The sequence below is a fragment of the Duganella sp. Dugasp78 genome (assembly GCF_059491455.1).
The window spans coordinates 6,935,591-7,016,682 of the sequence record NZ_CP168506.1 but is presented as its reverse complement, the minus strand read 5'-3'; the positions used below and the strand labels follow the sequence as shown (position 1 = coordinate 7,016,682).

The following is an 81,092-nucleotide window of genomic DNA, read 5'->3' as shown; positions in this document are numbered from 1 at the left end:
ACCAAGTGATCTTGGTGGGCTTTTTTGCGTCTGGAGTGCGGGAAATTAACTGCGACGGCGGCGTGCCGCAACGCCGGCTATCAGCAAGCCAGCCATTAACATGGCGTAAGTGGTGGGTTCAGGTACTGCACTGACATGGACACTGGCACCTAAATTAATGCTGAGATTGCCTTTAAACTCTGCCGTGCTGGAGTTGCTGTACTCCATCTCGAAATACTCTGAATACGGCTTAATGTCCGACGATGCATCGCCGTAGAAAGATCTATCGTACGACGCGACTTCCACCGATCCCGGGCCAGAGATGCCCGCTGACGATCTAGCCCCCAGCGTGCCAGTTTCTCCCTGGTAATCGGTCTTGCTGCCAGTGGCGGTACCGTAGAACACCAGTTTCGTATTGGCGGACAGAGTGAAGTCTGTAGTCGTCGTGGTGGTTGCACTACCCTGAGCTTTAGCTTGGCTTGATCCGGCATCTGCCAGGTAGGATGTTGGAGAAATGCTGGAATGGGCTTGGGAGCCATATTCGTCGCTCTTGCCTCCTATGCTGATGTCTGACGGGAAGGTGAAAGCGAAATAAACGCCTTCACCTTCACCACCACCGCAACCACAAAGATCGACATAGGTTTCCGAGAACGCCGAGGTGAAGGTGATTGTTGGAGTGACGCCATCGTTTGCATCCAGATCTACCAACCGGTACCCGAAGTTGTTGAAGGCGACACTCGCGCTAACAGCGTAAGCGCCTGGCGTGATAGTCAATGCGCTGGCGCCGATTGCCAACGCGGAGAGTAATTTAGACAATTTCATAACACACCCAAAATGATTGCTGAGTATGTAACTTATCATTAATTAAAAAAGCATGCTAGATTTTTAAACATTTTTTTTTGACAAGTAGTAGCAAATATCGCATGGCGGGTCTCGGAACCGATAGCAGGCGCCAAATGGACGTAACGATACTACGCTTTTGGTCAAGTAACTGCCTTCGAAGGTTCCGCGACCAGTTACGGTTGAAGGCGTAGCGTACGCCGAGGTATACGCTGCCGGACTATGTGTCTGCGCTCAGATCCTTATGTAGTCGATAACGACCTGTTTGCCCTGCTAGGTCAACAGTACGTCATAAGGGGAGAGGGGCGGATCGTGAATACGGTAAAGCTGGGCGTCGAGTGCCTAGTACTGCACGTATAGGCATACTGGCAGCACCTTTGAGATCTCCATTTTTTTTGCTATATCATTTTCTACATTGCATATTTAATAGTTGCTGAAAATTAAATTTACTGGGTGTAATAATTAAATCGACTGAGAACTTCCTTGCCAGCGGCCGATACCTTTGCTATAGTTCGCCTCCCCGCAAAACGGTGCATGCAAATGCAGTGTTAAGTGGGGAGAAAAAAGTAGGGGTTGACGAAACGGTCTAAACGCTTCATACTCTTTCTTCTTCGCTGACGGACACAACGCTCCGCAGCAAACGCAGTACCGAATTGAAGTTCTTTAAAAATTAACAGTCGATAAGTGTGGACGTTTGATGAAAGTGCACACGCTGCTTCGGTAGCGTGAAACTTAAAATATCAAATGTTCACAAGAAGTAATGAAATAGGCGCTATGAAAATAGTGGCCTGTCAGTATTTTGAGTGAGCGACCCGTCAGCAATGACGGTGACACGCAAGTGTCAAATAAACAGAGATTAAACTGAAGAGTTTGATCCTGGCTCAGATTGAACGCTGGCGGCATGCCTTACACATGCAAGTCGAACGGCAGCGCGGGGCAACCTGGCGGCGAGTGGCGAACGGGTGAGTAATATATCGGAACGTACCCTGGAGTGGGGGATAACGTAGCGAAAGTTACGCTAATACCGCATACGATCTAAGGATGAAAGCAGGGGACCGCAAGGCCTTGTGCTCCTGGAGCGGCCGATATCTGATTAGCTAGTTGGTAGGGTAAAAGCCTACCAAGGCATCGATCAGTAGCTGGTCTGAGAGGACGACCAGCCACACTGGAACTGAGACACGGTCCAGACTCCTACGGGAGGCAGCAGTGGGGAATTTTGGACAATGGGCGCAAGCCTGATCCAGCAATGCCGCGTGAGTGAAGAAGGCCTTCGGGTTGTAAAGCTCTTTTGTCAGGGAAGAAACGGTGGGGGCTAATATCCCCTGCTAATGACGGTACCTGAAGAATAAGCACCGGCTAACTACGTGCCAGCAGCCGCGGTAATACGTAGGGTGCAAGCGTTAATCGGAATTACTGGGCGTAAAGCGTGCGCAGGCGGTTTTGTAAGTCTGTCGTGAAATCCCCGGGCTCAACCTGGGAATGGCGATGGAGACTGCAAGGCTAGAGTTTGGCAGAGGGGGGTAGAATTCCACGTGTAGCAGTGAAATGCGTAGATATGTGGAGGAACACCGATGGCGAAGGCAGCCCCCTGGGTCAAAACTGACGCTCATGCACGAAAGCGTGGGGAGCAAACAGGATTAGATACCCTGGTAGTCCACGCCCTAAACGATGTCTACTAGTTGTCGGGTCTTAATTGACTTGGTAACGCAGCTAACGCGTGAAGTAGACCGCCTGGGGAGTACGGTCGCAAGATTAAAACTCAAAGGAATTGACGGGGACCCGCACAAGCGGTGGATGATGTGGATTAATTCGATGCAACGCGAAAAACCTTACCTACCCTTGACATGGCTGGAATCCCTGAGAGATTGGGGAGTGCTCGAAAGAGAACCAGTACACAGGTGCTGCATGGCTGTCGTCAGCTCGTGTCGTGAGATGTTGGGTTAAGTCCCGCAACGAGCGCAACCCTTGTCATTAGTTGCTACGAAAGGGCACTCTAATGAGACTGCCGGTGACAAACCGGAGGAAGGTGGGGATGACGTCAAGTCCTCATGGCCCTTATGGGTAGGGCTTCACACGTCATACAATGGTACATACAGAGGGCCGCCAACCCGCGAGGGGGAGCTAATCCCAGAAAGTGTATCGTAGTCCGGATTGTAGTCTGCAACTCGACTGCATGAAGTTGGAATCGCTAGTAATCGCGGATCAGCATGTCGCGGTGAATACGTTCCCGGGTCTTGTACACACCGCCCGTCACACCATGGGAGCGGGTTTTACCAGAAGTAGGTAGCTTAACCGCAAGGAGGGCGCTTACCACGGTAGGATTCGTGACTGGGGTGAAGTCGTAACAAGGTAGCCGTATCGGAAGGTGCGGCTGGATCACCTCCTTTCTAGAGTAGCACTGGTCTTCGGACTACTCATCAAGCGTTCACACTTATCGACTGTCAAATTAAAGAACAGCATTTGGGGCTGTAGCTCAGCTGGTTAGAGCACCGTGTTGATAACGCGGGGGTCGTTGGTTCGAGTCCAACCAGCCCTACCAGTTTCTGCCTGTAGTAAATCTCAGGGGGATTAGCTCAGCTGGGAGAGCACCTGCTTTGCAAGCAGGGGGTCGTCGGTTCGATCCCGTCATCCTCCACCAAAAGTTCAAACGTAAGTCAGCCAAATAAACGGTTGCGATTTAGGTTTGATCTTTTAGAGATCAAGTGCTGTACGTTCTTTAACAATCTGGAAGAAGTAAGTAAATTTTTATGTACCCATGCGGGGAACCGCGTGGGTGGGTAATGATTGTATGTATCAACAAACGCAACAACGTAGTACTTCTTATTTCTATAACCGCTCCTTTGTTTAGTCGCAAGGGGCTAACGTTATAGGGACAAGTGAATAAGTGCACATGGTGGATGCCTTGGCGATTACAGGCGATGAAGGACGTAGTAGCTTGCGATAAGCTGCGGGGAGCTAGCAAACAAGCTTTGATCCGCAGATTTCCGAATGGGGAAACCCGGCCTTTTAGGTCATTGCATACTGAATACATAGGTATGCAAAGCGAACGCGGCGAACTGAAACATCTAAGTAGCTGCAGGAAAAGAAATCAACCGAGATTCCCAAAGTAGTGGCGAGCGAAATGGGATGAGCCTGCACGTTTTAGCATGACGCATAACAGAATCCACTGGAAATTGGAGCCATAGCGGGTGATAGCCCCGTATGTGAAATGCGATGTGTGGAACTAAGCGTGCGACAAGTAGGGCGGGACACGAGAAATCCTGTCTGAATATGGGGGGACCATCCTCCAAGGCTAAATACTCGTAATCGACCGATAGTGAACCAGTACCGTGAGGGAAAGGCGAAAAGAACCCCGGGAGGGGAGTGAAATAGATCCTGAAACCGTGTGCATACAAACAGTAGGAGCGGACTTGTTCCGTGACTGCGTACCTTTTGTATAATGGGTCAGCGACTTACATTCAGTGGCAAGGTTAACCAGATCGGGAAGCCGTAGAGAAATCGAGTCCGAACAGGGCGATAGTCGCTGGGTGTAGACCCGAAACCAAGTGATCTACTCATGGCCAGGATGAAGGTGCGGTAACACGCACTGGAGGTCCGAACCCACTAATGTTGAAAAATTAGGGGATGAGCTGTGGGTAGGGGTGAAAGGCTAAACAAACTTGGAAATAGCTGGTTCTCTCCGAAAACTATTTAGGTAGTGCCTCAAGTATCACCATCGGGGGTAGAGCACTGTTATGGCTAGGGGGTCATCGCGACTTACCAAACCATTGCAAACTCCGAATACCGATGAGTGCGAGCTTGGGAGACAGACGTCGGGTGCTAACGTCCGGCGTCAAGAGGGAAACAACCCAGACCGCCAGCTAAGGTCCCAAAGATTGGCTAAGTGGAAAACGAAGTGGGAAGGCTAAAACAGTCAGGATGTTGGCTTAGAAGCAGCCATCATTTAAAGAAAGCGTAATAGCTCACTGATCGAGTCGTCCTGCGCGGAAGATGTAACGGGGCTAAGCCAGTCACCGAAGCTGCGGATATGCGTAAGCATATGGTAGGAGAGCGTTCTGTAAGCCTGCGAAGGTGTCTTGTAAAGGATGCTGGAGGTATCAGAAGTGCGAATGCTGACATGAGTAGCGATAATGGGGGTGAAAAGCCCCCACGCCGTAAGCCCAAGGTTTCCTGTTCAACGTTCATCGGAGCAGGGTGAGTCGGCCCCTAAGGCGAGGCAGAGATGCGTAGCTGATGGGAAGCAGGTTAATATTCCTGCACCGTCGTATGATGCGATGGGGGGACGGATCGCGGAAGGTTGTCTGACTGTTGGAATAGTCAGTTTCTGGTTCATAGAAGGCGCTTAGGCAAATCCGGGCGCGTAATTCAAGGGACTGGGACGAGGCATTTAGGTGCTGAAGCAATCGGAAGTGGTTCCAAGAAAAGCCTCTAAGCTTCAGTCATACGAGACCGTACCGCAAACCGACACAGGTGGGCGAGATGAGTATTCTAAGGCGCTTGAGAGAACTCGGGAGAAGGAACTCGGCAAATTGGTACCGTAACTTCGGGAAAAGGTACGCCCTTGTAGCTTGGCTGATTTACTTCAGTAGGGTGAACGGGTTGCAATAAACTGGTGGCTGCGACTGTTTAATAAAAACACAGCACTCTGCAAACACGAAAGTGGACGTATAGGGTGTGACGCCTGCCCGGTGCTGGAAGATTAAATGATGGGGTGCAAGCTCTTGATTGAAGTCCCAGTAAACGGCGGCCGTAACTATAACGGTCCTAAGGTAGCGAAATTCCTTGTCGGGTAAGTTCCGACCTGCACGAATGGCGTAACGATGGCCACACTGTCTCCTCCCGAGACTCAGCGAAGTTGAAGTGTTTGTGATGATGCAATCTACCCGCGGCTAGACGGAAAGACCCCATGAACCTTTACTGTAGCTTTGCATTGGACTTTGAATCAATCTGTGTAGGATAGGTGGGAGGCTTTGAAGCGGGGACGCCAGTTCTCGTGGAGCCATCCTTGAAATACCACCCTGGTTCATTTGAGGTTCTAACCTTGGCCCGTTATCCGGGTCGGGGACAGTGCATGGTAGGCAGTTTGACTGGGGCGGTCTCCTCCTAAAGTGTAACGGAGGAGTTCGAAGGTACGCTAGTTACGGTCGGACATCGTGACGATAGTGCAATGGCATAAGCGTGCTTAACTGCGAGACTGACAAGTCGAGCAGGTACGAAAGTAGGACATAGTGATCCGGTGGTTCTGTATGGAAGGGCCATCGCTCAACGGATAAAAGGTACTCTGGGGATAACAGGCTGATTCCTCCCAAGAGTTCATATCGACGGGGGAGTTTGGCACCTCGATGTCGGCTCATCACATCCTGGGGCTGTAGCCGGTCCCAAGGGTATGGCTGTTCGCCATTTAAAGTGGTACGTGAGCTGGGTTTAAAACGTCGTGAGACAGTTTGGTCCCTATCTGCCGTGGGCGTTGGAAATTTGAAGGGGGCTGCTCCTAGTACGAGAGGACCGGAGTGGACAGACCTCTGGTGTACCGGTTGTCACGCCAGTGGCATTGCCGGGTAGCTAAGTCTGGAAGAGATAACCGCTGAAAGCATCTAAGCGGGAAACTTGCCTTAAGATGAGATTTCCCAGAGCCTTGAGCTCTTTGAAGGGTCGTTCGAGACCAGGACGTTGATAGGTCAGGTGTGGAAGTGCAGTAATGCATTAAGCTAACTGATACTAATTGCCCGTACGGCTTGTCCCTATAACCTTAGCAGGTTATGATGAATAAGAAGTACGTTGGAACGTTCGTTGATACACAACTTCATTACCCCATTACTTACTTCTCCAGATTCGGAGCGTCGCTGAAAACGTCGCTCGTACAAGTCAATGCCTGATGACCATAGCAAGTTGGTCCCACCCCTTCCCATCCCGAACAGGACCGTGAAACAACTCTGCGCCGATGATAGTGCTGCAACCAGTGTGAAAGTAGGTTATCGTCAGGCTAGTTATATGAAAAAACCCCCACCAGCCAGAACGCGCTCAAGATCGCGCTCTGTGCAGGTGGGGGATTTTTTTTTGTCCAGAGTGCCGGGAATTGGTTGGACCAATCAAGCCGCCTCTATCCTGCTGACCACGTAATCGATGTGCGCCTGCATGGCGGTGCGTGCCGCTTCTGGCCGGCGTCCGCAAATCGCCAGGCAGATGGCGCGGTGCTGCTGCAGCAGCTGGCCTGAAACTTCGGCGTCGAGCGCCCGCAGGCTGGAGCCGTTCAAGGTGATATGCTCGCGCAGGATGCCGAGCACGCTGGCGTGCAGATGCAAAAACATGCTGTTGTGCGAAGCCAGCGCAATTGCTTCGTGCAGGCGAGCGTCGATCGACGCTTCGGCAGCCTGGTTGTCATCGACGCGGGCCTGTTCCAGGCTATTCAATAAATTGCGGATCTGCCCGTGTTCCTCATCGTTGCCGCGCAGCGCCGCATAATAGGCCGTTGCGCCTTCCAATACCCGTCGGAATTCCAGTACATCACCCAGCACAGCCGGATGGTCTGTCACCAGCTGCCCCCAGGGCGACGCCGTGCTGGTGCGCAGCTGGTCGCTGACGAATACGCCGGCCCCGCGCCGGCTGCGTAACAGCCCCCGCGCCACCAGCCGCTGCAGCGCTTCGCGTATGGTGTTGCGCGACACCTCATATTGTTCCGCCAGTGCACGCTCGGAAGGCAGGCGCGCGTTGGCCGGATAGGTGCCGTCCAGCAGCGCCGTCTCCAGCTTGCGCAGCACTCCCTCGACCAATCCGCTTGTTCTCATTACGACGTTCTCCTGTTGTAGCCGCTGGTCCAACCAATTTGCGAGGGCTTCGATGCACGGGAATTATGGAGCCTGTCCGACGAATAAGCAAAACAGAGGAGACTTCATGCAAGCGCGACACTATCCGCCCGGCCCGGACAAGGCCAACCCACACGTCTACCTGTTCGGCACCTGCGTGATCGATTTATTCATGCCGGAAGCCGGGCTCGATGCCGTGCGCCTGCTGGAACGCCAAGGTCTGACGGTGCACTTCCCGCGCGGCCAGAGCTGCTGCGGCCAGCCCGCTTACAGCAGCGGCAATCCCGAACAGGCGCGCGCTGTGGCGCGCGCACAACTTGATCTGTTCACCCAACCCTGGCCGGTCATCGTGCCGTCCGGCTCCTGCGCCGGCATGATGCGCCATCACTGGCCGACGCTATTCGACGACGATCCGCAGGCCGCCGCACAGGCGCGCGAATTATCGGAGCGCATCTACGAACTGAGTGAATTCCTGCTGCATGTCCTGCACGTGAATTTCGCCGAGACGTCACCGCTGCCGGACGAACAGGTGGTGCTGCACACTTCCTGCGGCGCGCGGCGCGAGATGGGCACGCGCGCCCACGGCGTCGCCTTGCTCGACGCGCTGCCCGGCGTAACGCGCGTAGAACATGCCCACGAATCGGAGTGCTGCGGATTCGGCGGCACCTTCTCGCTCAAGCATGACGACATTTCCGGCGCCATGGTCAGCGACAAAATCGCCTCCGCCTGCGCCACGGGTTGCGAGCGCCTGGTCTCCGCCGATTGCGGCTGCCTGCTCAACATCGGCCACGCCGCCAAGCGGCAAGGCGCACCGCTGCAGGTGGAGCACCTGGCCAGCTTCCTGTGGCGCCGCGTGGGAGCTGCGGCATGAACGCGCGCGAACTCATACTGGGCAAGCTGCGCGCAGCGGCGCCCGCTCCACGCATGCCCATCCGCGAACTGGAAGACCGCATCAACGCCCACCACGCGCGCGGCCCTTTGCGCGAGGCTTCAAGCACGGAACTGGCCGACACCTTGGAGCGGGTGATGACGTCGGTGCGCACCGACGTATGGCGCGTCGATGCTCACAGTTGGCCCGCGCTGCTGGCGCAAAAGCTCAAGGCCGCCGGTGTAGGCAGCCTGCTGCTCGACACCGCCCGTGCCGAAGGCGCGGCGCTGGCCGCGGCCTTGCCGGCCGAAGTGCGCACTGTATCTTTCGACCGGCCGCTGGAAGAGTGGAAGAACCAGCTGTTTGCCGACGTGGACGCCGGCTTTACCGTGGCCCGCTCCGGCATCGCCGCCACCGGCACGCTGGTGCTGGCGCCCGATGCAGGATCGCCGCGCACGGTATCGCTTGTGCCGCCGCTGCATGTGGCGCTGGTCTATGCGAGCACGCTGCATGCGGATCTGCATGCGGCGATGCGCGCCGAAGCCTGGAGCGCCACCATGCCGACCAACCTGGTGCTGGTGTCCGGCCCGTCGAAGACTTCGGACATCCAGCAAACGCTGGCCTACGGCGCGCACGGTCCGCGCGCGCTGTGGGTGTTCATCATCGACGACGACACCGCAGGAGCCACAGTATGAACGCCCCCTTGCACTTCATGCCGCCGGCCGATTTCCGCGCCCGCGTCAGCGACGCGCTGCTAGACACCAAACTGCGCAGCAGCATGCGCGGCGCGATGGACTTCCTGCAGGATAAGCGCCGCGCGCAATTCCCCGACGGCGACGAACTGGAACAGCTGCGCGATCTGGGCGAAGCGGTGCGCCAGCACGCGCTGGCCCATCTGCCGGAACTGCTGGTGCAGTTCGAAGCGAACCTGCAGGCGGCCGGCGCACAGGTGCACTGGGCCGCGACCGCCAAAGAAGCCAACGCCATCATCCTTGAAATCGCCCAGCGGCGCGGCGCGCGTAGCGTCATCAAAGGCAAGTCGATGGCCAGCGAAGAGGTGGAGCTGAACCACCACATGGCGCAGCATGGCATCGACTGCATCGAATCCGACATGGGCGAATACATCGTGCAGCTGGCGGGCGAGAAGCCGTCGCACATCGTCATGCCGGCGGTACACAAGACGCGCGCCGACATCGGCGCGCTGTTCGAGCGCCACATCCCCGGCACGCCCTACAGCGAAGACGTCGACACGCTGATCCAGGCCGGCCGGCGCGCGCTGCGCCAGGCGTTTGCCGACGCCGACATCGGCTTGTCCGGTGTGAACTTCGCGGCGGCCGATACCGGCACCCTGTGGCTGGTCGAAAACGAAGGCAATGGCCGCCTGTCGACCAGCGTACCCGATGTGCATATCGCCCTGATGGGCATGGAAAAAGTCGTGGCAAAGCTGGAGCACATCGTGCCGCTGGCCAGCCTGCTGACACGCTCGGCGACAGGGCAGGCCATCACCACCTACTTCAACCTGATCACCGGACCGCGCCGCGCGGGCGAAATGGATGGACCGCGCGAACTGCACGTGGTGCTGCTCGATAACGGCCGCACGCAAGCCTACGCCGACGAGCAGCTGCGCGCCACGCTGCAGTGCATACGCTGCGGCGCCTGCATCAACCACTGCCCGGTGTACGCGCGGGTGGGCGGCCACGCATACGGCACCACCTATCCCGGCCCGATCGGCAAGATCATTTCGCCGCATCTGTTGGGGCTCGAAGCGACCGCCGATCTGGCGACCGCCTCCAGCCTGTGCGGCGCGTGCGGTGAAGTGTGCCCGGTGCGCATACCGATACCGGCCCTGCTGGTGCGCCTGCGGACCGAAGCCAATCGCGATCCGGCGCAGAAAGTCGAGAACGCGCTGCGCGGGCAGGGCGCCAGCTTCAGTCGTAGCGAGCGGCTGGTGTGGCGGTTCTGGAGCGGCGCGTTCGCGCGGCCAAGCGTGTATCGCTGGTTCCGCTGGGCCGCCACGCGGCTGCGCGCCTTCACGCCGCGCAGCCAGTTGGGATGGACCCGTCACCGCGAACCGCTCAAGCCGGCCGCGCGCAGCCTGGCCGACCTGCTGCGGGAAAGGGGACAGGCCGAATAGGGTGAATAATTTTCACGGCTGCGGCCAATTCATTTCATCTTTTCGTACCACCGAAAGCCGGCGCCACGCCTATACACTCGTCGCATCTTTTAGCTCTGCAAAAAAATACTTGTACTCTTGGAGGAGACCACTATGCAAACCTGGAATCAGATATACGCACCGCTAGGCAGCTTGGGGCTGTCGGCCCTGGTTGCCGCCGTGCCGATCATTTTCTTCTTTCTCGCGCTGGCTGTGCTGCGCATCAAAGGCCACGTCGCCGCGGCCGTGACGCTGGCGCTCGCGCTGGCAGTCGCCATCTTCGCCTACGGCATGCCGGTGCCGCAGGCGCTGGCCGCTGCGGGCTACGGCTTCGCCTACGGACTGTGGCCGATCGCCTGGATCATCGTTACCGCGGTGTTCCTGTACAAAGTGGTCGACCGTACCGGCCAGCTCGATATCATCCGTGCCTCGGTGCTGTCGATTACCGATGACCAGCGTCTTCAGATGCTGTTGATCGGCTTCTCGTTCGGCGCCTTCCTCGAAGGCGCGGCGGGCTTCGGCGCGCCGGTGGCGATTACGTCGGCGCTGCTGGTCGGCCTGGGTTTCAATCCCTTGTACGCAGCGGGCCTGTGTTTGATCGCGAACACGGCGCCGGTGGCTTTCGGCGCGATGGGCATTCCCATCATCGTCGCAGGGCAGGTCACCGGCATCGACGCCATGCACATCGGCGCGATGGCTGGCCGTCAGCTGCCGCTGCTGTCGCTGGCGGTGCCATTCTGGCTGGTGTTCATGATGGACGGCACGCGCGGCATCAAGGAAACCTGGCCTGCGGCGCTGGTGGCCGGCGGCAGCTTCGCCGTGACGCAGTACATCACCTCCAACTTCATCGGCCCTGAGCTGCCGGACATTACCTCCGCCCTGGTCAGCCTCGGTTCGCTGACGGCACTGCTGAAAGTATGGGAACCTGCCAGCGCCAAAGTCGGCGCCCGCAGCACCATCTCGATGGGCGGCGGCACGGCGGCGATGGCCACCTTCGGCGGCGGCTCGGCCACCGGTTCCGCACCACGTATCCGCAAGCAGTCGCCATACAGCACAGCCCAGACGGTACGTGCATGGGCGCCGTTCGGCATCTTGACCGCCATCGTCACCGTATGGAGCCTGCCGCAGTTCAAGGCGATGTTCGCCGGCAGCGGCGCGCTGGCCGGCACCGTGATGAAGTTCCATGTGCCGTACCTGGACCAGATGGTGATCAAGATGACGCCTATCGTCGCCGCGCCCAAGGCTTATGAGGCGGTCTTCAAGCTGGACCTGCTGTCGGCCGTCGGCACCGCCATCCTGTTGTCCGCGCTGGTCTCGATGGCGCTGCTGCGCTTCAAGCCTATGGCTGGCCTGCGCGCCCTGGGCGACACGGTGGTTGAGCTGCGCCGTCCCATCCTGTCCATCGGCCTGGTGCTGGCGTTTGCTTTCGTCGCCAACTACTCCGGCATGTCGTCGACCCTGGCGCTGGTACTGGCCGGTACCGGCGCGGCTTTCCCGTTCTTCTCGCCGTTCCTCGGCTGGCTGGGCGTGTTCCTGACCGGCTCGGACACCTCGTCGAACGCCTTGTTCTGCTCCCTGCAAAACACCACGGCGCACCAGATCAATGTATCCGATACCTTGCTGGTTGCGGCCAACACCACTGGCGGCGTGACTGGCAAGATGATTTCGCCGCAGTCGATCGCCGTCGCCTGCGCCGCGACCGGATTGGTGGGGCGCGAATCCGAGTTGTTCCGCTTCACCCTCAAACATAGCCTGCTGTTCGCCACCATCGTTGGTATCATGACGGTATTGCAGGCGTATGTATTTACGGGGATGGTGCCGCATTGATGCCTTCTCCCAGCCCTGCCCAGGGTTTGTGAAAGGCGCATAACCATGCCCAGACGTTTTCCTCCGGTGCACGCGCTGTCCGCCTTCGAGGCGGCGGCGCGTGCCGGTTCATTTGCGGTCGCCGCGCAGCAGCTGTGCATTACGCCGTCGGCGTTGTCGCACCGTATCCGCCTGCTGGAGGAGTTTGTCGGCGACCGATTGTTCGTCCGCGACGGCCGTTCGCTGACACTATCGCCGTTCGGCCGCAGCTACCTGGACGTGGTATGCCAGGCGCTGCGCACGCTGACCGATTTCCCTCTTCCTCATCGCAGCGCGCCGGTTCAGCCGCGCGTCAAGATCACGGTGCCGCCAACGTTTGCGCGCTACCTGCTGATGCCGCGCCTGGCCGAGTTCACCGAAGCCCATCCCGAGATCGTGGTTGAAGTGTTCCTGTCGGTGCCCCTGTATGACCTGTGCGTGAACGAGACGGATCTTGAGGTCCGCTTCGGCGCCGGCAAATATCCCGACATGGTGACCACGCGGCTGTTCGGGGAGCCGGCGTTTGCCGTCGCCAGCCCGGCCTACCTGGAGCGGATCGGCGGCATCGCCACGCCGGCCGATCTGAAGAAGGCCACCTTGCTGCGCTCCGCGCTGGAGCAGTGGAAGCCTTGGTTCGAGCAGGCCGGCCTGGATTGGCCGGAGCCTGCCGACGCGCTGCGTGTCGATGACCTTGGCCTGCTGCTGGAGGCGGTGCGCCATGGCCACGGTGTTGGATTGACGCGACAGCACTTCGCACAGGACATGATCGCCAGCGGCGAAGTGGTGCAGCTGTTCGACGTGCGCCTGGCGTCGCCGCCGCATGCCTACTACGTGGTGTACGAGCAGAGCGCCCATATCCGTCCGGAAGTGAGCTTGTTCATCGACTGGATGATGGCGGCGTATCCCGACCACGATCGCGACGCATGAAAAATCTGCGCTTCAGCGGTTAATTCTTTTCACCGCTGGAGCGCGCGGCAGGCCGCTACACTGGACGCCATCTTCATCGCATCCAAGGCCACTCATGAACGCGCCGCTAGCCCCGCCGCCACTGCTGCTGCAGGAACGCAAACAGGCCATACTGGCCGCGCTGCGTGGCCTGCTTCCACCGCATTGCCTGCTGTCCGAGCAGGAGGACACCCGACCCTACGAATGCGATGGCCTGACCGCCTACCGGCAATTGCCGCTGGCCGTGGCGCTGCCCGAAACGGAGACGCAACTGATTGCGCTGCTGAAGGCGTGCAGCGCGCTGCAGGTGCCCATTGTGCCGCGCGGCGCCGGCACGGGCCTGTCCGGCGGTGCCATGCCGATCGCCGATGGCATCGTCATCTCGACCGCCAAGATGAGCCGCATCCTGGCGCTCGATCCGCTGGCGCGCACGGCGCGCGTGCAGCCCGGCGTGCGCAACCTGGCCATCTCCGAGGCCGCCGCCACGCACGCACTGTACTACGCGCCGGATCCGTCGTCGCAGATCGCCTGCACCATCGCCGGCAACGTGGCCGAGAACTCGGGCGGCGTCCATTGCCTCAAGTACGGCCTGACCCTGCACAACGTGATGAGGGTGCGGATGGTGTCGATGGACGGCGAGATCATCGAACTCGGTGGTGCCGCGCTGGACGCGCCGGGCCTGGACCTGCTGGCCGTGTTCATCGGCTCCGAAGGCATGCTGGGCGTGGTCACCGAAGTGACGGTGCGCCTGATTCCGAAGCCGCCGCTCGCCCGCGTCATCATGGCTTCCTTCGGCGACGTCGTCACCGGCGGCGACGCGGTGGCGGAGGTGATCGCCGCCGGCATCATCCCGGCCGGCCTGGAGATGATGGACCGCACCAGCGCGCGCATGGTCGAACCCTTCGTCAAGGCCGGCTACGACACCGACGCCGCCGCCATCCTGTTGTGCGAATCCGACGGCATGCCGGAAGAGGTGGAGGAAGAAATCGAACGCATGAGCGAAGTGCTGCGGCGCGCCGGCGCCAGCGCCATCGCGGTGTCGGGTAGCGAGGCGGAGCGCATGCGCTTCTGGTCCGGCCGCAAGAACGCTTTTCCGGCAGCGGGGCGCATCTCGCCCGACTACTACTGCATGGACGGCACCATCCCGCGCAAGCGCCTGGCCGAAGTCCTGCAAGGCATCGCCGCCATGGAGCAGACCTACGGCCTGCGTTGCGCCAACGTGTTCCACGCGGGTGACGGCAACCTGCATCCGCTGATCATGTTCGATGCCAACCAACCCGGCGAATTCGATCGTGCCGAACGCTTCGGCGAGGCGATCCTGGCGCTGTGCGTGGAGGTGGGCGGCACGATCACCGGCGAACATGGTGTCGGTATCGAGAAGATCGACGCCATGTGCGGGCAGTTCACGGTGAACGAGGTGGCCGCCTTCATCGGCGTGAAGCGCGCCTTCGACGGCGCCTTCCTGCTCAATCCAAACAAAGCCATACCCACGCTGGACCGCTGCGCCGCGTATGGCAAGCGGCAGGCACGGGGCGGTGTGTTCAAGTTTGTCAAACAGGTGGGAGCATGACGATGGAATCGATAGTGAACCAGTTCCGCGACCGCATCGTGGCGGCCGGCGAGGCACGCACGCCGTTGCGCCTGCGCGGAGGCGGCAGCAAGAACTGGTATGGACAAACCCCGGAAGGCGATGTGCTGGAGACCTCCGCCTACCATGGCATCGTCGCCTATGAGCCGACCGAGCTGGTGGTGACGGCGCGCTGCGGCACGCCGCTGCGGGAGCTGGAACGGGAGCTGGCGCTGCAGGGGCAGATGCTGGCGTTCGAACCGCCGCATTTCGGCGCCGGCGCCACCGTGGGCGGCATGGTGGCCGCCGGGCTTTCCGGCCCGCGCCGACAGAGCGTGGGCGCGGTGCGCGATTTCGTGCTCGGCGCGGTGCTGATGGATGGTCGCGGCGAGATGCTGCGTTTCGGCGGACAGGTGATGAAGAACGTGGCAGGCTACGATGTCTCGCGCCTGCTGGCCGGATCGCTGGGCGTGCTGGGGCTGATGCTGGAAGTATCGCTGAAAGTGCTGCCACGGCCGACGGCGGAAGCCACGCTGCGGCTGGAGTTGGAACAGGAGGACGCCTTGCTGCGCCTGAATCGCTGGGCGGGGCAGCCGTTGCCGTTGTCGGCGTCCGCCTGGCACGACGGCGCGCTGACGCTGCGGCTGTCCGGCGCGCAGGCAGCAGTGGCCGCGGCCGCGCAGCATATTGGCGGCGAGACGCTGGAGCCGGAAGCAGCGGCGCTTTGGTGGAGCGATTTGCGCGAGCACCGGCATGCTTGGCTCGGGCAAGCGGAGCCGCTGTGGCGCCTGTCGCTGCCGTCCGCCACGCCGGCGAAGTCGCTGTCCGTCTTGGACGACGGCGCGCAACTGATTGAGTGGGGCGGCTCACAACGCTGGCTGCGCAGCGCGGCGGATCCCATCGCGCTGCGCGCGCGGGTGGCGGAGCTGGGCGGCCACGCCACCCTGTTCCGCGGCGGCGACAAGCGGCATGGCGTGTTCCAGCCGCTGGCGCCGGCCGTGCACACGATCCACCGCAACCTCAAACAGCACTTCGACCCGGCCGGCATCTTCAACCCCGGCCGCATGTACCGGGACCTGTAATCATGCAAACCAATCTGGCAGAACAATTCAAGAACACCGCCGACGGCGACGAGGCCGAAGCCATCCTGCGCGCCTGCGTGCATTGCGGTTTCTGTACCGCGACTTGTCCCACCTACCAGCTGCTGGGCGACGAGCTGGATGGACCGCGCGGCCGCATCTACCTGATCAAGCAGGTGCTGGAAGGGCAGGCGGCCACGGAGCGCACGCAGCTGCACCTGGACCGCTGCCTGAGCTGCCGTAACTGCGAGAGCACCTGTCCGTCCGGCGTGCAGTACGGGCGCCTGCTCGACATCGGCCGCAAAGTGGTGGAGCAGCAGGTGGGCCGGCCGGCGCGTCAGCGTTATCAGCGCCTGCTGTTGAAGGAGACGTTACCGCGCGCGTGGCTGTTCCGGCCCGCGATGAAGATGGGGCGCATGGTGCGTCCGCTACTGCCGGCGGCGCTGCAGGAAAAGGTGCAGCCCGCGCCGGCTCCCGGCGCCTGGCCGCGTGGTGGACAGGCGCGCAAGATGCTGTTGTTGGACGGTTGCGTGCAGCCGGAGATGGCGCCGAATATCAACAGCTCGGCAGCGCGCATCCTGGCGGCGCTGGATGTGGAACTGGTGGTGGCGCCGCGCGCCGGCTGCTGCGGCGCGATCCGCTACCACCTGGCCGACCACGATGGCGGGCTCGCTGACATGCGGCGCAATATCGATGCGTGGTGGCCGCTGCTGGAAGCCGGCGCGGAAGCCATCGTGATGACCGCTTCCGGTTGCGGCGCCACCGTCAAGGAATACGGCCATCTGCTGCGCGACGATCCGGCCTATGCGGCCAAGGCGCGGCGGGTGTCCGAACTGACGCGCGACATCAGCGAGATCCTGTGCGACGAGCAGGAGGGGCTGCAGGCGTTGCTGAAGCAGCGGCCACCGGCCGAGCCGGTGGCTTTTCATCCGCCGTGCACGCTGCAGCATGCGCAGCGCATACGCGGCAAGGTCGAGGAGCTGCTGCGCGGCCTGGGCGTCGACGTGCGGCTGTGCGCCGACAGCCATCTGTGCTGCGGCTCGGCCGGCACCTATTCGCTGCTGCAGCCTGAGTTGTCGCACCAGCTGCGCGACCGCAAGCTGGCCAATTTGCAGGCCACAGGCGCGGCCCGCATCGTGTCCGCGAATATCGGCTGTCAAAGCCATCTGCAATCGGGGACGCCGATGCCGGTCGGGCACTGGATCGAATTGATCGACCAAATGCTGGAGCGTTGAGCGGGCCCCCGTGGTTGCGCTCAGTTCATGCGCTGGGTATGCGTCCACTGGTGGTCGGACGCATACACCGCCGAGCTGTAGGTGCTGTAGGTCTGGCCTTCGCCCGGCCACGGGTTCATGATGTATATGTAGTTGACCCCGTTGTAGGTTTCATAGCCGCGTCCAACCATGATGTGGCCGCCACCGCCGGTCCAGCCGTAGCGCATCACGAATGGCCGGTTGGCGTTGATGTCGGCCACCACGCTGCTCCATGACGAGGCGTAGTTGTAGGCCGTGTTGGCGACGCCCCAGGCGCGCAGGATGTTCTGCACGCTGCCATTGCTGCCGTACATATTGTTGGGTTGGTTGGCGTAGCTGTTCCAGTCGAAGGTCGCGTTGCCGCAGGCGTAGTTCAGACCGAAGGCCCAGTTGACGATCTGGCACTGGCTGGGCGTTTGTCCATAGTAGTTCAGCACGGCCTTGCTGGAGCCGGCCCAGCACCACTGGCTATGCTCCTGCGTGACCAGCGGCACGTTCAGGGTTCTCCACTGCGCGAAGGCGGATGGCAACATCGCCAGCAGGCCGGCGCTCAATATCAGGCTGTTCAATTTTTTCATACGAGTCTCCTTGTCTCGCGCGGCTTAGCGCGCACTGTCCAGATTTTTTTTGACCGCCACGCGCAGCGGCTCCAGCAGCTCGCTCGCATCGAGCAAGCCGTCGCCGGCGCCTCTGCGCTGCAGCAGCAGCGATTGGCGCGCCGAATGCAGCGGCGCGAAGCGCACCGCGCCGTTCTGGGCGCTGCTCACTTCCAGGAAGTCGGACTGGGCCTGGAAGATGCGCAGCACGCGCACGTTCGAGCGTTCCGCGTTGGCGTAGGCGCCCATCGCCGCGTCGAGGTCCTTGGCCATCACGGACGCGCCATAGGCCACCGTCTCCCATTTGCCGTTGACTTGCTCGACAGTGGACAGGCCGATTGGCTGGTCGTGGAGGGTGATGACAAAGCGCCAGGTGCCGGTCGGCCTAGTCATCGCCTTCATCTCGCGGCGCCCGGCCAGCAGGTCGGACGGATCGATGGTGTAGACCGGGAAGCCGTAGGCGACGCGGGCGTCCTTGAGGTCCTGGACGTCGGCTACCTCCAGCGGGAAGCCCTGCGGCGCGCTGCCGGCATGGTTCTGCACCTGGTATTGAGCGAACTGGGCGAAGTCGCGCCGGGCGGCGCTGGCGGCGCCTTCGAGCTGCGATTGCGGCGATGCGCTCGTCTGCGCGGTTTGCGCATACGGCGCGGGGCTGGACAGGCTCAGGCAGCCTGCGGCGGCCAGTCCAAGTAAGGTTGAAATACGCGGCATGGTATCGGTCTCCTCTTGCGGTGGAATAGGGCTTTGAAGCTGCCGGCGGGGCGGACAGCGCAGCGATTCTAGCTAATCCAAAATGCAAGTTTGTCGTATATATAAAATTGAGACGGATGCTCTGCGGGTTTTCAGTTTCTTAACAATCGAAAGCTGTGTCGGGCCGGTGTGACGTATTGCAACGTGTTATCACAATTGCTGTCCACGTGCAGATTTGGGTTGTATTATTAAGTCCATCGTCATGTTCAATCCACAGAGGTGTATTCATGTCAGAATCAAAAAAATATCGTCTGGTCACGCGCAGCGATTTCGACGGCTTGGTCTGCGCAGTCCTGTTAAAACACCTGGACATGATCGATGAGATCCTGTTTGTGCACCCGAAGGATATGCAGGACGGTAAGATCGCCATCAGCGATAACGACATCACCACCAATCTGCCGTTCGTGCCTGGCGTGCATCTCGCCTTCGACCACCATTTGTCGGAAACCATCCGCAACACGGGCGAGCGCCAGAACCATGTGATCCATCCGGAAGCGCCGTCGGCAGCGCGCGTGGTGTACGACTACTACGGCGCCGGGAAGGCTTTCCCCGCATCGTGGCACGACATGATGGTGGCGGTGGACAAGGGCGACGCCGCCCGCTTCAACGAGCAGGAAGTGCTCAATCCCGAGGGCTGGGACCTGCTGAACTTCCTGATGGACGCGCGCACGGGCCTGGGCCGCTTCCGCGAGTTCCGTATTTCGAATTACAACCTGATGATGGACTTGATCGACTATTGCAAGAACCATACGATAGACGAGATCATGGCCTTGCCGGACGTGAAGGAGCGCAAGGAGCTGTACTTCGAGCATGCCGAGAAGTGCAAGGAGCAGATCCGCCGCTGCGCCACCGTGCACAAGAATCTGGTGGTGCTGGATTTGCGCGACGAGGAGATCATCTACGCCGGCAACCGTTTCATCATCTACGCGATGTATCCGCAAACGAATATCTCGATCCACGTGCTGTGGGGCTTGAAGAACCAGAACACGGTATTCGCCACCGGCAAATCGATCCTTAACCGTACCTCCAAGACCAATATCGGCGCGCTGATGCTGGAGTACGGCGGCGGCGGGCACGAGAATGCCGGCACCTGCCAGGTCGATAATGAGCGGGCCGAAGAGGTGCTCGAGGCCTTGATTGCCCGAATAAATTCCGAAGGTTAAAGAAAAAGGCGCTCCGAGGAGCGCCTTGTTTTATTCGGCTTCTTTTTCAGGAAGCGCGATCTGGTTGTCCGTGCTGAACTGGTAATCCTTGAACACGTGCTCGGCGGTGAGCAGCTGGTACTCGCCGCTGGCCTTCTTGTGCGTGGTGTCCTTCAGGCGGTAGGTGTAGTGCCCGCAGGTCCAGCAGTTGAAGTTGCGCATGTGGGTGCACAGGCAGGTCTTGTCCATCACCACGATGTTCTTTTCGTCCGGATGCGCCGCCACTTCGCGGTTGTAGGAATTGATGTAGGCGCAGTTGCCGGTCGCGTCCAGCAGGTAGCCGTACGACTCGCAGCCCGGACGGATGCCGGCGCCGATGGCCGGCGTGCTCTTGAGCATGCGCATCGGATAGCCGGTCGGCGAGATGCCGTTGACGATGATGTCCTCTTCCGACGCCTTGAAGTATTCCTGCTTGACCTTGGCCGGCAGGCCGCACTCATTGGTGACGGTGAAGCGGGTCGCCACCTGCACGCCCGCCGCGCCCGCTTCCAGGAAGCGCACCGCGTCGCTGCCAGTGAAGATGCCGCCGGCCGCGATCAGCGGAATGTCCAGCTGCTCCGCCTTCAGATAGTCCAGCAGCTCCTGGGTGATGGTCATCAGGTCGTATTCGGCCCAGTCCATGCCGAATCCCAGGTGGCCGCCGGCCAGCGGGCCTTCGACGATGATGTAGTCCGGCAAACGGTTCAGCTTGGCGTTCTTGCGCAGGAAGATCTGCAAGGCGCGCACCGACGACACGATGATGCCCAGCTTGGCTTCGCGGAAGCGCGGGTGGTCGGCCATCAAGGCGAACGAGCCGAAGTGCAGGCCGGCCGACAGCGTGATGCCGTCGATGCCGGCGTCCAGCGCAGCGTTCAGGCGGGTGCGCAGGGTTTCACGCGGGCCGTTCATGGTCAGCTTTTCCATGCAGTTGACGAAGATCAGGCCGGGGCCCTGCTTCGCCGCCATGGTGGCGCCGATGTGGCGGCGCTGCGCGTCGGCCAGGCGTTCCAGGTCGAACTGCACCACGGACTTGTCCATGTTGTTGATATTGAACTTGTAGAGCTTGGTCTTATCCTTGACGAAGCTGGTGTCGAACTTGCGGTCCGACACATCTTCCACCATCGCATCCGAGATATGGCCGATACCGCCCAGGCGGGCCGCTTCCAGCGCCAGCTCGGACGTCGAAATATCCACGCCCATGCCGCCGACCATGATGGGCACGTACTCGTTTTTGCCAAAGCGCAGGCGGAAATCATCAACACGTTTCATTGCTATCCTTAGACTACCGTAGTGGTTGCCGGGAACAAAGCCCGGCGCTATGCGTAAATGCGGTCGCGCGGCAGTACACCTTGCATGGAGCCCGGTTCGATTCTACTCCATGTGTACTACAGCATTGTGACGCCGCGGCGGGCGTCGCGCGAGGGGATCAGTCGCGGAAGTTGTTGAATTCCAGCGGCATCTCCGGCACGTCCTTGCGCAGCATGGCCATGGCCGCCTGCAGGTCGTCGCGCTTGGCGCCGGTGACGCGCACGGCGTCGCCCTGGATGCTCGCTTGAACTTTCATCTTGCTATCCTTGATGACGCGCACGATCTTCTTGGCGTCGTCGGATTCGATGCCGTTTTTGATCTTGATCACTTGCTTGACCTTGTCGCCGCCCACCTTCTTGATGTCGCCGTCTTCCAGGAAGCGCACGTCCACCTTGCGCTTGGACAGCTTGTTGGTCAGCACATCGCGCACCTGCTGCAACTGGAATTCGGAGTCGGCGACGACGGTCAGTTCGTTTTCCTTGTGCTCGACGGAGGCGCCGGTACCCTTGAAGTCAAAACGGGTGGCGATTTCTTTTTGAGATTGCTCGACAGCATTCTTCACTTCGATCATATCGGCTTCGGAGACTACATCAAACGACGGCATAACTATTTCCTTTTCGTGTGGCATGCAGCATGAATCAAACCCGCTGCATCAAAGACTGACATTTTAACGGACAACCGGCCCGCCGCCGCCATATCGGCGGTGGTTTTTTACTTGTTTCGCTCTATAATCGATGAAATTTCCCAGGTTTTTCCTCCATGCATCCACAGTCAGCCATTCAATACCAGTTCCCACTCCAGTCTCTTAATACATTCGGCATTGCGGCGACGGCGCACGCGTATTTGCGCGTGAGTAAAACAGAGCAACTGCTCGGCGTTTTTGCCGATGCCGCCTGGGTTTCTTTGCCGAAGCTGGTGCTGGGCGGCGGCAGCAATTTGCTGCTGACCGGGGACTTTCCGGGACTGGTTTTGCACATCGCGCTGCAGGGCCGCGAGGTGCTGGCCGGCGACGAACACCACCACCACGTGCGCGCGGCGGCCGGCGAGAACTGGCACGAGTTCGTGCAGTGGACGCTGGCGCAGGGCGTGGGCGGACTGGAAAACCTGTCGCTGATACCGGGCACGGTGGGCGCGGCGCCGATCCAGAACATCGGCGCCTACGGCCTCGAAACGAAGGACGTGTTCCACAGCGTGACGGTGTTCGATCCGTCCGACGGCAGCACGCGCACGATGGATGCCGCCGCCTGCCGTTTCGGCTACCGCGACAGCATCTTCAAGCAGGAGGGGGGGCGCCACCTGATCATCCTCGACGTCCGCTTCGCGCTGCCGAAGCAGTGGCAACCCAATCTGCGCTACGCCGAGCTGGCGCAGGCGGTGGCCGAGCAGGGCCTGGCCGCGCCGAGCGCGCAGCAGGTCGCCGACACGGTGATTGCGATCCGCCGCCGCAAGCTGCCCGATCCCGCGGTGATCGGCAACGCCGGCAGCTTCTTCAAGAATCCGGTGGTGACGGGCGCGCAATGCGCGGCGCTGCTGGAGCGCTTTCCCGCGCTGGTGCATCACGCGCAGCCGGATGGCAGCGAGAAGCTGGCGGCCGGTTGGCTGATCGATCAATGCGGATGGAAGGGGCGCAACCTGGGCGCGGCGGGCGTGTACCCGAAACAGGCGCTGGTGCTGGTCAATAACGGCGGCGCGCAAGGCGCCGACGTGGTGGCACTGGCGCGCGCGATCCAGGCGGACGTGCAGGCGCGCTATGGCGTGCTGCTGGAGCCGGAGCCGGTGTTCATTTAATGGAGGCCCCACCGCAAGTCGTTCCCGCGTAAGCGGGAACCCATGCCGAGCCGGTATCGGACGCGGCGTATGGATTCCCGCGTGCGCGGGAACGACTTGTTAGCCGAAGTGGCAGACGTAATCGACCGTCTCAACGGTCTCGATATCAAAGCTCGAATTGCCGCCCACTTTGAATTCCTGGCCTGCCGCGTAGGTCTGCCATTCGCTGGCGCCGGCCAGGCGCACCTTGCATACGCCGCCGATGATCTCCATCGTTTCCGGCGCGCCGGTGTTGAAGGTCAGGCTGGAAGGGAAGATCACGCCGACACTTTTCTTGCTGCCGTCGGCGAAGATCACATTGTGCGAAACGCATTTGCCGTCGAAGTAGATATTCGATTTCTTGACGACGCTGACTTGATCAAATTGTGCACTCATACTGCTGTTTTTCCTTGGTTTGATGCGGAGGGGAGACCAGGCAGGTCGTGCGCGTTCACCACGCGGTTGCGGCCGGCGTGCTTGGCGGCATACAGGGCCTGGTCGGCTTGCTGGATCAGTTGCTCGACGCTGGAGGCGGGCGACGGCACCACGCTGGCCACGCCTATCGACATGGTCAAGGTGGCCAGGCCGCTGTCCGCCCGCGGATTGGCGAGGGCTAGCTGCTCCAGATGGCGGCGGCACGACTCGGCCACGATCAGTGCCCCAGTCAGTGGTGTATTCGGCAGGATAATGGCAAATTCCTCGCCGCCGTAGCGCGCGGCCAGGTCGGCCGGTCGCTTGAGATGTTCGGTCAACACCGCGGCCACTTTTTTCAGGCATAAATCGCCTGCCTGGTGGCCGAAGCTGTCGTTATATAGCTTGAATAGATCGACGTCGCACAGCAGCAGCGTCAAAGGCTGCTTTTCGCGCCGGCCGCGCTGCCATTCGTGCTCCATGGTTTCGTCGAAGTGACGGCGGTTGGCGATGCCGGTCAGGCCATCGAGCGCCGCCAGCTTGCGTAGTTCGATGTTGGCATCAGCCAGCTGTTTCTGGCTCTCGCGCAGGAAGCGGAAGGCCTGGTCGCGTTGCAGCCGGCTGATATGGGCGCCCGAGTGATAGCGCACGCGTGCCAGCAGCTCCAGCTTGTCGGGCAGCTTGACCATGTAGTCGTTGGCGCCCATGGCAAAGCTGTGCGCCTTGAGCTTGGGGTCTTCCTTGGCCGAGAGTACGATCACCGGCACGTGGCGCAGCTCCTCGCATCCCCGATAGCGCTGGATGATGCTGAAACCGTCGATGGACGGCATCACCAGGTCCTGCAGGATCACGGTCGGCTGCAATTGCTGCGCACTCTCCAGGGCCTGGTTGGCGTCGGTCACGTAGTGGAATTCGATATCGGCCTGGTCGCTCAGCATGCGGCGCACCGCCTCGACGATGATCAGCTGATCGTCGACCAGCAGCACCCGGACCTTGAAGACGGTCAGCGTCTGTTCTGGATCTGCTGCGGTTGCGGGTACGTCGGACATCGTCGTTCTCTTTAAGGGTAAATCAGCCGTGGCCGCCCAGGGTGCTGCGCAAGACCGGGCCGATCTTCGCCAGCGGTAAAATCATCTGCGCCGCCTCGAGCTCGGCGGCGGCGCGCGGCATGCCGTAGACGGCGCTGCTGGCCTGGTCCTGGGCGATGGTCGTGTGGCCGGCGCGGCGCATGGCCAGCAGACCCTCGGCGCCGTCACGGCCCATGCCGGTCAATAGCACGCCGACCGCTTCGCCCTTCCAATGCTGGGCCACGCAGTGGAAAAACACGTCGACCGACGGACGGTAGGCGTAGTCCTTCGGGTTTGCATCGTAACGCAAGCGATGGTTTTGATCCAGCGTTAAGTGGTCGTTGCTCTTGGCGATAAGGACCATGCCCGCCACCAGTTCGTCGCCTTCCTCGATGGCGCGCACCGGCATCTCCAGCTGTTCGCCCAGCCAGCGGGCGAAATTGTCGGCGAAGTGCTGGTCGATGTGCTGCACCACCACCACGGCGCAGCCGCGCGGCGGCTTCCATCCCGCCAGCATCTTCGATACCGCCATCGGCCCGCCGGTGGAGGCGCCTATCGCCAGCAGCGAGGTGACCCGCACCGGCGCCTCCTGCGCCTCGGCGCCATTGCCATTGCCGTTGGCGGCGCTCCTGGGCATCATCGCCTGGCTGCCGCCGCTGTGGCGTATCAGCTTGTCCATGGTGCGGATCTTGGCCAGCAGTTCGGCATCGCCGCCCGGTTTTCCCTGCAACACAGGCGTCGCCGTCACATCCAGCGCCCCGGCGCCCAGCGCGCGGAACACCTGGTTGACATTGTCCTGCGGCCGCCCGGTCACCACCAGGATGGCGCACGGGCTGTGCTCCATGATCTGCCGGGTCGCCTCGACGCCGTCCAGCTCAGGCATGTTCAGGTCCATCAGGATCAGGTCCGGCAGGTTGTCGGCACACATGCGCACCGCCTCGACGCCGGTGCGGGCGATCCACAGCACCTGGTGCTCCGCCGTGCTGGCGACCACCCGCCGCAGCGCTTCGGCTGCCATGGCGACATCGTTGGCGATGGCGATCTTCATCTGCGGGCATCTCCTATCAGGTCGTTGACGGCATCGAGCAGCGTCTCGTCGTGGAAGCTGCCCTTGGTCAGGTAATAGTCGGCGCCGGCCGAGAGCCCGCGCGCGCGGTCTTCCGGACGATCCTTGTAGGAGACTATCATGACTGGCAGTTGATGCAGGTGGATGTCCTTTTTGATCAGCGTGACCAGTTCGATGCCGTCCATGCGCGGCATGTCGACGTCGGTGATCACCAGGTCGTAGTCGCCGCTGCGCACCACGTTCCAGCCGTCGATGCCGTCGATGGCGATATCGACCAGGAAGCCCCGGCCCAGCAGCAGCTTGCGCTCCATTTCGCGCACCGTGAGCGAATCGTCGACCACCAGGATGCGCTTGGCCTTGCGGCGCTCGGCCTGGTCGGACTTGGCCAGTTGATGCAGGCCGCCTTCGTGCAGCAGCTTGTCGATGGAGAGCAGCAGGTCGGGCACGTCGAGGATCAGCACCGGCTCGCCGTCGTCGAGCAGGGCGGCGGCGGAGATGTCGCGCATCTTGCCGAAGATCGGATCGAGCGCCTGCACCGCCAGGCTTTGTTCGCCGCGTATCGCTTCCACCACCAGGGCGTAGCGGCGGGCGCCGCTGCCGATGACGACCACCGCCAGCTCGTCGCTGCTGGCGTCGGTGTCGCCCAGTTCCAGCACCTGCGCGGCCGAGACCAGGCCCAGATGTTCGCCACCGAGATCGAAGAACTGCTTGCTCTCCAGCGTGTGGATGGCCGACTGCGCCACCTTGACCACGCGCTCCACCTGCACGATGGGTACGGCGTAGGCCTCGCCCTTGATGTCCACCACCAGCGCGCGCACGATCGACTGCGTCAACGGCAGCGTGATGCAGGTGCGGAATCCGGCGCCCAGTTCCGATTCGATGCGCACGGTGCCGTTTTGCGAACGTATGGTTTCGTGCACGATGTCCAGGCCGACGCCGCGCCCGGAAATCTCGGTGGTGTTCTCTTTCAGGCTGAAGGCGGGCAGGAACAGGAACTCCAGCAGCTCGGCCGGCGACAGCGAGGCCGCCATCTGCGGGCTGGCCATCTTGCGCTCCACGACGAGGGCACGGATTTTTTCCAGGTCGACGCCCCGGCCGTCGTCGTTGATCTCGATACTGAGCATGCCGGCGCGGTGCTTCGCTTCCAGCACGATGGTGCCGACGGCGGGCTTGCCGGCGGCGGCGCGCACCTCCGGCACGTCCATGCCGTGGTCGACGGCGTTGCGCAGCATGTGGTTGAGCGGGCTTTCGATTTTGGCCAGGATGTCGCGGTCGACCAGCGTGTCCTCGCCGATGATCTGCAGTTGCACCTCCTTGCCCAGGTTGCGGGCCAGGTCGCGCACCATGCGCGGGAAGGCCTGCACGCCGTCGCGGAAGGGGCGCATGCGCAGCGTCAGTACTTCGTCCACCATGCCTTGCGATACGGCCAGCAGGCGGCGTTCGTAGGCTTCGATGTCGGCGATGTGCTCCAGCACGAACTGCTTGAGCGGGTGGGTCTTTTGCAGTGCCAGCAGCGATTTTTCCTTCAGGCCGGCGTCGCAGCTGTTGGCGATCGCCTCGTGCAGCTGCTCGACCAGCGCGAACAGGCTGCTCTGGTTGCGTTTGAAGCGTTGCATGTCCTGGATGAAGGGATGCATCTGGTGCGCGTTGATGCGCGATTCGCTGGCCAGCGACAGCAGCCGGTCGAAGTTCTGCGCGGCCTTCAGCGCCGCCGGCGCGCGCGGCGCGGCCGCCGCTGCTTCCTCGGCGACAGCGGCTGGCGCGGCGGGCGCACTCGGTGCGCCAGGCGGCGGCAGGCCGGCTTGCGCCCGCAGGTTCACCGGCTCGGGCAGGAAGGCGATGGTGGCGATGGCGTCCAGCGTCTGCTTGATCAGCGCGGCGTTGGCGGCCAGCCAGGCGTCGACGCCGCTGTCCTGCAAGCGCGAAAGCTGGAGGATCAGGTCGACGCCTGCCAGCAGCACATCGACGCGGTTGGGCGAGAGCGCCAGCTTGCCGCGCTGGGCGGCGATGAAGGCGTCCTCCATGCCATGCGCCAGCTGCACCACCACCTCCAGGCCGACGATAGCGGCCGCGCCCTTGATCGAGTGCGCCGCCCGCATCATCGACTCGATGGCGCCGGCGTCGTCCTTCAGACGCTCCATGGCCAGCAGGCCGTCGGTGAGAATCTGGGTCTGGCTCTCGGCCTCCATGCGGAACAGGTCCAGCATGGAAAACTGGCTCAGGTCACCGTTGCCGGTGTTGTCGCCGCTCTGGCTCATCGCAGTAACCTCGCAAGTTGGTAGCCGATCAGCGCCGCATCGAGCACGCCGATATGCATGTCGTCATGCGCTATCACGCCCGACAGGAAGCGCGACAGGCCCTTGTTGATGGTGGCGGCAGGCGCCTGCACCGAGGCGCTGGCGTAGCGCAGGATGCCGTGCAGGTCGGCCACCGGCAGCGCGTAGGCCTGGTCCTCCCATTGCGTCAGCAGCAGGCGCGCGAAGGTATGGCGGTTGGTGGCGGCTACGCCCTCGCTTTCGTCGATGCCCAGCAGCGCCGCCAGCGACATGCATGGATACAGCGTGCCGCCGACGTTGACGATTCCGCTCAAGCCCAGTTCCGCGCGGTGCGGCAGGCGGTGCGGCCTGGCCTGCTGTGCCACCGAGACGAACATCCTGGTCGGCAGCGACAGCCATTCGCGGCCGATGCGGAACACCAGGCAGGAAGCGTCCAGCTGCTGCGCGCCGGCGGCGGCCTGACGAAAGTGGGCGGCCCAATCCTTTTTGTAGTCGTCGCCGACGACGCGTTGCAGGTTGCGCTGGGCGGCTGCCGCGTACACTTCGCAGTTGCGGCAATGGACCGCCTGTTCCAGTTTCTCGCAGCTTTGGTCGCCGACGACGCCGATACGGTTCCAGCAGTCGTCGATGCTGGCGATGGCGATGGGGGAGGGGGAGGTGGTGTTCATGGTCGGTCGCCCTTATGATTCTTGCTGGCGCTTGTAGACGCGTGCGGCGCGGGCCTTCAACGCGGTGGCGGCTCCGGGGTCGTTGTTGGTCTCGGCCAGCAAGGCCAGATGGCACAGTGCTTCGTAATGGTCGGGTTGCAGGTAGACGCAGCGCTTCCAGTAGTCTTCCGCAAGTTTGTGCTGGTTCGTCAGTTCGTTGACCAGGCCGAGGATGAAATAGGCTTCCGCCGAATCGGGCGCTTGCGCCAGGTGGGCGCGGCTGCTGTTTTCGGCTTCCTTCAACAGTCCCAGGTCGGCCAGCCGGTGTGCTTCGGCCAACAGGTCGATGGCGGCCGGCGTGGCCGGCTCCGGCACGTGCGCGGACACACGCCGCGACACCGGTTGCGCAAGCGGCGCCGGCGCCAGGGCGGATGCGGCCGGCGGCGCGGCACGGCGCGCGGCGCGCGGTGCAGGCCTGGCTGCCGGCTTGACGGCAGGCGCCGGCCGCGGGTCTTCCTTCCTCAGGCCGAAAGCCTGCGGATACTGGAGTGGCGTAAAACCGTGCTGGCAAAACGAGGGCACCTCGGCATAGCCGGCGAACAGCAGCCCGCCTTCGCCCAGCAAGGCCTCCAGCTTGGCGATGGCCGCCCTGGTGGTGGGCTTGTCGAAGTAGATCAGCAGGTTGCGGCAAAAGATCACGTCGTAGTGGCCCGTGCGCGTGTTCAGGTCGAACTCCAGCAGGTTGCCCTGTTTGAAGCGCACCTGCTGGCGCAAGGCTTCGTTGATGCGGTAGTCCTCGCCGACGGCGCTGAAGTGGCGCTCGCGGAAGGCCAGGTCCTGGCTGCGGAAGGCGTTGCGGCTGTATATGCCGCTCCTGGCGCGCTCCACGCAGCCGGGGCTGATGTCGACGGCATCGATGATGTAGCCGTCGCGGCGCACGCCGGCATCGGCCAGCACCATCGCCATGGTGTAGGGTTCCTCGCCGCCGGCGCAGGGGATGGACAGGATGCGCACCAGATGGTTGGCGTTGGCGGCCAGGCGCGCGCGGACAAAATCAAGGGCCGCCTGGAAGGCTTGCGGATCGCGGTAGAACCACGACTCCGGCACCACCACCAGCTCCACCAGCGCTGTCAGTTCGGCCGGCGTCATGCGGTCCAGGTAGATGTCCTGGTTGGCGGCGGCGGTGCGCTCCATGCGGCGCCTGATCGCGCGTTCGACCGTGGACCTGGACAGCGTCAAGCCGGTGGCCTCGTGCAGCATGGATTGTGCGGGCGTCATGGCTGGAACAGCATCGCGCGCAGCGACGCCGGCAGCAGGTGTTCAAGCTCCACCAGTTGCAGCATGCCGCCCGGATCGCTGGCGACCTGGCCGAGGAAGGGCGCGGCCTGCACGCCGCTGGCGCCCAGCTGCGACTCGGTGACTTCCTGCACGCCCAGTACGCGCTCCGCGCGCAGGCCAAGCAGGTGGTCCGTGCCTTCCGGCGCGTGGTAGTTCACCACGATGATGCGGGTGTCGAAATGATCGGCGCCGCTCGGCAGCCCGCTGGCGCGGCACAAATCGATCACCGGCACCGACCGGCCGTGGAAGTCCATCAGGCCGGCGACGGCGTCCGGCGCCAGTGGCAGATGCTTCAGTTCCAGCAGCGGCAGCACCCGCACCACGTCGCGCAGGCGCAGGCCGTAGCGGTCGGCTCCAATGTGGAAGATCAGCAGTTTCATCGCCCGCTCCGGTCAGGCCGCGACGGCAAAGTTGGCGACGCTGGTCTGCAGGTCGCCCGCCGCGTACTGCAGCTGGTGTACCGCCTCGCTGGTGGCCTTGAGCGATTCCACCGTCTGCTGGGTGGCGTCGTTCAGCTGCGTCATGGTTTCGGAAATCTGCTGCGCGCCGACCGCCTGCGACTGCATCCCCTGCAGCACCGCGTCGAACTGCGGCGCCAGCTTCTGCACCTGGTCCATCACGCCCGACAGCTGGTCCGTCACCTGGCGCACCTCGCCCACGCTGCGGCGTATCTCTTCGGAGAATTTGTCCATGCCCATCACGCTGGCCGACACCGCCGACTGCATCTCCTTGAGCATCTGCTCGATGTCCCAGGTGGAGACCGAGGTCTGGTCGGCCAGGCGGCGGATCTCGGTGGCCACCACCGAGAAGCCGCGGCCCGCCTCGCCGGCCTTCTCGGCCTCGATGGCGGCGTTGAGCGAGAGGATGTTGGTCTGGTCGGCCACCTTGGTGATGGTGATCAAAACGCTGTTGATGTTGGAGGCCTTCTCCGACAAGGCGGCCAGCTTGGCGTTGATCGAATCGGTGGCCGAGACCATGTGCTGCATGGTGCTGTCCATGCGGCGCAGGTTGGTCTGGGCGTCGGCGGTGGCGCTGGTGGTGTAGTCGGCCACCGCGGTGGCGTCCTCCATGGTTTTCAACAGCTGCGAGGTGTTGGCGGAGATTTCCTTGGTGGTGCTGAGGATCTCGACGCTGGTCTGGGCCTGTTCGATGCCGGTCGCTTCCTGCTGCCTGGCCGAGGCGGCGATTTCGGTGGCCGAGGTGGTGACCTGGATGCCGGCCTTCTGCACGTTGTTGAGCAGCGCGCGCAGATTCTCGAACATGCGGTCCAGGCCATGCGCCAGCTGGCCGATGGCGTCCTCGCCGGCCACCGCGATCTTGCCGGTCAGGTCGCCGGCGGCGGCTTTGGAGACCACGCCGAGCAGCGAATCGACCTTGGACTTGAGCAGGTTGGTGGCCGCCAGTTCGCTGGCCTGGCTGTCCTGGATGGACTGCGCCATGCGGTTGAACTCCGTCGCCACCCGGCCCAGTTCATCGGCGCTCCCGATCGTCGCCCGCGCCGACTGTTCGCCGGCGGCGATGCAGCCCACCGCGTGGGTCAGGCTGTTCAACGGCGCCAGCAGCGAACGTCCCAGCGTCCAGGCGATCATCGCCGACAGCGCCACGCAGGCCAGGCCGCCGCCGCTCAGCACCAGGCGCATGGTTTCCTGCAGCCGGGCCGCGGCGTCGGAGCGTTCGGCCAGCAGGCGCCGCTCTTCGGCGGCGGCATTGTCCAGGAGCTGGTGGATCCCGTGGATGGCGGCATTGCCGCCGCTCTGCTGCGCGTTGTGTCCCATCGCGTCGGCCGCTCCCGGTTTGTCGCCCAGTTGCTGGCGCATGGCCAGCTGCGATTCGATGACGTCGCGCGCCCATACCGCGATCATGGTTTCCAGCTGCTTGAAACGGGCGGTCTGGCCGGGGTTGTCGCCGACCAGCTTTTGCATCTCCTGCAGAGAGCCGGGCAGGTCGCGCAATTCCTTGCGGGCGCTATCGAGGCGCGCCTGGGTGCCGCTCAGGTAGTAGCCGCGCGCTTCCACCTGCACCTGCAGCAGGTCGTTGCGCATCTTGTCGATCGACTGGATCACCTCCATCGAATGCCGGTCCCACCCGTTGGCGTCGGACAGGCTGTTGAACTTGAGGGAGGCCATCAACAGCAGCGCCAGGATGACGGCCAGGATGGCGCTGAACCCGAGATACAACTTCTTCCTGATGCTCAAATCTCTCAACATTTTTTCTCCAGGCGCCGCCTTCGATGCGGCATCGTCCCACGTCTTAAGCTGTCACCGCAAAGTTGGCGACGCTGGTCTGCAGGTCGCCCGCCGCGTACTGCAGCTGGTGTACCGCCTCGCTGGTGGCCTTGAGCGATTCCACCGTCTGACTGGTGGCATCGCTCAGCTGCGTCATGGTTTCGGAGATCTGCTGCGCGCCGACCGCCTGCGACTGCATCCCCTGCAGCACCGCGTCGAACTGCGGCGCCAGCTTCTGCACCTGGTCCATCACGCCCGACAGCTGGTCCGTCACCTGGCGCACCTCGCCCACGCTGCGGCGTATCTCCTCGGAGAATTTGTCCATGCCCATCACGCTGGCCGACACCGCCGACTGCATCTCCTTGAGCATCTGCTCGATGTCCCAGGTGGAGACCGAGGTCTGGTCGGCCAGGCGGCGGATCTCGGTGGCCACCACCGAGAAGCCGCGGCCCGCCTCGCCGGCCTTCTCGGCCTCGATGGCGGCGTTGAGCGAGAGGATGTTGGTCTGGTCGGCCACCTTGGTGATGGTGATCAAAACGCTGTTGATGTTGGAGGCCTTCTCCGACAAGGCGGCCAGCTTGGCGTTGATCGAATCGGTGGCCGAGACCATGTGCTGCATGGTGCTGTCCATGCGGCGCAGGTTGGTCTGGGCGTCGGCGGTGGCGCTGGTGGTGTAGTCGGCCACCGCGGTGGCGTCCTCCATGGTCTTGAGCAGCTGGGCGGTGCTGGAGGAGATTTCCTTGGTGGTGGCGAGGACTTCGGCGCTGGTCTGGGCCTGCTCGATGCCGGTCGCTTCCTGCTGCCTGGCCGAGGCGGCGATTTCGGTGGCCGAGGTGGTGACCTGGATGCCGGCCTTCTGCACGTTGTTGAGCAGCGCGCGCAGGTTCTCGAACATGCGGTCCAGGCCGTGCGCGAGCTGGCCGATGGCGTCCTCGCCGGCCACCGCGATCTTGCCGGTCAGGTCGCCGGCGGCGGCCTTGGAGACCACGCCGAGCAGCGAATCGACCTTGGACTTGAGCAGGTTGGTGGCCGCCAGTTCGCTGGCCTGGCTGTCCTGGATGGCCTGCGCCATGCGGTTGAACTCCGCCGTCACCCGGCCCATTTCATCGCCCGACAACACCTCCGCCCGCGCCGACTGTTCGCCGGCGGCGATGCGGCCCAGCGCGTGCGTCAGGTTGTTCAGGGGCGCCAGCAGGGCGCCCGCCAGCACCAGGCCGATCACGATGGCCAGCACCACGCACAAGCCGCCGCCCAGGATCAGCACCAGCGACATGGTCTCCTGCAGACTTTGCGAGGTGCGCGTGCGGCCGTCGAGCAGGCGGGTTTCGTCGGCGGTGGCTTCGTCGATCAGGGCGCGGATGGCGCCGACGCTGCGGGCGCCGTTGCGCAATTCGGTGCCGTGCCCCAGCTGGTCGGCCGCGCCGGCGCTCTGGCCCAGCGCCCGGCGCCTGTCCAGCAGCGGATGGTAGACCTGCGTGAGCCAGTCGTTGATCATCGTGTGCAGCCGCCGCAGGCGCTCCTGCTGAACGGGATTGTCCGAGGTAAGCGCCAGCAGCCGCTCCAGGCGGTGTTCCAGGTTGGCTTCGGCGTCGGCGCCGACGGAGAGCAGCTTGTCGTCGCCGCTCAGTACATAGCCGCGTTCGGCCGCTTGCAGTTCCAGCACGGCGATCGAGGTACGATCGGCTTCGTGCAGCACTTCCAGCGTATGCCGGTCCCATTGGCGGGCCTCCGACAGCTTCCTGAAGTTGAGATAGGCCATGGCCAGCAGTACCAGGATGGTGGCGACGACGGCACCGAAACCGATAGCGAGTTTTGACTTGATACGGACGTTCTTTAACATAGGTGCTCCACTGGGGCTTGGTGGTGGAAGCAATGTAACATTTTGCCGCCGATTGTGGAGGACAAAAAAAAGGACCGCCAATTGGCGGTCCCTCGTTTGCTGCTGATGTTGGGCTTACTGGCCGCGCTTCAGGCGCGCGTTGGCGGCGATGCGCATGCGCAGCGCGTTCAGCTTGATGAAGCCACCGGCGTCGGCCTGGTTGTAGGCGCCGCCGTCTTCGTCGAAGGTGGCGATGTTCATATCAAACAGCGAGTCGGTCTTGGAATCGCGCGAGACGACGATCACATTGCCCTTGTAGAGCTTGACGCGCACCCAGCCGTTCACGGTGGCCTGGGTGTGGTCGATCAGCGTCTGGATGGCGACGCGTTCCGGCGCCCACCAGTAGCCGTTGTAGATCATCGATGCGTAGCGCGGCATCAGGTCGTCCTTCAGGTGGGCCACTTCGCGGTCCAGCGTGATCGACTCGATGGCGCGGTGCGCCTTGAGCATGATGGTGCCGCCAGGGGTTTCGTAGCAGCCGCGCGACTTCATGCCGACGTAGCGGTTTTCCACCAGGTCCAGACGGCCGATGCCATGCTTGCCGCCCAGGCGATTGAGTTCGGTCAGCACGGTGGCCGGCGACATGCGCACGCCGTTCAGGGCGACGATGTCGCCTTTCTCGTATTCGATGTCCAGGTATTCCGGCTGGTCCGGCGCCGCCTCGGGGCTGACGCTCCAGCGCCACATGGTTTCCTCGGCTTCGGCGCTCGGGTTTTCCAGGTGGCGGCCTTCGAAGGAGATGTGCAGCAGGTTGGCGTCCATCGAGTAGGGCGCGCCGCCGTTCTTGTGCTTCATGTCGATGTCGATGCCGGCGTCTTCCGCGTACTTCAGCAGTTTTTCGCGCGACAGCAGGTCCCACTCACGCCATGGGGCGATGATCTTCACGCCTGGCTTGAGCGCGTAGGCGCCCAGCTCGAAGCGCACCTGGTCGTTGCCCTTGCCGGTGGCGCCGTGCGAGATGGCGTCGGCGCCGGTGGCGTTGGCGATCTCGATCAGGCGCTTGGCGATCAGCGGACGCGCGATCGAGGTGCCCAGCAGGTATTCGCCTTCGTACACGGTGTTGGCGCGGAACATGGGGAACACGAAGTCGCGCACGAACTCTTCGCGCACGTCGTCGATGTAGATGTTCTCAGGCTTGATGCCGAACTTGATCGCCTTGGCGCGCGCCGGTTCCAGCTCTTCGCCCTGGCCCAGGTCGGCGGTGAAGGTGACGATCTCGCACTGGTAGTTATCCTGCAGCCATTTGAGGATGACGGAGGTATCGAGGCCGCCCGAGTAGGCGAGGACTACTTTTTTAATATCGCTCATGCTAGTTCCATTCTTGGTGAAGTTATTCCTGCCGTCGTTCCCGCGCAGGCGGGAACCCATGCTGAGTATGGATTCCCGCCTGCGCGGGAATGACGGTTTACTTGTTTTCTATGCGCCCTAACAGCAGGTACTCGATCAGCGCCTTCTGGATGTGCAGGCGGTTCTCCGCCTCGTCCCAGACCACCGACTGCGGGCCGTCGATGACGTCGGCCGAGACTTCCTCGCCGCGGTGGGCCGGCAGGCAGTGCATGAACAGCGCGTCCGGCGCGGCGCGCGCCATCTTGGCGCTGTCGACGATCCAGCCGTCGAAGGCCTTCAGGCGGGCGGCGTTTTCCTCTTCGTAGCCCATGCTGGTCCAGACGTCGGTGTTGACCAGGTGCGCGCCCTGGCAGGCGTCGGACGGGTTCTCGAAGAAGGTGTAGCGGTCGGTCGAGACCAGCGACATGTCCATGTCGTAGCCCTTCGGCGTCGACACGTTGACGTGGAAGCCGAACACCTCGGCCGCCTGCAGCCAGGAGTACAGCATGTTGTTGGCGTCGCCCACCCAGGCCACGGTCTTGCCGGTGATCGGGCCGCGGTGCTCGTAGTAGGTGAAGATGTCGGCGAACACCTGGCATGGATGGTGTTCGTTGGTCAGGCCGTTAATCACCGGCACGCGCGAATTGGCGGCGAAGCGTTCGATGATGTCCTGGCCGAAGGTGCGCACCATGATGATGTCGCACATGCGGCTCATGACCTGGCCGGCGTCTTCCACCGGCTCGCCGCGGCCCAGCTGGGAGTCGCGCGTGTTCAGGTAGATGGCGGCGCCGCCCAGCTGGTGCATGCCGGCCTCGAAGGAGAGGCGGGTGCGGGTCGAGTTCTTCTCGAACACCATGACCAGGGTGCGGTCGATCAGCGGATGATAGATCTCGTAGTTTTTGAACTTCCGTTTGATCAGGTGCGCGCGTTCGATGACGTATTCATACTCGTCTAACGTGAAGTCGGAAAACTGCAGGTAATGCTTGATCGGTTTTTGGATAGACATATTAACAACTGACAGGAGAGCAGGGCATGGGGCGAGGTGCCTGGCCGGCTTAGCCGAACAATTATAAAGGCAATTCGGAAGATAGGGCGAATCGCCGCAGAATCTCCTGTCTATACAGGTATCGCGGCCGCGCCGTTGCTAAGTGTAGATCTGGGTGGCGGCCGCCGTCTGGTGCTCGGGCGCCGTCAGCGGCAGGTCGAGGGTGAAGGTGGTGCCGTCGCGCGAACTCTGGACGCTGATCTGGCCGCCTAGTAGCGAAGTGACAATGTTATAGCTGATCGAGAGTCCCAGCCCGCTGCCGCCCTGGCCCAGCTTGGTGGTGAAGAAGGGATCGAAGATGCGCGACATGTGTTCCGGCGCGATGCCGCCGCCGTTGTCGCGGAAGGTCACCAGCACCCGGCCCTCGGCCGGCATGGACGCCTGCAGCCACATGCTGCCGCTGCGGTCGCGCGCGAACGCGTGCAGCAGCGCGTTGTTGATGAAATTGGCGATCACCTGGCCGAACGGGCCAGGGTAGCTGTCCATCGCGATCAGGTCCGGCACCTCGATCTCGATGCGGTGGCTGGCGGCGCGGATGCGGTTCATCATCGTCGCGATCACTTCGTGCGTCACCTGCTGCAGGCTGAACTCGCGGCGCTGCTCGGTGGTGCGGTCGACCGCCACCTGCTTGAAGCTGTTGACCAGGTCCGCCGCGCTGGTCAGGCCGCGCATCACCAGCTCGTGCGCCTTGCGGGCGTCGGCCAGGTAGGCGGCCAGCTCGGAGCGGCGCAGGCCCGCGCCGTTCACCTGCTTTTCCAGCTCCTCGGTCTTCTGTATCAGCGTGCTGGCGATCAGCAGGCTGTTGCCGATCGGCGTGTTCAGTTCATGCGCCACGCCGGCCATCAGGGAGCCCAGCGCCGCCAGCTTCTCCTGCGAGACTAGCTGGGTTTGCGCGTCCTTCAACTGGCGGTAGGCGCGGGCGTTGTCCAGCGCGATGGCGCCGTAGGCGCACAGCGTGCGGAAGATCAGCCGTTCCCGTTCGCCGTAGGCGCGCGCGTGCATGGCCTGCACCGTCATCACACCCAGCACGTGTTCGCCCACCACCAGCGGCACGTACAGCGCGCTGACCATCAGCTGGGTGCCGGGCGCCAGGAAGATGTCGTCCGGCCCCGCTTCCTCGACATAGATCTCGCGCCGCTCGCGCACGCAGCGCGCCGAGTTGGCGCGCGGGTTGTCGATGGCGATGGTGTTGGTCGGCAGCGCGTGGCCGTTCTCGATGCCGAAGGCGCGGCTGACGGTTTCGTCGCCGGCGTCGCACAGGTAGATGGCGAAGGTGTTGGCCGGCAGCAGGCCCTGGACGTGGCGGGTCAGCGCCTGGAACACGGCGGCCGCGTCGAGGTGGGTGGTGATCTCCTGGCCGATGGCCGACAGGCGCTCCAGCGTGGCGCTGGTCTGCTGCAGCACCTCGGCGCGGCGCGCCTCGGAGGCCGCCAGTTCGCGGTGGTGGTAGCCTTCGGCGCGCGCGTGTTCGGTCTGGTGGTGCACCTGCATGGCGATGGCGCGGTTGGTGGCTTCCTGGCTGTGGGTCTTGTGGCGCGCGGCGGCGGCGGCCTGCGCCGAGGCGTAGGCCCTGGCGTAGTCGCCGACCCGCGCGTACTCGCGGCCCAGCGCGTCGTGCAGTTCGCCAGGCAGGGTGTAGCCGTCGATGGCGGAGGCCACCTCCAGCGCCTGGTGCAGGTAGTGCAGCGTGGCGTTTTGCTCGGTCATGCCGGGCGGCGGCGGCAGCGCGTGGCGTTCGTGGATCACCGCCAGCACGCGCAGCGCGGCGACGTGATTGTCGCGGTTGGCCTGCTCGGCCGCCAGTTCGACCGCGCGCCCGGCCATCTCCAGCGCCTCCTGCGGACGGTCGAGGAAGCACAGCGCGTGTGCCTGGCCGCGCCGCGCGATCGACTGGAAGTCGGCCTGGCCCAGCGCGTCGGCGCGCCCCGCCATGCGCTGGAAGGCGTTCAGCGCGCCGGGGTAGTCGGCCTTGTCCAGCGCCAGGTCGCCCAGGTAGGACAGCGCGTGCGCGTAGCTGCGCGCGCCCGGCAGCGGCGTCATGATCTGCAGGGCTTCCTGCAGCAGCTCCTCGGTGGCGTCGAGGCGGCCCAGGCGGCGCATGGTTTCGGCGGTGTGCATCAGGCAGGCGCCGATGCTGCGCGGCCAGCCGGTGGGGCGCGCCAGATCGAGCGCGCTTTGCATCCATTCCAGCGCCGAGTGGTGGTCGTTGAGGATGGTGAAATTGAGGCCGATATTGATCGCGGCGGTGACGGCGACGCGCACCTGGCCCGTCTCCAGTGCCGTTTCGTAGCAGTGGATGTAGTGGCGCGCGGCGGTGCCGTGGTCGCTGTGCTGGCTGGCCGACAGGCCGAAGAAGTCGTACACCCAGGCCGCCACGCCGGGATGCCGCGGCGCCTGGTCGCTGGCGAAGCGCCTGCCCCAGCGGCGTTCGGCCGCGCGCAGGTCCTGCAGCACGGCCCAGCGGGCGATGGCCGCTTCGGCGACGTCGGCGCGCTGCTCGTCGCCGGCCTGGCGGGCGGCGGTGGCCATCAGCTCCAGTTCGCTCTCGCCGGCGCGGTGGTCGCCGCGGTCGATGGCGATCCAGGCGCGCAGCCAGTGGGCGTCGGCGCAGCCCTGGTGGTCGCCCTGTTGGCACAGCTGGTCGTAGGCTTGTTCGGCGAGGGCGGCGGCGTCATCGAGCTCGCCGGCCAGCCAGGTGGCTTCGGCCTGCACCAGCTGCAGCCGGGCCGATACCAAGAGCATGTCGTCCGGCGACAGGGCGGTGGCGGACAGCAGCTGGCGGCCTTTGGCGGCCAGGGCGACGGCGCGCGCGGTGTCGCGCTGGCGCAGGTGCCAGGCCAGCGGCACCAGCACCGGCAGGCGCGCAGGGCCGCGCAACGGCAGCAGGGCCGTTTCCCATTGCGCTACTTCGTCGTCGACCGCAAATATGTCCATCGGTGTCCTTCGGGCCATATGACGCAGTGCAGGCTTGTGCGCCGCTTGGGGGAGATTGCCTTGAGGAATTATACCGGTGAAAATACTGGCTGTGGGCACGCCACAAAAATTGCTTTCATGAGCGAAAATTCAGGCCGGGGTATGCATATAAATATTTTAATGTTCCATTAAAGCAATGCTGTAGCAGTGATGATCAAAGATTTAAATGGCTATTTCCGGAAGGGAATTTATAAAGTGGTTCAAGCTTATATTTCTTTCTTGGCAATATTTTAGTGCTGTCGGATTTTTTAGATCTTTCGATATTTTTTGATATGTTCGATATTCTTTTTCGAGTTTAATATCTTTTTTCGACAATGCTAAATTTAAATGCTTTTCGCAGTTTAACGTTCGTTGATTTTGTTTCGTCTTGTCATATAGTGGAATTATCCAACATTCCAAAGAATGGACGGAAATTGCATAAAATATATTTTCAGAGTAGTTTTTGAGCGTTTCTTTTTTTATTTTCGAATTTATTTTATCTATCACATCCACTATTATTTCACTTGGACTTCTTTCTTTTCCATTTTGAGTGAGATGAACGCCGAAATTTTTATGCTCCGCACAATCGGTATCTATTTGAATTATTACATAATCGTTGAACAAGAAGAGATCGTCGAAATAAGTGGTCTGACAGTAGTTGAAGACGTTTTCCCATCCGCCAAACGCACCGAAACGATTTTTATCGGTCTCATCTAATAATGGTTGAGAAAAAGCTACGTCCAAATCAAAATCTTCATATTTTGTATTTAGAATTATTTCGATGACGGCTTGATCAGTTCCCCCTTCTGTCACTAGAGCAAAGCTTGTCATTGATTAAAATCCTTTTGGTAGCCCACCAAGAACGCCATTTATGAATAGTTCTGAAAGCTTATGATTTGGTTTTGTTGGCGATGATTTTGGCTTCATTATTCTTTTTGCTTTGGTCGAACCATTTTTATCGCGAGAAATGACGAAAAGCCGTTGTTCATCGTCGTCTAAATTAATGCCATCCAAGATGGATGGATTGTGCGTAGTTAAAATAACCTGTTTTTTGTTTTCTATAGAGAGCGCGTTAAGTTTTGTCATTAATTTTTGGCATAGCTTGGGGTTGAGCGATGCGTCAATATTATCGATTGCAAAAAATTTTGGAGTTAGATCGGAGGCGAAAAGTGAAAAATAGAATAGCAAGAAGAAGAAGCCTTCGTTGACACTTTTTTGATCGAAATCCTGAGCTGAATCATCAAGATACCGATCTTTAATAAATAATCTGTTGTCGTTAATTTCTGTGACGGTTTTGAAATTATCAAACCAGTCGAGAACTCTCATTGCTTCCTCAATTTTTCCCAGCACTATTGATGGGTCTTGGGTCGAAAAGAAGAATAGCAATTTTAGTAATCCTTCGCCATTAATTCCTAATGGTTCAATTTGTCCCTCGTCTTCAAAAAGACGAAGTGAGGAATTTTCAGGTGAATAGATTAAGAAGTTACCAATTTCCTCTTTGAATTCTGACGTCTTAAAGCTGGAGCGATTGACTATGTTTCTGAATTCGTTGTCACCTTCTATGGCGAGTTTTATATTTATTTTTGAATCTATTTTTTTTGTTTTTTTTGTTTTTATATTTTGTGTTTCAACTTCAATGTTTTTAGTTAATGCAGCCATGAAAGATGTGAAAGAATCATTGGCCTGTTTTTTTTTCTCGTTATCCACCTCGGTTTCAGATTGCCATCGAAGAAAATCAGTTATAACCAATTTCAATGATTCGAAATTTAAGTTTTCTTCGTTTGTGGTGAAATTGCTTGTCCACTTTGAATACAGAGAGTTATCATTTTTTAATGAAAATGAGACAAATTTTTCATCTTTGTTTTCAAAGGAAATCGAAATTGGAACTGTTAAACTTGAGTTGGGGAAAGCTGGTCGCATAAATTCTGGTTTTGTGACTCGTAACCCTCTTGATGCAAGAAATTCATTGTCCAGTTTTTCTGCGCTTGCCGCACCACCTAACACAATTGCTTCGAGTATGTTGCTCTTTCCCGCGCCGTTTTCGCCTATGAATACATTTATTCGTCCTAAGTTAAGGTTGAGCTTGCTTATGGATTTGTAATTGCTGATTTGAATATTCTTTATCATAGTTTTATTCAATATTTTTTGTTGATCGTTAATATAAGGTTTGCGACGATTCATGCAACAGCTGGCCGTACAGCGTGTGGCGCATTTTGGCAATCTTGCCATCAGCCACGGCGGACAGGATCGCGCATTGCGGCTCGATCAGGTGGCGGCAGTTGTAGAACTTGCACTGGCCCAGGTAGGGCTCGAAGTCGACGAAGGCGCGCTCCAGCATGCCTTCGCTCAGGTGGTACAGGCCGAACTCCTGGAAGCCGGGCGAATCGATGATGGACGAACCTATGCCCAGTTCCGGCAACTGGTACAGCCGGGTGAAGGTGGTGGTGTGCTTGCCGGTGTCGAGCGCGGCGGAGATCTCGCGCACGGCGATGTCGGCGTCCGGCACCAGCAGGTTGATCAGCGAGGACTTGCCCATGCCGGACTGGCCGATCAGGATCGACGACTGGCCGGCCAGCAGCGGCTTCAGCACGGCCAGCGCCTCGTCGGGGCGCGCCTTGGCCGAGACCTCGTGCACCGGGTAGCCGAGCGAGGCGTACGGCTGCAGCCGCTCGCGGGTGCGCTCCAGCGATTCGGTGACGTCGGTCTTGTTGAGGATCAGGCGGGCGGTGATGCCGGCCGCCTCGGCCGCCACCAGCGAGCGCGACACCAGGTCGTCGGCGAAGCCGGGCTCGGTGGCGACCACGATGAACAGCTGCGTCAGGTTGGCCGCGAGCAGCTTGGACTTGTATTGGTCCGAGCGGTAGAGCAGGGTCTTGCGTTCCTCGATCTTGTCGATCACGCCCTGGTCGGGCGAGGTCAGCGTGATGCGCACCTGGTCGCCGACCGCGACATTGGTCTTCTTGCCGCGCGTGACGCACTGCAGCTTGACGCCGTCCGCCTCGGCCAGGTAGTGGCGGCCGTGGGCGGCGATGATGGTGGCGCTCAGTTGCGCGTTGGCTTGCTGGCTCATTGCTTGACCGCCGCCGAGTGGAACAGCACGCCGGCCTTGGCCGCGCAGATGAAGTCGTTGTCGGACAGGCCGCCCTGGCCTTGGTTGACCGAGTGGGTGTCGTAGCGGACGATGCAGGTTTTGTAAGTCACGGTCATTTCCGGGTGGTGGTCTTCGGCGTGGCTCAGGTAGGCCAGCGCGTTGACGAAGGCCATGGTGCGATAGTAGTTGGTGAAGCTGAAGGTGCGGACCAGCTTGCCGTTTTCCAGCGACCAGCCGGGCAGCAGCGCCACCAGGCGCGCGGCCTCGTCGGCGCTGAGCGCGTCCCGGGCCGGATGGCAGCGGCGGTTCAGCAGCTCGGCGTGGGTGGGGGGGGCTATGCTCATGCGGCCGCCGCGTGCAGGTGACGGATGCGCACGCTGGCCGGCGGGTGCGAGTCGTAGAAGGCCGAGTGCAGCGGGTCCGGCGTCAGGGTCGAGGCGTTGTCCTCGTACATCTTGACCAGGGCCGAGACCAGGTCGCGGGCGTCGGTGTGCCGGGCGGCGAAGGCGTCCGCCTCGAACTCGTGCTTGCGCGAGCTGATCGAGGTCAGCGGGCCGAACAGGAAGGTGAACACCGGCAGCACCAGCATGAACAGCAGCAGCACCATGGCGTCGTTGCCCTGGCCCGGCAGCAGCAGCGGATCGACGCCCAGGCCGGTGTAGAACCACAGCTGGTTCTTCAGGTAGCCCAGCAGCGCCAGGAAGGCCAGCGAGATCGCGAACATCATGCTGATGCGCTTGATGATGTGCTTGAGCTTGAAGTGGCCCAGCTCATGCGCCAGCACCGCCTCGATCTCCTGCGGCTGCAGGCGCGAGAGCAGGGTGTCGAAGAACACGATGCGCTTGTTGGCGCCGAAGCCGGAGAAGTAGGCGTTGCCGTGGGCGCTGCGCTTGGAGCCGTCCATCACGAACAGGCCCTTGGAGGCGAAGCCGACGCGGCTCATCAGGCCCTCGATGCGGGCCTTGAGCGACTGGTCTTCCAGCGGCGTGAACTTGTTGAACAGCGGCGCGATCACGGTCGGGAACAACACCATCATCAGCAGCTGGAAGCCGCTCCACACCATCCAGGCGTACAGCCACCACAGGTTGCCGGATTTTTCCATCAGGGTCAGCATGACCCACACCAGCGGCAGGCCGATGGCCGCGCCCAGCAGCAGGCCCTTGACCATGTCGGCGAAGAACAGGCCGGGGGTCATCTTGTTGAAGCCGAAGCGCTGTTCCAGGCCGAACTGCTTGTAGTAGTCGAAGGGCAGGTCGATGATGCCGGACACGGCGGCGAACGCCGCCAGCAGCGCCAGCTGGTAGACCATGCCGGGGCCGGTGAGCTTGAAGATCTCCACCGACAGCCATTGCAGGCCGCCCAGCAGCGTGAAGCCGACCAGCACCACGGTGTTGACCAGCAGGGTGATCAGGCCGAACTTGGTGCGGGCGACGGTGTAGTCGGCCGCCTTCTGGTGGGCGGCAAGGGGGATACTCTCGGCGAATTCGGCCGGCACGGCGTTGCGGTGGGCCAGCACATGGCGGATGTGGCGCGAGGCAAGCCAGAAGCGCACGATCAGCGTCAAAATGATGAAAGATACAAACAAAATCGAAAACGCGAGTGAATACATTCTATGCCTGTGAGAAAATGGCGGATTCGGATAAATAGTGGCTCCGAGCGAGCCAAGAGAGAATTATGTCACAAGCTAATGATTTGCCAGAAGGTTCCGCACCGGAAGCCGTCACCCCGCGCCAGAATGAATTCAACCTGGTCTGGGTCGACATGGAGATGACCGGCCTGGAGCCGGACACCGACCGCATCATCGAAGTGGCCGTGGTGATCACCGATATGCACCTGAACGTGCTGGCCGAAGGCCCGGTGTTCGCGATCCACCAGAGCGACGAGACGCTGGACAAGATGGACGCCTGGAACAAGGGCACGCACGGCCGTTCGGGCCTGATCGAGCGCGTCAAGGCGTCGACCGTGAGCGAGGCCGAGGCGGAAGAGGAACTGATCAAGTTCATGAAGCTGTGGGTGCCGAAGGGCAAAGCGCCGATGTGCGGCAACACCATCGGCCAGGACCGCCGCTTCATGGTGCGCTACATGCCGAAGCTGGAAGCCTATTTCCACTATCGCAATATCGACGTGTCCACGCTCAAGGAGTTGTGCAAGCGCTGGAAACCGGAAATCGTCGGCGGCTTCAAGAAGCACCAGAAGCACACCGCGATGGCCGACATCATCGAGTCGATCGACGAGCTGAAATACTACCGCGAGCACTTCATCAAGCTGTAAGCTGCGCGCATCGCCGAAACAGGTTCCGTCGAACCTGTTTTTTTTCGCCTGCGGGGAAAAACATGAAAAAATTGAAACTTGTTTTGATAACGGCGGCGCTGGCTGCCGCGGCCGCGGCCGGCGCCGCCCCGGCCGAGGCCGCGCGGTTCGGCTCCAAGGATTGGGAAGTCGCCTGCGATAACACGCGCCGCTGCGAGGCGGCCGGCTTCCAGACCGAGGAGTCGGAAAGCGCGCCGGTGGCCTTGTGGCTGGGGCGCGATGCCGGCCCCGCCGCCGCGCTGGAGGCCAAGTTGCTTGTGGTGACCCCCGACGACAAGGATGCCGGGCCCTTGACCATCACCGTCGGCAAGCTGGCGCTGGGCGGCCTGAAGGCGGAAACCGGATTGACGATGGAGCAGGTCGCGCGGCTGATGCCGCAGTTGCTGAACGCCGAGTCGGCCAAGGTGTCGGACGGGAAGCATCAGTGGTTGTTGTCGCTGGCCGGTCTGAAGGCGGTCTTGCTGAAGATGGACGATCTGCAAGGGCGGGTGGGCACTGTCACGGCGCTGGTCAAGCCCGGCACGCGGCCGGCCAGCGCGGTGCTGCCGCCGCTGGCGCCGCCGACGGTGCGGCCGTTGGCCATGCCGCCCGCGCAGAAAGGCGACGATAAGCTGCTGGCCGCCATCGTGAAGACGATACGCCCCGCAGATTGCGGCGAGGACCTCAAGGATTCGAACGCCGACCAGAGCATCCACCGCCTGCCTGGCGGCAAGGTGCTGCTGATGCTGGAGTGCGATCGCGCCGCCTATCAATCCTCCTACGGGCTGTGGATCGCCCGCGACAAGCCGCCTTACGACCCCCAACCATTGAACCCGCCAGGCATGGAGGAAGGCGGCGTGATGAACGCGTCGTTCGAAGACGGCAAGCTGAACAGCTATGCCAAGGGGCGCGGGATCTTCGATTGCGGCGCCTTCTGGACCTGGGTCTGGACGGCGCAGGGCTTCCAGCTGGTGGACATGTCCCAGGCCAATATATGCCGCGGCATGCCGGGCGGTGTCACGCTGCGCGAATGGGTGGCCAAGATGGTCTGGTGAGGCGAGGCGGCGCGCTATCGCGCGCCCGTCTTTTCTTTTTGGAATTATGATTCTGCAAATGTTAATTTAGCAATCTCTTTGCGGGAATCTTTATGCCTGATCTGCTCGAACCCGGCGTCGCCGAACGCACTCCCATCCAAACCCCGCCGCCGCCCAAGCGCCGCAAGTGGAGCCGCTACGTGCTGTACACGCTGGCGGTGCTGGGCGTGCTGATGATCGCGCTGATGGTGGCGGTGTTCATCAAGGCCAGCACTGAGCCGCAACTGATCAAGATCGACGAGACCGCCTCCATCGATGAGGCTATGACGCGCACCTACGGCAAATATTCGGCGGAGAAAAAGGGCTGGGTGTATGTGGACGAGTCCAACGAGCCCTTCCTGGTGCGGGTGATCCAGCAGGCGCGGATCGAGGCGGTGGGCGCCAGCGACGAGCTGTTTTTCGCCGTCAGCGGCGTTTCGCTGAAAGGCAACGGGCGCAATTTCTACGGCGTGTTCCAGATCCGTCCCGACACCAAGCCCGGCGGCGGACTGGTCGAGATCAGCTCGCCATACCGCTACGAGAGCGACGTGCCGGTGACGCCGGAAAAGGTGCGCTTCGAGGCCCTGTCCGAGCGCACCTGGGGCTGGGTGCTGAAGGTGCAGACCGGCACCCGTCCGGCCGGCGAGCAGGTCGTGGTCAGCAATGTGATGCTGGCGCCGCATGGCGAGGAGATCGCCTTGCTGGCACGCTTCAAGGCCTCGGTCGACGCCGAGCCTGGCGATTGCGCGCAGGCCAATGTCGAACACGAAACCTGGCGCAAGGCGGTGGAAGCGATGGGCAACCAGGAGCAGACCAGCGAGCAGGAAGTGAACGAAGCCGAAGCGCTGGGCGATAACGAGCCCATGCGCTGCGAGCACAGCCGTTGGACCTACCGCACCGCCGACGTCATCGGCCCGCAGCCGGGGCCGCTGACGGTCAGCTCCAAAGGCACGCAATATGGCGCGGCGCTGGAGGCGAAGACCTGGAAGCTGATGTTCGACAGCAAAGCCTTTGTCTACAACGTTCCCGATGAGCTGGCGGTGGAGTAAGTTCCAGGTGCTTGACTCCAGGTGCTGATGTTGGCATATTGTCATCCGTGACAACTTCCGTTCTCCGTCGAAGGAATGCCCTATGCGCCACTTAAGTGTTTTTGATTATGTGTTTATCGCGATGGTGTTTGTTAGTTTCCTGATCCGCGTTCCCCGCGAGTATCACGGGAAGAAAATCAAAGCGGTCGAGTCGCGCTCCAACGCGAAAGAGAAATTTTGCCTGACGCTGGTCTTCACCGGATCGGTGACGTTGCCATTGATTTATTTCGTTTCCCCCTGGCTGAATGTCGCCACTTATCCGGTGGCCCCGGTCGCAGGGTGGATCGGCTGCGCGATCGCCGTGGTCGGGCTGTGGTTGTTCTGGCGCTCGCATGCCGACCTCGGCAGACAGTTTTCGCCGACACTGGAAGTCAAGGATGCCCATGTGCTGGTATCCCAGGGCGTGTATAAGAACATCCGCCACCCGATGTACACCGGCGTGATCCTGCTGGGATTGGCTCAGATACTGTTGCTTGGGAACTGGATCGCCGGGCCGGCGTTCCTTGTGGCGTTTCTGGTTTTGTACAATCTGCGTATCGACTATGAAGAGAAAATGATGCTGGATCACTTCGGCAATCAATACGCCGATTACCAGAAGCGCACCGGGCGCCTGCTTCCCAGCTGGGGGTAGGCCTGGCTTACCGGCCTTGCCCTGCCGCTGGGTGCGCCCATCGTGAGCCCCATCGTATTAGCTCAGCATGAAGCCCAGGTCCGGCTGCGGGAAGCTGGCTAGTTCGTTCTTGAAGACCTGATTCTGCAACATATCCGCATCGGCGCCGAACCAGCGGCCTAGCGTGGCGCCGTATTGCTGGTTGGAGAACTGCGGTATCCAGGCGCCGCGTCCGGTGGCGTCGTCCTTGCCGCCCAGCGTGAAGTCGGGGAACTGCCCGTACAGCCCGCCCTTGACCGCCGCGCCCACCACCAGGTGATGATTGCCCCATGCATGATCGGTGCCGCCGCTGTTGGGCTGCAAGGTGCGGCCGAATTCGGACATGGTGAAGCTGGTCACCTGCTGCGCGGCGCGGATCTCCGCCAGCGCCAGCTGGAACGCGGCCAGCGCCTGCGATACCTGGCGCAGCATGTCGAACTGCTGGTAGGCCTGGCCGCCGTGGGTGTCGAAGCCGCCCTGCGAAACGAAATACACCTGCCGTCCCGGCCCTTGTTGCGCGCGGATGCGGATCAGCTGCGCGACCGTCTTCAACTGCTGGCCCAGCGAGGTGCCCGGGAACACGGTGGACAGTGGCGCGCCGGCGTTGGCGTTCTTCAGATCGGTCACCAGGTCCATGCCGTTCAGCAGCGCCTTGTTGGCGGCGCCGGCGATCAGGTTGGGATGCTGCGCCGACAGGATCTGCACCAGCGCCGCGCGCCGCGCGTCGGCTTCCTTCTGCGGCCAGAAATTCATGCCGGCGAGATCGAGCTGTCCGTCGCCCGGCAGCAGGTTGCCGTGCGTGTTGGCGCCTTCGATGAACAGGCCGCCGGCACCGACCGAGATCGCATCCAGATGACCGCCCGTGCCGAGCACATCGATCAACCGTCCGCCCCAGCCGGTGGCGGCGGAGGAGGGCGTGCCGGCCTGGTTCTGGATGGTCTGGTCGGGATGCGAGAACAGTTGCGACGGCACGCCCTTGCCGGTCAGGTACTGCGCCTTGCTCAGCGGCTGGCGCAGGTTGCCGACGTTGAGGATGGCGGCCACCTGGCCTTGTCCGTACAGCGTGTCCAGCTCCGGCATGCCGTAGTGGAAGCCGAACGGCTGCGTCACCGGATTGTCGGTCGCCTGCACGGTGGCGCTGCGTGCTGCCAGCAGCGTCTTGGCCGCGCTCGACAAGGCCAGGCCGTGGCTGGCGCGGATGGCGTTGTATTGCGCGTAGCGGGTGCTGTCGAGCGGCACAATCATATTGTTGCCGTCGTTACCGCCGAACATATAGAGGCAGACCAGCGCCTTGTAATCGGTGACGGCGGCGTTGGCCGGCGTGGCCACGCCTGTCAGGCCCAGCGCGGAGAGCGCGCCCATCAAGCCGGTCTGCGCGCTGGCGCCGAGGAAGCGGCGGCGGTTGGTTGAATGCTGGTTCATGGTCGTGTCCTTATTGTGCGACGGCGAATTCGGCGCTGATGGCGGCCAGGTAGAGCGCGCTGATGGCGCGCTGGCGCGGGTCGGTGGAGGCGTTGACGGCGGCGCCTATCGCCTGCCGCGCGGTGGTCGACATGCGGCCCGCCAGCAAGGTGGCGTCGACCAGGTTGATCAGCGTGGTGGCGTTGCCGGCCACGCTGACAAACGGCGTGATGTCGACATTGACCATGCCCTTGTATTCGCCGGAGATGAACTTGAACAGGAAGTTGGCGCGCGCCACGGCCAGGCTGGGCGCGTACAGCTGGAACTCGGGACCGTAGTATTGCGGCGAGCCGGGCAGGCGCGTCATCGGCGAGTAGAAGTTGAACACGCTTGGCGCGGCGGTGATCTTCTGGCCCAGCAGGAAGTAGTCCCAGAACAGGTTGGTGGGATCGGTGACGCTGGCGCCCAGCGTGCGGAACAGGCCGATCGATTGCAGCATCGGGTCCTTCAGGTGGCCTTGCGTGGCGGCAGGCTGGTCCTGGCGCGCTTCGGGATCGGTCAGCACGGCGGTCAGCGTGGCTTGCAGGTCGCCGCGTCCGGCCGCGCCGTAGGCGAACACGTCGGCCACTCGGGTGATGTAGGCCGGGCTCGGGTTGCTGCTGACGAAGGCGCGTATCAGGCGCGTGGCGATGAAGGGGGGCAGGTTGGGGTGCTGGAACAGGTTCTGCATCACGCCGTCCATGTCCTGCACGGCGGTCTGGCCGGCTGGCAGCACGGCGCCCAACAGCAGCGTCTTGCTGCCCTGGTCGTGGAACTTGTCGCGCGGTTGCAGCGGGCCGGTGAAGCTTTCCCAGTTGATGCCGGTGGTGCTGCTGCCCGGATAGGTCCAGCCGCTCAGGGCGCGCGCGAAATCGCTGATGCGGGCCTGGTCGTAGGTGGGGATGGGGTCGCCGTTGCGGTCGGTCTGCACGCTGCCGTCCTGGTTCAGCATGACGGGGCCGAGCGTGAACAGCTGCATCACTTCGCGGGCGTAGTTTTCGTTCGGCGATGGCGCGATGCTGTTGCCGAGGTCGAGGTATTTGCCCATCGACGGATTGAGCGTCATCTCGCGCAGCAGTGTGTTGAAGTTGCCGAAGGCGTTGTTGGAGATGGTGGTCAGCCAGGGCTGGATTTCGTTGGCGTAAGGGTTCTTGTCGGCGGAGATGACGAACAGTTGCGACAGCGCGAAGATCATGCGCTGGCGCAGTTGGTCCGGACCGCTGGCCATGTTTTTGTACCAGGTGTTTTGCAGCAGCTTCATGTCGGTGGTGACAGGCACTGCGCTGGCCGGCATGGCGAATTGCTGCTTGAGCCAGGCGGCCTGGCCGTTGACCTTGATCGCGGCCACGTCGGCAGGCGTGGCGCCGAAGGTGGCTTGCTCCAGCAGGCGCACGGCGCTGATCTTGGCGGCGTCTGGTACGGGCTGCTGGCCGATCGGTGGCGGCACTGGCGCTGGGGCTGGAGTCGGCGTCGGCGTTGGTGTTGGGGCAGGCGTAGGCGTTGGGCTTGGCGTCGGTTCAGGCGTGGGCGTCGGGGTAGGTGTCGGCGTAGTCGCCTTCTTCAAGGTCAGCGTGGTGCTGGCGGACAGGTTGGCGCCCAGCTTGGCATCCTTGGTGGTGGTGCCGGTGATCGTGATGGTCACATTGGCCGGCAGCACGGACGGCGCGATGTATTCGCCGTTCTGCGAATTCAGCTTGCCGTAGGTGGCATTGCCGCCCGGGATGCCGTTGACGGCGAAATTCATGTAGACGCCCTGGCCATCGACCTTGCCGAGGAACCAGACTTTGCTGCCCAATGCGATAGGCCCCTTGGCGGTGCTTTCCACTGTGGCGGTAGCGGCCCACACCGAGCCGCTCAAGCTCAGCAGGCAAGCGGCCGGCCAGACGCGTGTTGGTAAAAATGACATCGACTTCTCCCCATTGTTATTTTCAGGCGACGGATGTCATTAGGCAACATCTGTGCCTGTCGCTAAGCGTTTGATTTTGAAGGGGAGGCGACAAAATTTGCCTGTGCTGGACAAAAAATGTCAGGAGGGTGCTGACAATTTATGTCAGCGGGGAGGGCCGACTTATAGCCGTAAGGAGTTTTGCTTTTCGGAAGTTCATGTGTACTTTTTATAACTACCAATGCTATGATTAAAATGCTTTTATGAAAATACATTTTGACAATTAATGGCCTGATAAAAAGGAATGCACCATGATGAAAACACTGGTCAAAGTCGCCGTCGTCACCGGACTGCTGGCATCCGGCAGCGCCCACGCCGCCGATCTTATCGTCAACGGCAGCTTTGAGAATTTGGGTTTCGGTCAATTTGTGCCCGACCATCAAGCGGTAAACTTCAGCAAAATCGAGGGCTGGTTCAGTCAGACCCACGGCATCGAAGTGCAAAATAACGTCTACGGAATGGGTGCCGACGGCCATAACGTCGTCGAACTCGATACCAACCAGAACAGCTCGATGTCACAGCTGGTCACCGGCACCCAGGAAAACCAGAGCTACACTCTGAGCTTTGCCCTGCAAGACCGGCCCGGCGTCAATGCGTGGTCGCAAGGCATGCAGGTATTGTGGGATGGCGAGGTTGTCGGCACCTATGGCGCTGGCTACAGCACTTGGACTACGCAGAAGCTGACCGTCACCGGCAGCATGTTCGGCGCAGACTTGCTGACCTTCAAGGCCTCCGGCACCTCCGATTCGCTGGGTACCTTTCTGGACAACGTCTCGCTGACCTCGGCTGTGCCGGAACCAGAAACCTATGGCATGCTGCTGGCCGGCTTGGGCATGATCGGCTTCGTCGTTCGTCGCCGCAAAGCCTCAAAATAATCGCGCCACGCGCCAATGTAAAAATGCCCGGTTGATCCGGGCATTTTTACATGGTTCATGCAGGGGAGGGGCTTACTCTGCCGAATCAGCGCCGTGGCACTTCTTGTACTTCTTGCCGCTGCCGCAAGGGCAGTCGTCGTTGCGACCGACCTTCGGTTCGTCGCGCACCAGGGTGGTCACGGCGGCCTTGCGGCGTGGTACCCAGAACTTGTAGATAGCCGGCAGGTTGGCTTCCAGCTCCTGCGCCAGCTTGTGCGCCTTGACCGGATCTTCCACCAGCGGCAGCTCCTCTTCCTCGATCTCGTCCGCACCCAGCAGGTAGATCGGCTTCATCAGCTCCTGCACGTCCGATTCCCAGATCTCGTTCCACGAACCCGGACGCAGCTCCATGCCTTCCCAGAAGCCCCAGCACCAGGCTTCGGCGTCGATCAGGGTCTGGCCTTCGTGCTCGTGTTCGACGAACAGCGGCTCGAATTCCTTCGGCGCCACTTCGAACGTCACCAGCACTTCGTTCATGAAGCGCATGATCAGGTTGAGGATGCGCTCCTCTTCCTTTTCGTTCTTGAATTTCGGGATGTCGGTATCTTCCTGGCCCCAGACACGCTTCAGCCACTCCACCGGCATGATGGTTTCCGGGCCGATGGCGATGGCGGTCAGATAGCCGTGCAGCATATCCATCGTCATCGCATCTTCAGGGCTGCGGTCGGACAACAGGAAGTTGTCGAGTTCGTCGAATTCTTTTTCGCTCAGTGGCTGGTCGAGTTGCATGGCTTGCTCTTTTTATTGGATTGAAGCCGACAGTATACACGCCGCGCCCCGTACAATGCGGGGATGAACCAAGATCATTTCGACGACGAAGAAGAAGACGCCCGCGCCGCGGCCTTGGCCGCCAGCATGGCCGACGCGCTGGCCGGGGCGGCCGACAGCCAGCCGGAAGCGGTGCCGCATCCCTATTCGGCGCTCAATCCGGAGTGCGTGCTCGACGCGCTCGACAGCATCGGCCTGCGCGGCGACGGCCGCCTGCTGGCGCTGAACAGCTATGAAAACCGCGTCTACCAGGTCGGCATCGAGGACGACAAGCCGCTGGTGGTGAAGTTTTACCGTCCCGGCCGCTGGAGCGACGCGGCCATCCTGGAGGAGCACGCCTTCACCGACGAACTGGCCGCGCGCGAGATCCCGGTGGTGCCGGCGCTGGCGCTGGGCCCGGACCGGGCCACGCTGCATCATTTCAACGGCTTCCGCTTTGCCGTGTTCACCCGCCACGGCGGCCGCGCGCCCGAGCTGAGCGATCCGTCGGTGCTGGAGTGGACCGGGCGCTTCATCGCCCGCATCCACGCGGTGGGCGCGATCAAGCCGTATCTGGAGCGGCCGGCGATCGACATCGCCACCTTCGGCACCGAGCCTTGCGACTATTTGCAGGCCAACCAGTTCATCCCGGCCGATTTACGGGAAGCCTACGCCAGCGTCTCGGCGCAGGCGCTGGACGGCGTGCGTCGCAGCTACGACCGCGCCGGGGAGCTGCCCCAGCTGCGCCTGCACGGCGACTGCCACGGCGGCAACGTGCTGTGGACCGACGCTGGTCCGCATTTCGTCGACTTCGACGACAGCCGCATGGGGCCGGCGATCCAGGACTTGTGGATGATGCTGTCCGGCGAGCGCGCCGACCAGGTGCGCCAGATGTCCGACATCCTGGCCGGCTACGAGGATTTCTGCGAGTTCGAGCCGCGCCAGCTGCACCTGGTCGAGGCGCTGCGCACGCTGCGGCTGATCCATTACTCGGCCTGGCTGGCGCGGCGCTGGGACGATCCCGCATTCCCGGTGGCCTTCCCGTGGTTTAACACCCAGCGCTACTGGCAGGACCGCATCCTGGAGCTGAAGGAGCAGATTTCGCTGATGGACGAGCCGCCGCTGCCGATCTAGCGAATTGACGGGGTTTTCCCGCTCTCCTTGCGGTTCGGCTTGCTTGCCCCGTGCTTGATAATGAGAACTCAGAAGTCCCGGTTGGTGCCGGGGCATATCGTCTAGCGAGAACTCTCATGCAAGCACAACTGGCCAAACAAGACAGCGTACAAGATGGCGTCACACTGCTCCCCATGGTGTCGCTGCATGACCCGGACGAAGCAACTCCAGCTACCTCGACCCCGCGCGCCGCGATGGAAATGAAGGCGATCCAGGAAGCGATCGCCCGCGTCGAAGCCGACGCCAAGGCCGCCTGCGCCGCCGAGAACCGCGCCCACGCCGAAGCCCGCGCCCGCTCGCTGGCCGAGGACCGCGCCGCGATGGACGCCGCCGCCGCCGCCGTCGCGCTGCAAAATGCGCAAGCGTCGGAAGAGGCGATCGCCGCCAATCGCGAGCGCCTCGAATCGCTGCGCGCCGCCGCCCAGGCCAGCGTGGCCCGCCTGGACGCCGTCAAACAGGAAACCGCCGAACTGCGCGCCCGTGTCGAAGCCGACACGCAAATCCGCGTCGCCGCCGAGCTGCGCGCCAAGGCCGAGAGCGAAAGCCGCAAGCGCGCCCACGAACAGATCGCCGCCGAATCCGAGCTGGCCGAGCAAGCCGCCCGCGCCGCCGAGGAGCTGGCCGCGCAAACCGAACAAGCCCGTTTGCAAGCGGTGGAGCGCGTGGCCGCCGTGCAGGCCGCCAAGGAAGAAGTGGTCGGCATCGCCTCCGCCGACGCGCGTGTGGCAACGCTGGCGCGCGAACGCGAGCGTCACGCCCACGCCGCCCGCCAGACCGCGCAGATGTTGGCACAAGCCGAAGCCGAGGCGCTGGACCTGACCGTGCAGCGCGAGCGCGCCGACCAGATCGCGCTGGAATCGGCCTTCAACCGCGCCGCCGCCGAAGTGCGCGCGCTGGAGGAAGCCCGCGCCCTGGCGCACCTGGAGCAGGAACGCGAGCAGATCGCGCTGGCCAAGGCCGAGTCCGAGCGCAGCGCGGCGCAATCGCTGCATCTGCGCCTGCAAACCGAGAAGGAAATCCGCGACGCCGCGATCCACCGCGAACGCCTGGAAATGGTGGCCGCCGCCAGCGCCCAGGCGCGCCGCGATGCGGACGCCAGCATCCTGGCCGCGACCGAGGCGCGCATCGAAGTGGACAGCCAGCTGCGCGCCGTGGCGCTGGCCCGCGTGCAGGCCGAGCAGGAAGCCGAACTGAAAACCCACGCCAAGGTCGAAGCCGAGACGCTGGCGCTGGAGCAAGCCAAGCTGCGCCAGGCCGCCGATGAAGCCGCAGCCGAAGCCGCCCGCGCCGACAGCCTGGAACAACAGCGAGCCGCCGAGCTGGCCGAGGAGCGCGCTGCCTTGTCGCGCGCCGCTGCCGAACTGGCCGCCAGCCAGAACGCCGCCGAGCAGCAGGAGATCGCCACGCTGGCGCTGCATGTCGAAGCGCAGAATCAGGCCAACGCCATGGCCATGCAAAAGGCCGGGCAAGCGCAAGCGCTGTTGAAAGCCGAGCAGGACCGTGCCGCCGCCGAGCAGCAAGCCATCGCCGCGCTGAAAGAGAAACTGGCCGCCGAACAGGAAGCCGCCGACGCCGCGCAACACCGCATCGCCGCTGAGCGTGCGCAGACCGAAGCCTATCGCCAGCAGCGGGAAGCCGAGCAGCGCCTGGCCGTCGCCGCTGAAAAAGAAGCCGAAGCCGCGCGCCTGATGGCCGAGCAGGTGTCGCTGGAAGCCGAACAGAAAGCCATCGCCGGACAGGCGCTGGCGGCGCAGGCCCGTCTGGCGGTCGAGCTGGGCGTGGTGCATGCCGAGCGCGCCCGCGTCGAGCAGGAGAAGGCCGCCACCGCCGAAGCGCTGTTGCTGGCCGAGCGTGAATTCATCGAGACCGAGCGTCAGTCGCTGGCGCTGATCGACCAGAAGCTGACCCAGCAGCGCCTGACCGCCGCTTCGGAAATCCGCGCGTCGAAAGCGATCGCCGGCCGTCTGGAAGCGGAGCGCAATGTGGCGGCCGGTGCACGTCAGCGCGCCGACGCCGAGCAGGCCGAGGCCGATGCGATGCATCAGCGCGAACTGGCCGAGCAGGCCGCCGTGCAAGCCGTGGCCGACAAGGCCGCCGCGCAGCAGGCCTTGCTGGAGGCTGCACAGGCGCACGCGGCCATGCAGCGCAAGGTGGCCGACACCACCGCCGCGATGACTGCCGCCAAACAGAAATTGCTGGAACTGGAAACCCGCCGCCACGCCGCCGCGCAAAAAGCGCTGGCTGCGGTGCAGGCGAAAGTGGCGGCGGCCGCCAGCGAGTGCAAGCAAGCGGAAGAGGGCGCAGTGGTCGCCACGCTGGACGCCGCCCGCGCCCGTAAGGAAGCGGCCCGCCAGGCGCCTGCAGCCGAAGCCGGCAAAGCCGTCTGGCGCGCCCGCTGATCTGTCGTTCCCGCGAAAGCGGGAATCCATAGAACGCCTCCGGAGCAAGCTCAGCATGGTCCCGCGACGGCGGACCGCCGCTTTCGCGGGGATGACGATGTGCTGCGGTGCAGGCGAAAGTGGCGGCGGCCGCGAGCGAGTGCAAGCAAGCGGAAGAGGGCGCAGTGGTCGGAATCCATACAACGCCTCCGCAGCAAGCTCAGCGTGGTCCCGCGACGGCGGACCGCCGCTTTCGCGGGGATGACGATGTGGGGGTTAGTAGCTGTAGCCCAGGCCGACCAGCAGCAGGTCGGCGTCGCGGTGGTAGTCGGTGACGACACGGTTCAGCGACAGCGTGCCGACTACCCGTTTGCTGAAGTGGTAGCGGCTCGCCACCGATACCAGCCCCGCCTTGTGCGAACGCGTGCCCGGCACGTCGTGCACTTCAAGCGCCAGATAGGGCCCCACGCCCATCCCCAGCTCCACCTCGCGGTTCAGCGAGCGGATCAGCCACAGCTGCGTCGCCACGCCGGTGCGGTGCGTCGGGGCCGTGGTGCCTTCGCTGAGCCCGGTGACCGTCCAATCCACATAGCGCCCGACCGCGCGCCGGTATTCAATGCTGGTGGCGTGCGAGCGCTCCGATTCCAGGCTGTTGACGATGGTTTGTCCGGCCAGCACCGTCACCGTGTCGTCGGTCGACGTGCCGCCGTCCAGATGCAGCTTGTCGCCGCGCACGGTGTCGAAGCGGTAGCCAAAGCCCAGCAGCAGCGACGTGGTTGCATCCTTGATGCCGGTCGGGGCCACGCGGTTCAGCTGCACTTGCGTGTACCAGAGGCTGGGGTAGTGCCAGGTGGCCTGCACGCTGTAGATGTGTGCCCAGCCGTGGTCGTTGACGTAGGTGTCGCCGCTGCCGCCGGCCGGACGCGAAGTGTCGAAGTAGAAGTACTGCCCCACGCCCACGCCCCACGACATGCCCTGCTGGTTGATGTGCGAACGCAGCCACAGCTGGCCGGACACGCCGTCGCGGTGGTGGTTGCGTGGATGGCCTTCGTTCAGGTAACCCAGGCTCAGCGCCAGGTAGTCGCCCACCGGTTGGGCGTAGTTGACGCCGACCGCGAACGAGTTCTGGTCGCCGCCGCTCACGTGCAGCGCGCCGCCTTGCATCGACAAGTCCTGGGCTTGCGCGGCGGCGCCCGCCAGCAGGGCGGCAAGCAGTAGGGGAAGGCGGTTCGGCATAGGTGGCTTCAGTTTCTGTCGGGAATACTGCTGAGGTTACCGGAAACCCGGGAAGTGCCGCGCCATGTTGCTGGCGCGGCAATGATCACGGCTGAACCTGGACCTTGGTGATGTAGTACTCGGTTTCGCCAAAGCACTGGGTGGGCACACCCTTGTGCTGGGCGTAGCTGAGCACCACGCGCTTGCCGGTGGCCGACATCAGCTGCTGGGCGACGGCGTCGTCGCGCACGCTGAATTCGAATTTCTCCGGAATGGCGCCCGGCATCGAGGTCAGCAGGATCTCGCCTTCCCAGGTCTTGCAGATCCAGCCCCGGCTGGAGAATTTCTGCAGGTAGCCGGCCCGCTCGCCGTCGGAGTAGGACACGTGCAGCATGACCCAGGTGTAGGCCATGAAGAGCAGCAGGGCGGCGACCAGCAGGCCGGCCAGGTAGAGCGTTACGCGTTTGGAAGTGGTCATGGATAAGCTTAGGTTGAGTGCAATGTTTTTAATCTTATCACGCGGCCAGCCGGCGTTTGTGGCGTATCGACGACCACAGCGCCACCGCAATGAACGCCACCCCCGACAGGCCGGTGAACCATTCGGGGATCTCGTATTTGACGCTGGACAGCATGATCAGCGCCAGGATGCCGATGGCGTAGTGGGCGCCGTGCTCCAGGTAGACGTATTCGTCCAGCGTGCCCTTGTGCACCAGGAACACCGTCAGCGAGCGCACGAACATGGCGCCGATGGCCAGCCCCAGCATGATGATGACGACGTCGCTGGTGATGGCGAAGGCGCCGATCACGCCGTCAAAGCTGAACGAGGCGTCCAGCACTTCCAGGTAGAGGAAGCCGCCGAAGCTGCCGCGCGCCACCGTCGCCACCACCGCGCCGACGCTGGCTTCGGTGATGTCGTCCTCGTCTTCCGGCGGCTCTTCCTCCAGCAGCGTGCTGATCCAGCCGACCGCCAGGTAGACCGCCACGCCGATCACGCCGGCCGTCAGCACCGTGTACTTTTCCTCCACCGGCACCAGGCCGACGCAGGCAAACACCGCGCCCAGCGCCATCAGCACGGCCAGCGTCTCGGTGCCGTGCTGGCCCATTTTCTTTTCCATCCAGCCCAGCCAGTGCAGCTCTTTTTCCTCGTCGAACAGGAAGTTCAGGAACACCAGCAGCAGGAAGGCGCCGCCGAAGGCCGCCACCTGGGCGTGGGCGCCGGTCAGGTGCCTGGCGTATTCGGCCGGGGTGGCGGTGGCCATGCGCCATACGTCCATCAGGCCCAGGCCGGTGGCCAGCGAGACGATCAGCAGCGGGAACAGCAGCCGCATGCCGAACACGGCCACGACGATGCCGACCGTCAGGAACAGTTTTTGCCAGAACGCGTCCCAGTGCCGCAGCACCGAGGCGTTGACCACCGCGTTGTCGAACGAGAGCGATACTTCCATCACGCCCAGCACGGCGGCTACCCACATCGCCTGCAGCAGGCCGGCGGTGCCGCCGTGGGCATAGCCCCACCAGGCGGCCAGCGCCATCAGGATAATAGTGACGGCAAAAGAGATTCTGAAATGTTGCATCGTTGTTTTTATTGAAATGGGAATAGTGGCCTGAATTTTATATTAGTTGCTTCCGCCGCTGTGGGACCATCTGCGATAATTGCGGCACAAAAAATGCAAAGGAACCATCGATGGACATCGCTTACCTCGTCACGCCGCTGATTACCTGGATCACGGTCGGGCCGATCAAGTTTCTGATTAATAGCGCCAAGGCGCGCAAATGGGCGTTCAACCTGGTCGGCAACGGCGGTTTTCCCAGCAATCACAGCGCCGTGGTGTCCAGCATGGCGACCCTGATCGCGCTGCGCGAGGGCATCGGTCATCCGGCCTTCGGTGTGGCGGTGACGCTGTGCTTCATCGTGATCATCGACGCCAACAGCCTGCGCCAGCACGTTGGCAAGCAGGCGGCGGCGATCAACCGCCTGGCCAAGGAAGATGGCGGTCACAAATGGCTGCGCGAGCGCATGGGCCACACGCTGGTGGAAATCGCCGGCGGCCTGTGCACCGGCATCGCCATCGCCCACGCCATCCACGCCGTGTTCGGCCGCGGCTGATCGGACGTACCCCCCAGCCACTGCGGGGTCGGACCCCGCGGGGTCCGACCCCTGTTCGCCGCAGTGCGGGTTCGGCGCTTGTTTTCCTGTTCTTTTGGCCGCTCCCGGCTATCCTGACATTTCACCGTTTATCTCAGCATTTGGCAATTCAGCCACGTTTTCTGTCGTCCAGTCGCACGCTGATTGACCGTTTCCGGACAGTCGGAGATACTCTGCGCCCTGTAGTCTGGCTAAAATTTTAATAAGTCGTCGAGCACCCCCGTGCCACTTTCTCGGAGAACTGTATGTTGCGCAAAACCCTTCTAGCTCTCGCCGTCGCTTCAGCCCTGGTTGCCTGCGGCAAGTCCTCCAAGGAGCCTGAAAAGGCCGGCGCCAGCGCCTCGGCCACCGCCGCCGCGTCCAAGGACGGCAAGGACGGCAAGGATGACAAGACCCCGGCCGTGCTGTCGCTGGCCCCGGAAGACATGCTGACCATCGAAACCAACGCCCTGGCGTCGGGTCCGGTGATCACCGGTTCGGTCCAGCCTGAACGCAAGGCCGACCTGCGCGCCGAAGTGAGCGCGGTGGTCTTGCAAGTCATGAAAGAAAACGGCGAGTCCGTGAAGAAGGGCGACATCCTGGTGCGCCTGGACGAGACCTCGATCCGCGACGCCCTGAACTCGGCCGACGAGGCCACCCGCGCCGCCCAGCAGTCGCTGGAGCAGGCCACCCGCATGTTCGAGCGCCAGAAGACGCTGCGCTCGTCGGGCATGGTGTCGACCCAGGCGCTGGAGGATGCCGAGATCCGTCGCAACAACGCCCAGAGCGAGCTGGCGGCAGCCAGGTCGCGCTCGGTTGCGGCCCACCAGCAGCTGACCCGCACGCTGGTGCGCGCGCCGTTCGACGGCATCGTCAGCGAGCGCAAGGTCTCCAACGGCGACACCGCCGCCATCGGCAAGGAGCTGATCAAGGTGATCGACCCGGCCAGCATGCGCTTCGAAGGCCTGGTCTCGGCCGACAAGATCGGCGTGGTCAAGGTCGGCCAGCCGGTGCGCTTCCGCATTAACGGCTACCAGAACCGCGACTTCAGCGGCCGCGTCAAGCGGGTCGATCCGTCGGCCAATGCGGTCACGCGCCAGGTCGAGGTGCTGGTCGAGTTTGCCGGCAAGGACATGCCGGGCGTGGCCGGCCTGTACGCCGAAGGCCGCGTCGAGTCCGACGTCGCCAACGCGCTGATGATTCCCGATTCGGCGCTGGTGACCAGCGGCGACCATACGTATACCTGGCGCGTCAGCGGCAAGTCGCTGAACAAGGCGGCGCTGAACATCGGCGTGCGCGATCCGCGCACCGGCCAGTGGGAAGTGCGCAGCGGCCTGGCCGCCGGCGACCGCGTGCTGCGCGTGCCGAACTCCGGCTACAAGGACGGCCAGGGCGTGGAACTGGCGGCGCCGAAGGCGGTCGCGTCCGGCAACGGCGCGGCCCAGGCGTCGGCCGCGCCGGCCCAGGGCAGCGCAGCGAAAGGAAACTAATCCATGTTCTTATCTGATTTCAGTATCAAACGGCCGATCGCCACGATCGTGCTGATCGTGGCCATGATGTGCCTGGGCTTGCTGGCGCTGAAGAAGCTGCGCGTCAACCAGAACCCGGACGTCGAGGTGCCGTTCATCATCGTCAGCGTGCCGTATCCGGGCGCCTCGCCCGACACGGTCGAGCGCGAGATCGTCAACCGCCTGGAAAAGCCGCTGCTGGCCATTTCCGGCGCCACCAAGATCGAGAGCGCGGCCAACGAAGGCTCGGCGCAGATCTTCATCGAGTTCAGCTTCAAGAAAAACCTGATCGAGGCGTCCGACGAGATCCGCAACGCCATCGCCTCGGTGCGCTACAAGCTGCCGACCGAGATGCGCGAGCCCATCCTGCAACGCATCGACCCGGCCTCCGATCCGGTGATGCAGATCTCGCTGTCGTCGACCAGCCAGAGCCACGCCGAGATCTCGCGCCTGGCCGAGGACACGCTGTCGGACCGCTTCCGCGCGGTGGACGGGGTGTCGCAGGTGCAGGTCAACGGTTCGCTCAAGCGCGAGCTGTCGGTGCTGCTGCACGCGGAAAAGCTGCGTGAATATAACGTCTCGGTCAGCGAGGTGGTCAACGCGCTGCGCAACCAGAACACCAACGCGCCGGTGGGCAAGGTGCGCGGCGTGCTTGACGAGAAGAGCATCCGCCTGGTCGGCCGCATCATCACCCCGCGCGAATTCGAGGGCGTGGTGGTCAAGCGCCGCGGCGACGAGGTGGTGCGCCTGGCGCAGCTGGCCACCATCGAGGACGGCTTTGCCGAAGTCGACGGCGTGAGCATCCGCAGCGGCAAGCCCAACGTCGGCATCGCCATCTCCCGTTCGCGCGACGCCAGCACGGTGTCGGTGGCGGCCAAGCTGCGCGAGGAAATCAAGGCGATCAACGCCACGCTGCCGGCCGGCACCAGGTTGGAAATCACCCGCGACGGCGGCGACGATTCGCAGCGCAGCCTGAACAACGTGATCGAATCGCTGGTGCTGGGCGCGGTGCTGACCATCTTCGTGGTGTACGCCTTCCTGAACTCGTGGCGCTCGACGCTGATCACCGCGATGAGCCTGCCGACCTCGGTGGTGGCGGCCTTCATCGCGGTGTGGCTGTGCGGCTTCACGCTGAACTTCATGACCCTGCTGGGCCTGTCGCTGGCGATCGGCGTGCTGATCGACGACGCCATCGTGGTGCGGGAAAACATCGTGCGCCATATGCAGATGGGCTTTGACCGCCGCACGGCGGCGCTGAACGGCACCGCCGAGATCGGCCTGGCCGTGGCCGCCACGACTTTCTCCATCATCGCCGTGTTCATTCCGGTGGCCTTCATGCCGGGCATTTCCGGCGAATGGTTCCGTCCGTTCGCGCTGACGGTGACCTGCTCGGTGCTGGTCAGCCTGGGCATCTCGTTTACGCTCGACCCGATGCTGTCGGCCTACTGGGGCGACCCGGTCGACCACCACACGGCGCCGAAAAAGGGCCTGGGCAGGATGCTGCAGAAATTTAACGACTGGTTCGACCACCAGTCCGACCGCTATGGCCGCGTGATCGCCTGGGCGCTGCACCACCGCCGCTGGATGGCCGTGATCGCCTTCAGCACCTTTGTCGGCGCCATCGGCCTGCACCTCAAGTGGGGCGGCTCGAGCTTCCTGCCGGCGGCCGACCGCAGCACCATCGCCATCGACGTGCGCATGCCGCCGTCGGGCAGCGTGGAGATCGCGCGCCGCAAGATGGAGACCATCGCCGCCATCGCCCGCACGATACCGGAGACCAAGGAAACCAACTCCAACATCAACGCCGGCGGCGGCCGCATCTACCTGGACATCGGCAAGCGCCAGTTCCGCAAGCGCACCGCCTTCCAGATCGGCGCCGAGCTGCGCGAGAAGATGAGCCATATCGCCGGCGCCGAGATCTCGGTGGTCGACGACCTGGGCAACCAGGGCAAGCCGGTGCAGATCGAGTTCACCGGCCCGGATTCGCGCCGCCTGATGGAGATCACCAACGCCTATATGGACAAGCTGCGCCAGGTGCCGGGTGCGGTGGACGTCGGCCTGTCGCAGCAGGATCCGAAGAACGAGCTGCAGATCGAACTCAATCGCGGCCTGGCCAACTCGATGGGCATCTCCGTCAACGACGCGGCGCAATCGCTGCGGGTGGCGTTTGCCGGCGTCGAGGTGGGCGACTGGGTCGATCCGACCGGCGAATCGCGCGACGTCGCGGTGCGCCTGGCGCCGGAAGACCGGGTCAACTCGGAAAACATCGAGCGCCTGCCGATCTCGGTGACCGGCACCAACCAGATGGTGCCGCTGGACCAGATCGCCACGATCACGATGGGCAAGGGTCCGTCCACCATCGAGCACAAGAACGGCAAGCGCACCGTGACGGTGTCGGCCAACGTGCAGGGCCGCTCGCCCGGCGAGGTGACGGGCGACGCCATGAAGCTGGCCAACGCGATCGACTACCCGCCCGGTTACGGCCTGGACCTGGGCGGCGACGGCAAGAACCAGAACGAGCTGTTCACGGAGATGGCGATCGCGCTGGTCATGGGCATCGGCCTGATGTACCTGATCCTGGTGATGCAGTTCGGTTCGTTCACGGCGCCGGTGGCGGTGATGCTGTCGCTGCCGCTGTCGCTGATCGGCGTGGTGCTGGCGCTGCTGGTCACCAAGAGCACGCTGAACCTGATGAGCTTTATCGGCGTCATCATGTTGATGGGCCTGGTCGCCAAGAACGCCATCCTGTTGCTGGACGCGGCCCGCAAGCGCGAGGAGGAGGGCTACGGCCGCGAGGAGGCGCTGATGTACGCGGGCCGCATGCGTCTGCGTCCGATCCTGATGACCACCTTCGCGCTGATCGCCGGCATGTTCCCGGTCGCGCTGGGGCTGGGCGAGGGTGGCGAGTTCTACCGTCCGCTGGCGATTGCCATCATCGGCGGCACCATCACCTCGACCATCCTGACCCTGCTGGTGGTGCCGACCTTCTACGACAGCATCGAGATCGCCAAGGACCGCGCCATCGCCAAGTTCCACCGCCGCGCCGTGCGCTGGACGGCGGCGCCGGCCCTGGTCGCGATCCTGGTCGAGGCTGTGCTGACGCTGATCTTCGTGCGTTTCGTGTTCCGCATGGTGATGTGGGTGGTGTTTAAAGTGACCGGCAAGGGCGGCCGCAGCATGCCGCCGGCCGGCGCGCTGGACCCGCACTAAGTCATTGTTTTATCGATATTAAAAAAAGGACCTTCGGGTCCTTTTTTTACTTCTGGTATGCAGAGCATTTGCTCGGTTTCAAGGTTTTAATTAGAATTTAGCCTCTAACGACTTGCCTTTTGTTTAGTTTTGTAACTGTAGTATGCTGCTGGCCTTCCTGCACCGGTTTTGGCGCAAGAATCGAGAAAAACCTGGCGCAGTGCCGCCAACTTATAAAGCGAGACCCACATGCAACACAAATACCTTCCCCTGATCATTGCCGCCGCGCTCAGCGCCATGTCCGTCGGCGCCAACGCGTCCGGCTACCGTTTCGGTTCGCAGAGCGTCTCCGGCCAGGGCACGGCTGACTCCAACGCCGCCGAAGCCAACGATGCTTCGACCATCTTCTACAATCCGGCCGGCCTGTCCCGCCTGGATGGCCTGCAGATCAGCGCCGGCGCCACCGTCGTCGTGCCGCACTCGACCTTCACCGACAGCGGCTCGACCCGCTTCACCGGCACCCCGACCGGCGGTACCGCCGCTGGCGACTACGTGCCCAGCCAGGTCACCGCGCCATCGTTCTACCTGAGCAAAAAACTGAACCAGCAGTGGACCGTCGGCATGGGCATGTTCGTGCCATACGGTACCAAGATCACCTACGGCAACACTTGGACCGGCCGCTATGCGCTGTCCGACGTCAAGCTGGAATCGATCACGCTGAACCCGTCGGCCTCGTTCAAGCTCAACGAGCACCACGCCTTCGGTTTCGGTATCGACGCTGAATTCATGAAAGCCAACCTGGGCCAGGCCGTGGACGTGCCGGGTTCGGTGATGGCGCTGGCGGGCACGCCGCAATCGGCCGCGCTGGCCAAGCAGATCGCCGCGCTGGGCGGCAACCCTGCGCTGCTGCGCGCGACCAAGGACGCGCACGGCTCCAACGACGGCAAGGACTGGGGCTGGGGCTTCAACCTGGGCTATCTGTTCACGCTGGACCAGAACACCCGCTTCGGCCTGGCTTACCGCTCGTCGATCTCGCATCAGCTGAAGGGCAGCACCGTGTGGGACTTCTCGCAAGTGACCAGCGATCCTATCGTCAACGGCGTGCTGCAAGCGGCCTCGCACAAGGCCAACTCGGCCGCGCTGGTGTCGCTGCGTACGCCTGAGACGCTGTCGGCCAACGTGTTCCACCAGTTCGACTCGAAGTGGGCCGGCATGGCGGACGTGACCTTCGTGCGCCACAACCGCCTGGGCGACCTGGACATCCAGTTCCCTGGCACCACCGAAGGCGCCGAAGTGATCCGCCAGCAGTGGAAAAACACGGTGCGCGTTTCGCTGGGCGGCAACTACGCCTACAACGAAAACCTGACCCTGCGCGCCGGCGTGGCGTACGACGAATCGCCAGTCAAGAACGCCGAGCTGACCCACCCGGCGCTGCCGGACAGCGACCGCATGCAGTATTCCTTCGGCGCCAACTGGAAGCTGGACGCCCGCTCGTCGATCGACCTGGCCTACAGCTTCCTGGACTTCAAGAACGCGCAGATCAACTACACCAACGCCTGCAACCCGCTGGCGACCGCCTGCACCGGCAACGGCGAGACCACCCGCGGCACTTACAAGACCCATCTGTCGCTGCTCGGCATCGCCTACAACTACAAGTTCTGAATCAGGACCTGGTAGCGAAAAGGACCCTCGGGTCCTTTTTTTACGCCTGTGCGTTTATTTACTGGTGGTGGGTGGCGGTGCGCTGCTTTGCTGCGCGGGCGGCGTGGCGGGCGCAGGTGTCGTGTTATCCGGCGTGGTGGCTGGCGGCGGCGTGGTGGCGGGCGCCGGTTCAGGCGTGGTCACGCTGGGCGTGGGCGGCTGGTCCGCCGGGCGCTTGTTGCAGCCGCCCAGCAAAGCGACCGACATGGCCGCGCCCAGCAAAAGTCGGGAAGTAAGGGATAGGGAAGTCATCATTTTTTCCTTTCAGTTAAGGGAAAAAATTAGACCGCGCCGGCGGCCGCCGGTTCCATCTCAGGCGGCCTTGCGGTCGCTGTCGACAGGCAGTTCGGCGTCGCCGTTGAAGACCGCCAGGTCGGTTTCGCCCAGCACCCGGCTGGTGACGGTGCCGGCGGCAACCGAGCCGCTGACGTTGAGCGCGGTGCGGCCCATGTCGATCAGCGGTTCGATCGAGATCAGCAGGCCGGCCAGCGCCACCGGCAGGTTCATCGACGACAGCACGATCAGCGCGGCAAAGGTGGCGCCGCCGCCGACGCCGGCCACGCCCACCGAACCGATGGTGATGATGGCCAGCAGCGGCGCGATAAAGGCCAGCGTGAACGGATCGATGCCGACCGTGGGCGCGATCATCACCGCCAGCATGGCCGGGTAGATGCCGGCGCAGCCGTTCTGGCCGATGGTGGCGCCGAACGAGGCGGCGAAGTTGGCAATGCCTTCCGAGGTGCCCAGGCGCAGCGTCTGCGTCTGCACGCTCATCGGGATGGCGCCGGCGCTGCTGCGCGAAGTGAAGGCAAAGGTCAGCAGCGGCAAAATTTTCTTCACGTAGCGCGCCGGGTTGAGGCCGGCCCCGGCGACGATCGCCAGGTGCACGCAGAACATCAGGATCAGCGCGCTGTACGAGGCCAGCACGAAGTCGATCAGGTGCAGGATGTCGGTGTAGCTGGAGGTCGACACCACCTGCGCCATCAGCGCGAACACGCCGTAGGGCGTCATGCGCAGCACCAGCGTGACGATGCGCATGACGATGGCGTGCGCGACCTGGATGAAGCGCTCGAAACTGGCGAACACGTCCGGCTTCTTGTCGTGGATGCCGGTGGCGGCGATGCCGATGAACACCGAGAAGACCACCACCGCGATGGTCGAGGTCTTGCGCCCGCCGGTCATGTCGAGGAAGGGATTGGCCGGGATGAAGCTCAGCAGCATGCCCGGCAGCGAGATCGCCTGCGCCGCCTCGACCTTGCCCTGCAGGTAGACGCCGCGCGCGGCGTCGGCGGCGGAGGCGGTCAGGCCCACCGCGCTCAGGTGGAACAGCTTGGCCATCAGGATGCCGAGGCCGGCCGCGATCAGCGTGGTCAGCATCAGCACGCCGATGGTCAGCGCGCTGATCTTGCCCAGCGAGTTGATGCCCTTGAGCTTGATGATGGCGGAGATGATGGACACCATGATCAGCGGCATGACGATCATCTGCAGCAGCTTGACGTAGCCGGAGCCGACGATGTCGAGATAGTCGCCGGTGGTCTTCAGTTCGGCCGAGCCGGCGCCGTACAGCGCCTGCAGCACCGCGCCCAGCAGCACGCCCAGCCCCATGCCGGTGAACACACGCACCGAAAAGGACGCATGGCGGCGCTGCTGCGCGTACAGCGCGCCCAACAGGGCCAGCGTCGCCAGCAGGTTGAGAATTACGTTGATCGTCATGGATTGCCCTTTGCCGTCCGAGTGAAGCGCGTATTTTATATGCGAACGCCGATCAGCACGCTGGCACCATCGGCTGAAAGACGAATATTTGGCGATATCCTTATGCAGTTTTCGTTCCAGGTCTGGTGGCCGATGGCCTGAACCGGCCGTTTCGCTTATATAATCGCAGCACGTTTAATTCATGGAAGAGCTGCGATGAAATCCCTGTTGGCCCTGATGTTAGTCTCGAGTGCTGCCCTGGCCGATGACGGCGCCATGCTGCGTTGCCGCCAGCTGAACGACGGTCCGGCGCGCCTGGCGTGCTATGACGCCATCCCGCTGGGCGCAGCGGCCGGCACCGCCGCTGCGGCCGCCGTGCCGGCGCCGGCGGCCAGGAAGGAACTGGAGCAAAGCTTCGGCGCGGAAAGCCTGTCGACCACCATCAAGCTCGATTCGATCGAAAGCAGCATCGTCGGCAGCTTCGACGGCTGGGTGCCCAAGCAGCGCATCCGCCTGGCCAACGGCCAGGTCTGGATGATCAATGACGACAGCCAGGAAGACCTGAGTCTGGTCAATCCCAAGGTCAAGGTCGAGCGCGGCCTGATGGGCGCCATCTACATGGACATCGACGGCGCCCGCACCGCGCCGCGCGTCAAGCGCGTCAAGTAAAACCGCTGGGGTCAAGTCTGACATTCGGACACGGCCTCTGCCGTAGCGGCCGCTACGGCAGAGGCCGTGTCCGAATGTCAGACTTGACCCCCGCCTTGCAGCCAGATGTCGAAGCGGGTAGTGCCCTGGCCGGTGGCGGCCAGGCGGTAGGCGAAGCCGTGGCGGTTCAGTACTTCGCGCACAAACAGCAAGCCTATGCCCTGGCCGCCTTTCTTGGTGGTGAAGAAGGGCGTGAACAACTGCCGCGCCGGCACGTCGCCCAGCAGGTCGCCGGTGTCGATCACCGATAGCCGCACGCGCTCGCCCTCGCTGGCCAGCACGAATTCGATCGCCTTCTCGCCGGCGGTATCAGCCGTCCGCGCCTCCACCGCCTCCATCGCGTTCTTGACCACGTTGAGCAGCGCCTGCTCCATCAGGTGGCGGTCCAGGGCGATGGCCGGCACCTCGTCGCAGCGCTGCCAGGCGATGCGGATGCCGCGGCTGCGGCAGGGCTCGCGGTACAGGTAGAGGATGTCGTCCATTAACTCGGCCACGGCGTTGGGCCGCAGCTCCGGCGCCGGCATCTTGACCACCCGCGTGAAGCGCTCGATGAACTCGCCCAGGCTGACGTTGCGGCGCTTGACGGCGACGATGGCGGTGCTGAAGTCCTCGCCGTCGCGCTCGGCCAGCTGGCTGCGGTAGTACAGCAGCGAATCGAGCACCGAGCCGGTGGCCGCCACCGTGTTGTTGACCTCGTGCGCCAGCACGCGGATCAGCTTGTCGTAAGTGGCTTTCTCCGAGCTTTCCAGTTCCTGCGTCAGCTCCTCGATCAGCAGGAAGTGGCGGGCGAAGCCGCGGTCGTAGAAATGGCCGCGCTGGCCGCGGTAGCGGCGGCCGTCGGTGTCGGTCAGCAGCTGGCTGTCGCCCAGCGGTAGCGCGTCGAGCTGGGCCAGCAGGCCGGGATGTTCGCTGTCGGCGTCGGCCGGCAGGCAGGCCGCCAGCGGCTTGCCTTTGGCGTCGTCCAGCTTGAGCAGCGCGTGGGCGCTGGCGTTGAGCAGGCTGATGCGGCCGTCGAAATCGAACACGATCACCGCGCTCGGCGTCGCTTCCAGCAGGCGGTCGAGGAAGCCTTGCTGCTCGCCCAGTTGCAGGCGCTCCTGGTACAGCGCGCCCAGCATGGTGTTGAACAGCTGGATCAGTTCGTTCAGTTGCGGATCGCCGCTTTGCTGCAGGCGCGCGGCGTAGTGCTGGTCCTGCAGCAGGTCGTGGAAGTGGCGCGTGTAGCCCAGCGGCTCGAGCGCGCGGCGGATCAGCATGATGCCCAGCGCAAAACTCAGCAGCACCGCCGCTTCCAGGCCCAGCATCAGCAGCGGCGACTGGCGGAACAGGGTGATGGTCAGGCCCAGGAACAGCAGGTGGGCGGCGCTCAGGTAGCCGTACAGGCTGCGGCGCAGGTTCATGCGCGCGCTTCGTGCTCGGCCTCGGACCCGGCGTCGCCGCCCAGGCCGTGACGCTCCAGCCGCCGGTACAGCGCGGTGCGGCTCAGGCCCAGGGCCTTGGCCACGCGCGAGATATTGCCCTGGTGCTGTTCCAGCGCCTTGGCGATCATGTGGCGCTCCACCTGTTCCAAGGTCATGCCGTCCACGCCCAGGCTGGACGAACGCGGCACGCCGCCATGCTCGTGCTGCTCGGCGGCGATGAAATCGGCTTGCTTCAGCTCGCTCCTGCCGACCAGCAGCAGCGTGCGTTCCAGCGTCTGCTTGAGCTGGCGGATATTGCCCGGCCACGGCTGCGCGCTCAGCCACTCCAGCGCGGCCGGCGCGATGCTGGCCGGTCCCAGGCCATAGCTTTCCGATACCTGGCCGATGATGTGGCGCGCCAGCAGCGGGATGTCGCTGCGGCGTTCGCGCAGCGGCGGCAGGCGGATGGTGATCAGGTTGAGGCGGTAGAACAGGTCCTCGCGGAACTCGCCGGCGGCCACCAGCTCGGCCAGCTCGCGGTTGGTGGCCGAGACCACGCGGATGTCGGCCCGCTCCGTGCGGCTGGCGCCGACCGCCTGGTAGGTCTGGTCCTGCAGCACGCGCAGCAGCTTGACCTGGTCGGCGCGATTCAGCTCGCCGATCTCGTCGAGGAACAGCGTGCCTTCGTGCGCGCTGGCGACGTGGCCCTTGCGGTCGGTCTTGGCGTCGGTAAAGGCGCCGCGCACGTGGCCGAACATTTCGCTTTCAAACAGCGAGGGCGTGATCGCCCCCATGTTGATCTTGACGATGGGCCGCGCCGCGCGCGGGCTGTTGCGGTGCAGGGCGTCGGCGATCAGCTCCTTGCCGCAGCCGCTCTCGCCCAGGATCAGCACCGGCGCCTTGGTGGCCGCCACCTGGACGATGGTGGAGAGCACCTTCAGCAGCCGCGGATGCTCGCCGACGATGCCGCTGAAATCGAACTGGGCGTCGAGCGCCGCGCGCGTGGGACAGCCGGAGCCGGCCGGGACGGGCGCGGCGGTGTCGAGCGTGGTGCGGATCAGCTCCATCAGCTGGGCGTTGTCCCAGGGCTTGGTGAAGAAGTTGGCGGCGCCCGCCTGTACGCCCTTGACCGCCAGTGCGATCGAGCCCCAGGCCGTCATCAGCAGCACCGGCAGCGCCGGGTACAGCTGTTTGATGTCGGCAAGCAGTTGCAGGCCTTCCTCGCCGCTGGTGCGCAGCGAGAAGTTCATGTCCTGCAGCACCAGGTCGGCCGGCTGCCGCGCCAGCTGGGCCAGCGCCTGCTGCGGATCGTCGCAGCACACGGTGTCGAAGCCGGACTGCTTGAGCAGCAGCGCCAGCGACACCTGTACCGCGCTGTCGTCGTCGACGATCAGGATGCGTTGCTTGGGGGAGGATTCCATCGATTCAAACCGCCTTATTCATAGTGCAGCGCCTGGGTCGGGCTCAGGCGCGCGGCGCGCCAGCCCGGGTAGAGCGAACACAGCAAGGATAGCAGATAGATCACGCCGGCCGATAGCGCGGTCGCCATCAAAAACACCGCCCAGTTCAGGCTGTCGCCCAGCACGCCGGTCAGCGGCAGCTGCACCAGCAACAGCAGCGCGATGAAGATGGCGCCCGAACTGAGCAGCATCTGCTCGACGATGATCTGGCTGTAGATGTGGCCGGAATCGGCGCCGATGGCGCGCCGCAGGCCGATCTCCGGAATGCGCTGGGTGGTGTTTTGCCACAGCACGCCGAACAGGCCGAACGCCACCATCACCAGCAGGAAGCCGGCGATCACGGCCAGCACGGTCAGCGGAACGGTCTGGGTCTTGAGCATCGTGGTGCGCATGTCGGCCGTCGGCGAGATGGTGTAGCTCCAGTCGCTGCGCACCAGCTTGAGCTGGCGGTTGAGCGCCGCCTCGAAGGTGCGCGGCGTGCCGCGGCGGACCTTGAGCTGGATCGCGTCCAGCGAACCGCCGTCTGCGCCGATCTTGTGGCGCACCAGCATGAAGTTGGTCGGCGACATGAACTCGCCCTGGCTGCGGAACTCGTCGACGATGCCGACCACCTTGTACTGCTTGAGGCCGTTCTTGGGATGGTCTTCGTCCTCGCTGAACACCTGGCCGAGCGCCGGCTTGCCGCCGGAAAGCTGCAGCGCCAAGCGGCGGTTGATGATCACCGGTTGTTCGGCCGCGCCGTCGTCGGCGCGCGAGAACCAGCGGCCCTCGGCCAGCGTCATGTGGGCCACGGCGGGAAATTCATCGCTCATCTCGAACAGGTTGGAGACGAACTTGCGCTTGCCTTCGCGCAGCGTGAATTCGCTGGTCCAGTTCGACGACTGGTACACCGGGAAGGTGGTGAAGCTGACTTCCTCCACCTCCGGCAAGGTCTTCAGGCTCTGGCGCAGCTTGTCGTAGATCTGCGGATCGGCCTCGATGCCGCCCTCGGTGCGGGCGTTGAGCGAGACCGACCACACGTCCTGGTAGCTGAAGCCGGTCGGCATCTGGTACAGCTGGTAGCTGCGCAGGGCGAAGGCGCTGATGGCGAACACCACCACGAAGGCCAGCAGGATTTCCAGCGACAGCATCAGGTTGCGCGACTTGCGTTTCCAGATCAGTTTGAGTAAGTGGCGCAGCATCATGCGGCTCCTTTCAAGGCGTGGACGGGGTCGAGGCGGGACATTTTCCAGGCCGGCAGCACGCCCGACAGCAGGCCGAACACGGTGGCCAGCACCAGGCCGATGCCGAACACGGCCAGGTTCAGTTCCACGTGCAGGTAGGGAATCAGGTCGGACGCTTCCAGCCACCACAGCGCCAGCCGCGCGCAGACCAGGCCGATCAGGCCGCCGGCCAGGCACAGCAGCACATTTTCCAGCACCAGCTGGCGCACCAGGTGGGCGCTGGTGGCGCCGAAGGCCTTGCGCACGCCGATCTCGCTGCTGCGCTCGAGGATGCGGCCGGTGTTCAGGTTGACCAGGTTGAGCGCCGGCAGTGCCATGAACAGCAGCATCAGGCCGCCGATCACCAGCAGCAGCTTGCCGGCGCCGGAGTCGGCGTCTTTTTGCTGCAGCAGCATGCGGGCAAACAGGTCGAGCTTGCTGTCGCCCCAGACGCGGGCGATGTTGAACTGCTTGGGATCATCGAACACCACGGTCTTGGCGGCGGCCTCGATGTCGCGCTGGATGCGCGGCAGGTCGGCGGCCTTGTGCGCCAGCACCATGAAGGCGAAGTTGCCGAACAACTGGCTGCGGTAGTCGGTGGACGGGAAGGTGGTGATGGGCGCCCAGATGTCGGCGAAGGCGTTGAGGTGCATGGCGTCCTCGACCACGCCGATGACGGTGAAGTACTGGCCGCCGATGCTGATCTTCTGCGCCAGCGCCGGCAGGCCGGGGAACAGCTTGCGCGCGGTCGACTGGTTGACGACGGCCACGAAGCGGCCCTGGTCGACGTCGGCCTGGTCCGGCACGCGGCCCTGCAGCACCTTGAAGTCGAGGATCTTCCAGTATTCGGCGTCGGTGCGGCGCATCAGCAGTTCGCTGACGCGGCCTTCCTGGTAGACCGACACGGTTTCCGGCATGGTGACGGCCGATACCGCCTCCACGTCCGGTAGCGGCTTGATGTATTTGTCGATCAGCTTGAAGCCGAGCGGGCTGCGGCGCAAGCTCTTGCCCTCGCTGTGGCGGGCCTCGATCATGATGGCCTGCACGAAGCGGTCGCTCTTGCCTTCGACGCCGGTGGGATAGAAGGCGTTCTGCAGCAGCGCCGTCACCACCAGCAGCACCACCAGGGTCAGCACGATGCACAGCAGGTTGATCGCGGTGAACAGCTTGCGGCGCATGAAGACCTTCCACGCGGTCAGCAGATAGTTCCTGAACATGGCGTCTCCTTAAGCGACCAGCTGGCCGTCGAACACGCGCACGATGCGGCCGGCGCGCTTGGCTTCCTGCTCGTCGTGGGTGACCATCACCACGGTCGTGCCTTCGCTGTTGAGCTTGAGCAGGATGTCCATCACTTCCTGGCCCATCTTGCTGTCGAGGTTGCCGGTCGGCTCATCGGCCAGCAACACCTGCGGCTGGCCGACGATTGCGCGGGCGATCGCCACACGCTGCTGCTGGCCGCCGGACAGCTGGTTGGGGTAGTGGTCCATGCGGGCGCCGAGGCCGACCTTTTCCAGCGCCTCGCGCGCCAGCCGCTGGCGCTTCTTGGCCGACAGGTCGCGGTACAGCAGCGGCAGCTCGACGTTGTCGATCACGCGCAGGTCGTTGATCAGGTGGAAGCTCTGGAAGATGAAGCCGAAGGTGTTGTTGCGCAGCTTGGCCACGTGCTTGTCCTTGTACGAGGCCACCGGCGCGCCGCCCACGTGGATGGCGCCGCTGCCTGGACGGTCCAGCAGGCCGATCAGGTTCAGCAGCGTGCTCTTGCCGCAACCGCTGGGGCCCATGATGCAGACGAATTCCGATTTCCCGACATGCAGGTCGATGTCCTTCAGGGCCAGGGTTTCGACCTTGTCGGTCTGGTAGGTTTTGCTGACTTTGTTCAGGCGTATCATGATGGTCCTTTCGATGAGCGTTATTGGGCGACGCGGATGCTGTCGCGTTCCTTGTAGCGGGTGGTGTCTGAAATGATGAGGCGGTCGCCGGCGCGGGCGCCGGCCAGGATCTCCACGGCCTTGCCGTCGCTGGCGCCGATGTTGAGCGTGGTCTTGCGGGCCACGCCGTCGCGCACCACGAAGATGTCCTGCGGGCCGCGGCCGTTGAAGGCGGGACCGTAGTCGGCCAGCAGGGCGTTCTGCTTTTGCTCGGTGACGATGTTCACTTCCACCCGCAGCTTGTTGCGCAGCATGGGATGGCTGGGCTGGGCCAGCGTGACCAGCAGCTTGACGGTGCCGTTCTGGATCTCCGGCAGGATGGTCTGCACCACGCCGTCCAGCCGCACATTGCCCTGCTCGACGCGCACCGGCTGGCCGGCGCTGAGCGCGCGGGCGTGGAAATCGGACAGCGAGGCTTCGACCTTGTAGTTGCTTAGCTCGGAGACCTTGGCCACCAGCTGGCCGGTGGCGAGGCTGGCGCCTTCGTCGGCCAGCAGCCAGGTCAGCATGCCGGCGAACGGCGCGCGCACCTGGGTTTGCGCCAGCAGCTCCTGTTGCTGCTGCAGTTGTTTTTGCAGGATGTTCTTTTGCAACCGCGCGCCTTCGATGCTGGAGGAGGTGACGCGCTGGCTGTCGTCGATCTGCTCGTGCTGCTGGCGCAGCTGGATCTCGGTGCGCTTGACGTTCAGCTCGGCCGTCAGCAGATCCTCGGCCGAGACGCCGCCGGCCTTGCGCAGCGTCTGGTAGCGACCCAGCTTGACGCGGGTCGCCTGCAGGTCCAGCTCCAGCAGCTCGATGGCGCTGACGATCTGCTTGCGCTTCTGCGCCAGTTCCAGGGTCAGCGCCAGGATGCGGTTTTCCTGCTGGGCCAGTTGTTCCTTGATGCTGTCCATCGCCAGCACGATGGTGCGGTTGTCCAGCTCGAGCAGCAGTTCGCCGGCCTGGACTTGCTGGCCCAGCTTGGCGTGCACCTTGGCGACGTGGGTCTGGATCGGGCTCGAGACCAGTTCCTCGTGCACCGGGATGACGATGCCGGAAGCGTTGATGGTGTTGGCGATATTGCCGACGCGGACCTCGGCCATCAGCACGCTGCCGGCGTCGACGCTGGGGCTGACCACGCGGTTGATGCCCCACGCGGCGGCGCACAGCGAGGCCAGCACGGCGGCAAAGACGATGACGGTCTTGCGCTTGCGGCTGGAGATGATCTTGGGGTTGAGCGCCTGGTCCATGGGGTGCGATAAAGAGCGAATGATGTGCTCTTTATTGCAATAGCCGTGCCACTTGCCGGCGAGGCGTTAAAAGCCAGCCAAATCAAGGGCTTGGCGCGCTCCGGCGGGCGCGGCGCGATGGGGCCGCATGCCCGTCTTCGTTCAGCACCGTCCGGATACGGACAGTCCCGGTTCAGGCGGGGCCCGCATCCAGGCGTTTGCTCATGCCGGTGTAGGCGAGGCTGTGGCCGTCGATGCGGAACAGGTCGGGGATTTCTCCGGTTTGTATAAAGCCCTTGCTGCGGTAGAGCCGGATCGCGGGCGCGTTCACGGACAGCACTTGCAGGTCGATCCATGCGAGTTGTGCCGATACGCGGGCCCATTGTTCGGCATGGTCGATCAGGCTGCTGCCCAGGCCCTGCTGGCGGAAGGCGCGGTCCACACCCATGCCCAGCAGGCAGCGGTGGGCGGCGTGGCGTTCGGGATGCGCGCGCAGGTCGATGTGGCCGGCGATGCTGCCGTCGGCGGCGCGCGCCACCCAGACGCGGCGCCAGCCGGGCGCGTCCAGCGGCGTCCGCATGCCGGTGCGGAAAGCATCGGCCTTGTCGGCGGGGAAGCGCGAGTCGGCGCGCGGCAGCGGCTGGAAGTAGGCGGTGTCGCCCTGGCCGTTGTCGGACAGGTGATCGTTGAGGTAGAGGAGAAAATCGTCGAAGCCGGCAGGCTCCAGCGGGTCGATGTGTAGTGGGCTCATCGCTGGATTGTAGCCCACCGTTCCCGTCCCCGTCCCCGTCGCCGTCCCCGTCGCCGTCATTCCCGCGAACGCGGGAATCCATGGAACGCTGATTGCGGACGCTCAGTATGGATTCCCGCGTTCGCGGGAATGACGCGGCGGCTCAGGCGGCTTCGCGCGCGTGCCGCTTGTGCGGCGCGCCCAGCACCAGCTGCGATGGCTTGCGCTGGCCGAGGCTGCGGACCGGCGCAGCGCGGCGGTCCGACGCCAGCTTGAACACGCCCACCAGCTGCACCAGGTGATGCGCCTGGTCCTGCTGCGCCTCGGCCGCTGCTGCGGCTTGCTCGACCAACGCGGCGTTCTGCTGCGTCACGGTGTCCATCTCGGCGATGGCCTGGTTGATCTGGTCGATGCCGGCTTCCTGCTCATGGCTGGCGATGCTGATCTCACCCATGATGTCGGTGACGGACTTGACGGCGGCGACGATTTTTTCCATCGTCGCGCCGGCTTCGCCGACCAGCTCGGTACCGGTGGCGACCTTGTGCACGGAATCGTCGATCAGCACCTTGATCTCCTTGGCCGCCGCCGCCGAGCGCTGCGCCAGCGTACGTACCTCGCTGGCGACCACGGCAAAGCCGCGACCCTGCTCGCCGGCGCGCGCCGCTTCCACCGCCGCGTTCAGCGCCAGGATATTGGTCTGGAACGCGATGCCGTCGATGACGCTGATGATGTCGACGATCTTCCTGGCCGACTCGTTGATCTCGCCCATGGTGTGTACCACGTTGGTCACCACGGCGCCGCCTTCGACGGCGATCCGCGAGGCGGACGCGGCCAGCGTATTGGCCTGGCGCGCGCTCTCGGTGTTCTGCTTGACGGTGGCGGTCAGTTCCTCCATCGACGACGCGGTTTCCTCCAGCGAGCCGGCCTGCTGCTCGGTGCGCGAGGACAGGTCCAGATTGCCGGCCGCGATTTCGGTGGCCGCGGTGACGATGGAATCGGCGCCGCCGCGCACCTGGCCGACGATGTTGGCCAGGCTGTCGCGCATGGCCTGGATGGCGAACAGCAGGCTGCGCTGGTCGCCGCTGCGGGTGACGATAGGAACGGCCAGGTCGCCGGCAGCGATCTGGCTGGCGATGCCGGCCACGTGGTCCGGTTCGCCGCCCAGCTGGCGCAGCAGCTGGCGCGAGATCAGCGCGGCCGCCGCCACGCCGACGCCCAGCGACAGCAGGCCCAGCACGATGGCGAGATTGCGCGCCTGGACGTAGGTGGTATCCGCTTTCAGGCGGCCGGTTTCCATCGCTGCACTCTGGTGCGCGATCAGCGCGTCCAGGCTGTTCAGGTAGGCTGTTTGCAGGTCGCGCATATTGGTCAGCAGGTAATCGACGGCGCCGTCGATGTCGCCGGTGCGGCGTTTGCGCACCGCTTCATCGATCGCCGCTTCGTAGGGCGTGCGCGCCGCCTGCACCGCCGCGAACAGCTGGCGTCCGGTCGCCGACTTGACCGCGGCCGCCAGCGTTTGCATGACGGTCTCGATCTCCTTGCGCTTGTCGGCGATGACTGCCAGTTCCTTGGCGGCCCTGTCGTCGTCATGCAGCAGCAGCGAGTTGCGCAGCGCGCGGGCGATCTTGTTGCTGTGGTTGAGGATGGCCTGCGCCTGCACCACTTTGGCATAATTTTCCGTGACGATGGCTTCGGTGCCGTCATTGAGCGTGCCGAGGCTGACGATGTTTTGCACGCTGGCGATGGCCAGCATCAGCAGGATGGCGCCGAAGCCCAGACCCAGCCGGGTACTTACTTTGAGGTTGTTGAAATTCATATTGTGATTCTGTTTCTCGTGAAAACGTGGTTCCGCCACGTGTTGGCGGGGGCAGGGCCGGGGAGGGCTGGCGACCGCGGGGATGGGGCGATCGGTCGTGCTTGAAGTTGTGGGCCATGAATATACATTAATACTTGTCATGTGGCAACGAGTCGGCTGGACGGCCGTCCGCCGTGCCTGAAAATTTTCGGGGCAGCCCGCCACTGGGAGCGTTTCCAGCCTACACTTGGCATTCTGTTCACTTTGCCAAGGTAGAACTCCATGAACGCCAACTCTTCCCGCCTGGATGTGATCGATGCCTTGCGCGGTTTCGCCATCGTCTCGATCATGCTTCTGCACAATATCGAGCACTTCGATTTCTATTTTTCGCCGTCGGGATTGCCGGCCTGGCTGATGGCGGTGGACAAGATGCTCTGGGATAGCCTGTTTTTCCTGTTCGGCGGCAAGTCTTACGCGATCTTCGCGCTCTTGTTTGGAGTGACGTTCTACATCCAGGATCATAACCGGGCGCTGCGCGGCGAAGATTTCCGCGCCCGCTTTGCCTGGCGCATGGTGTTATTGCTGGGATTCGGCCTGTTCAATTCCCTGTTTTACCACGGCGATATACTCAGTATTTACGCCGTGTTGGGGTTGAGCTTGATACTGGTGGCGCGCTTGCGCAATGGCACGGTGCTGGGCATTGCCGCATTCTTATTGCTGCTGCCCCATGCATGGGTGGAGTTATTCCAGGCCTTGCCCCATCCCGATGAGAAACTCGCCGATCCCGCATCCTGGGCATATTTCGGCCGCGCCGAGAAGTATATGGCGCATGGTTCGGTATTTGACGTCTGGCGCGGGAATTTAAGCAACGGGAAAATCGGTGTCATCCGCTGGAGTTGGGAAAATGGCCGCATATTCCAGATACCCGCGTTATTCATGCTGGGTATGCTGGCCGGGCGCTTATCGCTGTTTATACACTCCGAATCAAACCGCATATTCTGGCGTAAAACCCTGTGCCTTGCCGTGTCGGCGTTTATCCCGCTGTATTTGTTGAAAACCTTCCCCGATGTATGGCATATCGGCCCCGCGGTGCTCAGGCCATTATTGGTCATAGTGACTTCGTGGTCCAACGTGGCCTTCATGGCGGTGCTGGTATCCAGTTTTACCTTGCTGTCTTATTCCGGAAATTGGCTGGGGATATTCTCGCCGCTGGGCCGCATGAGCTTGACCAGCTATGTGGTGCAATCCATAGTCGGCACGTCGATTTATTATGGCTTCGGCCTGGGGATGTATCAATACACCGGCGCCAGTTTCGCACTGGCGATAGGACTGACGCTGGCGCTGCTGCAAAGGCAGTTCAGCGTGTGGTGGCTTTGTCGTCACAAGCAGGGGCCGCTTGAAACGCTGTGGCACAAGGCCACCTGGATCGGTTCTCATAGTGCTGCCGTGCCAAATATTGGCGCGAATATACCAAAAAACAGCTTGTGACGGGCGACCGGCGGCGACGGCCGCTCAACGCCTTATTCGTCGTCGGGAGCGATCCATTGAATACGGCCGTGGCCGGCCTCATTCAATCGGTGGATCAGTTGCGCGGCTGCGCTATCGGGAAGGCTGAACTCGAACTGCACGTGGTCGGAATGCGCGACATTATCCAGGCTGGCGCCGGCCAATTCAATTTCTCGCCGTATCATGCCTTCCATTGCATAAGGCGCGGTACAGGTCAGGTATTGCAGCTTGATAATCGCGATTTTCTCGGACTTTAATAATGCCTGGGCTACGCTGTCGGTATAGGCGCGCACCAATCCACCGGCACCCAATTTAACGCCGCCGAAATAGCGCACCACGGTGGCTAATACGCCTTCGAGATCCTGGTGGCGTAAAACATCGAGCATGGGGCGGCCGGCAGTGCCGCTGGGTTCGCCGTCATCGACTGCCGCCGATTGACCGCCGGCTAATAATGCCCAGCAAACGTGGGCGGCGCCCGGATGTTGCGCCCACAATTCGGCCACCACTTTTTGCGCGGCATTTCGATCCGTCATCGGCTGAACGCAGGCAATAAAACGGCTTTTTTTAATCAGCAATTCGTGGTGAACGGCGGAGGCGAGGGAGAAGGGCATGGCGGGATTTCTGGCACGGCGGCGATGTAAACCGGGCTATGGTGCCAGAAATCCGGGGGAAAGACAAAAACGCGCTTAGCGGTTGCTGATTTTGAGACCTTCGCTATCGGTGAAACTGCCGAGGACGACCATAATAAAATCGATCAGCGCCCAGATACCGAAGCCGCCGAAGGTGAACAGCATTAAAATGCCGGTACCGATCTTGCCGACGTAGAAGCGGTGTACGCCCAGCACGCCGAGGAAGAAGCACAGCAGGACGGTGACGACGTAATCTTTTTCCGACCGGGGGCCGGCGGCGGAGGAATGTTGCGGCGCGCCGCAGTGCGGACACGTCGGTGCTGTCTCGTGAATCTCTTTGCCACAACCGCGGCAGAATACCATGCCCATGTTTTCCCTTTTGTTTTGATTAATTGTTGTTGTAGGCTGATTGCCTAGGCGGAAGATTATAGGTGGGGAGCCGGGCTAGCTTTCTCACCAACTGTAACGATCTGCTAAAATTCCAGCCCACCTACCTGAGTATCGCACATGAGCAATTCATCCTCCGCGCCGCCCCACAACGCCACAGACAGCGACCAGGGGGAAGACGACGACTTGATGCGCCGGCTGGGGTTGAGCGCCAAAGGCGTGTTGCTGGCGCGTCAGGAGGGCCGCGTGTTCCTGCGCCTGAGCGGGGTGGTCGATTACGCGGGCTTGCAGGTTCCCTACGACCTGGTGCCGGCGCAGGGCGTGCTGGCCAAATCGTCCAAATGGCGCAAGATGGATGCCGAGACCCGTTCCCAGCTGCTGCTGGAACGCGCCAGCGATGCTGTCGGTGCCGAGCTGCGCGGCTACGTCAGCGCCTTCGTGCAGGAGCTGGCCGACGCCTGCGACGACTGCGGGCTGGACGCCCAACCCTTCCTCGGCGCGCTGGCCGACATGCAGATCGCCGAGCCGGCCGGCATCGTGTTCGACCGTATCCGGCAACGGCTGGAGCACGCGGTCGAGCGCGATATGGAGGAGCAGCACGCCGAACGCACCCGTCAGAGCATCAACCTGGCCGAATACCCGGCCTCGTTCGACGTGGCGCGGCGCATGAAGCGCAAGTTCATCGCGCTGCTGGGGCCGACCAATTCCGGCAAGACCC

Annotated in this window: 65 protein-coding genes, 2 tRNA genes and 3 rRNA genes (1 of these 70 cut by a window edge); 29 read left to right on the top strand and 41 right to left on the bottom strand. The window is 63.0% G+C overall.

The window, feature by feature from the left end; genetic code table 11:
- Positions 1–45: 45 nt before the first annotated feature.
- Positions 46–801 (bottom strand): PEP-CTERM sorting domain-containing protein, encoded by a 756-nt coding sequence (locus ACEN9O_RS31160; protein WP_495615631.1) that lies wholly within the window; start codon positions 799–801, stop codon positions 46–48.
- Between the two features lie 876 nt (positions 802–1,677).
- Between ACEN9O_RS31160 and ACEN9O_RS31155 the strand changes: the two genes are divergently transcribed.
- The 5 genes from ACEN9O_RS31155 (at position 1,678) to rrf (ending at position 6,803) form a co-directional block, all read left to right on the top strand.
- Positions 1,678–3,206, top strand: a 16S ribosomal RNA gene (locus ACEN9O_RS31155).
- 75 nt (positions 3,207–3,281) lie between these two features.
- Positions 3,282–3,358: transfer RNA gene (locus tag ACEN9O_RS31150), tRNA-Ile, on the top strand.
- Positions 3,359–3,381: 23 nt separating this feature from the next.
- A tRNA-Ala gene (locus ACEN9O_RS31145) sits at positions 3,382–3,457 on the top strand.
- A gap of 232 nt (positions 3,458–3,689) precedes the next feature.
- A 23S ribosomal RNA gene (locus tag ACEN9O_RS31140) occupies positions 3,690–6,562 on the top strand.
- A gap of 128 nt (positions 6,563–6,690) precedes the next feature.
- A 5S ribosomal RNA gene (rrf, locus tag ACEN9O_RS31135) occupies positions 6,691–6,803 on the top strand.
- Together the 16S, 23S and 5S rRNA genes with 2 tRNA genes alongside form the textbook arrangement of a ribosomal RNA operon.
- Before the next feature lie 105 nt (positions 6,804–6,908).
- On the opposite strand, the gene ACEN9O_RS31130 is transcribed toward rrf, so the two are convergent.
- Complete coding sequence (locus ACEN9O_RS31130; RefSeq protein WP_495615630.1) at positions 6,909–7,604, bottom strand: FadR/GntR family transcriptional regulator; 696 nt, start codon at positions 7,602–7,604, stop codon at positions 6,909–6,911.
- Between the two features lie 106 nt (positions 7,605–7,710).
- Between ACEN9O_RS31130 and ACEN9O_RS31125 the strand changes: the two genes are divergently transcribed.
- The 8 genes from ACEN9O_RS31125 to glcF all read left to right on the top strand — a co-directional run bounded on the left by ACEN9O_RS31125 (position 7,711) and on the right by glcF (position 17,313).
- On the top strand, positions 7,711–8,493 hold the full coding sequence (locus ACEN9O_RS31125; protein WP_495615629.1) for a (Fe-S)-binding protein: 783 nt from the start codon (positions 7,711–7,713) through the stop codon (positions 8,491–8,493).
- Positions 8,490–9,185 carry a LutC/YkgG family protein gene (locus ACEN9O_RS31120; protein WP_495615628.1) on the top strand — a complete coding sequence of 232 codons (696 nt, stop codon included), beginning with the start codon at positions 8,490–8,492 and terminating at the stop codon, positions 9,183–9,185. Before ACEN9O_RS31125 ends, ACEN9O_RS31120 begins: the two co-directional genes overlap by 4 nt.
- Positions 9,182–10,624: a LutB/LldF family L-lactate oxidation iron-sulfur protein gene (locus ACEN9O_RS31115; protein ID WP_495615627.1), complete on the top strand. Its 1,443-nt coding sequence runs from the start codon at positions 9,182–9,184 to the stop codon at positions 10,622–10,624. Before ACEN9O_RS31120 ends, ACEN9O_RS31115 begins: the two co-directional genes overlap by 4 nt.
- Before the next feature lie 132 nt (positions 10,625–10,756).
- Positions 10,757–12,469 (top strand): lactate permease LctP family transporter, encoded by a 1,713-nt coding sequence (locus ACEN9O_RS31110; protein ID WP_495615626.1) that lies wholly within the window; start codon positions 10,757–10,759, stop codon positions 12,467–12,469.
- Between the two features lie 45 nt (positions 12,470–12,514).
- Positions 12,515–13,414, top strand: a complete 900-nt coding sequence (locus ACEN9O_RS31105; protein ID WP_495615625.1) for a LysR substrate-binding domain-containing protein — start codon at positions 12,515–12,517, stop codon at positions 13,412–13,414.
- Positions 13,415–13,508: 94 nt separating this feature from the next.
- On the top strand, positions 13,509–15,002 hold the full coding sequence (locus ACEN9O_RS31100) for an FAD-linked oxidase C-terminal domain-containing protein (RefSeq protein ID WP_495615624.1): 1,494 nt from the start codon (positions 13,509–13,511) through the stop codon (positions 15,000–15,002).
- The gene (glcE, locus tag ACEN9O_RS31095) at positions 14,999–16,081 is read left to right on the top strand and encodes a glycolate oxidase subunit GlcE (protein WP_495615623.1); all 1,083 of its coding nucleotides are present in this window, start codon (positions 14,999–15,001) and stop codon (positions 16,079–16,081) included. Before ACEN9O_RS31100 ends, glcE begins: the two co-directional genes overlap by 4 nt.
- A gap of 2 nt (positions 16,082–16,083) precedes the next feature.
- Entirely contained in the window at positions 16,084–17,313 is a 1,230-nt protein-coding gene (gene glcF / locus ACEN9O_RS31090) for a glycolate oxidase subunit GlcF (RefSeq protein ID WP_495615622.1), read from the top strand.
- 20 nt (positions 17,314–17,333) lie between these two features.
- On the opposite strand, the gene ACEN9O_RS31085 is transcribed toward glcF, so the two are convergent.
- Both ACEN9O_RS31085 and ACEN9O_RS31080 read right to left on the bottom strand, forming a co-directional pair.
- Complete coding sequence (locus tag ACEN9O_RS31085; RefSeq protein ID WP_495615621.1) at positions 17,334–17,909, bottom strand: C39 family peptidase; 576 nt, start codon at positions 17,907–17,909, stop codon at positions 17,334–17,336.
- Positions 17,910–17,933: 24 nt separating this feature from the next.
- Positions 17,934–18,638 carry a hypothetical protein gene (locus tag ACEN9O_RS31080; protein WP_495615620.1) on the bottom strand — a complete coding sequence of 235 codons (705 nt, stop codon included), beginning with the start codon at positions 18,636–18,638 and terminating at the stop codon, positions 17,934–17,936.
- 266 nt (positions 18,639–18,904) lie between these two features.
- Here ACEN9O_RS31080 and ACEN9O_RS31075 point away from each other — a divergent pair, with 266 nt between their 5' ends.
- Complete coding sequence (locus tag ACEN9O_RS31075; protein WP_495615619.1) at positions 18,905–19,840, top strand: exopolyphosphatase; 936 nt, start codon at positions 18,905–18,907, stop codon at positions 19,838–19,840.
- A 30-nt stretch (positions 19,841–19,870) separates the two neighbouring features.
- Here ACEN9O_RS31075 and ACEN9O_RS31070 read toward each other — a convergent pair whose 3' ends face one another.
- Together ACEN9O_RS31070 and ACEN9O_RS31065 are read right to left on the bottom strand one after the other, a co-directional pair.
- A complete protein-coding gene (locus tag ACEN9O_RS31070; RefSeq protein WP_495615618.1) occupies positions 19,871–21,127 on the bottom strand; it encodes a nitronate monooxygenase in 1,257 nt (418 codons plus the stop codon).
- Between the two features lie 157 nt (positions 21,128–21,284).
- A complete protein-coding gene (locus ACEN9O_RS31065; RefSeq protein ID WP_070360205.1) occupies positions 21,285–21,770 on the bottom strand; it encodes a YajQ family cyclic di-GMP-binding protein in 486 nt (161 codons plus the stop codon).
- Positions 21,771–21,925: 155 nt separating this feature from the next.
- On the opposite strand from ACEN9O_RS31065, the gene murB reads away from it, so the two are divergent.
- Positions 21,926–22,954, top strand: a complete 1,029-nt coding sequence (gene murB, locus ACEN9O_RS31060) for a UDP-N-acetylmuramate dehydrogenase (RefSeq protein WP_495615617.1) — start codon at positions 21,926–21,928, stop codon at positions 22,952–22,954.
- Between the two features lie 99 nt (positions 22,955–23,053).
- Here the strand turns inward: murB and ppnP are convergent, their stop codons facing one another.
- From ppnP to ACEN9O_RS30975, 17 genes are all read right to left on the bottom strand, one after another.
- A complete protein-coding gene (gene ppnP / locus ACEN9O_RS31055; protein ID WP_020705687.1) occupies positions 23,054–23,368 on the bottom strand; it encodes a pyrimidine/purine nucleoside phosphorylase in 315 nt (104 codons plus the stop codon).
- On the bottom strand, positions 23,365–24,432 hold the full coding sequence (locus ACEN9O_RS31050) for a diguanylate cyclase (protein ID WP_495615616.1): 1,068 nt from the start codon (positions 24,430–24,432) through the stop codon (positions 23,365–23,367). Before ACEN9O_RS31050 ends, ppnP begins: the two co-directional genes overlap by 4 nt.
- A 22-nt stretch (positions 24,433–24,454) precedes the next feature.
- Positions 24,455–25,498, bottom strand: coding sequence for a chemotaxis-specific protein-glutamate methyltransferase CheB (cheB, locus tag ACEN9O_RS31045; RefSeq protein ID WP_495615615.1), 1,044 nt, complete (start codon positions 25,496–25,498; stop codon positions 24,455–24,457).
- Entirely contained in the window at positions 25,495–27,774 is a 2,280-nt protein-coding gene (locus ACEN9O_RS31040; protein ID WP_495615614.1) for a hybrid sensor histidine kinase/response regulator, read from the bottom strand. The genes cheB and ACEN9O_RS31040 overlap by 4 nt, the downstream gene beginning before the upstream one ends.
- The gene (locus tag ACEN9O_RS31035) at positions 27,771–28,460 is read right to left on the bottom strand and encodes a chemotaxis protein CheW (RefSeq protein ID WP_495615613.1); all 690 of its coding nucleotides are present in this window, start codon (positions 28,458–28,460) and stop codon (positions 27,771–27,773) included. The genes ACEN9O_RS31040 and ACEN9O_RS31035 overlap by 4 nt, the downstream gene beginning before the upstream one ends.
- Positions 28,461–28,472: 12 nt before the next feature.
- Positions 28,473–29,717, bottom strand: coding sequence for a CheR family methyltransferase (locus tag ACEN9O_RS31030; RefSeq protein WP_495615612.1), 1,245 nt, complete (start codon positions 29,715–29,717; stop codon positions 28,473–28,475).
- Positions 29,714–30,157, bottom strand: a complete 444-nt coding sequence (locus ACEN9O_RS31025) for a chemotaxis protein CheW (protein WP_495615611.1) — start codon at positions 30,155–30,157, stop codon at positions 29,714–29,716. Before ACEN9O_RS31025 ends, ACEN9O_RS31030 begins: the two co-directional genes overlap by 4 nt.
- Positions 30,158–30,169: 12 nt before the next feature.
- Complete coding sequence (locus ACEN9O_RS31020; protein ID WP_495615610.1) at positions 30,170–31,984, bottom strand: methyl-accepting chemotaxis protein; 1,815 nt, start codon at positions 31,982–31,984, stop codon at positions 30,170–30,172.
- A 43-nt stretch (positions 31,985–32,027) separates the two neighbouring features.
- A complete protein-coding gene (locus tag ACEN9O_RS31015; protein ID WP_495615609.1) occupies positions 32,028–33,842 on the bottom strand; it encodes a methyl-accepting chemotaxis protein in 1,815 nt (604 codons plus the stop codon).
- A gap of 114 nt (positions 33,843–33,956) precedes the next feature.
- The gene (locus tag ACEN9O_RS31010) at positions 33,957–35,189 is read right to left on the bottom strand and encodes an argininosuccinate synthase (RefSeq protein ID WP_495615608.1); all 1,233 of its coding nucleotides are present in this window, start codon (positions 35,187–35,189) and stop codon (positions 33,957–33,959) included.
- 97 nt (positions 35,190–35,286) lie between these two features.
- The gene (argF, locus tag ACEN9O_RS31005) at positions 35,287–36,213 is read right to left on the bottom strand and encodes an ornithine carbamoyltransferase (RefSeq protein WP_495615607.1); all 927 of its coding nucleotides are present in this window, start codon (positions 36,211–36,213) and stop codon (positions 35,287–35,289) included.
- A gap of 138 nt (positions 36,214–36,351) precedes the next feature.
- Positions 36,352–39,186: a GAF domain-containing sensor histidine kinase gene (locus ACEN9O_RS31000; RefSeq protein ID WP_495615606.1), complete on the bottom strand. Its 2,835-nt coding sequence runs from the start codon at positions 39,184–39,186 to the stop codon at positions 36,352–36,354.
- A gap of 201 nt (positions 39,187–39,387) precedes the next feature.
- Complete coding sequence (locus ACEN9O_RS30995; protein WP_495615605.1) at positions 39,388–40,035, bottom strand: hypothetical protein; 648 nt, start codon at positions 40,033–40,035, stop codon at positions 39,388–39,390.
- Between the two features lie 3 nt (positions 40,036–40,038).
- Positions 40,039–41,385, bottom strand: coding sequence for an AAA family ATPase (locus tag ACEN9O_RS30990; RefSeq protein ID WP_495615604.1), 1,347 nt, complete (start codon positions 41,383–41,385; stop codon positions 40,039–40,041).
- Positions 41,360–42,274, bottom strand: coding sequence for a ribosome small subunit-dependent GTPase A (gene rsgA, locus ACEN9O_RS30985; protein ID WP_495615603.1), 915 nt, complete (start codon positions 42,272–42,274; stop codon positions 41,360–41,362). Before rsgA ends, ACEN9O_RS30990 begins: the two co-directional genes overlap by 26 nt.
- Entirely contained in the window at positions 42,271–42,639 is a 369-nt protein-coding gene (locus tag ACEN9O_RS30980; RefSeq protein WP_495615602.1) for a 4a-hydroxytetrahydrobiopterin dehydratase, read from the bottom strand. Before ACEN9O_RS30980 ends, rsgA begins: the two co-directional genes overlap by 4 nt.
- Positions 42,636–43,904, bottom strand: coding sequence for a M48 family metallopeptidase (locus ACEN9O_RS30975; protein WP_495615601.1), 1,269 nt, complete (start codon positions 43,902–43,904; stop codon positions 42,636–42,638). The genes ACEN9O_RS30980 and ACEN9O_RS30975 overlap by 4 nt, the downstream gene beginning before the upstream one ends.
- A gap of 65 nt (positions 43,905–43,969) precedes the next feature.
- On the opposite strand from ACEN9O_RS30975, the gene orn reads away from it, so the two are divergent.
- The 4 genes from orn to ACEN9O_RS30955 all read left to right on the top strand — a co-directional run bounded on the left by orn (position 43,970) and on the right by ACEN9O_RS30955 (position 47,376).
- A complete protein-coding gene (orn, locus tag ACEN9O_RS30970; RefSeq protein ID WP_495615600.1) occupies positions 43,970–44,566 on the top strand; it encodes an oligoribonuclease in 597 nt (198 codons plus the stop codon).
- A gap of 62 nt (positions 44,567–44,628) precedes the next feature.
- Positions 44,629–45,639 carry a DUF1176 domain-containing protein gene (locus ACEN9O_RS30965; RefSeq protein ID WP_495615599.1) on the top strand — a complete coding sequence of 337 codons (1,011 nt, stop codon included), beginning with the start codon at positions 44,629–44,631 and terminating at the stop codon, positions 45,637–45,639.
- A gap of 92 nt (positions 45,640–45,731) precedes the next feature.
- Positions 45,732–46,706: a hypothetical protein gene (locus ACEN9O_RS30960; RefSeq protein ID WP_495615598.1), complete on the top strand. Its 975-nt coding sequence runs from the start codon at positions 45,732–45,734 to the stop codon at positions 46,704–46,706.
- A gap of 82 nt (positions 46,707–46,788) precedes the next feature.
- Positions 46,789–47,376 (top strand): protein-S-isoprenylcysteine O-methyltransferase, encoded by a 588-nt coding sequence (locus ACEN9O_RS30955; protein WP_495615597.1) that lies wholly within the window; start codon positions 46,789–46,791, stop codon positions 47,374–47,376.
- Positions 47,377–47,433: 57 nt separating this feature from the next.
- On the opposite strand, the gene ACEN9O_RS30950 is transcribed toward ACEN9O_RS30955, so the two are convergent.
- Positions 47,434–48,816, bottom strand: a complete 1,383-nt coding sequence (locus ACEN9O_RS30950; RefSeq protein ID WP_495615596.1) for a DUF1501 domain-containing protein — start codon at positions 48,814–48,816, stop codon at positions 47,434–47,436.
- Positions 48,817–48,826: 10 nt separating this feature from the next.
- A complete protein-coding gene (locus ACEN9O_RS30945) occupies positions 48,827–50,740 on the bottom strand; it encodes a DUF1800 domain-containing protein (protein ID WP_495615595.1) in 1,914 nt (637 codons plus the stop codon).
- A gap of 290 nt (positions 50,741–51,030) precedes the next feature.
- Between ACEN9O_RS30945 and ACEN9O_RS30940 the strand changes: the two genes are divergently transcribed.
- Positions 51,031–51,654, top strand: coding sequence for an FxDxF family PEP-CTERM protein (locus ACEN9O_RS30940; protein WP_495615594.1), 624 nt, complete (start codon positions 51,031–51,033; stop codon positions 51,652–51,654).
- A 72-nt stretch (positions 51,655–51,726) separates the two neighbouring features.
- Here the strand turns inward: ACEN9O_RS30940 and ACEN9O_RS30935 are convergent, their stop codons facing one another.
- Positions 51,727–52,422, bottom strand: a complete 696-nt coding sequence (locus tag ACEN9O_RS30935; protein ID WP_495615593.1) for a UPF0149 family protein — start codon at positions 52,420–52,422, stop codon at positions 51,727–51,729.
- A 63-nt stretch (positions 52,423–52,485) separates the two neighbouring features.
- Between ACEN9O_RS30935 and ACEN9O_RS30930 the strand changes: the two genes are divergently transcribed.
- Both ACEN9O_RS30930 and ACEN9O_RS30925 read left to right on the top strand, forming a co-directional pair.
- Positions 52,486–53,574, top strand: coding sequence for a serine/threonine protein kinase (locus tag ACEN9O_RS30930; protein ID WP_495615592.1), 1,089 nt, complete (start codon positions 52,486–52,488; stop codon positions 53,572–53,574).
- A gap of 116 nt (positions 53,575–53,690) precedes the next feature.
- Positions 53,691–56,012 carry a coiled-coil domain-containing protein gene (locus ACEN9O_RS30925; RefSeq protein ID WP_495615591.1) on the top strand — a complete coding sequence of 774 codons (2,322 nt, stop codon included), beginning with the start codon at positions 53,691–53,693 and terminating at the stop codon, positions 56,010–56,012.
- Positions 56,013–56,267: 255 nt separating this feature from the next.
- Here ACEN9O_RS30925 and ACEN9O_RS30920 read toward each other — a convergent pair whose 3' ends face one another.
- From ACEN9O_RS30920 to ACEN9O_RS30910, 3 genes are all read right to left on the bottom strand, one after another.
- The gene (locus ACEN9O_RS30920; protein ID WP_495615590.1) at positions 56,268–57,227 is read right to left on the bottom strand and encodes a hypothetical protein; all 960 of its coding nucleotides are present in this window, start codon (positions 57,225–57,227) and stop codon (positions 56,268–56,270) included.
- Positions 57,228–57,312: 85 nt separating this feature from the next.
- Positions 57,313–57,684 (bottom strand): DUF8785 domain-containing protein, encoded by a 372-nt coding sequence (locus ACEN9O_RS30915; RefSeq protein ID WP_495615589.1) that lies wholly within the window; start codon positions 57,682–57,684, stop codon positions 57,313–57,315.
- A 37-nt stretch (positions 57,685–57,721) separates the two neighbouring features.
- Complete coding sequence (locus tag ACEN9O_RS30910; RefSeq protein ID WP_495615588.1) at positions 57,722–58,780, bottom strand: DUF475 domain-containing protein; 1,059 nt, start codon at positions 58,778–58,780, stop codon at positions 57,722–57,724.
- Positions 58,781–58,890: 110 nt separating this feature from the next.
- On the opposite strand from ACEN9O_RS30910, the gene ACEN9O_RS30905 reads away from it, so the two are divergent.
- From ACEN9O_RS30905 to ACEN9O_RS30890, 4 genes are all read left to right on the top strand, one after another.
- Entirely contained in the window at positions 58,891–59,313 is a 423-nt protein-coding gene (locus tag ACEN9O_RS30905; protein ID WP_495615587.1) for a divergent PAP2 family protein, read from the top strand.
- A gap of 284 nt (positions 59,314–59,597) precedes the next feature.
- Positions 59,598–60,821 carry an efflux RND transporter periplasmic adaptor subunit gene (locus tag ACEN9O_RS30900; protein WP_495615586.1) on the top strand — a complete coding sequence of 408 codons (1,224 nt, stop codon included), beginning with the start codon at positions 59,598–59,600 and terminating at the stop codon, positions 60,819–60,821.
- Positions 60,822–60,824: 3 nt separating this feature from the next.
- Positions 60,825–64,049, top strand: coding sequence for an efflux RND transporter permease subunit (locus tag ACEN9O_RS30895; RefSeq protein WP_495615585.1), 3,225 nt, complete (start codon positions 60,825–60,827; stop codon positions 64,047–64,049).
- Between the two features lie 228 nt (positions 64,050–64,277).
- Positions 64,278–65,690 (top strand): OmpP1/FadL family transporter, encoded by a 1,413-nt coding sequence (locus ACEN9O_RS30890; RefSeq protein WP_495615584.1) that lies wholly within the window; start codon positions 64,278–64,280, stop codon positions 65,688–65,690.
- A gap of 54 nt (positions 65,691–65,744) precedes the next feature.
- On the opposite strand, the gene ACEN9O_RS30885 is transcribed toward ACEN9O_RS30890, so the two are convergent.
- Entirely contained in the window at positions 65,745–65,984 is a 240-nt protein-coding gene (locus ACEN9O_RS30885; RefSeq protein WP_495615583.1) for a hypothetical protein, read from the bottom strand.
- Positions 65,985–66,041: 57 nt separating this feature from the next.
- Positions 66,042–67,442, bottom strand: coding sequence for an L-cystine transporter (locus tag ACEN9O_RS30880; protein ID WP_495615582.1), 1,401 nt, complete (start codon positions 67,440–67,442; stop codon positions 66,042–66,044).
- Positions 67,443–67,637: 195 nt separating this feature from the next.
- Here ACEN9O_RS30880 and ACEN9O_RS30875 point away from each other — a divergent pair, with 195 nt between their 5' ends.
- Entirely contained in the window at positions 67,638–68,090 is a 453-nt protein-coding gene (locus tag ACEN9O_RS30875; RefSeq protein WP_495615581.1) for a hypothetical protein, read from the top strand.
- A gap of 77 nt (positions 68,091–68,167) precedes the next feature.
- On the opposite strand, the gene ACEN9O_RS30870 is transcribed toward ACEN9O_RS30875, so the two are convergent.
- The 8 genes from ACEN9O_RS30870 to ACEN9O_RS30835 form a co-directional block, all read right to left on the bottom strand.
- Positions 68,168–69,529, bottom strand: coding sequence for a sensor histidine kinase (locus tag ACEN9O_RS30870; protein ID WP_495615580.1), 1,362 nt, complete (start codon positions 69,527–69,529; stop codon positions 68,168–68,170).
- The gene (locus ACEN9O_RS30865) at positions 69,526–70,950 is read right to left on the bottom strand and encodes a sigma-54-dependent transcriptional regulator (RefSeq protein ID WP_495615579.1); all 1,425 of its coding nucleotides are present in this window, start codon (positions 70,948–70,950) and stop codon (positions 69,526–69,528) included. The genes ACEN9O_RS30870 and ACEN9O_RS30865 overlap by 4 nt, the downstream gene beginning before the upstream one ends.
- A gap of 14 nt (positions 70,951–70,964) precedes the next feature.
- Positions 70,965–72,173: an ABC transporter permease gene (locus tag ACEN9O_RS30860; protein ID WP_495615578.1), complete on the bottom strand. Its 1,209-nt coding sequence runs from the start codon at positions 72,171–72,173 to the stop codon at positions 70,965–70,967.
- The gene (locus ACEN9O_RS30855) at positions 72,170–73,408 is read right to left on the bottom strand and encodes an ABC transporter permease (protein WP_495615577.1); all 1,239 of its coding nucleotides are present in this window, start codon (positions 73,406–73,408) and stop codon (positions 72,170–72,172) included. The genes ACEN9O_RS30860 and ACEN9O_RS30855 overlap by 4 nt, the downstream gene beginning before the upstream one ends.
- A 9-nt stretch (positions 73,409–73,417) precedes the next feature.
- A complete protein-coding gene (locus ACEN9O_RS30850; RefSeq protein WP_495615576.1) occupies positions 73,418–74,080 on the bottom strand; it encodes an ABC transporter ATP-binding protein in 663 nt (220 codons plus the stop codon).
- Positions 74,081–74,100: 20 nt separating this feature from the next.
- Entirely contained in the window at positions 74,101–75,348 is a 1,248-nt protein-coding gene (locus tag ACEN9O_RS30845; protein ID WP_495615575.1) for an efflux RND transporter periplasmic adaptor subunit, read from the bottom strand.
- A gap of 172 nt (positions 75,349–75,520) precedes the next feature.
- On the bottom strand, positions 75,521–76,078 hold the full coding sequence (locus tag ACEN9O_RS30840; protein WP_495615574.1) for a GNAT family N-acetyltransferase: 558 nt from the start codon (positions 76,076–76,078) through the stop codon (positions 75,521–75,523).
- Between the two features lie 142 nt (positions 76,079–76,220).
- A complete protein-coding gene (locus ACEN9O_RS30835; RefSeq protein ID WP_495615573.1) occupies positions 76,221–77,873 on the bottom strand; it encodes a methyl-accepting chemotaxis protein in 1,653 nt (550 codons plus the stop codon).
- A 261-nt stretch (positions 77,874–78,134) separates the two neighbouring features.
- Between ACEN9O_RS30835 and ACEN9O_RS30830 the strand changes: the two genes are divergently transcribed.
- Positions 78,135–79,340, top strand: a complete 1,206-nt coding sequence (locus tag ACEN9O_RS30830; RefSeq protein ID WP_495615572.1) for a DUF418 domain-containing protein — start codon at positions 78,135–78,137, stop codon at positions 79,338–79,340.
- 32 nt (positions 79,341–79,372) lie between these two features.
- On the opposite strand, the gene ACEN9O_RS30825 is transcribed toward ACEN9O_RS30830, so the two are convergent.
- Both ACEN9O_RS30825 and ACEN9O_RS30820 read right to left on the bottom strand, forming a co-directional pair.
- On the bottom strand, positions 79,373–79,969 hold the full coding sequence (locus ACEN9O_RS30825) for an IMPACT family protein (protein ID WP_495615571.1): 597 nt from the start codon (positions 79,967–79,969) through the stop codon (positions 79,373–79,375).
- A 75-nt stretch (positions 79,970–80,044) separates the two neighbouring features.
- The gene (locus ACEN9O_RS30820; RefSeq protein WP_495615570.1) at positions 80,045–80,356 is read right to left on the bottom strand and encodes a TM2 domain-containing protein; all 312 of its coding nucleotides are present in this window, start codon (positions 80,354–80,356) and stop codon (positions 80,045–80,047) included.
- A 138-nt stretch (positions 80,357–80,494) separates the two neighbouring features.
- Between ACEN9O_RS30820 and ACEN9O_RS30815 the strand changes: the two genes are divergently transcribed.
- On the top strand, positions 80,495–81,092 hold the beginning of the coding sequence (locus tag ACEN9O_RS30815) for a helicase-related protein (protein WP_495615569.1). It continues 1,385 nt past the right edge of the window; only the first 598 of its 1,983 coding nucleotides appear in the window; the start codon lies at positions 80,495–80,497; the stop codon falls past the right edge of the window.

What these genes read in the sequence shown, in the direction of transcription:
- ACEN9O_RS31160 (WP_495615631.1), bottom strand. Translation starts at nt 801, where the DNA reads ATGAAATTGTCTAAATTACTCTCCGCGTTGGCAATCGGCGCCAGCGCA.
- ACEN9O_RS31130 (WP_495615630.1), bottom strand. Translation starts at nt 7,604, where the DNA reads ATGAGAACAAGCGGATTGGTCGAGGGAGTGCTGCGCAAGCTGGAGACG.
- ACEN9O_RS31125 (WP_495615629.1), top strand. Translation starts at nt 7,711, where the DNA reads ATGCAAGCGCGACACTATCCGCCCGGCCCGGACAAGGCCAACCCACAC.
- ACEN9O_RS31120 (WP_495615628.1), top strand. Translation starts at nt 8,490, where the DNA reads ATGAACGCGCGCGAACTCATACTGGGCAAGCTGCGCGCAGCGGCGCCC.
- ACEN9O_RS31115 (WP_495615627.1), top strand. Translation starts at nt 9,182, where the DNA reads ATGAACGCCCCCTTGCACTTCATGCCGCCGGCCGATTTCCGCGCCCGC.
- ACEN9O_RS31110 (WP_495615626.1), top strand. Translation starts at nt 10,757, where the DNA reads ATGCAAACCTGGAATCAGATATACGCACCGCTAGGCAGCTTGGGGCTG.
- ACEN9O_RS31105 (WP_495615625.1), top strand. Translation starts at nt 12,515, where the DNA reads ATGCCCAGACGTTTTCCTCCGGTGCACGCGCTGTCCGCCTTCGAGGCG.
- ACEN9O_RS31100 (WP_495615624.1), top strand. Translation starts at nt 13,509, where the DNA reads ATGAACGCGCCGCTAGCCCCGCCGCCACTGCTGCTGCAGGAACGCAAA.
- glcE (WP_495615623.1), top strand. Translation starts at nt 14,999, where the DNA reads ATGACGATGGAATCGATAGTGAACCAGTTCCGCGACCGCATCGTGGCG.
- glcF (WP_495615622.1), top strand. Translation starts at nt 16,084, where the DNA reads ATGCAAACCAATCTGGCAGAACAATTCAAGAACACCGCCGACGGCGAC.
- ACEN9O_RS31085 (WP_495615621.1), bottom strand. Translation starts at nt 17,909, where the DNA reads ATGAAAAAATTGAACAGCCTGATATTGAGCGCCGGCCTGCTGGCGATG.
- ACEN9O_RS31080 (WP_495615620.1), bottom strand. Translation starts at nt 18,638, where the DNA reads ATGCCGCGTATTTCAACCTTACTTGGACTGGCCGCCGCAGGCTGCCTG.
- ACEN9O_RS31075 (WP_495615619.1), top strand. Translation starts at nt 18,905, where the DNA reads ATGTCAGAATCAAAAAAATATCGTCTGGTCACGCGCAGCGATTTCGAC.
- ACEN9O_RS31070 (WP_495615618.1), bottom strand. Translation starts at nt 21,127, where the DNA reads ATGAAACGTGTTGATGATTTCCGCCTGCGCTTTGGCAAAAACGAGTAC.
- ACEN9O_RS31065 (WP_070360205.1), bottom strand. Translation starts at nt 21,770, where the DNA reads ATGCCGTCGTTTGATGTAGTCTCCGAAGCCGATATGATCGAAGTGAAG.
- murB (WP_495615617.1), top strand. Translation starts at nt 21,926, where the DNA reads ATGCATCCACAGTCAGCCATTCAATACCAGTTCCCACTCCAGTCTCTT.
- ppnP (WP_020705687.1), bottom strand. Translation starts at nt 23,368, where the DNA reads ATGAGTGCACAATTTGATCAAGTCAGCGTCGTCAAGAAATCGAATATC.
- ACEN9O_RS31050 (WP_495615616.1), bottom strand. Translation starts at nt 24,432, where the DNA reads ATGTCCGACGTACCCGCAACCGCAGCAGATCCAGAACAGACGCTGACC.
- cheB (WP_495615615.1), bottom strand. Translation starts at nt 25,498, where the DNA reads ATGAAGATCGCCATCGCCAACGATGTCGCCATGGCAGCCGAAGCGCTG.
- ACEN9O_RS31040 (WP_495615614.1), bottom strand. Translation starts at nt 27,774, where the DNA reads ATGAGCCAGAGCGGCGACAACACCGGCAACGGTGACCTGAGCCAGTTT.
- ACEN9O_RS31035 (WP_495615613.1), bottom strand. Translation starts at nt 28,460, where the DNA reads ATGAACACCACCTCCCCCTCCCCCATCGCCATCGCCAGCATCGACGAC.
- ACEN9O_RS31030 (WP_495615612.1), bottom strand. Translation starts at nt 29,717, where the DNA reads ATGACGCCCGCACAATCCATGCTGCACGAGGCCACCGGCTTGACGCTG.
- ACEN9O_RS31025 (WP_495615611.1), bottom strand. Translation starts at nt 30,157, where the DNA reads ATGAAACTGCTGATCTTCCACATTGGAGCCGACCGCTACGGCCTGCGC.
- ACEN9O_RS31020 (WP_495615610.1), bottom strand. Translation starts at nt 31,984, where the DNA reads ATGTTGAGAGATTTGAGCATCAGGAAGAAGTTGTATCTCGGGTTCAGC.
- ACEN9O_RS31015 (WP_495615609.1), bottom strand. Translation starts at nt 33,842, where the DNA reads ATGTTAAAGAACGTCCGTATCAAGTCAAAACTCGCTATCGGTTTCGGT.
- ACEN9O_RS31010 (WP_495615608.1), bottom strand. Translation starts at nt 35,189, where the DNA reads ATGAGCGATATTAAAAAAGTAGTCCTCGCCTACTCGGGCGGCCTCGAT.
- argF (WP_495615607.1), bottom strand. Translation starts at nt 36,213, where the DNA reads ATGTCTATCCAAAAACCGATCAAGCATTACCTGCAGTTTTCCGACTTC.
- ACEN9O_RS31000 (WP_495615606.1), bottom strand. Translation starts at nt 39,186, where the DNA reads ATGGACATATTTGCGGTCGACGACGAAGTAGCGCAATGGGAAACGGCC.
- ACEN9O_RS30995 (WP_495615605.1), bottom strand. Translation starts at nt 40,035, where the DNA reads ATGACAAGCTTTGCTCTAGTGACAGAAGGGGGAACTGATCAAGCCGTC.
- ACEN9O_RS30990 (WP_495615604.1), bottom strand. Translation starts at nt 41,385, where the DNA reads ATGAATCGTCGCAAACCTTATATTAACGATCAACAAAAAATATTGAAT.
- rsgA (WP_495615603.1), bottom strand. Translation starts at nt 42,274, where the DNA reads ATGAGCCAGCAAGCCAACGCGCAACTGAGCGCCACCATCATCGCCGCC.
- ACEN9O_RS30980 (WP_495615602.1), bottom strand. Translation starts at nt 42,639, where the DNA reads ATGAGCATAGCCCCCCCCACCCACGCCGAGCTGCTGAACCGCCGCTGC.
- ACEN9O_RS30975 (WP_495615601.1), bottom strand. Translation starts at nt 43,904, where the DNA reads ATGTATTCACTCGCGTTTTCGATTTTGTTTGTATCTTTCATCATTTTG.
- orn (WP_495615600.1), top strand. Translation starts at nt 43,970, where the DNA reads ATGTCACAAGCTAATGATTTGCCAGAAGGTTCCGCACCGGAAGCCGTC.
- ACEN9O_RS30965 (WP_495615599.1), top strand. Translation starts at nt 44,629, where the DNA reads ATGAAAAAATTGAAACTTGTTTTGATAACGGCGGCGCTGGCTGCCGCG.
- ACEN9O_RS30960 (WP_495615598.1), top strand. Translation starts at nt 45,732, where the DNA reads ATGCCTGATCTGCTCGAACCCGGCGTCGCCGAACGCACTCCCATCCAA.
- ACEN9O_RS30955 (WP_495615597.1), top strand. Translation starts at nt 46,789, where the DNA reads ATGCGCCACTTAAGTGTTTTTGATTATGTGTTTATCGCGATGGTGTTT.
- ACEN9O_RS30950 (WP_495615596.1), bottom strand. Translation starts at nt 48,816, where the DNA reads ATGAACCAGCATTCAACCAACCGCCGCCGCTTCCTCGGCGCCAGCGCG.
- ACEN9O_RS30945 (WP_495615595.1), bottom strand. Translation starts at nt 50,740, where the DNA reads ATGTCATTTTTACCAACACGCGTCTGGCCGGCCGCTTGCCTGCTGAGC.
- ACEN9O_RS30940 (WP_495615594.1), top strand. Translation starts at nt 51,031, where the DNA reads ATGATGAAAACACTGGTCAAAGTCGCCGTCGTCACCGGACTGCTGGCA.
- ACEN9O_RS30935 (WP_495615593.1), bottom strand. Translation starts at nt 52,422, where the DNA reads ATGCAACTCGACCAGCCACTGAGCGAAAAAGAATTCGACGAACTCGAC.
- ACEN9O_RS30930 (WP_495615592.1), top strand. Translation starts at nt 52,486, where the DNA reads ATGAACCAAGATCATTTCGACGACGAAGAAGAAGACGCCCGCGCCGCG.
- ACEN9O_RS30925 (WP_495615591.1), top strand. Translation starts at nt 53,691, where the DNA reads ATGCAAGCACAACTGGCCAAACAAGACAGCGTACAAGATGGCGTCACA.
- ACEN9O_RS30920 (WP_495615590.1), bottom strand. Translation starts at nt 57,227, where the DNA reads ATGCCGAACCGCCTTCCCCTACTGCTTGCCGCCCTGCTGGCGGGCGCC.
- ACEN9O_RS30915 (WP_495615589.1), bottom strand. Translation starts at nt 57,684, where the DNA reads ATGACCACTTCCAAACGCGTAACGCTCTACCTGGCCGGCCTGCTGGTC.
- ACEN9O_RS30910 (WP_495615588.1), bottom strand. Translation starts at nt 58,780, where the DNA reads ATGCAACATTTCAGAATCTCTTTTGCCGTCACTATTATCCTGATGGCG.
- ACEN9O_RS30905 (WP_495615587.1), top strand. Translation starts at nt 58,891, where the DNA reads ATGGACATCGCTTACCTCGTCACGCCGCTGATTACCTGGATCACGGTC.
- ACEN9O_RS30900 (WP_495615586.1), top strand. Translation starts at nt 59,598, where the DNA reads ATGTTGCGCAAAACCCTTCTAGCTCTCGCCGTCGCTTCAGCCCTGGTT.
- ACEN9O_RS30895 (WP_495615585.1), top strand. Translation starts at nt 60,825, where the DNA reads ATGTTCTTATCTGATTTCAGTATCAAACGGCCGATCGCCACGATCGTG.
- ACEN9O_RS30890 (WP_495615584.1), top strand. Translation starts at nt 64,278, where the DNA reads ATGCAACACAAATACCTTCCCCTGATCATTGCCGCCGCGCTCAGCGCC.
- ACEN9O_RS30885 (WP_495615583.1), bottom strand. Translation starts at nt 65,984, where the DNA reads ATGATGACTTCCCTATCCCTTACTTCCCGACTTTTGCTGGGCGCGGCC.
- ACEN9O_RS30880 (WP_495615582.1), bottom strand. Translation starts at nt 67,442, where the DNA reads ATGACGATCAACGTAATTCTCAACCTGCTGGCGACGCTGGCCCTGTTG.
- ACEN9O_RS30875 (WP_495615581.1), top strand. Translation starts at nt 67,638, where the DNA reads ATGAAATCCCTGTTGGCCCTGATGTTAGTCTCGAGTGCTGCCCTGGCC.
- ACEN9O_RS30870 (WP_495615580.1), bottom strand. Translation starts at nt 69,529, where the DNA reads ATGAACCTGCGCCGCAGCCTGTACGGCTACCTGAGCGCCGCCCACCTG.
- ACEN9O_RS30865 (WP_495615579.1), bottom strand. Translation starts at nt 70,950, where the DNA reads ATGGAATCCTCCCCCAAGCAACGCATCCTGATCGTCGACGACGACAGC.
- ACEN9O_RS30860 (WP_495615578.1), bottom strand. Translation starts at nt 72,173, where the DNA reads ATGATGCTGCGCCACTTACTCAAACTGATCTGGAAACGCAAGTCGCGC.
- ACEN9O_RS30855 (WP_495615577.1), bottom strand. Translation starts at nt 73,408, where the DNA reads ATGTTCAGGAACTATCTGCTGACCGCGTGGAAGGTCTTCATGCGCCGC.
- ACEN9O_RS30850 (WP_495615576.1), bottom strand. Translation starts at nt 74,080, where the DNA reads ATGATACGCCTGAACAAAGTCAGCAAAACCTACCAGACCGACAAGGTC.
- ACEN9O_RS30845 (WP_495615575.1), bottom strand. Translation starts at nt 75,348, where the DNA reads ATGGACCAGGCGCTCAACCCCAAGATCATCTCCAGCCGCAAGCGCAAG.
- ACEN9O_RS30840 (WP_495615574.1), bottom strand. Translation starts at nt 76,078, where the DNA reads ATGAGCCCACTACACATCGACCCGCTGGAGCCTGCCGGCTTCGACGAT.
- ACEN9O_RS30835 (WP_495615573.1), bottom strand. Translation starts at nt 77,873, where the DNA reads ATGAATTTCAACAACCTCAAAGTAAGTACCCGGCTGGGTCTGGGCTTC.
- ACEN9O_RS30830 (WP_495615572.1), top strand. Translation starts at nt 78,135, where the DNA reads ATGAACGCCAACTCTTCCCGCCTGGATGTGATCGATGCCTTGCGCGGT.
- ACEN9O_RS30825 (WP_495615571.1), bottom strand. Translation starts at nt 79,969, where the DNA reads ATGCCCTTCTCCCTCGCCTCCGCCGTTCACCACGAATTGCTGATTAAA.
- ACEN9O_RS30820 (WP_495615570.1), bottom strand. Translation starts at nt 80,356, where the DNA reads ATGGGCATGGTATTCTGCCGCGGTTGTGGCAAAGAGATTCACGAGACA.